This window comes from Shinella sp. GW821-FHT10F02 (genome assembly GCF_058809275.1).
The window spans coordinates 110,256-220,373 of the sequence record NZ_JBXASL010000010.1; the positions used below are offsets into that span (position 1 = coordinate 110,256).

Here is a 110,118-nt window from a genome sequence, read left to right on the forward strand (position 1 = left end):
TGGTCGGTCCATGCGATCTACCGCGATATGGCTGCCTCCGGCCGCACCGTCGAGGCCGAGATGACGGGCTTCGAGACCGCGTGGCTCGGAAGCCGCGCCAGCCGCCGTGAAGTCTATTACCCGATCCTGGAATTCGTGACCGCCGATGGCCGGCCGATCGGGACCACCTCCTACACCTCCATCGATCCCGCTGATTACAAGCCTGCCGGCCGGTTGACGGTCGTGCATTTGGCGGCCGACCCGGAGCTTGCCATGCCGGTCACCGCGCTCGCGGCTTGGCCGGATGCTGCGGCCTTTGCTATCGGCGCCTTCAGCCTGTTCTGCCTCGCAGTGGGCGGCGTCCTGCTTCGCGCCGGCCTGTCGCGATCGTGATTTTTGGCCAAATTTCCGCCACGCACCTTAACATCGCCTGCAACCGCAGCGCGCCGCTTAACCGTCGATTAACCATAACCGCATAATTCTCAGCCCCGAGGATCATATATTCAAGGGGCTTTAACCATGTCGATTTCCCGCCGCGGATTTTTGCTCGGCGCATCCGCATTGCTCGCCGGCTGCGCGACGAACGGCACCAGCGACCGCGCCAATTACGGCGACCGGCTGGACGAGCAGCACCCGCTGAAGGCGATGCCGCTCGACAAGATCAAGCCGGAGCTTCGCCGCCAGGAAGTTGCCTATGACACGCGTCATGCGGCCGGCACCGTCGTCGTCGATACGCCGGAACGTCGCCTCTATTACGTGCTCGGCAATGGCCGGGCGATGCGCTACGGCATCGGCGTCGGGCGGCAGGGCTATTCGCTTGCCGGCGGTGCCATCATTGGCCGCAAGGCGGAATGGCCGACCTGGACGCCGACGCCGAACATGATCCGCCGCGATCCCGGCAAGAACCGCAAATATGCCGGCGGCGTGCCCGGCGGCCTGAACAATCCGCTCGGCGCGCGCGCCATCTACCTCTACCAGGGCGGCAACGACACCATGTTCCGCATCCACGGCACCAACCAGCCGTGGTCGATCGGCCAGGCCATGTCGAGCGGTTGCGTGCGCATGCTCAACCATGACGTGATCGACCTTTACCAGCGTGTGGCGGTCGGCGGCCGCGTGCATGTCATCCAGGGCCGCCGCGAGGCCTGATCTTGCCCCATGTCGCAACTGGAGCAGGCCGGCACATGCCGGCCTTTTCGTTTTGCGGTTTGAAAAAGCTGAATTGTATCATACCATTGCCCGCGTGATCCCCGGCCCGGACAAAGTCGGGCGGGTCTCGAAGAATTGACCCCTCCATGACGCATAGAGGTCAATGGCAGACGCATTCGTACCGGCATTCGACCGCGTAGCTGCAAAAGTCGAGGATGCGGTTTCGTGAACATGCAGGGCTTTCGGCCGGCCTGTCCACGATAGCCCGCAGAAGATCACGGGCCTGGCGCCGGCGGTGCAGCAGGCCCTTGTCGGCACAATGACACCGCCGAAAATGAGGGAACGGATATGAAACATCTTCTTGCTTCCACCTGCCTCGTCGCTGGCCTGCTTGCCATGACGGGTGCGGCGCGCGCCGAATGCGGCGACGTGACCATCGCCAGCATGAACTGGCAGAGCGCCGAGGTTCTCGCCGCACTCGACAAGTTCATCCTGACCGAAGGTTACGGCTGCAACGCCGAAGTCATCGTCGGCGACACGGTGCCGACCATCACCTCGATGATCGAGAAGGGCGAGCCGGACCTGGCGCCGGAAGGCTGGGTCGACCTGCTGCCGGACGTCGTCAACCGCGGCATCGAGGAAGGCAAGCTGATCGGCGCGGCGACCGCGCTGTCCGATGGCGCCGTGCAGGGTTGGTGGGTGCCGAAATACATCGTCGACGCCAACCCGGAGATCAAGACGATCGAGGACGCGCTGAAGCATCCGGAACTGTTCCCGGATCCGGAAGACAAGGCCAAGGGTTCCGTGCACAACGGCCCGCAGGGCTGGGGCGGCACGGTCGTGACCGGCCAGCTCTACAAGGCCTATGGCGGCGAAGGCGCGAACTTCACGCTGGTCGACACGGGCTCGGCCGCCGGCCTCGACGGCTCGATCGCCAAGGCCTACGAGCGCAAGGAAGGCTGGGTCGGCTATTACTGGGCGCCGACGGCCCTTCTCGGCAAGTACGAGATGGTGAAGCTCGAGCATGGCGTTCCCTACGACGCCGCCGAATGGAAGCGCTGCAACACGGTCGCCGATTGCGCAGACCCGAAGAAGAACGACTGGCCGAAGGACAAGGTCCAGACGCTGGTGACGAAGACCTTCTCCGAGCGCGCCGGCGCCGATGTCATGGGCTACCTGAACAAGCGTTCGTGGAGCAACGACACGGTCAACAAGCTGATGGCCTGGATGACCGACAACCAGGCGAGCGGCGACGATGGTGCCAAGCACTTCCTGGAAGAGAACGAAGCCCTCTGGAAGGACTGGGTCTCGCCGGAAGCCGCCGAAAAGATCAAGGCTGCTCTCTGATCACTCCATCGGGCGGCGCGTCCTCGGGCGCGCCGCCCTTCGTTTTAGCGCATGCCGTTGGCGCAAATCGATGCGCACATCCCGGCGACATGCATCAGGGTTGGCTTAAAGACCGGCACAGATTGGTCAAAGCCGGAAGGGGTTCGATATGGAATGGTTCACGAAATTTCCCACGATGGACGCGGACACCCTTCGCGACCTCAAGAAACTGATCGATGAGGGTTTTCGCGGCTTCACCCGCGCCTATGGCGACGGCATCGAATCGATCTTCGAGCCGCTGCAGCACTTTCTCATCTGGTCCGAGCGCTTCATGACGCGCACGCCCTGGCCGATCATCCTCCTTCTGATCGCGCTCGTCGCCTGGTTCGCCAGCCGCAACTGGAAGATCGTCGCCGGCGCCGTCGGCACGCTGCTCCTCATCGGCTATTTCGACATGTGGGACGACACGATGAAGACCATCTCGATGATCTTCGTCTGCACCGTGCTTTCCATCGTCATCGGCATACCGATCGGCATCCTGATGTCGCGCTCCAATCGGGTGCAGAACGTCGTCAACCCGATCCTCGACGTCATGCAGACCATGCCGAGCTTCGTCTACCTCATCCCGGTCGTCATGCTGCTTGGCATCGGCAAGGTGCCGGGCCTCATCGCGGTGGTCATCTACGCCATCCCGCCGATGATCCGCCTGACCAATCTCGGCATCCGCCTGGTCGACAAGGACGTGCTGGAGGCCGCCGACGCCTTCGGCTCGTCGAACTGGCAGAAGCTGAAGAACGTGCAGATGCCGCTGGCGCTGCCCACCATCATGGCCGGCATCAACCAGACGATCATGATGGCGCTCGCCATGGTGGTCATCGCCTCGATGATCGGCGTGCAGGGCCTCGGCCAGCCGGTGCTGAAGGCCATCTCCAACCAGTATTTCACCCTCGGCATCTTCAACGGCCTCGCCATCGTCGGCATCGCGATCATCTTCGACCGCGTCAGCCAGGCCTTCGGCAAGCGCCTGCAAAAACACCGCGAGATCATCCACGGCTGATTCGCGCGGACGCGAAAAAGGGCGCCCCGGTGACAAGCCGCGGGCGCCCTTTTTGTTTGGATCTCAGTGCTTGCGCGAGAACAAACCGGTCGAGAGCACCACGCCTGCACCCACAACCAGCGCCGCGGTGATTTCCGCCGCACCAAAGCTTTCGCCGAGGAAGACCGCGCCGCCGAGCGTTGCCAGCACCGGCGTGATGGCGGTGAAGGCGGCGGCCTGGCTGCCGCCGAGCGCCCGGATGGCGGTACCATAGGCGAAGGTGGCGATGAGGCCGGAGAGGATGCCCTGGCTGGTGACCTGGAGCGCGAGGTCGGAGAGCGAGGCCTGGCCGAGATGCGTGCCGTAGATGGCGGCGAGCACGAGATGGATCAGGAACGACCAGACGGCGATGAGGGCAGCCCCTTCCAGCGCGCTCAGGCCCGAGCGGCGGAAGGCATGGGTGAAGCCGGCCCAGAGCACGGCGCCGAGCGGCAGGAGCAGGAAGCCGGTCATCGTCATGCCGCTCTTCTGCATGCTGGCGGCCAAAAGGATGACGACACCCGCGACGATGGCGGCAAGGCCGGCAAGACGCATACGATCCGGCCGCTCGCCGAACAGCACGATGCCGATCAGCGCGGTCGCCAGCGGCATGGAGCCGCCGAGCAGGATGCCGCCGGGCGCGGCGGGCGTCACATGCAGGGCCGCGGCCGTGACCTGGAAGAACAGCGCACCGGCCCCCGCCACCATCACGACGACGAGTTTCAGCGGCACGCCCTTCGGCAGGAGCCCGGTCTTCAGCCAGATCGGCGCCAGCAGGATGGCCGGCACGCCGTAGCGGATGAGGCCGATATCGACGGTGCCGAGCGGCGTCGCCGCGGTGTGCCGCGTCGCCAGCACCCAGGTCGCCCAGATCAGCACCGTGACGACCGCGCCGGCATAGCCGGCGACCTGCGGATTGGATTTCCCTTCGGACGAAAGCGAGATCATGGCCATGGCGACGTTCCTTCCCGGCGTTGGCGCAATTCATGGTCAGACTCTAGCGCCGGAGGCCGAGGCATGTCCTTGCGACTTATGCCTCTTGGAATGTAGAATGCGCAGGATCATGCCAAAATTGGCCAAGAAAGTTTTGGAAAATGCCAAATCTCGATAAATTCGATATCGCCATCCTGAAGGTGCTTCAGGAGGATGCGCGCGCAACGAATGTGGAGATCGCCGAGCGGGTGAACCTCTCGCCGTCGCCGTGCCTGCGCCGCATCCGCAACCTGGAAAAATCCGGCGTGCTGCGCGGCTACCGTGCCGATATCGACCGCAAGGAGGTCGGCCTCGGCCTTACCGTCTTCGTCGAAATCAAGGTGGGGCGGCACAGCAAGGAGAACGCCATGGCCCAGCAGGAGGCGCTGCTCGCCATTCCGGAAGTGGTGTCCTGCTTCCTGATTTCCGGCAATGCCGATTTCCTGGCGGAGGTGGTGGTGGAGGACCTTTCGGCCTACGAGCGGCTCCTGACCGAGACACTGCTCGCCATGCCCGGCGTCACCGACATCCGCTCGAATTTCGCGATCCGCAGCATCAAGACCGGCGGCCCCCTGAAGCTTCCGTCGCTCTGACACGGAAAACCGCCCCGACGAGAGGCGTCGGGGCGGTTGGGACGGCCGGAGAGGCGGGGCCGTCCGGGGACGCCACCCCGGAGAGAGGGGCGACGTCCGACCTGTCGTCAATGCGCAGAGGCGACAGGCGCTTTCGCGGATTTCCAGGCGACGACCATCAGTGCGCCGATGACGGTGATGTGCTCCATCACCACGTAGAATTCGATCGTGCGTATCGGCTCCTGCATGGTCCAGAAATTATGCGCGATCGGGATGGTCAGCGCCGTGAAGACGGCGAGCATGCCGGCGCCGAGCCAGGTCCAGCGGTTGGCGATGATCAGCGCCGAGCCGACAAGCTGGGTAATGGCGACGGCGATGTTGAAGCCCGTCGCCGGCTCCAGGCCGAAATGCGCCATCTCGGCGACGCCGGCGTTGAAATCGGCGAGTTTCGCGATGCCGGATAGCCAGAACATCGAGGTGAGGATCGTGCGGGCGAGGAAGCCGAAGACGCGGCTGCCGGTGATGCTTTCGACGAGGGCGGACATGGATAGTCTCCGATAGATGACATGGACCCGCGGGGCGTCTTTCAAGCTGTCCCCGCCTGCCGCCCGCCGGTTGTTCTGTCCCTGTCCGGCGTGCTGCGATGGCTTATGTCTATCAGAGTTCGGGTACGGTCGTGTCACCCTGGTAACACCCTTCGCCGCCCATTTTCGGGGGCGACGAAGGGCGTGCACGGGCTCAAAAACCGTCGAGCACCAGCTTGCCGCGCGTGCGTCCGCTTTCGATCATCGCATGGGCCTTCCTGAGGTTTTCGGCATTGATCGGACCGACGATCTCGGCCAGCGTCGTGCGGATTTTTCCGTCGTCGACGAGACGGGCGACCGCGTTCAGCAGTTCGTGCTGTTCGATCATATCCGACGTCTGGAGGAGCGAGCGGGTGAACATCATCTCCCAATGCGTCGAAACGGACTTGCGCTTGAGGGGCAGCACATCGAGCGCCTTCGGATCGTCGATGAGGCCGAAGCGGCCCTGCGGCGCGATGGCCTCGGCGATCTCCGCTAGATGGTCCACCGAGTTGGTCGTGGAGAAGATGAAAGCCGGTGCACCGATGCCCAGCGCCGCGACCTCGGCCGCAAGTGGCTTGCTGTGGTCGACGACATGGTGTGCGCCGAGGCTCTTGACCCAATCCGCCGTTTCGGGCCGCGAGGCCGTTGCGATGACGGTAAGGTCCGTTAGGGTTCGGGCGAGCTGCACGGCGATCGAGCCGACGCCGCCGGCACCACCGATGATGAGGATGGCGTTTGCCGCACCCGGCACGGCATCGCGAACCTTCAGCCGGTCGAACAGCATTTCCCAGGCGGTGATCGCCGTCAGCGGCAGCGCGGCAGCGGCGGCGAAATCGAGCGAGGCGGGCTTGCTGCCGACGATGCGCTCGTCCACCAGGTGGAACTCGGAATTCGTGCCGGGCCGGTCGATGGCGCCGGCATAGAAGACGGCGTCGCCCGCCTTGAACAGCGTGACGTCCGGCCCGACGGCCTTGACGATGCCGGTCGCATCGAAGCCCAGCACGCGCCATTCGCCGCTGGCCGGCGCGGCGTTGCGGCGAAGCTTGGTGTCGACGGGGTTGACGGAGACGGCCTTGATCTCGACCAGCAGGTCGCGGCCTTTTGGCTCGGGCACGGGTTGCTCGATATCGGCGAGGGCCGTTTCGGAGGTGATTTCCTGCGAGGTCTGGTAGGCGATGGCGCGCATCTGGTTCTCCTTTCGCGTTGAATGGAGCCTAGATGAAGAGTAATCTCACACTCTGCAAGAATGCACATTTAATGCCCATAGTGTCGAAAAGGATACCGTGAATGTCCCGCCCGCGCGCCAAGCTCACGAAGGATTTCCCGGGCTGCCCGGTGGAATCGACGCTGTGTTTCCTCGACGGCAAATGGAAGGGCGTGATCCTGTTTCATCTGCTGGAGGGAAAACTGCGCTTCAACGAACTGCGCCGCAAATTGCCGAGCGTCACGCAGCGCATGCTGACGAAGCAGCTTCGCGAACTGGAGGATGCGGGCATCCTGTCGCGCACGGTATTCCCCGTCGTGCCGCCCCGTGTGGATTATGAGCTGACGGCCGCCGGCCGCAGTCTGGAGCCGGTCATCAGCGCGCTCGCCGCCTGGGGTTCGAAAAACGTCACCCGCGAAGATGGGCAGACGGTCATCCGCCTGGCCTATGAAACGAAAACGGCGCCCCCGGAAAGGGACGCCATCTCAGTGGTTGAGCCGTAGGCGGATCACTCCGCCGGGCAGACCGGGGTCGCTTCGCGATCGATCTTTTCCAGCGTCAGCGAGACGAGGAAGACGCCGAAGCCGATGACGGCGGTGGCGGCGCCGACGAAACCCATCGAGCCGTAGCCGTAACCCCCGCTGATCGCCAGGCCGCCGAGCAGCGCGCCGAGCGCATTGGCGACATTGAAGGCCGAGTGGTTGAGCGCGGCGGCGAGCGTCTGCGCGTCACCCGCGACATCCATCAGGCGTGTCTGGAGCGCCGGGCCGACGACGAAGCTGCATCCGATGAGGAAACAGCAGACACCGAGCAGGATCGGGTTTTCGGCCGTCAGCGACAGAGCGATCAACACGAAGAAATAAAGCGCCAGCGAGCAGCCGATGGTGCGCATCAGCGAAATATCGGCGAGCTTGGCGCCGAAGATGTTGCCGACAATCATGCCGCAGCCGAAGATCGCCATGATGACCGGCACCATGTTGACGTTGAGGCCGGCGACCTCGGTGACAATGGGCGAGATATAGGTGAAGACCGCGAACATGCCGCAAAAGCCGGTGGCGGCGATGCCGAGCGTCAGCCAAACCTGCTTGCGCTTCAGGGCGCCGAGTTCCGTCAGCGCGTTGATGCCCTTCGGCCGCTTGTCGCGCGGCAGGAAGAGGGCGATCAGCGCGACCGTCAAAAGCCCGGTAATGCCGACGGCGACGAACATGTACTGCCAGTCGAGCAGTTGCCCGAAATAGGCGGCGAGCGGCGTACCGATCAGCGTTGCAAGCGTAAGGCCGAGCATGACCTTGCCGACCGCCTGCGTGCGCTTGTTGACCGGCACCATGGAGGCGGCGACGAGGGCCGCGACGCCGAAATAGGCGCCGTGCGGCAGGCCGGAGAGGAAGCGGAACAGCATGAAGCTCTCGAAGGTCGGCGCCACGGCGCTGGCGAGATTGCCGGCGGCGAAAAGCCCCATCAGCACCAGCAGCAGGTCGCGGCGGCGAAAGCGCGCACCGATGACGGCGATGACCGGTGCACCAACGACGACGCCGAGCGCATAGGCGCTGATGACGTAACCCGCCTCGGCGGTGGTGACGCCGAACGTGCCGGCGACATCGGGCAGAAGGCCCATGATGGCGAATTCACCGGTGCCGATGCCGAAACTGCCGACGGCGAGCGCCAGGATGATCAGGGTGACGGTGAGGCTCGAAAGCGGCGGCTGCCCGGAGGAGAGGGCGGCATGGGGCAGGGGATGTTCGGACACGGGGTGCTCCGCAGGAATTGCTCAGGCGCGGCAAATCGGCGACAGACCCTGCAAGGGCGGCCACTCCTCCTGGCTGCTGATGCGGTATGGTCCGGCCCGAAAGGCCACGATGGGGAAGGTATCGTCCAGCCGGCAGGCGTACTCCCGACGCAGGCGACCGGTGGGCAATATATCAGACCAAGCCGCGCTGCCTACTGCGAATTTTCACCCTCCCGCATTTGGCCGGAAGCACCTGCGCTCACGATTTATTGCACTCTGTTGCACGATCGCCTGTTAATCGCCGCTTTCTCGACTATCTAATGGATCGAAAATCACCCTTGGGCGTTTCTCGGCCGAGATGCGGAGTATGCGAATGAGAGTGCAGGCGATATTCAACAAGGACGGGGGCACGTTTCGCACCACCGACATGGAGGCCTATGCCCGCCACGCGGAAAAGGTCTTCTCGGATGCGGGGCACCATCTCGATTGCGATATCGTCGAGGGGGCCGATATCGAGATGGCGCTGCGGCGCTGTTCGGATCGCACGGATCTCGATGCGATGCTTGCCGGCGGCGGCGACGGTACGGTTTCGGCCGCGGCCGGCCTTGCCTGGCAGAGCAAGATGCCGCTCGGCATCGTCCCGGCCGGCACGATGAACCTTTTTGCCCGCTCGCTGAACATTCCGCTCGATATCTGGCAGGCGATCGATGCGCTGGCGGATGGCGATATCGCCGCTGCCGACATCGGCACGGCGGACGACCGCGCCTTCGTGCACCAGTTTTCCGCCGGCCTGCATGCCCGCATGGTGCGGCTGCGCAATGCCATGACCTACAGCTCGCGCCTCGGCAAGATCGCGGCCAACACCCGCGCCGCCTTCGGCGTGATTCTCGATCCGCCGGAATTCGAGGTGGAGTTCAACGTCGATGGCGTCGAGGAGAGCCGCAGGGTCTCCGCCATCAATGTCTCGAACAACCGTTTTGGCCAGAACGGCCTGCTCTATGCCGACGACCTCACCGGCGGCCATCTCGGCTTCTACACCACCAAGCCGCTGAAGCCCGCAGGTGTCGCAAAATTGGCATTCGACATCCTGCGCGGCAAGCTGCGCGAAAATGCCGACGTCACCGAAATGACCGGCACGGAAGTCGACCTGCATTTCCCCAAGGTCGACCGCGCGATCAACTGCGTTATCGACGGCGAGCTGCTGCCGATGGACCGCGAAGTCTCGATCCGGCTGCATCCGGGCGAGTTGAAGGTGATGGTGCCGAAGGTGGCGGTCAACAAGGTGGCGACGACGGAGCCGGCTGCGGCTTGAGGTGAGGCTTACCCCCCTCTGCCCTGCCGGGCATCTCCCCCTCAAGGGGGGAGATCGGCAAGAGGAAAACACGGCGCTCTAGTCGCAACGTTTGGAATGGGCGAAACGGTACTCCATCCAATCTCCCCCCTTGAGGGGGAGATGCCCGGCAGGGCAGAGAGGGGGTAAGCCGCGCTCGCGACGGCCCTAAATCCGCGGCAGATACGTCTGGTAATCGAAGTCCGAGACCGTGCGCAGGTAGACAATCGCCTCCTTGCGCTTCGTATCGCCATAGAGCTTCTGGTACTCCGCGCCAAAAGCGTCCTTGATGAAAGGCGAGGCCGAAAACTCCTCGACGGCCGTCAGGAAGTCGTGCGTCAGGCGCTTGGCATCCGGCGCGTCCTTGCCGGGCTCCGTCACCGGGCCGGGATCAAGCTCTTCGTCGAGGCCGAGCAGGATGCCGCCGAGTATGGCGGTCAGCAGCAGATATGGATTGACGTCCGCACCCGCCACGCGGTGCTCGACGCGCGCCGCCGGGCCGTCCTTGTCCGGAATGCGGATGGCGGTGCCGCGGTGGCCAAAGCCCCAGGTGAGATCCACCGGCGCAAACGAGCCGGGCTGGAAGCGGCGGTAGGAATTGGCGAAGGGCGCGAAGACGAGCTGCGCATCGCGCATCGTCTGCAGCATGCCGGCGCAGACCGACCGCAGCTTCGCCGGATCGCCACCCTTGGCGTCCAGGATGTTCTTGCCGTCCTTGTCGATGACGCTGCAATGCACGTGCAGGCCCGAGCCCGCATGCTCGGCATAGGGCTTCGCCATGCAGGTGGATTTGAGCCCGAAGCGGCGCGCGGCCTGTTCGGCGATGCGCTTCAGATAGATGCAGTCGTCGGCGGCGGCGAGCGCATCCGGGCGGTGCAGCAGGTTGATCTCGAACTGGCCGGGGCCGAATTCCGCCGTGGTGGCATCCGCCGGCAGCTCCATGTCCTTCGCCCAGGCGCGCACAGTCTGGAGATAGTCGTCGAGCGCGTCGGTGGCGCGCATATCGTAGAGCTGGAAGCCGTTCGGCTCGTCGCGGTACATCAGCGCCGCCGGCGGGCGCGGCTTGCCGGTCACGCGAAAATCGTCCTCGACCAGGTAGAATTCGAGCTCCGTCGCGACGACCGGTGTCAAACCACGGTCTTCAAAACGCTTCACCATGCGCGCAAGAATGGCACGCGGATCCATGAAGGAGGCGGTGCCGTCGAATTCGTGCATGGTGGCGAGGACCTGGCGCGAGCCTTCCGGTGCCCAGGGCATGGTGGCAAGCGACCGGCGGTCGGGAATGCACACGCCATCGGGATCGCCGACGGAAAGGGAGAGGCCCGTGATGTCGTCATTGTCGTCGCCCCAGATGTCGAGCGACTGGGTAGAGGAGGGCAGGCGCACCGAACCGTCCCAGATTTTCTTCTCGCCTTCGAGCGGAACCTGCTTGCCGCGCAGGTCCCCATTCATGCCGACGAGGAGGATTTCGATGCGGGCCGGGGAATTGATGGGCGCGTTGGCGGGCGGCGAACCGGCTGCCTTGGTGTCGTTTGTCATGGTGCCTGCTTTGGTTTGGCGGGAGGCTTCGTCAAGAAATTTTGCTTTCGCTCGATCTCTTGCCAAATGCCTGTTGTATGGGCATTTTCGTAACTCATTCTGTCCCGCCGTTCAATAAGGTGGGACCTACCCCTAAGGATGTATTCAAATGTCGAACAGCAGTGCAGCAGCCGTATCCAACCTCGGTGCCCTCGATGCCGCCCATCACCTTCATCCCTTCTCGGACATGAAGAAACTGAACGCGACCGGCACGCGCATCATCGAGCGCGGCGAGGGTTGCTACATCTTCGACAACCACGGCAAGCGTTATCTCGACGGTTTCGCCGGCCTCTGGTGCGTGAACATCGGCTATGGCCGCAAGGAGATTTCCGACGCCGTCGTGCGCCAGATGAACGAGCTACCCTATTACAACACGTTCTTCGGCACCACGACGCCGCCGGCCGTTCTGCTCGCCCAGAAGATCACCTCCCATGCCGGCCCGAACATCAACCGCGTGTTCTTCACCGGCTCCGGCTCGGAAGCGAACGACACCTGGTTCCGCATGGCCCGCGTCTATTGGGGCGCCGTCGGCAAGCCGACCAAGAAGGCGATCATCGCCCGCAAAAACGGCTATCACGGCTCGACGGTGGCTGGCGCCTCGCTCGGCGGCATGAAGTGGATGCACGAGCAGGGAGATCTCCCGATCGCCGGCATCCACCATATCGACCAGCCCTTCTGGTATGCCGAGGGCGGCGACCTCACCTCCGACGAATTCGGCCTGAAGATGGCGCGCCAGCTTGAGGAAAAGATCGACGAACTCGGCGAGGACAATGTCGCCGCCTTCGTCGCCGAGCCCATCCAGGGTGCGGGCGGCGTCATCGTGCCGCCGGTAACCTACTGGCCGGAAATCGCCCGCATCTGCAAGGCGCGCAACATCCTGCTGGTCGCCGACGAAGTGATCTGCGGTTTCGGCCGCACCGGCCACTGGTTCGGCCACCAGCATTTTGGCGTGGAGCCGGATCTGGCGCCGATCGCCAAGGGCTTGTCCTCCGGCTACCTGCCGATTGGCGGCGTCATGGTCTCCGACCGCGTCGGCAATGTGCTGGTGGAAGAGGTCGGCGATTTCAACCACGGCTTCACCTATTCCGGTCACCCCGTCTGCGCCGCCGCGGCGTTGGAAAACCTGCGCATCATCGAGGATGAAAAGCTCGTCGAGCGCGTGCACGGCGACATCGGCCCTTATCTCGCCGCCGGCCTCAAATCGCTGGAAGACCTGCCGATCGTCGGCGAGGTCCAGCAGGTCGGCCTGATGGCCGCCGTCCAGCTCGCCGAGGACAAATCGAGCCGCAAGCGCTTCGAGGACAAGGAAAAGGCCGGCGTCACCGTGCGCAACTATTGCCTGGAAAACGGCCTGGTGCTGCGCGCCACCGGGGACCGCATGCTCTTCTCCCCGCCGCTCGTCATCAGCCGTGCGGAGGTCGACCAGATGGTGGACATCACCCGCAAGGGGCTGGAACATGCGTGGAAGGTGATGACGGCCTGAGAAAGCTCAGGCGATCCGAAGGCCGAGATGCTCGGCCATCGGATCGAAATCCCTGTCGGCATGGAGCAGGCTATGGCCGTGCTCCATGCAATAGGTGCCGATGATGAGGTCGGCGGTCTTGCGGATGGTGATGCCTTTTGAACGGAGCTTTCTGAAGTTGGCTGCCGCCTTGACCGCGATCTCGGGGGAAAGCAACGCAACCACGCCGAACATCGCCAGCCGCTTCTGAATGTTTGCGGCGTTCGAATCGCTTACCGCGCCTTGCAGAATTTCCAGCATCACAATGTCGCCGAGGATGATCTCGGAAGGATCCGTGATTGCTTTCAGGCGCGCCGTTTCCCTGGTTAAGGCGCCGCGGAAGGACGCAATCCAGACCGAGCTATCGACAAGGATCATTCCGCTGCGTCTTCACGAAGATGATCAGGCGGCCCCCAGCTTTCACGCATCGCGTCGAGGTCGCCTTCCCATCCAATTCCCCACAACTCGTCCAACGCCTGCCGGCGATAGCCGTTTTCCACGAATTGGCGAAGCGCGAGCTCGACAGTCGCTTTTTTCGTCGGCAAGCCGGATAGCTCCATCGCCTTGGCGATCAAGTCGTCATCAAGATCGATGTTGGTGCGCATGGTGACCTCGTGTGTATAAAGACGAGTGATTATACACCAAGGCGCAATCGCTCACAACATCACTGAAACGCCGTCTCGAAGAAGCTCCTCAGCTTGCGTGAATGCAGCTTCTCCGTCGGCATGCCGGCGAGCTTCTCCAGCGCCCGGATCCCGATCCGCAAATGCTGGTTCACCTGCGTCCGGTAAAACGCCGTCGCCATGCCCGGCAGCTTCAATTCGCCATGCAGCGGCTTGTCGGACACGCAGAGCAGGGTGCCGTAGGGCACGCGGAAGCGGAAACCGTTGGCGGCGATGGTGGCGGATTCCATGTCGAGCGCGATGGCGCGGGACTGGGAGAGGCGTTTGACCGGCCCGCGCTGGTCGCGCAGTTCCCAGTTGCGGTTGTCGATGGTGGCGACGGTGCCGGTGCGCATGATGCGCTTGAGGTCGTAGCCTTCGAGGCCCGTCACCTCTTCGACCGCACTTTCCAGCGCCATCTGAACCTCGGCCAGCGCCGGGATCGGCACCCAGACCGGCAGGTCGTCGTCGAGCACATGGTCCTCGCGCACATAGGCGTGCGCAAGCACATAGTCGCCGAGCGTCTGGCTGTTGCGCAGGCCCGCGCAATGGCCGAGCATCAGCCAGGCATGCGGGCGCAGCACGGCGATATGGTCGGTGATCGTCTTGGCGTTGGAGGGGCCGACGCCGATATTGACCAGCGTGATGCCGCCATGGCCCTTCTTCTTGATGTGATAGGCCGGCATCTGCGGCAGGCGGGCGAGCGTGATGTCGGTTTCCGGCTTGTCGGCACCGGCGGGCGTGATGATGTTGCCGGGCTCGACGAAGGCCGTATAGCCGTTGCCGCCCTCGGCCATCTGCTGGCGCGCCCAGGCGCAGAATTCATCGACATAGAACTGGTAGTTCGTGAAGAGCACGAAATTCTGGAAATGCTGGGCGTTCGTCGCCGTGTAGTGGCTGAGGCGGGCGAGCGAATAATCGATGCGCTGCGCGGTGAACGGCCCGAGCGGCGAGGGCTCGCCGGGGCCGGGCTCGTAGGCGCCATTGGCGATCTCGTCGTCCGTCGTGGTGAGGTCCGGCGCGTCGAAAAGATCGCGCAGCGGCAGTTCGATGCCCTCGGCGATCTCCGCTTCCACATAGGCGCCCTCGCCGAAGGCGAAGTGCAGCGGGATCGGCGTCGTCGATTCCGACACGATGACGCTGATGCCGTGGTTGCGCATCAACAGGCCGAGCTGTTCCTTGAGATAATGCCGGAAGAGCTTTGGCCGGGTGATGGTCGTCGTGTAGACGCCGGGCGAGGCGACATAGCCGTAGGAGAGGCGGGAATCGACATGGCCGAAGCTGGTCGTCTCGATTGAGACCTGCGGGTAGCAGGCGCGGAACCGCTTGTCCGGCGTGCCGGCCTTGCCGAGCGCCACGAAGGCGTCGGTCAGGAAGGTCGTGTTGCGGTCGTAAAGCGCCTGCAGGGCATCGACCGCGGCCACCGGATCGTCGAAGGATCGGGGCTCATACGGGTCCGGCGTGGCGAAGGAAAGGGGTTTTTGCGAGAAGATTCGTTTGCTCATGCGCGATTATAGTGCGTTGTTTTTTACAAGCAAACGACAACTTGGAGACGCCCACAGGCCCTATCGCGGTGCCGCGAGAATGATGCCGGCGCCGACGAGCGCAAGGGCAGCACCCGCGACATCGAAACGATCCGGCCGCATGCCCTCGGCAAACCACAGCCAGAGGAGGGAGGCTGCGATATAGACCCCGCCATAGGCGGCATAGGCGCGGCCGGCAAAGGCGCTGTCGACCTGGGTGAGAAGCCAGCCGAAAAGCGCCAGCGACGCCATGCCGGGCACGAGCCAGAGCACGGATTTGTCTAGCCGCCACCAGGCCCAGAAGGCGAAGCAGCCGGCGATTTCGGCAAATGCGGCGACGGAAAAGACGAGAAGGGGTTTCATCCGGTGCTCCGGGCTATTGGCGAAAGCCTGCCCGGTTTAGCACGGATTCATGGGGCGGGAAGTGCAGTCTCAGCTCATCGACTGGCGCTGGAGTGTCACGAAAAGCACGAGGCCTGCGCCCTGCTTTTCGATGCCGAGACCGCCCGCATTGCTCCAGGCAAGCGCACCGACCGGAGCGATCATCATCGCCGAGAGGGCGAGGATACGCAGCGCGGTGGCTGAAGTGTGGAGAAGGGCGGGGATCATTGCGGGTTTCCAGACGTCGAAGAAGTCGGGATCAGAGCGAGGCGCGGCACATCTGCGGGGCAGAGCAGGCCACCAGCTTGCCGGTGGTGTTGTGCGTGCTGCGGCGGTAGTCGGTCTCGACGGCGGCGGCGAGCATGATCGCGAAAATGGCCATCAGCAGGGTGATGATCGTGAGGCGGCGTGCGAGGATGTCCATTGGTGTGTCCCTCATTCAAATGTTTCGGTGTGACCCTTTTTGCACCGCGGGACTGAACGCTCCCTGAGAGGTGGGTTCATCTCCCGTTCAGGAAGACTGTGAATGCACTTTTCCGAAAACAAAAAAGCCGGCGCTTGCGGGCGCCGGCTTTTAGCTTCGACCGTTTGGTTCAGAGCCTGGACCAGGTCTGCGACTTGCACAGCACCTTCAGCACGCAGCCCTTCATCTTCAGCGAATTGCCGCTGACGGCACCGGAGCCGCTATAGGTCTTGTCCGCCGCCGGGTCGGTGATCGAGCCGGTATAGTCGGCGCCGGAACCGTCCAGCTTGCCGATGCGCTTGCCGGCATGTTTGCCGGTCTTCAGCGTGATGCAGAAACTGCCGCCGCACTTGGCGATCGCCGCGGTCTCGCCGCTGGCGGTCTTCCAGTTGCCCTCGATCGGCTCGGCCGCAAGTGCAACCCCCGGAACGACGAACAGGACGGCGGCGATCCATGTCTTCAATTTCATTCTCTTCCTCCTCCAGAACGAGAGCCGGAAGATATCTTACGCGGACGTAAAGGTAAATATGTTCGGGAGCCGGATTCCTGCGCCGGGAAACGGCGAAAATTGCCGGCTGGAAAAACCCGACCGTTTTGCGTGGTTATCAAAAGGTTGAAATCGCCGGTTGAACAATCCGTAAATTTTTAGACGAATGCGCCGGTTTCCAGCGGTTGCGATGTTTAACGAAAACCCAAATTTACCAAGCGTTTGGACTTTGTTTGTCTCAAATTAAGCATGCATTTTAAGCGCATTTTGAAGCCCCGCCGGCATAGTGGAGCCATAAGACGAGCACGGAAAAACCGGCCGGCAAAACTCTGAAGGAAGACCAAAGCCGCATAAGACGGCAGGCGCCCGAGGAGGCCCGAAAGGGCAGGTAAAACAGGATACTACAAGCAGTAAACCAGTTAGACAGGGACAATCGAAATGGCACGCTTTGACTTTCAGAATACCGAAACGGCCGCCATGACGGGCGGCGAGAGCCGCGCTGAAACCTTCTGCGACATGGGCCTGATGTATGCCACGGGTCGCGGCTGCGACATCGACGTGGTGCAGGCCCACAAGTGGCTCAACATCGCTGCGATCAAGGGTTGTGAACGCGCCGCAGAACTGCGCGCCGACCTCGCCGCGACGATGACCAAGACCGACCTCGCTTTGGCGCTGCGCGCCGCCCGCGAGTGGATGACGGTTCACTGAATGAGGGGCGAACAGCGAGTGGGGAGTAGCGAATAGGGGAAGTGCAAGAAGACCGCCGAAGCGGCACCTTCCCCAATTCGCTACTCACTATTCGCTACTCGCTTCAAGACCTGCGGCAAAGCTTCCTCGAGCAACGCCATATCGTCCTGCGGCCCGACGCTGATGCGGATGCATCGGTTGAGGGGGGCGACGCCCGGCATGCGGATGAAGACGCCATGTTCCATCAACCCATCGACGATCGCGCGGGCGTGGGTGCCGTCGCGGTCGCAATCGATGGTGACGAAATTGGTGGCGGAGGCGAGCGGAGACAAGCCGTTGGAAAACGCGATCTGCGAGATGCGCTCGCGGGATGCGGCAATGCGGGCGATGACGTCCGAGAGATAGGCCTGGTCCTCCAGCGCGGCGAGCGCCGCCTGGACCGAAACCCGGGCCATGCCGAAATGATTTCGGATCTTGTCGAAGGCCTGCGCATTGCCGAGCGTGCCGATCGCATAGCCGATCCGCGCGCCGGCAAGGCCGTAGGCCTTCGAGAAGGTGCGCATGCGCAGCACGTTCGGCTGGCCAATCAGCGCATCGATCGAGGGAATGGTGCCCGCCGGCGCCGTCTCGCCATAAGCCTCGTCGAGGATGAGCAGGGTCGTTTCCGGTAGTGCGCGCGCGAAGGAGACGACGTTGTCGGCATCCCACCAGCTTCCCATCGGATTGTCCGGATTGGCGAAATAGACGAGCGGCGCATTTTCCCGGCGCACGGCGGCAAGCAGGCTGTCGAGGTCCTCCCGGTCGGCGACATAGGGCACGGTGACGAGCCGGCCGCCAAAACCGTTCACATGATAATTGAAGGTGGGATAGCCGCCGAGCGACGTTACCACCGCCGCCCCCGGCTCGATGACCAGCCGCACGATCTCGCCCAGCAGCCCGTCGATGCCGCCGCCGACCGCGATATTGTCGCGCGAAATGCCGTGGTGCAGGGCAAGCGCCTCGCGCAGCTCGAAATTCTCCGGATCGCTGTACATCCAGGTCGTTTCCGCCGCTCTGCGCATCGCCTCCAGCACGGAGGGGGCGGGGCCGAAGCCGCTTTCGTTCGCGCCGATGCGGGCGCGCACGGCAAGGCCGCGGTTGCGTTCGATCGCTTCCGGCCCGACGAAGGGAACCGTCGAGGGCAGGGTCTGGGCGAGGGCGGTGAAGCGGGAGAATGCGGACATGAACAGCGCCTGGGATCGATGGAACGGTCGGGATTTCCGCTTGCCGGCCAGCCGCACGAAAAGCCCGCCGGAATCGATTCTCCCGCGGGCACCCTAGCCAATAATAAACAAAGACGAAACGATCAGCCGAGGGCTGACCCGGTCAGCCACAGGCTGACCCGATCAGCCGATGGCCGAGCCGACGCCGCTCTTCTTCTCGACGCCCACCATGTAGCGCCGCTCCGGCTGCTTCGACTTGCCGGTGATGCCGCCGGTGAAATAGTCGGAGCGCACGATCAGGCGCAGCAGTTCCTCGTCGATCTCCTTGATGAACTGCACGCCGATGCGGTTGTCGTTGCGGTAGACTTCCGCGCAGCCGATGCGTGACGTGACGCCGACGATGGAGAGATAATAATGCAGCGGCAGGCCGATCGTGGTGTTCACGGTGAAGCTCGCGCCGCCGACCGAAATGTCCACGAGCTTGCAGCTACGCGTCTTCGGCGCCATCAGGTCGAAGCCGACAGTCATCAGCATGCCCTGCCGGTTGACCGCGAAACGCTCCCACTTCCGCTCGTAAAGGCCCCCGCTGGAGCGCTTCGTGTCGTCGTCACTCATTGCCGCTTTTCTCCCAAAGGGGGTGGACGTCATGTCCGACAGAGATGGCAGGAGTGTCGCAGGCGAGTATTTTGTTTCGTTAAAACAAAAACTTAAAAGTTTAATCGTCCGGTTTTTTGGTGCTTGCCGCCTTCAGGCGTCATGCTTTTCCGTGTGGCGGCCGAGCACGAGATCGAGGAAATCGGTATCGAGGAACATGTTGAAGCGCACCACCAGTTCCTCGCCGTCGCGCTTGAATTCCGTGCAGGGGATCTCGTCGCGGATGCCGTGGATCTCCAGGTAGAAATTCTCCGGCAGTTCCAGCGCCTTGTTGATGGAAAGCACCGCGCCGGCGCTGGAAATGCTGCGGATGAGGCAGGTATAGCGCATCGCCGTGCTGAGATGATGGCCGATCGAAGTGATGAAACCGGGCTTGTCGATGCGATACTGGACGAAGCTGCGCTTGGGGTGACGCAGGTGAAGCTGCTCGTGCATGCTGTCGAGGGGCATGGCGCCCTCCCGCTTCTGTTTCCGGGTTTCAACTGTACCGAAACGGGATGGATAAAACGTGAACGCTGCTGCTCGTATTTGAACGAGCAGCAGCGGGAATTTCGATCCTGTCTTGAAACCTCTCCTCCGTCATGGTCGGGCTTGACCCGACCATCCATGCCACGAGTGCTGCGTGGATCCTCGGGTCAAGCCCGAGGATGACGTTGGTGGGTGGGGGAGGCCGTCTTACTGGAAAGCCTGGAGGCCCGTCTGCGCGCGGCCGAGGATCAGCGCGTGGATGTCGTGCGTGCCCTCGTAGGTGTTGACCGCTTCGAGGTTCATGACGTGGCGGATGACGCCATATTCGTCGGAAACGCCGTTGCCGCCATGCATGTCGCGCGACACACGGGCAATGTCGAGCGCCTTGCCGCAATTGTTGCGCTTCATCAGCGAGATGAGTTCGGCCGGTGCCCGGTGCTCGTCGAACAGGCGGCCGAGGCGCAGCGCGCCCTGCAGGCCGAGCGAGATCTCGGTCTCCATGTCGGCGAGCTTCTTCTGGATGAGCTGGGTGGCAGCGAGCGGCTTGCCGAACTGCTTGCGGTCAAGCGTGTACTGGCGCGCGGCATGCCAGCAGAATTCGGCCGCACCCATGGCGCCCCAGGCGATGCCGTAGCGCGCACGGTTGAGGCAGCCGAACGGACCGGCAAGGCCCGAAACTTCCGGCAGCAGATTTTCATCGGGAACGAAGACGTCCTGCATCATGATCATGCCGGTGACGGAGGCGCGCAGCGAGAACTTGCCCTCGATCTTCGGCGTCTCGAAACCCTTCATGCCGCGTTCCAGCACGAAACCCTTGATCTTGTTGTCATGCGCGTCGGACTTCGCCCAGACGACGGCGACATCGGCGATCGGCGAATTGGTGATCCAGTTCTTGGCGCCCGAGACGAGGTAACCGCCATCGACCTTCTTGGCGCGGGTGATCATGGAGGAGGGGTCCGAGCCATGGTCCGGCTCCGTCAGGCCGAAACAGCCGACCCATTCGCCGGAAGCGAGCTTGGGGAGATACTTCTGTCGGGTCTCTTCCGTGCCATAGGCGAAGATCGGGTGCATGACGAGCGAGGACTGCACGGACATCGCGGAGCGATAACCGGAATCGACGCGCTCGACTTCGCGGGCGACGAGGCCGTAGGAAACGTAGTTGGCGCCGACGCCGCCATATTCCTCCGGCACGGTCGGGCCGAGCAGGCCGAGTTCGCCCATCTCGCTCATGATCTCGCGGTGGAAGATCTCGTGGCGGTTCGCCTCGGTGACGCGCGAGGCGAGCTTGTCCTGGCAATAGGCGCGCGCCGTATCGCGGATCATGCGCTCTTCATCGGTCAGCTGGTCTTCGAGCAGGAAGGGGTCGGCCCAGTCGAAGGGCGCCATCTTGGCGCGGGCCTGTTCCGGAGTGGCGCTGTGGTGCTCGCTCATGTGCTTCCATCCTGTCGCGGTTTTGTCGTTGCAGAAGTGCTACATCAGGTGGTCCGTCTCCGAAAGGCCGGGAACGAAATGGGCAGGCCGACGCTTTGGCTATTTATGAATGCCCTCATGAGCCTGGAGAATGAGCTTTCCATGTATTTCTCCATTTCCGCCTTGATCCTGCCCCTTCGCATGAGCAAGTAATCTGACAATGAGCAATTCCCCCACGAGGAGGCCAAGCATGCGAGACCGTTTCAAGCGATCGGTCGAGCGGCTGGTGCCGACCGAAGCCCGGCTGAGCGATCTGTTCTGGCCGTTTTCCCGCGAACCGGAACGCAAGGCACCCGCCGCCCGACGGCGGCCGGCAGGATCTTCCACGCTCACCGAAGTGGTGGGGTTCGGCAGCAATCCCGGCGGGCTGCGCATGTTCGAGCATATTCCGGACGGCTTGCCCGCCGGGCGCCCGCTCGTGCTGGTGCTGCACGGCTGCCAGCAGAGTGCCGAGAGCTATGATCGCGCTGCCGGCTGGGCCTCGCTTGCCGAGGAGCGCGGCTTTGCCGTCGTCTATGCCCAGCAGCGCGAGGCGAACAATCCGGGTCTCTGTTTTACCTGGTTCCGGCCGAGCGAAGTGACGCGCGACCGCGGCGAGCTGATGTCGATCCGCCAGATGCTGGCGCACACGGCCGAGCGGGCGGCAAGCGACCCGGAGCGCACCTTCATCACCGGCCTTTCCGCCGGCGGCGCGATGACCGCCGCCATGCTCGCCAATTATCCGGAGGTTTTTGCCGGTGGCGCGATCATCGCCGGCCTGCCCTTCGGCGCCGCACGCGACGCCACCCGCGCCTTCGACGCCATGGCCGAGGCGCCCGATCGCACGGCCGACGAATGGAGCGATCTGGTGCGCACGGTTTCGCCGAGCATCGCCCGCAAACCGGCCATTTCGATCTGGCATGGCACGGCGGACGAGACGGTGGCGCTCTCGAACGGATATGCGCTGGTCGAGCAATGGCGCGATCTCTACCGCCTGCCCAAGGAAGCCTTCGTCGAAAAGCGCATGAAAGGCCGCCGCACGCGCATCTGGCCGGACAAGGACGGCAAGCCGCTCGTCACCCTGCACGAGATCGACGGTATGGGCCACGGCACGCCGGTCGCCCGCGGCGAGGGCGGCGGCTACGCCACCTCCGCCGAGCCCTTCATGCTGGAAGCCGGCTTCTCCTCGACACTGGACATCGCCAAGGAATGGGGCCTCACACGCAAATGGAAGCGTTAGTGGCCGCTCAGGCGAGCAGCCACTCGTGTTCCTTGGCGTTGTGGAACTTCCACACGCGCTTCGGCCCCGCCATCACGTTGAGATAATAGAGGTCGTAGCCGTGGATGGTGGCGCAGGGGTGGTAGCCCTTGGGCACCAGTGTCACGTCACGATCCTCCACCGCCATCGCCTCGTCGAGCGAGCGGTCGTCCGTATAGACGCGCTGGAAGGCAAAACCCTGCGGCGGGTTGAGGCGGTGGTAGTAGGTTTCTTCGAGGAAACTTTCGTTCGGCAGGTCGTCCTGGTCGTGTTTGTGCGAGGGGTAGGACGAAGTGTTGCCGCTCGGCGTGATGACTTCCACGACGAGCAGCGAATGCGCCGAATCATCGTTTTCCGGCATGATGTTGTAGACGTGGCGGACGTTCGAGCCCTTGCCGCGGCTGACCTTGGGATGTGTGCCCGGCGGGATGGCCTTGGCCTTGAAGTCACCGCCGCCCGGCGCCGAGCAGACGGCAAGTTCGAGATCGGTCTCCGCCGTCACCGACCAGTTGGAATCCGCCGGTATATAGAGTGCATGCGGCGCGCCCTCGAAAGGGCTCATGCGCTCGCCGAGCACGCCGAAATCCTGGCCGCTGGCCGTCGCCTTGCCCTTGCCGGAAATCCAGACGAGGCAGACCTCGCGGCTCCCCGTTTCGGCGGAGAGAATCTCGCCCGGCCGCATGTGGTGCATATCGAAGCCGACATAGGTCCAGCCGGCGCTTTCCGGCGTCACATGGCTGACGCGGCCATGCGCGCCTTCCGGTTTTACGAGCAGGTTCGGCATGGGCTTGTTCCTTATCCTTTCGGAAAACCTTCCGTCTCCACGGTATAACCCGCGGCGGTCATCACGCGCATCAGTTCCGCATAGCCGACCTCGGCCATTTTCTGCGGCGGTGCCTTGCGCGGGTCCTGCTCAGCTTCCACGACGAACCAGCCTTCATAACCATGGTCCGCCAGCCGCTGGACGATCGCGCCGAAATCGAGCGAGCCGTCGCCCGGCACGGTAAAGGCGCCGAGCGCCACCGCATCGAGGAAGGACTGTTTGCTGCGATCCAGCCCATCCACCACGGCCTGGCGGATATCCTTGACATGCACATGGTTGATGCGGGCGTGGTGGTTGTCGATGGCGCGCAGCACGTCGCCGCCGGCAAAGGCCAGGTGCCCGGCATCGAGCAGCAGCGGAATGCCTTCGCCGGACGCGCGCATGAAGGCGTCGAGTTCCGGCTCGGTCTCCACGACCGCGGCCATGTGGTGGTGATAGGAGAGCGGCATGCCCTGTTCTGCGCACCACTCGCCGAATTCCGTAAGACGGCGGCCATAGACCTTCATCTCGTCGTCGGAAAGGCGTGGCTTGGTGGCGAGCGGCCTGGAGCGGTCGCCCTGGATGGACCGGCCGACTTCGCCATAGACGATGCAGGGCGCGTTGACCGCCTTGAAAAGCTCGATCATCGGCGCGATGCGGTCCTTGTTAACTGCCAGCTCCTCGTCGACCAGCGTGCCGGAGAACCAGCCGCCGCACAGCGTCACATCGGCCGCGCGCAGGATCGGCAGCATGACGGCGGGATCTTCCGGAAAGCGGCGGCCCTTCTCCATACCGGTGAAGCCTGCGCTGCGCGATTGGCGCAGGCATTCCTCCAGGGACACATCGTCGCTGAGCTCCGGAAGGTCGTCGTTCCACCACGCGATGGGCGACATGCCGAGTTTGGCTTTCATCTCAAAATCTCCTTGGGTGGAGGCACCGGCCTCCCTTGTCATTGTTTCTGCCTCCCTCTCCTTCGTCATCCTCGGGCTTGACCCGAGGATCCACATCCCGCGGCATGGATCCTCGGGTCAAGCCCGAGGATGACGGGGAGGGGTGGTCTGTGTGTGCTAACCGACGGTCTGCGCCGCGCGCGCTTTCTCATAGGCCTCGCGCGCCTTGTTGACCTCCGTGCGCGGGCTCACTTCAGGCACCGCCACATCCCACCAGTGGCCACCTTCCTGCGTCGTGACCAGCGGGTCCGTGTCGATCACGATCACCGAGGTGCGGTCGTTGCCCTTGCTACTCTGGATGGCGGTTTCGAGGTCGGCGATGGAGGAGACCTTGACTGCGACCGCCCCCATGCTCTCGGCATGCGCGCGGAAATCGATGTCGGGCATCATCTCGATCATCGAGTCCTTCAGGAGGTTGTTGAAGTTGGCGCCGCCGGTGGCCATCTGCAGCCGGTTGATGCAGCCATAGCCGCGGTTATCGAGCACGACGATCGTCAGCTTCTGGCCGAGCATGATGGAGGTCGAGAGCTCGGAATTCATCATCATGTAGGAGCCGTCGCCGACCATGACGACGACATCCGCCTCCGGCCGCGCCAGCTTGACGCCGAGGCCGCCGGCAATCTCGTAGCCCATGCAGGAAAAGCCGTATTCCATGTGGTAGCCGCCCGGCTTGTGCGCCTGCCACAGCTTGTGCAGCTCGCCCGGCAGGCCGCCGGCGGCGCAGACGAGAACCGAATTGTCACCACCGATCGAGCGCTGCACCGCGCCGATGACCTGCGCATCGGAGGGCAGGTCCGCATTGGTGGCCGCGGTCGCCTTCTTCACGGCTGCCATCCATTCCTGCTTGCGGCTCTTGGCCGCCGCCTCCACCGAGGCGGAGGCCTTCCAGCCGCCGAGCGCTTCGGAGAGCAGCGTCAGCCCCTCACGCGCATCGGCGACGAGCGGCTGGCTGTCGTGCTTGGTGGCATCGAAGGCGACGGTGTTGAGGCCGATCATCTTGACGCCTTCACCCTTGAACAGCGCCCAGGAACCGGTGGTGAAATCCTGCATGCGCGTGCCGACGGCGAGGATGACATCCGCCTCTTCCGCAAAGGCATTTGCGGCAGACGTGCCGGTGACGCCGATCGAGCCCATGCAGAGCGGATGATCGTCCGGCAGCGCCGACTTGCCGGCCTGGGTGACGGCGACCGGAATGCCATGCATGCCGGCAAAGGCCTTGAGTTCGGCCGTCGCCTGCGAATAGAGCACTCCGCCGCCGGCGATGATCAGCGGCCGCTCCGCCTTGCGCAGCGTGGCGATGGCCGAGGCGAGTTCATCGGTGTCGGGGCGAGGGCGGCGGTGCGTCCAGACCTTTTCCTCGAACAGGCTTGCCGGATAGTCATAGGCCTCCGCCTGCACATCCTGGCAGAGAGACAGCGTCACCGGGCCGCAATCGACCGGGTCGGTCAGCACCTGCATGGTGCGCTTCAGCGCCGGAATGATCTGCTCGGGCCTAGTGATGCGGTCGAAATAGCGCGAGACGCAGCGGAAGGCATCGTTCACCGAGACGGTGCCATCGCCAAAGTTCTCGATCTGCTGGAGGACAGGATCGGGAATGCGGTTGGCGAAGACGTCGCCGGGCAGGAACAGCACGGGCAGGCGGTTGACATGCGCCACGCCTGCGGCAGTGATCATGTTCAGCGCGCCGGGGCCGATCGAGGTCGTGCAGGCCATGAAACGCTGGCGGAAACTGGCCTTTGCGAAGGCGACGGCGGCGTGCGCCATGCCCTGTTCGTTATGGGCGCGCAACGTCGGTAGCTCGTTGCGCACCTGATAGAGCGCTTCCCCCATGCCCGCGACGTTGCCGTGGCCGAAAATGCCCCAGACGCCCGCGAAGATCGGCTGTTTCTTGCCGTCGACGACCGTCATCTGTGCCTTCAGGAAATGCGCGACGGCCTGCGCCATCGTCAGCCGGATCGTCTTGCCCATGGTATTCCTCCCAAACTCTTTATTCACAGACCGCGCGTGCGAAGCCAGGCGTCGGTCAGCTCGCGGAAGCGGCCGGCCATCTGGGCGATCGCTGCCTCGTCATCCATCTTGCCGCTCATCCAGGCGCGGGCGGCATCAACGAAGATCGTGCGGCCGACGGCAAAGCCCTTCACGGACGGTGCCACCTTCGTCGCCTCGAAGGCCTTGACCAGGTCCTCGGTCGGCGCTTCCAGGCCGAGCAGCACGATACCACGGCAATAAGCATCATTTTTGGCGATCACGGCCTCGATGTTCCGCCATGCGCCGGCAGACGCCTGCGGCTCCAGCTTCCACCAGTCCGGCTTGATGCCGAGATTGTAGAGTTCCTGAAGCGCCGTCGACACGGTGTCATCCTTGAGCGGCCCGTTCTTGCCGGCGATGATCTCGATCAACAACTCGCGCCCGACGCGGCGTGCGGCTTCGAAAAGCGTGCGCAGCTTCTCCTGCTGTTCTTTCTTGAGGGCAGCCGGATCGTCCGGATGGTAGAAACACAGGCACTTGATGCAATGGTCGAGCGGCCATTCTACAAGCTGCGAGCCGATATCCTGGCTGAACTCGAAGCGCAGCGGCTTGGAGCCCGGCAGCTCGACCGGGCGGCCAAGCCAGGAAAAATTCTGCGTCGCGGCATCGAAGAAGGCGTCGCGGCCAAAACGCTCGTCGATCAGCATGCCGTAACCCGGCCGGCCATCGGCGACGCGCGCTGCGGCCTTGACGGTCAGCCGCTTGAACTCGGAGATTTTTTCGTGCGGCACCTTCAGTTCATCGGCGACATCGACGAGCTGCATGCGGTGGTCGCAGGCGAGCGCCATCAGGAGCGGAATGTCGCCTTGCTTGCGGTTGGTCGCCCAATGAATGTGGTTGATCGCCTCGTCCTTGCGCAAGGCGCGGTGCTTGCTGCCATTCTTCAGGAAGAAGGTGAGCTCTTCCCAGCTTGGATATTCCGGCGAGCAGAGCAGGCGGGAGACGGCGAAGGCGCCGCAGGCATTGGCCCAGGTCGCGGAGGTCTTGTGGTCCTCGCCCTTCAGCCAGCCGCGCAGGAAGCCGGACATGAAGGCGTCACCTGCACCCAGCACATTATAGACCTCGATCGGGAAGCCATCACCGACCACGCCGTCTTCCAGGTCGTCCGAAATCGGCCCGTCATAGACGATGCAGCCCATGGCGCCGCGTTTCAGCACGATGGTGGCCGGCGAAACGGCGCGGATGGCTTTCAACGAGGACAGCACATCGTCGGCGCCCGATGCGATCATGATCTCTTCTTCGGTGCCGACGATCAGGTCGCAGTCCGGCAGCACGGATTTCAGAATGGCGGAGACGCGGTCCGATTTCACATAACGCTCGAAACCCTCCGCATGGCCGGCGAGGCCCCAAAGGTTCGGGCGATAGTCGATGTCGAAGATCACCTTGCCGCCCGATTCCTTGGCGATGCGGATCGCCTTGCGCTGCGCGGCCTCGGTGTTGGGCCGCGAAAAATGCGTGCCGGAGACCAGCACGGCGCGGGAGGAGCGCACAAAAGCATTGTCCACGTCGCCCTCGTCGAGCGCCATGTCGGCACAGTCGGTGCGCACGAAGATCATCGGCGAGACGCCTTCGGATTCGATGGCGAGCAGAACGAGCGCGGTGAGGCGATCCTTGTCGGTGCGGATGCCCTCGACATTCACCCCTTCGCGGGCGGATTGTTCGCGGATGAAGCGGCCCATCTGCTCGTCGCCGACGCGGGTGATGAGCGCGGATTTGAGCCCGAGGCGGGCGGTGCCGATCGCGATATTGGCCGGGCAGCCGCCGACGGACTTGGCGAAGGAGGCGGTGTCTTCAAGGCGCGTGCCGAGCTGCTGGCCGTACAAGTCGACGGACGAGCGGCCGATCGTAATGACGTCGAGCGTCCTGTCCTGGTCAAGGTGCGGCATGTCTTCCTCCCGGTCTCGCGGCGCCGCCATCTCAGCGCGGCGGTACGTTGGGAAAATGAAACATGAATTCCATTATTCTGTCAATTCGGAATATTCATTCCGTTTCTATTCCGCACCATTTCGTTTGGGGGAGCGCCGCATGCTGCGGCGTTTTTCGGCAATCGCGACCGGCAGCGCCATGGCTAGCGCCATGGAGGCGGAGAGCGAGCGGAAACCGGCATAATCTGCCTCGGACACCTCGAACCAGTGGGTGGCGGAGGTGGCGAGCGGCGAAAAGACCGAATCCGTGATGGCGACGATCGGCACGCCGCGGCTCGCCAGTTCCTGCGCCTGGGCAAGGCTATCGGCGGCATAGGGCGCAAAACTTGCGGCGATCACCGCATCCTTGCGCGTCGCGAACTGGGCAATTTCCGGATCGATGCCGTTGGGCGAGGCAAGGATCTGGTGGCGGATGCCGAGCTTGCCGAAGGCATAGGCGATGTGCGCCGTCAGCGGATAGGAGCGGCGCTTGGCGACGAGATAGATGGTCTCGGCCTGCGCGAGAAGTTCGACGGATTTGGAGAAGATATCGCCGTCGATGGTGCTCGCCAGCCGCGCGACGGACTGGCTTGCCGCCGTCAGGAAGCCGGAAAGCAGCTCCGTGTCGCTGTTGGCCGCGGGAGCCGCTTCGAGCGACAGCAGCCGCTCCTCATAAGACAGTGTGCGGTCGCGCAACCGGGCGCGAAAAACGTTCTGGAGGTCGGAAAAGCCCTCGTAACCGAGGTGATGGGCCAGGCGTACCAGCGTCGAAGGCTGCACGTCGGCGGCCGTCGCGATGCTCGCCGCGGTGCCGAAGGCCATGTCGTCCGGGTTGGAGAGCGCATAGGCCGCCACCTGCGCCAGCCGCTTCGGCATGGTCGCCTTGCGCTCGATGATGACGCTGCGCAGGCTGTCGAAATCGCGGGGTACGCGCGTCAGGGCCGCTTCGCTGTTGCTCATGGATGTCTCTCCTCACGCGGCCATTCTGCTACAAATGAAATAAATATTCCATATTATCGGAAAAGATAGTTTTCGTTCCAAATCTTTCCGGTTACACATGGTCTAAACGATATAGCGGATGGAGGAGACGGCATGAAGGCCCTCGGCATAGGACTGATCGGTACGGGTTACATGGGCAAGTGCCATGCGCTCGCCTGGAACAATGTCAGCACGGTGTTCGGCGATGTCGACCGCCCGCGCCTCGTGCATCTGGCCGAGGCCAATGCGGAGCTTGCGGCAAGCCGCGCCCGCGAATTCGGCTTTGCGAAATCGACCGCCAACTGGCGCGACCTGCTGGCCGATCCGGAGGTCGACGTGATCTCCGTCACCACGCCGAACCAGTTCCACGCCGACATGGCGATCGCGGCGCTGGAAGCGGGCAAACATGTCTGGTGCGAAAAGCCGATGGCGCCGGCCTTTGCCGATGCCGAGCGCATGCTCGCCGCCCAGCGCTCCTCCGGCAAGGTCGCCGTCATGGGCTACAATTATATCCAGAACCCGGTGATGCGGCACATCCGCTCGCTGCTGGACGAGGGCGTCATCGGCACGGTGAACCATGTGCGCGTCGAGATGGACGAGGACTTCATGGCCGATCCGGAAGCCGCCTTCTACTGGAAGAGCGAGGCGTCCTCCGGCTATGGCGCGCTCGACGATTTCGCGGTGCATCCGCTCTCGCTGCTGTGGAGCCTGTTCGGCCATGTCGAGGCGGTGATCGCGTCGCTGGCAAAACCCTATGCCGACCGCCCGCTGAAGGATGGCGGCCGCCGGGAGGTCGAAAACCACGATATCGCCAGCGTCCTGATGCGCCTTCCCGGCGGCATTTCCGGCGTGCTGATGGCGAACCGCTCCGCCTGGGGCCGCAAGGGCCGCATTGCGCTGCAGGTCTATGGCTCGAAGGGCACGATCCTCTTCGACCAGGAGCGCATGAACGAGTTCCAGCTCTACACGACCGAGGGCAGGGCGAGCGAACAGGGCTTTTCCACAGTCCTGACGGCGCCGCACCACAAGCCCTATGACCGGTTCATTCCGGCCCCAGGCCACGGCCTCGGCTTCAACGACCTGAAAGTCATCGAATGCCGCGAGCTGATCGCCGCAATCGCGGGCATGGCGTCGCATTCCATCGATTTCAACCATGGCCTGCGCATCGAGAAATCCGTGCACGCCATGGCACAATCTTTCCGCGAGGCCCGCTGGGTGGAAATTGCCACAGAATGAATTTCTGGCGACCGGGCCAAAAAAATCCGGTCGCCTCCTCATTGAAACGGCGAGGGCCATACGTAATACTCTCGGCAATAATGCCGGAGGGATGGGCATGTTAAAGCAAATGCAGAGACGCTGGGCGCCGGTCCTCTTCGTCTCGATTGCTGTCATCGTGTTCAATGTGAGCGCCGCAGAGGCGAAACGCGTTGCACTGCTGATAGGCAATCAGAAATACGAAGAGACGGCCCAGCTCAACAACCCCGCGAACGATGTGGAGCTTATGCGCGCCTCGTTCGAGGCAGCGGGTTTCGATTCCGTCAAGACTGTGCTCGATCTCGACCGCGGCGCCATGGTGAAGGCGCTGCGCGAGTTTGAGGATGAGTCTGCCGATGCGGATATGGCGGTGGTCTATTATTCCGGCCACGCCATGGAGATGAACGGGGTCAACTACCTCATCCCCGTCGATGCGGCGCTGAAGAGCGACCGCGACGTCGAGGACGAGAGCGTGGCGATCGATCGCGTGCAGCGTTCGCTCGAAGGCGCCAAGAAGCTGAAGCTCTTCATCCTCGATGCCTGCCGCAACAATCCGTTCTCGCAGTCGATGACGCGCTCGATCGGCACCCGTGCCGTGACCCGCGGCCTCGCCCGCGTCGAACCCGAATCGGCCGATACGCTGATCGCCTTCGCCTCGAAGGCAGGCACGGTCGCGCTTGACGGCGAGGGCAAGAACAGCCCGTTTGCCACGGCACTTTCGAAATACCTGACGGAGCCTGGCCTCGACGTGCGCATCGCGCTCGGCAAGGTGCGCGACGAGGTGGTGGAAGCCACCAACCGCGAGCAGGAGCCCTTCGTCTACGGTTCGCTCGGTGGCGCGCAGATCTTCCTGAACATCAAGGAAGTCAACATCAACGTCACCAACAGCGGCAACACGCAGGAGGTCTCGCCGAACGGCCAGTCCGAAGCGGCTGCCGACTGGCAGAACATCCGCGACCTCGCCGACGAAGACCTGATCGCCGCCTTCATCGCGAAGCACGGCAAGGATCCCGTCTACAAGATGCTGGCGGAAAAGAAGCTCGCCAGCCTCCAGGAGGCCACGCAGAACGATGGCCAGGACGCCGCAGCGATCGCCTGGGACGCCCTGAAGGAATCGACGGATGCGGCAGCGCTCCAGCGCTTCATCGAGCGTTATCCCGACAGCTCGCATCGCGCGAGCGCCGAACAGCTGATCGCCGCGCTTGAACCCAAGAAGGGGCTCAGCGTCGATCTCGCCTCCAAGGAGACGGCGGCCTCGCGGGATTGCTTCCTGCTTGCCGGCGAACCGCAGTCGCTGCCGGGCTTCCTCGGCGTCAACTTCCTGAAGATCGATGCCAAGCGGGCGCTTTCGGCCTGCGCGCAGGCCGTCAACGAGAACCCGTCCGACGGCATGCTGGTGAACCTGCTCGGCCGCGCGCACGACGCCGACCGCAACTATGTCGAAGCCCGTCGCAATTACGAAAAGGCGATCGAGCTCGGCAACATGTATGCGCTCACCAACCTTGCCTGGTTCTCGGTCTATGGCACGGACGGCCCAATCGACGTGCCGAAGGGCCTGTCGATGTTCGAGAAGGCCTCGATCGCCGGCAACTCCTACGCCCAGGCATCGCTCGGCTGGCTCTACCGCGAAGGCTATGGCGGCACGCGCCAGGACTATAACGAAGCGGTGAAGTGGTATCAGCAGTCGGCCAACCAGGGTTATGCCAATGCCATGGCGACCATGGGCTGGTTCTACCGCGAAGGCCTCGGCGTCTCGCAGGATTATGTCCAGTCGCTGACTTGGTATCGCAAGGCAGCAGATGCCGGCGATGCCAATGCCATGTCCTCGCTCGGCTGGGCATACCAGAACGGCCTCGGCACGGCGCAGGACTATGCGGAAGCCAAGGTCTGGTACGAGAAGGCCGCCAATATCGGCGACTCCTACTCGATGGCCTCGCTCGCCTGGCTCTATGACGTCGGCAACGGCGTGAAGCAGGATTATGTCGAAGCCCGTTACTGGTATGAGAAGGCCGCCAACGCCGGCAGCGCTTACGCCATGGGCAACCTGTCGCGCCTTTACGACCAGGGTCTCGGCACGCCGGCAGACGCCAAGGAAGCCGTTCGTTGGGCGGCTGGCAGCGTCGAAAGCGGCGATCAGGCAAAGCTGAAGGAGCTGAAGGAAACCCCCGGCAACTTCACGGTCGCCTTCCGCAAGGAAATGCAGAACCTTCTGAGGGAACGCGGTTATTACAGCGGTTCTTCCGATGGCGAATTCGGCGCGGCAACGCTCGCCGCGATCGACAAGCTGGCCGCCGGTCGCAACGACAGCTCGTCGCTGTCGTCGACGACGACCACCACCACCGACAACAGCCAGTCGACGGTCACGCTCTCCGGTTCGGATGCCGACCAGTGCTACGAACTTGCCGGCGAACCGAACCTGCGCCCGGGCTTCCTCGGAAAGCTCTTCGCGCAGATCGACTATGGCCGCGCGATCCCGGTCTGCGAAGCGGCGCTCAATGCCAATCCGTCGGACAACTCGATCCGCAACATGCTGGGCCGTGCCCACGACGCCGCGAAGAACTTCTCCAAGGCGCGTGAGCACTACCAGAAGGCCGCCGACGAGGGGAACCTCTACGCCCTGACCAACCTTGCCTGGTATTCGATCTACGGCACGGATGGCCCGGTCGACATGGCCAAGGGCACCCGCATGTTCGAGCAGGCCTCGAATGCCGGCAACCCCTATGCCCAGGCCTCCCTCGGCTGGCTCTACCGCGAAGGCTATAACGGCACGCGCAAGGACTATGACGAGGCCATCAAGTGGTATCGCAAGGGCGCCGAACAGGGTTACGCCAATGCGCAGGCCACGATGGGCTGGTTCTACCGTGAAGGCCTCGGCACGACGCGCGACTACACCGTCTCGCTCGACTGGTACATGAAGGGTGCGGAAGGCGGCGACGTCAATGCGATGTCCTCCGTCGGCTATGCCTACCAGTCCGGCCTCGGCGTCGCGGTCGACTATGTCGAAGCCCGCAAGTGGTACGAGAAGGCAGCCGCCTTCAACGACTACTATTCGATGGCCTCGATCGGCTGGCTCTACGACGTCGGCAACGGCGTGACGCAGGACTATGCCCAGGCCCGCGACTGGTACGAGAAGGCGGCAAACGGTGGCAACACCTACGCCATGGGCAACCTGTCCCGCCTCTTCGACCACGGCCTCGGCACGCGCGCCAACGCCAAGGAAGCTGCCCGCTGGGCCGCTGCCAGCGTCGAAGGCGGCGACCAGGGCAAGCTCCAGGAGCTCAAGGGGTCTCCGGCAAACTTCACGCCGCAGTTCCGCAAGGAGTTCCAGTCGATCCTCAAGCAGCGCGGCTATTACAACGGCCCGATCGACGGCGATTTCGGCGCATCGACGCAGAACGCTATCGACCGTCTCGCCGCCCGCACCTGACACGGATCAGCACCGCCAAGAAACCGCCAGCGACAACCGTCGCTGGCGGTTTTCGTTTGGCCGGCGCAAATCCGTGCGAATCGGTCCTTGACCCTCCACCGGGTGGAGGCCGTAGTGGGGATGCCATGGGAGCGAAGTTTTACACGATCGGCGAATTGGCGCGGCTTTCGGGGCAATCCGTCCGCCGCATCCGCTATTATTCCGACAAGGGCCTGCTGCCGAGCGACCGCTCGGCCGGCAACTATCGCATCTACAGCGAGACGGATGCGGCGAGACTGGACCTCATCCGCGCGCTGCGCGAAGCGGGCGTCGGCCTTGCCGCCATCGGCAAGCTGATCGGCCGCCGGCTGAGCCTTGCGGACGTATTGCAGGCCCGGCTCGCCATTCTCGAAACGGAAATAGCGGCAAGGCGCCGGATGGCCGCCGTGCTGCGTGCAACGCTTCGCCTCCCGAACCCTGCCGATGCTGACCTGAGGAGGTTTTGGACCATGGCAAACCGAAGCAACAAAGACATGCACGCCCTCGTCGAACGTTTTGTCGAGCGGATCGCCGAAGGCGCCGCGATGGACGAGGACTGGCGCCGCCGGATGATCGAGACGAGCGTTCCCGACCTGCCGGACGACCCGACGCCGGACCAGATCGCCGCCTGGACGGAACTTGCCGACATGCTGGAGGACGAGGATTTCGCCCGCGACCTCAAGACGGAGATGGCAACCTTCTGGACCGGCGCCTTCGACCCGGCCGCCTACCGCGACGCCGCGCTCAAGACCTATGAGGCCGTCCAGGCGGCCATCGCGAAAGGGATATCGCCGCAGGCGGCGGAGGCACAGGCGATCGCCGCTGCCTGGCTCGATGATTCGGCGCGTGCGATGGCGCGCGAGCCGGATCGCACCTTTCTCGACTGGCACTTCGCCCAGTATGAAAAACAATCCGGCCGCATGGGTCGCTACCGGCACCTGCTGGCGCTTCTGCGTGGGGAAAATGATTCGGCCGAACCGGACAGGGTCTGGGCCTGGCTGAACGACGCGCTGCGCGCCTTGCCGGTGCCGCTAAAGTAAGGCCCTGAAATGAGAAATGCCGCACGCGTTGCTGGCGCGTGCGGCATGACAAGCTCGGGAGCGCCCCCTGTGCCGGGGGCGGAGCTTAGAGCAGGAAGTCGTTCGAATAGTAGCGCGTCAGGCCCGCGTCAATCTCGAAATCCGCCCGGCCATCGCCATTGACGTCTCCGGAGATGATGGTGCCGGAGTAGCGCAGTTCGCCCGATGTGCCGGAAAACGCGTCCTTGCCGATGAAGGTGAAGGAGTTGTTGCCGCTTCTGTCGGTCCTGGCGTCGATGTCGCGCAGGTCGATCACGTCGTCCTGGCTATCCGGCTTGAAGTCGTCGATGACGTCGCGCTGCGAGCCGACCTTGCTGTCGGAGGTGCGTAGGAAGCGGAACGTATCGGCGCCGGAGCCGCCAACGAGGAAGTCGTTGCCGCTGTCACCGACCAGCAGATCGTTGCCGGAGCCGCCGACCAGGTCGTCATTGCCCGAGCCGCCGTAGAGGCGGTCGTTGCCGCTGTCGCCATAGAGGTCGTCATTGCCGCTGTCGCCATAGATGACGTCCTTGCCGGCACCGCCATAGAGCCGGTCATTGCCGCCGAGGCCTTCGAGCTGGTCGTTGCCATTGCCGCCGCGCAGGATATTGTTGCCGCCAGTGCCGATCAGCGTGTCGTTAGAGTTGGTGCCGGTCGCATTCTCGATGCTCCGGAGCTCCTCGTTGCGGCCGCTGACGGCGCGGGCAAAACCCTCATCGAGGTCGACATAGATGCCGCGGCCTTCTTCGCTGCTCGAATCCTGCAGCGAATAGTTGACCGTGTCGGTGCCGGAGCCGCCATTGAACGAATTGCGGTAGCCGACGGAATAGAAGGTGTCGTTGCCGGCGTCGCCCTTGTAGTCGCTGGCGAGCGTCTTCACTTCGAACCGGTCATTGCCATCGCCGCCGCTGACGACGTCATATTCGCCGCTCGCCTTGGCCGCGCCGCTGTGTTTGTAGATGTCGTTGCCGGAGCCGAGGAAGATGTCGTTGCCGCCTTCGAAGCTGTTGCGCACGAGGTCGTCGCCGCTACCGGCTTCCACATAGTTGAGGCCGCCACGGCTATCGGTCCGATTCAGAACAATCTCGTCATCGCCGCCATAGGTGTAGATTTCAACCTCGGTGCGCGAGTTCTGGACGACGTAATCATCGCCGTTCGTGCCCTTATATACAAACGCCATGTCCTCGTTCCTTTCTCATTCATCTGCTGTTGCCCGACTTTTAGCGCCGGCAAGCTGAACCGCTCTTGAACAAAGTGGGGAGACAGAAGGCATTTTCGAGGCCAATGGGTGAAAATTTGTGAGGGTGAGGGCCGGTCATGCCGATTCCAAGCCGTTCCGGCCCGCGGGAAGCCACGATATGTATAAAGCGCCTGATTGCGTGAAAAATCGAAAAAGCTCTTGATCCGTGAGGGCTTTGGCCCTATCAGGACCGCGAGCGGAGAGGTGGCCGAGTGGTCGAAGGCGCTCCCCTGCTAAGGGAGTATACCGGAAACGGTATCGAGGGTTCGAATCCCTTCTTCTCCGCCAGTCATGCCCCCTAGCGTATGGATTTTGCTATCTGATTACGGATGGCTAAAGCGCTTCCCAACTTCATGTATCTGTTGTTCACATCTTCACAGCTAGCGACGCCGCGCAGCCCTGTGTCCCATCGCTCTGGTCGAATTCCCACCGCTCGGTGTCCGATTCGTTTCGAGCTATGCGCCGCCAGCTTTGCCCCCGTCTCAAATTGTCCATTCGAGGGAGAATAGATTGGGTGGCCGGAACGTGCCGTCTGTAGTGCTGCTCACCTCTATGGAGACAGGCATGCAGGAAATTGTCGTCCGAGCCTATAAAGCCAGTGGCGGCGGCCACGAGTTGCTGGCCGTCATACCCCTGAACGGTGCGAACCTCCCTGGACAGGACGGGCAGCACGCTACGGATAGCGAACTGATCGCCATGACGATGACGGAACTTCGCCATCAAGGGCGCTTTTCAGACGCCGAGATCGAAGCGTTTCAATATAAAGTGGACCGTCCGCGATATCCCGCCGCTCCGGACGTCGTTTCCGCGCCTCTTCCCGACACGACACTCTCTCCCGAACCACCTTCAGGTCGCGCAGCGTCCCGTTAACCGGCGGGGCCGAAAAGGCCGCCCTAAAAAGCCCTGCCCATCCGAATACATCGGCAAGATCGGCCGTGTCCCTAAAACGATGGTAAGCCGGGGGCGAACGCGCATATGAACGACTGGATCTTGTTCTTCATCGGGCTTGCCATACTCCTGGCGTTCTCCTTCACCCTCAACACATTCTTCCTGGGGTCGTTTATCGCAGGCATGAAGCGCTATCTGCTCGGGCGCATCATCGGCGGAACGATAAAGGACACGAGGATCGATCACGAGGCCACCCACCGCACGCTCGGCCTGTTCGGGCTCCAGACGCGCAACGGCGGTCCCGGAGACGAGGAAATCCATCGTCTGACCCCCAAGCGCTGGCAGGAGGTGCTGACTTGGGTTTGTTATATCGGCATGGGCGTGGGCTTCGCGATCATGATTTACGCCAAAGCGCGGTAACCACACGGTGGTGCCACGGCTGACGATTATTTGTCCCGCCGCAAGCATGGTCCTTCGCGACAAAATCGCCGGCCAAAACCAAGAAGATAGAATTCCTCATTATCCGGAATGACGATCACCCGCCGGCCGACTGATGACGCTGCGGACGATGGGCGTTGCCAGTCTATATAAGGTAGGGCGGGCGGTTTCTTGCTGCCGGGGTGGTCGGCGTCGCTCGTGTGCGCTGGAGACCCTTCGATCATCGACTCAAGAATCCGCTGCTTGAATCACCCGAATCGACTTTGAAAACCACCGCTGCCGATTCCCACTTCCGGCCGCGCCGGGCTGGCGGCGATAACAAACGGACATGGGAAAATGCGTCTCCGCCACGTCAAAGTGCGGCCTTTGCCCTTATTTCGCCCGGTCTAAGGCAGGGTTATACAGCTGTGCTGCCGGGCTAAGTGCCCGCTTCATAAGGCCTTTTGTTAAGGATCCATAAACTTTTAGCGATCCGGTCCGCCATTTTGTGTCCTTTGCGCAACAGCGCGTGGCGAAGGCTGACACAAACACCACCTCCTTTCAGTTTGGAGATTGCTTACGGAAGCGCGTCTTGTATTTTCAGGTTCGGAAGCAGGGGCGGTTGATCGTCCGCTTCCTGAACTTGGGGATGGGGCAGGGAACGCTGTCCTTCAGCAAAAAACCCAGACCCGTTTGAAACTTTTTGACTGGAGGTCAGAAATGAACATCAAGAGCCTTCTTATCGGCTCCGCTGCTGCACTCGCAGCAGTATCCGGCGCCCAGGCTGCCGACGCTATCGTTGCTGCCGAGCCCGAGCCGCTGGAATATGTTCGCGTTTGCGACGCATTCGGCACGGGTTACTTCTACATCCCGGGCACCGAAACCTGCCTGCAGATCAGCGGCTACGTCCGTTTCCAGGTAGACTTCGCTGAAGACTCCGCTGGCGCGAACGGCGACGACTGGGGCTACCGCGCTCGTACCCGTGGTTACCTCTCGCTCGACGCCAAGAGCGACACCGAGCTTGGCACGCTGACCGGTCACATCGACCTTCAGGCTGACTCCCACCAGGACGTCTTCCTTGACGGCGCATGGATCCAGCTCGGCGGCTTCAAGGCTGGTTACTTCTACACGGAATGGGATAAGGGCCTGAACGGCGAAACCGACGTTCTCGACGGCACCATCTTCAACATCATCGGCGGCGACACGCTGCTGAATGCTGTATCCTACAAGTACGAAGGCGGCGCCTTCGCTGCTACCGTTGCTCTCGAATCCTTCAGCAACGCAAAGCAGGGCTTCGTTGAATTCGAAGACGGCCTCGGCATCTCGGGTGTTGTCACCGGTTCGTTCGGCGCCGTAAGCGCTGACTTGCTCGGTTCGTATGACTTCGACAACGAAAACGGCGCCATCCGCGGCCTCGTTTCCGCTGACGTTGGTCCGGGCACCCTGCAGGCTGCTGCTGTCTGGTCTTCGGGCGCAAGCCGTTACTGGGATGCTTCCGAGTGGTCGGTTGCTGCATCGTACAAGGCTAACCTCTCTGAAAAGCTGGCAATCACCCCCGGCTTCCAGTACTGGGGCACGCTTGATTACGACGCCTCCGGCGACTACCGCGGTAGCCGCGACGCTTGGCGCGCTGGCCTGACGCTCGACTACACGATCGTCACGGACCTGACCACCAAGATCAGCCTCCAGTACACGGATGTTGACAACGGCGTTGGCAACAAGGGCGCCGGTGGCGACCAGTGGTCGGGCTTCGTCCGTCTGCAGCGTTCGTTCTAATCTGATCTGACTTTTGTCAGTGATGGGAGACCCGGCTTTCGAGCTGGGTCTTTTTCGTTTTCGGCATGGTATCGGCTGGACGCGCACGACCTTTTCCCGTTATGGCGGGAAGTGAGGCTTTGGCGATGGCGATTTTATGGACCCGTCAGAATCCGGCGAGGAACGCCTGGACCGATGGGAAGACGGCGGCGTGGTGCAGGAGAGGGGCGTGGCCCTGGCCCGGTGCGATCACGGTTTTGACCGTTGCGGCCTGCGCGGCCATCCGGGCGAGCGTCTGGTCGGTGAAAAGACGGGAATGTTCGCCGCGCACGACAAGCAGCGGCTTTTTCGCCAGGAGCTCGAATTGCGGCCAGAGCGTCGGCAGGGGTTTTGAGAAGTCGATGGCCTGCAACTGGTCTGTCAGCTTCGGATCATAGTCGGGGACGAGCCGGTCTTCCCTTTCCGCGTAGATCGCCTCTGCCATGTCGCGCCAATCGGCGGGGGAAAGGGCTGGGAAAGACGCACCGTGAATATCGCGGAGCAGGGTGGCGGCTGCATCAAGATTCTCAGGAGCGGAGCGCCCGGAGAGATAGTCGCGAATTTCCCTGAGCCCATCCGCCTCGATCTCCGGGCCGATATCGTTGAGAATAGCACCGGCGATAAGGTCCGGCTTCATCGCTGCCATGACATGCAGGATCAGCCCGCCGCGCGAGGTGCCTGCGAAAAGGCAGCGTTCCAGGCCAAGCGCGGTGCAGACGGTGATGACATCCCGGCATTCGATGGCGACATTGTAGTTCGCCGCAGTCTCGTCATAGCCGGAAAGGCCGCGGCCGCGATAATCGAGCGCGATGACCCGTCGGGGTGCGACGGGATCCTGCGAGACGAGCAAAGCAAGCTGGTGAAAATCCCGCACGTTGCGGCTGAGGCCGGGCAGGCAGATGAGAGGCAGCCGTCCGGTCTGCGCTTTTGTCGTGTAATCGCGCGCATGAAGCATCAATCCATCTTCGGCTGGGAAGAAACGGCTTTCGAATTCACTCATGTGTCTGCATCCGCCTAACCGATGGAAAGGAAGCGCAACCTAGAGGGGCCGCTTGCCGAGGGCAAGACGCCGCCCGCCGCTCGCTTACCGGCCGACGCTCAGGTCGTGCACGATATCGGCCTTCTGGCCGAGCCGGGTCTTGTAGACTTGATAATTCTCCATGACCCGCTGCACATAGCCGCGTGTCTCGGAGAAGGGGATGCGCTCGATCCAGTCGACGACCTCGTCAATCGGCTTGCCGCGCGGATCGCCATAACGCGCGATCCACTGCGGCACGCGGCGCGGGCCGGCATTGTAGGCGATGAAGGTGAGCACGTAGGAACCGCCGAAATCGCTGATCTGCTCGCCGAGATAATGGGCGCCGAGCGTCGCGTTATAGGCGGCGTCCGTCGTCAGCCGCTCCTTGGAATAGGCAAGCCCATAGCGTTTCGCCACACCCTGCGCGGTGCCCGGCATCAGTTGCAGCAAGCCCTGCGCATTGGCGGGCGAGACGGCGGCCGGGTTGAAAGCGCTTTCCTGGCGCGCGATCGCGTAGGCGAGCGCCTTTCCGGAGCCTGAAATATTGGCGCCATCCGGAATGACGCCGATCGGGAAGGCGAGCGCCGCCACATCAATGCCGCGCCCGAAGGCGATCTTCCCGATCTGCAGGGAAAGCTGGTGGTTGCTGCCCTTTTCCGCCTGCGCCGCGAGAAGCGCGAGTTCGCCCGGGCTCATCAACTCGCCGGCCAGCGCGCGATAAAGGCTTTCACCGCGCCAGCCATGGCCGGCCGCCTGCAAGCGAGCGATCGCCTGCACGGCTTCCCGCTGTTGGAAACGCGTGCGCTCTTCCGTCGTCGGCGTCGGATAGGCGACGTTCAGCGCCGTGCGGCCGAGCCTTGCGCCGGCAAGCTGGCCATAGAAGGTGCCGGGAAAATTCGCAGCCTTGGCAAAATAGTCCTTCGCCTCTGCGGGGTTGCCCTTTTCCGCCGCCCGGCCCAGCCAGTACCAGGCGCGCGACACGGAAAGCGGGCGATCGGAGGCTTGCAGGATGCGCTGGAAATGGCTTGCGGCGGTCTTCGCATCGCCGAGATCGCGCAGCGCATACCAGCCAGCGTGGAATTCCGCTTCGACAATGTCCGTCGGATCGTCCGCCCCATGCCGCGCGGCGACGCGATAGGCATCCTTGTAATCGCCGAGATCGGCAAGGCCGCGGCTGACGATACGCTGCTCGTTCCACCAGGCGCCGGGATTGACGAGACGCGCCGGGTCCTCCGGCATGGCGGCGAAGAGTTTCGCCGCCGCGCGATATTCCTCCTGGTTGCGCAGGTGCCGGATGCGCAGGAACGTATAAGCCGGGTCCTTCTGCCAGCCGGCATCGACGGCCTTGATCAGCGTGCCGGCCGTCTTGTTCTTGCGGATGACGGCGGCCCAGGCGCGATAGAGCGACTGTGCCTTGCCGAGATCGCCAAAACGCTGCGCTTGGTCGGCGCGGTCGCGATAGAGCAGCATTTCCATGCGCATCTTGTGGTCGTTGGCGGTCAGCAGCGTGCCGAATTCTTCGAGCGCCTTGCTTTCGAGCTCCTTGGAAAGCGGCTCCTTCTGCCAGAAGGACCGTAGGATGTCCCCAGCGCGTGCCGCATCCCCCGTCGCGACGAGCGCGCGGCAGAGCACGAGGGCACCTTCCGGCGTTTCCGGCCGCGTCGTGCCGAAGGCGGCGAGCACGTCGGCGCTCGCCGGGTTTTCGCGGGCAAGCGCGCGTTCGGAATTGGCGCGCAGCGCCTTCAGCCCCGGCCAGCCCTTTAACTCGCGCTGGGCGTTGGCGATTTCCCAGGAGGGCACGCCGCGCTGGCCCGAGACGGCGATGGCCCAGGTCAGGATATGCCGGTCGAGACTGTCGGAGGCGAGGCGGTTGCGCGCAACGATGGCGGCGGCCGCATCGCGGTTGGAAAGCGCGTCGAGCCCTTCGCGCAATTCCGCACTCACCGCCTGCACGCTGTCGGCGCGCGGAATAGCGTTGGTGATGATGTCCTTCGACGGCATGTCGGCAGCAAAGCCGAGCGGCTTTATCGAAGAGGTCGTGGTGTTGTCCGCCTCGACGGGCGAGGAGCGCAGCGCAAGGCATGCCACTCCGGCAAGAAGCAAGGCAAAAAGGGCAAAACTGTTTCTCGAGATCATGTCACATCCCGGATGCCTGACAGGCGGCACATCAGAAGCGTCTCTTCCCGCCTGATCTTTGACAATCATTAACCCTTTGTTGTCTTAACGAAGCCTTACCGGCCGCGCTCACTAAGCCGTGAAGGCGGCTACATGCAGGCGACGGATCACGCGGCACGAATATTCTTCGTTGCGCATCCTTTCGCCTTGATCATGCATGAAAAACGCCCCTCGCGCCGCTTGCCGCATGACTGTCACATGATTATTGTGCGGCAGTTTTTAACCACGGAATACGGCCAAAGCATGTAAGCCTCCGGGCGGCTCTGGTCTCAGGAGTTCTCGATGTTCAAGGGATCCATTCCCGCTCTCGTCACCCCGTTCACCGATGCCGGCGCCGTCGACGAAGACGCCTTTGCCGCGCATGTCGAATGGCAGATCAGCGAAGGCAGCCACGGCCTCGTGCCGGTCGGCACCACCGGCGAATCGCCGACGCTGTCGCATGACGAGCACAAACGGGTGGTGGAACTCTGCATCAAGGTGGCTGCTGGCCGCGTGCCTGTCATCGCCGGTGCCGGCTCGAACAACACCAAGGAAGCGGTCGACCTCGCCCAGCACGCCGAAAAGGCGGGCGCGGATGCCGTCCTCGTGGTCACGCCCTATTACAACAAGCCGACGCAGAAGGGCCTTTTCGCCCATTATGCGGCGATCGCCCAAAGCGTGAAGCTGCCGATCATCATCTACAACATTCCGGGCCGCTCGGTGGTCGACATGTCGCCGGAGACGATGGGTGCACTGCATAAGGCGCATCCGTCGATCGTCGGCGTCAAGGATGCGACGGGCAAGATCGAGCGCGTTTCCGAACAGCGCATCACCTGCGGCAAGGCATTCGTCCAGCTTTCCGGCGAAGACGCCACGGCGCTCGGCTTCAACGCCCATGGCGGCGTCGGCTGCATCTCGGTGACGGCCAATGTCGCGCCGCGGCTCTGTGCCGAATTCCAGGAGGCGACGCTCGCCGGCGATTATGCCGCGGCGCTGGAATACCAGGACAAGTTGATGCCGCTGCACAAGGCGATCTTCATCGAGCCGGGGCTTTGCGGCGCGAAATATGCGCTGAACCGCACCCGCGGCCTGAGCCGCTTCGTGCGCTCGCCGCTCATCCCGACCCTGGAGCCGGCGACGGAGGCAGCGATCGACGCAGCGCTTCGCCATGCCGGCCTTTTGAATTGATATGATAACAAAACCCCGTCCAGTAACGCCGAAAACGACACCCAGGAAGCCATCGACGATCAAGAAGATCGTGGCGGAGAACCGCAAGGCCCGCTTCAACTACGAGATCATCGATACCTACGAGGCCGGCATCGTGCTGACCGGCACGGAGGTCAAGTCGCTGCGCGAAGGCAAGGCGAATATCGCGGAATCTTATGCGTCGGACGAGGGCGGCGAGATCTGGCTGATCAATTCCTACCTGCCGGAATATCTCCAGGCGAACCGCTTCAACCACGAGACCCGCCGGCGCCGCAAGCTTCTGCTCTCGAAGCGCGAGATCAATCGCCTGCGCATCGCGATCAACCGGGAAGGCATGACGCTCGTGCCGCTGAAGGTCTACTTCAACGATGTCGGCCGGGCGAAACTCGAACTCGCGCTCGCCAAGGGCAAGAAGCTGCACGACAAGCGCGAGACGGAGAAGGAACGCGACTGGAATCGCCAGAAGGGCCGCCTGCTGCGCGATCGCGGCTGAGCTACCCTTCTTTCTTCCTTAGAACTGGCTGTAGAGCTGCGCGATGACGGACTGGCGCGCCGTGCGGGCGAGCTGTTCGTTGTTGACTTCCGGCGGCACATCCGGCGAGGCGGCCGGGTTGGCGCTTGGCGTGCGCGGCGTCAGGAACGACGACATCAGGCTGTTGAGGTCGGTGCTTTCGATCGCGAGGCGCGCGGTCGGGTTGCGGCCGTTGCTGACGCGCTCGTCGGTCGTCGCCTGGGCAGGCGGCACGGCATAGGCGGGCAGGGCGGAAATGCCCGGCAGGCCGCTCGGCGCATAGAGGAAGCTGAGATCACCGATGTCTTCGGCCGTCTCCGAGGGAGTCGAAACCTGGGTGACCGGCTGCGGCGCGGCGAGCGCGGCAAGGGCTGTGACGGCCGGACGGGTCTCGAGCGCGCTCGAGACTGCCCGATAGCTGTTTGCCGAAAGCGATACTGCGTCCACCATTGCCCCGATGTTCCAATGCGAAATGACTGTCCGGTATTGGGAATATCAGGGGAGTCTTGAGGAAGCTTAATGGCCGGTGGACCTATTTGATTCAATGTTTAACGAAGCCTTGAAACACCCGATTTTCCGAGGTTTCCGCAGGTCCAAAAAGAAAACCCCGGTCGCGTGCGGCCGGGGTTTTCTGTTCCGTTCCTGAGCGTCAGCCTATTCGACGACGTTTTCGGCGGGCTCCACATTGCGCTGCGGGCGCTCGGAGGGGTCGCGGCCGATCTCGGCTCTCAGCGATCCGAGGTCGATGAAATAGTCGGCCTGGCGGCGCAGGTCGTCGGCGATCATCGGCGGCTGGGTCTGCATGGTGGAGACGACGGAGACCTTTCGGCCCCGGCGCTGCAACGCCTCGACGAGGGTGGTAAAGTCGCCGTCGCCGGAGAAGATGACGAGGTGGTCCACCGTCTCGGACTGCTCCATCGCATCGATGGCGAGCTCGATGTCCATGTTGCCCTTGATCTTGCGGCGGCCGAGCGAGTCGGTGAATTCCTTGGCGGGCTTGGTGACGACCTTGTAGCCGTTATAGTCGAGCCAGTCGATCAGCGGGCGGATGGAGGAATATTCCTGGTCTTCGATCAGCGCCGTGTAGTAATAGGCGCGCAGCAGGTAGCCGCGTTTCTGGAAGGCCTTCAGAAGTTTTCTGTAATCGATGTCGAAGCCGAGAGTTCTGGACGCCGCATAGAGATTTGCACCGTCGATGAAGAGGGCGATTTTCTCGCGGGGGTCGAACATATTGGGCAATCCTTTAAGTAGACGTTGGGGTAAACGATTGAGCCCAGGCCAAGTATCGGCCTGTCCGGATGCACTACCCGGTTGAATTAACTCTTTTTCATATAATCTTCATTTAGGGCAGTGCGGCGTGCTTTCCAAGCAAATCTAGGTTGCGGCTGTCATTTTTCCGTCCGGTATCGTTTCAGTAAAATCGAGACTTGGCGAATTGGAAAATAGTTCCCGCGCCTTACCCTATTTGTCGGATATTTGGGCTTTTCACCTACCGTTAGGGGAGGCATCAATCACAAGTTACATGGGCTGCCTTACGACACGCCAAAACGGGGCGGGATAAGGAAAAACTTGAATTTTCCGTCCATTGGCTGTATCGGGCATGCAAACCCCTGAAATTCTCGATCACAAAGGACAGGCAATGGCCCGTGTCACCGTTGAAGATTGCATTGACAAGGTAGACAACCGCTTCGAGCTGGTTCTCCTTGCAAGCCATCGCGCCCGCCTCATTTCGCAGGGCGCCGCCATCACCATCGACCGCGACAACGACAAGAACCCCGTCGTGGCGCTGCGCGAAATCGCCGACGAGCGCCTTTCGCCGGACGACCTCAAGGAAGACCTGATTCACTCGCTGCAGAAGCATGTCGAAGTGGACGAGCCCGAGCCCGATCCGGCAAGCCTTGCCGCCGACACCGAAACCACGACGGCCAGCGCCGACGAGGACGAGGACCAGCCGGAAACCATCGCCTTCGACCGCATGTCGGAAGAAGAGCTGCTGGCCGGCATCGAAGGCCTCGTGCCGCCGGAAAAGAGCGACGACTACTGATTTCGGTCACTTTACCGAAGCCGTTGATATTGCGAATGTCGGTGCGCCCCTCTTAAGGTCGGGGCGCACTTTTTTTTGCCCGGCGCTGGACCGGGAAGGAGCCGACCGAGAATGATGCGTCAATATGAACTCGTCGAACGGGTTCAGAAGTACAAGCCGGAAGCCAACGAGGCGCTGCTGAACAAGGCCTATGTTTATGCGATGCAGAAACATGGCCAGCAGAAGCGCGCGAGCGGCGATCCCTACATTTCGCATCCCCTCGAAGTCGCCGCCATCCTGACCGACATGCGCCTCGACGAATCGACGATCGCGGTCGCGCTGCTGCACGACACGATCGAGGATACGAGCGCGACACGCGCGGAAATCGACGAACTGTTCGGCGAGGATATCGGCGCGCTGGTCGAAGGCCTCACCAAGATCAAGAAGCTCGACCTCGTCTCCAAGAAGGCCAAGCAGGCCGAAAACCTGCGCAAGCTGCTGCTCGCAATCTCCGACGACGTGCGCGTGCTCTTGGTGAAACTCGCCGACCGGCTGCACAATATGCGCACGCTGGACCACATGACGCCAGAAAAGCGCGCCCGCATTTCCGAAGAGACGATGGACATCTATGCGCCGCTCGCCGGCCGCATGGGCATGCAGGACATGCGCGAGGAGTTGGAAAACCTCTCCTTCCGCCACATCAACCCGGAAGCCTTCGAGACCGTCACGCGCAAATTGGAAGAGCTTTCCCAGCGAAACGAGGGCCTGATCCGCAAGATCGAGGACGAACTGCGCGAGTTGCTGGTCACCAATGGTCTCTCGGATGCGCTGGTCAAGGGCCGGCAGAAGACGCCCTATTCGGTGTTCCGCAAGATGCAGTCGAAGTCGCTGTCCTTCGAGCAGCTTTCCGACGTCTACGCCTTCCGCATCCTCGTCGACGACATTCCCGGCTGTTACGCCGCCCTCGGCATCGTGCACACGCGCTGGCGGGTCGTGCCGGGCCGGTTCAAGGACTATATCTCGACGCCCAAGCAGAACGACTACCAGTCGATCCACACGACCATCGTCGGCCCGTCGCGCCAGCGCATCGAGCTGCAGATCCGCACCAAACGCATGCACGAGATCGCCGAATACGGCATCGCCGCCCATTCGCTCTACAAGGACAAGGACAGCACGAACGGCGAGGAGAAGACCCGCTCGCCGCGCTCCAACGCCTACGCCATGCTGCGCCGGACGATCGAATCGCTGGCCGAAGGCGACAATCCGGAAGAATTCCTCGAGCACACCAAGCTCGAACTCTTCCAGGATCAGGTCTTCACCTTCACGCCGAAGGGCCAGCTGATCACGCTGCCGCGTGGCGCCACACCCATCGACTTCGCCTATGCGGTGCACACCAATATCGGCGACACCTGCGTCGGCGCGAAGATCAACGGCCGCATCATGCCGCTCGTCACCCGCCTCAACAACGGCGACGAGGTGGAAATCATCCGCTCCGGCATCCAGGTGCCGCCGCCGGCCTGGGAAGAGATCGTCGTCACCGGCAAGGCGCGCGCCGCCATCCGCCGCGCCACCCGCGCCGCCGTGCGCAAGCAATATTCCGGCCTCGGCTACCGCATTCTGGAGCGCACCTTCGACCGCGCCGGCAAATCCTTCTCCCGTGACGGGCTGAAGCCGGTGCTGCACCGGCTCGGCCACAAGGACGTCGAGGACGCCATTGCGGCCGTCGGGCGCGGCGAACTTTCCTCGCTCGACGTGCTGCGCGCGGTCTTCCCGGATTACCAGGACGAGCGCGTCACGGTGAAGCCGAGCTCCGGCGACGGCTGGTTCAACATGCGCAGCGCCGCCGGCATGGTTTTCAAGCTGCCCGGCAAGACCAAGGCGGCGCTGGCGGAGGCTGCGACCGAGACCGGCCCCGAGGCGCTGCCGATCCGCGGCCTTTCCGGCAATGCCGAGGTGCATTTCTCCGCAGGCGGCGCCGTGCCGGGCGATCGAATCGTCGGCATCATGGAAAAGGACAAGGGAATCACCATTTACCCGATCCAGTCGCCGGCGCTGCAAAAGTTCGACGACGAGCCGGAGCGCTGGATCGACGTGCGCTGGGACCTCGACGAGGCCAACAACACCCGCTTCATGGCGCGCATCATGATCAACGCGCTGAACGAGCCGGGCACGCTGGCCGAAGTCACCCAGACGATCGCCACCAGCGACGTCAACATCCGCTCCATGTCGATGACGCGGGTGGCGGCCGACTTCACCGAGGTACATATCGACCTGGAGGTCTGGGATCTCCGCCAGCTCAACCAGCTGATGGGCCAGCTCAAGGAACTTCAGTGCGTCTCGACGATCAGCCGGGTCTTTACATGACGGTTTCTATGCAAATTTGTGGCAACCTGCCTCGATTGAGGCAGGTTTGCCCAAGTTTTGACCAGCCGTTATGCGCCGTTCGCATGGCTGCAATGGAATAGTGTCGCTGGTAACTTTGGCGCGATAAACTATCTTCTGTCTCGGGAGGTCAACCGATACGAGGTTTACCATGCTGAAGCAGTTCAAGAACTTTACCCGCGCCCTGCGCATCCCTTCGAGCGAAGAGCGCGAAACCGCCTATCTCAACGGCGCAATCGACCGGATCGACCTGGAATACCGCCAGCGTCAGATCGACCGCGGCCTCTTCCGCAAGAACTACTAATATCTGACCGGATCATGTGGCGCAGCCTGCTTGCGCCACTGTGACCGCTGGCGTCTACGCGGTGTCATCCGCGCGCCATTGAAATGCCACTAACGGATCGGCTATGTCTGGGCAATGTTGTTCAGACGCCGAAAGAAGGCCACCTGGCCCGACCGATTGCGCGAATTCTTCTGGCCGCGCAAGGGGTTGACGCGTCCCGCGCGCTACCTCGCCAAGCGAATCCTGCGTCTGTCCGCGTCGCCGCACGCGGTTGCCGCGGGGGTTGCGGCCGGCACTTTCTCCGCCTTCACGCCGCTTCTCGGCTTTCACGTCATTCTGGCGCTCGCGCTCGCCTATCTTTTCGCCGGCAACCTGCTGGCCGCCGCGCTCGCGACGACCATCGCCAATCCGCTCACGATTCCCCTGATCGCGCTTGCGACCTTCCGCCTCGGCGAGGTGCTGCTCGGCATCGAGTCCGCCGAAGCGGTCACGGCGGCCGAGCTCTTCCATCGGCTGGAGCATCTCCAGCTTTCCGAGCTGTGGCAGCCGGTGCTGAAGCCGATGCTGGCTGGTGCGGGCATTCTCGGCATCACGGCGGCAGTGCTTGCCTATGGCGCGACGCGGTTTGCCGTGCGTTCCTTCAAGGCGCGGCGCCACGCGCGGCTCCTGGAGCGGGCCGGCCTGGTATCCGCCCATCCCGTCCTTTCCCGCGGAGAAAAATCCCTATGATCATCGGCATCGGCAGCGACCTCATCGACATCCGCCGGGTGGAGAAGTCGCTGGAGCGGTTCGGCGAGCGCTTCACCCAGCGCTGCTTCACCGAGATCGAGCGGACGAAATCCGATCGCCGCAAGAACCGCGCGGCCTCCTATGCCAAGCGTTTCGCCGCCAAGGAGGCCTGTTCCAAGGCGCTTGGCACCGGCCTTGCGCAGGGCGTGTTCTGGAAGGACATGGGCGTGGTCAACCTGCCGGGCGGCAAGCCGACCATGAAGCTCACCGGCGGCGCGCTGGAACGGCTGAATGCGATGATGCCCGAGGGCCACGAGCCGCACATCCACATCACCATCACCGACGACTTTCCGCTGGCACAAGCTTTCGTCATCATCGAGGCCCTGCCGGCCGGAACGCCCGGATAGGGTGTGGTTTGTTGACGAACCTTGCCCCACCCACTGACATCATCCTCGGGCTTGACCCGAGGATCCACGCGGCGCCCGCGGCAGTGGATGGTCGGGTCAAGCCCGACCATGACGGAGGAGGGGTTGGCGGGCTTTGCCAGCAGTTCGCGCCCGGATAACCGGCACCCCGCGTCTTTTTGACCGACACGATTTCCAACACGCAACCTTTCCTCTATAGAGGGCCCCATGTTTGCAGATAAGGACAGATCCGGCGTGGCAGAGAAGACTGAGAAGGCCCAGAGCGGCCTGTGGGAAAACGTCAAGGTCATCATTCAGGCGCTGCTGCTTGCCGTGGTGATCCGCACGGTGCTTTTCCAGCCCTTCACCATCCCGTCGGGCTCCATGATGCCGACGCTGCTCGTCGGCGACTATCTCTTCGTCAACAAGTTCTCCTACGGCTATTCGAAATATTCGCTGCCGTTCTCGCCGAACCTGTTCTCCGGCCGCATCTTCGCGAGCGAACCGGCGCGCGGCGACATCGTCGTCTTCCGCTTCCCGCCGAACCCGGACATCGACTATATCAAGCGCCTCGTCGGCCTGCCGGGCGACCGCGTCCAGGTGCGCGACAGCGAGCTCTACATCAACGGCGTGGCGGTGAAGCGCGAGCAGGACGGCTTCTTCCGCGCCGACGACCAGTACGATACCGGCGAGGACGTGCCGGTGTTCCGCGAGACGCTCGACACGGGCACGACCTACGACACCCTGGATACGCGCCCCGGCACAGTCGGTGACAACACGCGCGAATTCATCGTGCCGGAAGGCCATTATTTCATGATGGGCGACAACCGCGACAACTCGGCCGACAGCCGCTTTGACGTGGGCTTCGTTCCGGCGGAGAACCTGATCGGCCGCGCAAGCCTGATCTTCTTCTCGCTCGGCAACGACACGTCCTTCAGCGAAATCTGGAAGTGGCCGACGAATTTGCGCTGGGACCGCCTCTTCAAGGTTGTTGAATGAAGGGCGCCATCCCGCTGAACGACGCGAACCGCAAGGTTCTCGAAGACCTGATCGGCTACGCCTTCACCGATAAGGACCGTCTCGACCGCGCGATCACCCATGCCAGCGCCCAGTCGGGCAAGGGCAGCAATTACGAGCGTCTGGAGTTCCTGGGCGATCGCGTGCTTGGGCTCTGCATCGCCGAGATGCTGTTTCGCACCTTTCGCGACGCGAAGGAGGGCGAGCTTTCCGTGCGCCTGAACCAGCTGGTCAGCGCCGAAAGCTGTGCGGCGGTCTCCGACGATCTCGAATTGCACCGCTTCATCCGCACCGGGGCGGATGTGAAAAAACTCACCGGAAAAGCCATGCTGAATGTGCGCGCCGATGTGGTAGAGTCGCTGATCGCCGCGATCTACCTCGATGGCGGGCTTGAAGCGGCGCGGGGGTTCATCCTGCGCAACTGGCAGGGCAGGGCGGAACGCGCCGAAGGGGCGCGGCGCGACGCCAAGACCGAATTGCAGGAATGGGCGCATGCCAGGTTCGGCGTGACGCCGCACTACTGGGTGGACGAGCGCTCCGGCCCGGATCATGATCCCCGCTTCACCGTGACGGTGGAGGTGAAGGGCGTGAAGCCGGAAACCGGCATCGACCGCTCGAAACGGGCCGCCGAACAGGCGGCTGCGACAAAGATTTTGGAACGCGAAGGCGTCTGGCCGAAGAGCCAAACCGCGGATTGACGGAAAATATGACCGAAGAACAAACAAACCCCGCCGAGAGCAGCACGAACGGCGAGGGCCCGACCCATTCGGGCTTCGTCGCCCTGATCGGTGCGACCAATGCCGGCAAGTCCACGCTGGTCAACCGCCTCGTCGGCGCCAAGGTGTCGATCGTCAGCCACAAGGTGCAGACGACGCGCGCCATCGTGCGCGGCATCGCGATCCACAACAATGCGCAGATCGTCTTCATGGACACGCCCGGCATCTTCAAGCCGCGCCGCCGGCTCGACCGCGCCATGGTGACGACCGCCTGGGGCGGCGCCAAGGATGCCGACTTCATCATGTTCCTGATCGACAGCGAACGGGGGCTGAAGGGCGATGCGGAGAAGATCCTGGAAGGCCTGAAAGAGGTCCACCAGCCGAAAATCCTCGTGCTGAACAAGGTCGACCGGGTGAACCCGGAAGACCTTCTGAAGCTCACTGCCGCCGTAAACGAGGTCGTGTCCTTCGAGCGCACCTTCATGGTGTCGGCGCTGACCGGCTCGGGCTGCGACGACGTCATGGACTACCTCGCCGCCGCCCTGCCGGAAGGCCCGTGGTACTATCCGGAAGACCAGATCTCCGACCTGCCGATGCGCCAGCTCGCAGCCGAGATCACCCGCGAAAAGCTCTTCCTGCGCCTGCACCAGGAGCTTCCCTATTCCTCGCATGTCGAGACGGAGAACTGGGAAGAGCGCAAGGACGGCTCGGTGCGCATCGAGCAGGTCATCTATGTCGAGCGCGACAGCCAGAAGAAGATCGCGCTCGGCAAGAACGGCGACGCGATCAAGGCGATCTCGATGGCGTCCCGCAAGGAACTGTCGGAAATCCTCGAACAGCCCGTGCACCTCTTCCTCTTCGTGAAGGTGCGCGAGAACTGGGGCGACGACCCGGCCCGCTTCCGCGAAATGGGCCTCGATTTCCCGACGTCGTGACGGTTACGGCCGCGCCTTGATGGCGGGGCCGACCTCCAGGATGCGGTTCGTCCAGATATAGCCGGGAAATTGTTCGGGCAGGTCTTCCACCTGTTCGGCCGTGTCGATGCCGGCCGAGCCGCCGCCGCCGGAATAGGGGCCGACGAGGATGACGTCGCTGCCGGCGTCGCGCATGCGGGTCATGAAGCGGTTCGGCCAACCCCAGAGCAGCCAGGCATAGTTGCTCGGCACCGGCACCAGCGTGTTGCGGCAAGCCTCCGGCACATAGCCGATCCAGCCGGTGGCGAGGTAGTGCAGCAGGCAATCCTTGGCCGACGTGCGGGTGTAACCCTTGAGGCCGGGCAGGGCGGCAAGGGCCGCATCCGTCGGCTCGCCCCCGCCATAGACGCCGAAGACCTTTTCGCGCCAGGCCGGGTTGGCGTTGAGCAATGCCGCGAGCGCCTCGCCTTCCTCCGCCCGCCGGCTCTTGAAATTGATCAGCAGCGGGCCTGCCGGATTGGCGGCGAAGATATCCTCCAGCATCGGCATCTGCCCGACGCCCTTGCCGCGGAACGGATAGGTCTTGCCGCCATCCGCCGTATAGCCGTAGCCGATGTCGAGCGTCTTCAGCACCGCGCTGTCGGTCTCCTCGGTCACGCCCTGGCCGTTCGTGCGGCAATTAAGCGTCCAGTCGTGGAAGACCGCGAATTTCTTGTCGGGCGTCAGGTGCACGTCGATCTCGACGACCGCGGCACCCGCCGCAAAGGCGGCCTTCATGCCGGCAACCGTATTTTCCAGATAGTCGTGTTTCGGCGGGTCGATCAGCGTCGCCGTGCAGGTGTCGTTGTCGAGCTCTTCACGACCATAGGTCTGGTGGACGCCGCGATGGGCCAGAAGCTTCGCCTCGCCGTCCGGCGCGCTGGCGATCAGCGAACTGTTGAAGGACCAGACGAGAAGCGCGAGGCCCAGCAAGAAGATCGGCGTGTTTTTCATGAAGTTCCTCCAGCGGCCCCGTTACAGGGATAGGGGCTCGCTTCAGGCACTGCAAGTCGCGGAAAATGGTCAGGCGCTGGCGCGCCGCTCCGGGGTCTGTGCGGCCTCGCGGGCCTTTTCGACGAGCCGCTGCATCGCCCAGATGCCGATCTCTTCCAGCGTCAGGGGGCGGCTGATGAGATAGCCCTGGTAGAGGTCGCAGCCGGCGGCGGCAAGCAGCGCCATCTTCTCCGTCGTGTCGACGCCCTCGGCGATGACCGACATGTCCTGCGCATGGCAGAGGGCGACGAGGGCGCGCAGCGTCGGCAGTGCGGCGGAACGCGTCAGGCTTTCGACCAGCTCGCGGTCGAGCTTGATGGTCTCGGCCGGGTATTCGATGATCTGCTGCACTGAGGTATAGCCGGCGCCGAAATCGTCGATCGAGATGCGGAAGCCGCGGGCGCGAAGAATCTCGATGTTGCGGCGGGACTGATCACCCAGCTTCACCGCGAAGGTTTCGGTGAGCTCGATCTCGATCATGCGTGCATCGATGCCATGGCGGTCGGCGCATTCGCAGAAATGGTCGCTGATCGACTTGGTGTAAAGTTCGGCCGACGAGATGTTGATGCAGAGGATCGTCTCGGGGCCGAAAAGCTTGCGGATATGGCTGTGCTCGGACATCGCCCGGTCGATCACCCACCAGTCGATCTTGCTGAACAGGCCGGTCGTCTCGGCGATCGGGATGAATTCGTCCGGCGTGACGCGGCCGAGCACCGGCGAGGTCCAGCGCAGGAGCGCCTCGCAGCCCGTCACCTTGCCGTGGCCGTCGACGATCGGCATGTAGACGAGGTGGAATTCCCGGTCCGGTTCAAGGACGCGCAGTTCCTCCTCGATGCGGCGCTGGCGGTTGCGCTTTTCGTGCAGCGAGCGGGAATAGCGGGCCGAGCCGTTCTTGCCTTGCGATTTCGCCTGGTACATCGCCGCGTCGGCATGCGCCACCAGTTCTGGCAGCGTGCGGGCATCTTCCGGGTAAACCGCGATGCCGATGCTGGCGGTGACCGGATAGGCCTTGTCCAGCACTTCGAAACCTTCGCCAAACAGCGCCAGGATGGCGTTGGAGATTTCCGTGATCGTGCCGCTGCCCGGCTGGCAGCGCAGCATGATGGCGAATTCATCGCCGGAAAGCCGGGCGAACAGGCCGTTCGGCAGGCCGCGCTCGCCAACGACGCGCTCGACGATGTCGGAGATACGGTCGGCCAGCGTCTTCAGAAGCTCATCGCCGATCTTGTGGCCGTGTTTGTCGTTGACGAACTTGAAATTGTCCACGTCGATGAAGAGCAGGGTGCAGCCGATATCCTCGGCTTCGGCCTCTTCGAGGATCTGCGTCGAGCGGATGTTGAAATATTCGCGGTTGGAAATGCCGGTCAGCGTGTCGGTCCAGGAGGCGTTGCGCACGAGATCGAAGGACTTCATCGAATGGTCGTGCAGCCGCTTGACGTTTGCCGAAAGGCGGCCGATCTCGCCGGGTTCGTTCATCTCGGGCAGCGCACTGCGGTTGCCGGTCATCACGTCGGTGAGCTGGCGGTCGAGGCTGGCGATCGGATTGGTGATGTAGCGGCGCACCAGGCCGAGCACGAGGATGATCGTGCAGAGGCTGAGCGCGATGGCGCCGAGCGCCAGAAGCGATTTCAGCGTCCAGAGCCGGTTTTCAAGATAGGACGGGTCCGGCGTCAGGCGCGCGAAGAGCGAGGGGCTAAGCGTCGCGGTCGCCGAAAGCGAGCCCTGCGCCAGAAGCTGGTGCTGCCCGATGTCGATCGTCGCGCCATATTCCTTTTCCAGCGCCCGTTTCATGTCGAGGAAGAGCTTTGGCCGGACCGCCGTCTGCACCAGGATCGCGCTGCCCTTGGCGCTGGCGACCGGGCGGTTGAAGGTCAGCGGGTCGATGAATTCCGAATGCACGATCAGCGGTTCCAGGCCGGCCGTGTTGAGATAGGACCAGGAGGAGAGCCGCGGGCTGTCGATGACCTGCTGCGCATGCACGATCTGCTGCGGCGTGATCTCGGCGAACGGGTCGTCGCTATCCTCGAAATAATAATCCACCGTCAGCGGCGGACGGATGATCGCGACCGAGATGAAGCGCTTGCGGTCGTCGGTAAGCGAGGTGATGCTCTGCTGCAGCCGCACGCCGAGCGCGGTGTTGCGATAGGCGGCATCCGGCTCGTTGACGAAGAGGCGCACGGCGCCGCCTTCGACGAGCGAATAGATGAAGCTGCGGTTCTGCGTCACCTCGTTCTGGAAGACGGCGGTGAGCAGGCCCATCTGCTGCCACAGGCGCGCGCGCTCGAGCGCGAGGATCGACGAACCCTGCACGTAATAGATCAGTGCGCCGGCGAGCACGTAACCTGCCAGCACGACCGGGAAGATGAGGGAGAGGGCGCGTTTTCCGAGCGTCACTGATTCTGGGCCAGACTGCTGATGATGCGGCGGCGGGCCTGGACCGATTGAACGGTCAGTTCCTCCTGAAGCTGGCTCTTCGCCAGGATTTCCGGTGCCGCATAGATTTCGGGATTGGATCGCATGTCTTCCGGCAGCAGGGCGAGTGCGGCCGTGCTTGCGGTCGGCATGTTGAGCTTGACGGCGTTGCGCGCGCCGTTCTTGGCGTTGCTGATATAGTCGACCAGCTTCAGCGCGAGGTCCTTGTTGTTCGAGCGTGCACTGACGGAGATGCAGTCGAGCCAGGAGAGCGTGCCTTCCTTCGGCACGACATAGCGCCAGAGGCCGGGCGAGGAGACCTTGTCGTTCAGCGTGTACTGGTCGCCGCTATAGCCGAGCGCCATGTGGATGTTCGGGCCTTTGTCGGCGCTCTGGATCGAGGTGATGACATAGTCGTAGGTCAGCACGAAGGGCGCCTGGGCCTTCATCAGCTCGTAGGCCGCCTTCAGCGTCTCGTTGTCGTTGGCGTTCACCGATTTGCCGAGCAGGACGAGCGGGCCGACGAAGGCCTCGTTGTGGTCGTCATACATGGCGATATGGCCGCGCAGGCTTTCGGCCGGGCGCATGATGTCCGCCCAGGAGCTCGGCGGCGTGGTGATCTTGTCGGAGCGGTAGAGAATGCCCATCGTGCCCCAGAGATAGGGCACGCCGTAGCCGCCGCAGCGCTTCGACCAGTCTTGTGCGTAATCCTTCAGCGCCGGTACGTTTTCCGCGTCGAGCGCCATGATGACGCCGCGGTTGCCATAGAGCTTGGCGCCGTTCTCGTTGGTCACGACCACGTCGACATTGCTGTTCGGGTCGGCGAGGATTTCGTCGCGCGCATCGCCGCTGTCGTAGAAGGTCTGGCGCACCTCGATGCCTGTCTCGGCCGCCCAGTCGGCGAGGATCTGCTCGTCGATATAGGATTCCCAGATGAGCAGGTTGAGCGACGCCGCATGCGCGGGCCCTGCCGCGGCCAGGGCCGCCAGTGAAACTGCTGCAAGAACTGTTGCGCGCATGCCGATGGCCCCGTTGCAGTTGCGTGCGGGCAGGATAGTCGGCAAGACTTTATGAAGGGTTACAACCAGTAAGCCTATGTTGACGGCCGTTCAACCCTGGCACAGTTCTGCCACGCGCCGCCTTCCGTGATATATATTGTGGACGTGGCCGCCGGTCCGGGGCCTTTCGGTGGCCTGCCGGAGGCCGGCGCACTATGGTCGCCGCCCGCGCCACCCAGAGGAGTTCCCCATGGCCCCGACACCGCTCAAGATCGCGAACCTGATCGCCGCCGAGATCAAGGCGACCTCCGCGCAGGTTTCCGCCGCCGTGGGACTGCTCGACGAGGGCGCGACGGTGCCCTTCATCGCGCGCTACCGCAAGGAAGTGACCGGCGGCCTCGACGACACGCAGTTGCGCACGCTGGCTGAGCGGCTGACCTATCTGCGCGAACTGGAAGCCCGCCGCGCCTCGATCCTCGAATCGATCTCGGGGCAGGGCAAGCTGACGGACGAGCTGACCGCCAAGATCGCCGCCGTCACGACCAAGGCCGAACTCGAAGACATTTACCTGCCCTACAAGCCGAAGCGCCGCACCAAGGCGGAGATCGCCCGCGAACGCGGCCTCGGCCCACTCGCCGAACAGATTCTGGCGGACCGTGCGCTGGTGCCGGCGGAACTGGCGGCGAAGTTCCTCTCCGCCGAGGTGCCGGACGTGAAGACGGCGCTGGAAGGCGCGCGCGACATCGTCGCCGAGCAACTGACGGAAAATGCCGACCTGCTGAAGCGGCTGCGCGAATATATGAAGAGCAACGCCTTCCTGCGCGCCCGCGTCGTCGAGGGCAAGCAGGAGGCCGGCGCGAAGTTTTCCGACTATTTCGACCATACCGAACGCTGGGCGACGGTGCCGGGCCATCGCGCGCTCGCCATGCTGCGCGGCTGGAACGAGGAGTTCCTGTCGGTCGATATCGTCGTCGACCAGGACAACACCGAACCGGTCAAACCCGTCGAACGCATCATCACCTCCTTCTATGCCATCGGCACGAAGCCCGGCGACAAATGGCTCGCCGAGGTGATCGGCTGGACCTGGCGCGTGAAGCTCTCCATGTCGTTGTCGCTCGACCTGATGCGCGAGATGCGCGAGCGCTCGGAAGAAGAGGCGATCCGCGTTTTCGCCCGCAATCTCAAGGACCTGCTCCTTGCCGCCCCCGCCGGCACCCGCGCCACGATGGGCCTCGACCCGGGCATCCGCACGGGCGTCAAGGTCGCGGTCGTGGACAATACCGGCAAGGTGGTGGAGACGACGACCGTCTATCCGTTCCCGCCGAAAAACGACGTGCGCGGCACCCAGGCCGAAATCGCCTCGCTCATACGTAAGCACAAGGTGGAGCTGATCTCGATCGGCAACGGCACCGGCAGCCGCGAGACCGAAAAACTCGTCGCCGATCTTTTGGCACAGTTGCCCGCGCCAAAACCCACCAAGGTCATCGTTTCGGAAGCCGGCGCCTCCGTCTATTCCGCCTCGGAAACGGCGGCCGCCGAATTCCCCAATCTCGACGTCTCGCTGCGCGGTGCCGTCTCCATCGCGCGGCGTTTGCAGGATCCGCTTGCCGAACTCGTGAAGATCGAGCCAAAGTCGATCGGCGTCGGCCAGTACCAGCACGATGTCGACCAGGGCAAGCTGTCGCGGTCGCTCGATGCCGTGGTGGAAGATGCGGTGAACGCCGTCGGCGTCGATCTCAACACGGCGTCGGCCCCGTTGCTCGCCCGCGTTTCCGGTCTCGGCAAATCGTCGGCCGAGGCGATCGTCGCGCATCGTGACGCCAACGGCCCGTTCGGAAGCCGCAAGGAGCTGATGAAGGTCCCCCGCCTCGGCGCGCGTACTTTCGAACAGGCCGCCGGCTTCCTCCGCATCCCGAACGGCAAGGAACCGCTCGATGCCTCCTCGGTGCATCCGGAAGCCTATGGCGTGGCGAAAAAGATCGTCGCCGCCTGCGGCCGGGACGTGCGCACGCTGATGGGCGACAGCGCCGCCCTCAAGCAGCTCGACCCGAAAGTCTTCGTCGACGAGCGCTTCGGCCTGCCGACCGTGAAGGACATTCTGGCCGAACTGGAAAAGCCCGGCCGCGACCCACGCCCGGAATTCAAGACCGCGACCTTCGCCGACGGCATCGATGACATCAAGGACCTGAAGCCCGGCATGCTGCTCGAAGGCACGGTGACCAATGTCGCCGCCTTCGGCGCCTTCATCGATATCGGCGTGCACCAGGACGGCCTCGTGCATGTCTCGCAACTGGCGGATCGCTTCGTCAAGGATCCGCACGATGTGGTGAAGGCGGGCGATGTGGTGAAGGTGCGCGTCACCGAAGTGGACGTGCCGCGCAAGCGCATCGGCCTGACCATGCGCAAGGAGGGCGGCGAGCCGGCACCGCGCGACAACGCGTCCCGCAACGATAAAAATGCACAGATGAAGCCGAAATTCGCGCAGGCGGCACCGAAGCAGCAGGCGCCGTCGCAGGGTGCCTTCGGCGCGGCGCTTGCCGAGGCGATGAAGCGGAAATAAGCCCAAATTTTCCTAATGGCTGCCGGCAGAAATCGTCGTTTGTTTTGACCCGCCCGCTTTCGCATAGTCGCGGCATGGGCGGGCTCAAACGGGCCGGGCGGGCGTAACCACGCTCCCGGCGCCGACAGACAGGACAGAAACATGACGATCACCCTTTCACGCCGGCAGGCGATTGCCGGCGCTCTCTTTGCCGTTCCCGCGGTGTCCCTGCTGGCGGGTGCCTCGGGTGCGGCGACGGGCGACAGCCTGGAAAAGCGGCTTGCCGCGCTGGAGGCCCGCCATGGCGGACGCATCGGCGTTGCCATACTTAATCTCGCGACGGGCGCGCGGCTCGGCCATCGCACGGACGAGCGCTTCCTGATGTGCAGCACCTTCAAGGCGCTGCTGGCGGGGCACATCCTGGCCCGCGTCGATCGCGAAGAAGAGACGCTCGACCGGCGCATCACCGTCAAGAAGGCAGACCTTGTCGACTATGCGCCGGTGGTGGAAAAGCGCGTCGGCGGCAGCATTTCCGTTGCGGAGCTTTGCGAGGCGACCATCACGCTCAGCGACAATGCGGCTGCAAACATCTTGCTGGCCGGTTCCGGCGGGCCGAAGGCGGTGACGCAGTTCCTGCGCGGGTTCGGCGACGACATCACCCGCCTCGACCGCACGGAGCCGGAGCTCAACTATCGCGAAACGCCGGACGACGAACGCGACACCACGACCCCGGTCGCCATGGTCGAGACGCTGCGCAAGCTGATCTTCGGCGATGTCCTCTCGCCGCGCTCGAAGGCGCAGCTCGCCGCCTGGCTCGTCATGAACAAGACGGGTGACACGCGGCTGCGCGCCGGTTTCCCGGCCGACTGGACGACGGGTGACAAGACCGGCACGAACGGCGACAAGGCCGGCAATGCCAATGACGTGGCTGTCGCCTGGTCGCCGGACCGCGGCGCCATCGTCGTCAGCGCGTTCTGCGAAATCCCCGGCATTTCCGGCGACGAACGCAACGCCCTCATCGCCGAGATCGGCCGCATCGCCGTCGACGTCTGACCGCAGGGCGCCGCCCATGCGGCGGCGCCTCAGCCCTCCAGTTCGCCCTTCAGGGCCGACAGCACGTTCATCGCGTGGCCGGCATATTGGCTGATCCAGCGGTCGTGAATCGCCTGGATCGGCAGGGCATTGAGGTGGTTCCAGCGCTCGCGGCCCTCGCGGCGTGGAAGCACGAGGTCAGCCTCTTCCAGCACCTTCAGGTGCTGCATGACCGTGCAGCGGTCCATCTCCGGAAATTTTTCGCACAGCGCGCCCGTCGTCAGCGGCGCGTGTTTGATCGCATCCAGCATCTGCCGGCGTTTGCCGTTGGCGAGCGCCTTGAAAACGGCGTCCTCTTTCGATTCGCTTGACATGTTATGTTTTTATAACATATTTTGAGCAGGCACAAGCAGAGGAGGGCGCTTTCGCCCCGAAGGAGGACGGCATGACGCTGGAATTTCGCGTGAACGGGCGGATCGGCAAGCCGGTCGCCGACGTCTTCGACGCCGTGGTCAATCCGCAAAAGCTGAGCGGCTATTTCACCACCATCGGCGGCGCGAGCGCGCCGCTCGTCGAAGGCACGACGGTCACCTGGTGGGGCATGGCCCCGGTCATCGTCGACAAGGTCGAGGAGAATGCGCTCATCGTCTTCCGCTGGGATGCCATGGTGGACGAAGGGGAGGAGCCCTACAAGACGCGCGTCGAGATGCGCTTCAAGGCGCTGGACGACGGCGGCACGATGGTGACCATCGCCGAGACGGGCTGGCGCGAGAACGAACGCGGCCAGAAATCATCCTACATGAATTGCGAGGGCTGGTCGCAGATGCTCGCCTGCATGAAGGCCTATGTCGAATACGGCATCAACCTGCGCGAGGGCTATTACCCGAGCGAGCTCAAGGGCGTCGTCGCCGCCGAGCAGCAGGATTACACCTGAGGAGAAGACCATGACTGCAAACATCAAGGGCGGCATCAACATCGCCATGAAGGTGCCGTCGCACCAGTACGAGGCGACGATCGCCTTCTACCGCGACGTCGTCGGCCTCGAACCGTTTGACGACAAGGCGCCGGCCACGGGCTTCCATCTCGGCCCGAACCGGCTGTGGATCGACGAGGCACCGACCTACAGCCAGGCGGAAGTCTGGCTCGAACTCTTCACGCCGGACCACAAGGTGGCGCTCGGCCATCTGGAAAAGAACGGCGTCGTGCGCTGCGACGCCATCGAGGATCTCGGCGAAGGCTTTCGCGGCGGCTGGGTCATGAACCCGGCCAATGTCGTGCACATGGTGCGCGAGCCGGACGCCTGGTAGGCCTCAAATCGCGGCCGGCGGCGTCAGTCCGTCGGCGGCCGCCATCGGCATGGTCTCGTCCACTGGCGCATGATGCTGGAGCACCACGACGCGGCTTCCGGTCGGCACGCGGCCATAGAGGTCGATGATATCCTGGTTGAACAGCCGGATGCAGCCGCTCGACACCGCCTTGCCGATCGACCACGGCTCGGACGTGCCGTGGATGCGGAAGAGCGTGTCCTTGCCGTCCTTGTGGAGATAAAGCGCGCGCGGGCCGAGCGGATTGGTCAGCCCCGGCTCCATGCCGCTCGCCCATTTCAGGTTCCGCTCCGGCTCGCGCGCGATCATGTTCTGCGTCGGCGTCCAGCGCGGCCATTCCGCCTTGCGGCCGATGCGCGCGCCGCCCTCGAATTCCAGGCCCGCCTTGCCGACGCCGATGCCATAGCGCAGCGCCATACCGCCATCCTGCACGAGGTAGAGGAAGCGGTCCTGCGTATCGATGACGATCGTGCCGGCCGGCTCCGCCGTCTGGTAGGCGACGAGCTGGCGGAAATATTTCGGGTTCACCCGGCTGATATCCATGCCCGGCAGCGGAAAACGTTCCTCCGGCTGCGGCCCGTACATCGCCACATGCAGCGGGTCCGGCCCCTTTTTCACCGGCTTGGCGGTGGTCGCGCAGCCGGCGAGCGTGGCGGCGAGGGCCAGGAGGGCGAGGGCGCGGAGGGGAGACACACACATGAGTTGGGCACCTGTCTTTTTGATTCCGAAGCTGGCCTGTCGGCCTTGCCGCGGTTCTTTGAAGCCAAAGCCGGCATCGGCAGGGCGAGAAGAAAGCGAAACTGTGGCAAGGGCTTAGGTGTGGCGGCAAGGCCACGCGTCGTTCCGCCGCAGCAGGTTTTGTGCCGCCGCGAGGGTGCGCCGGGACATGCGCTCCCGCTTGCCCCCAACCGGCCGAGGGCGTAAGGCTTGGCGCATGCAATGGAGTGATGAGGCCATCGTTCTGGGCGTTCGGCGCCATGGCGAGACGTCGGTGATCGTCGAGGTGATGACGCGTGAGCGCGGGCGCCACCTCGGCATGGTGCGCGGCGGGCGGTCGCGAACCATGCAGCCGGTGCTCCAGCCGGGCAATTCCGTCGAGGTGACGTGGCGGGCGCGGCTCGACGAGCATCTCGGCGAGTTCCGCATCGAGCCGCTGGAACTGCGCGCCGGGCGGCTGATGGAGACGGCGACCGCCGTCTATGGCGTACAGGCCATGGCGGCGCTGCTGCGCTTCCTGCCGGAGCGCGATCCGCATCCCCATCTCTACGAGGCGCTCGCCGTCATCCTCGACAACCTGCACGAACCGGCCGATGCCGGAGAGCTTTTCGTGCGCTTCGAATTGGCCGTGTTGAACGATCTCGGCTTCGGCCTCGACCTGCTCGAATGCGCGGCGACCGGCACGCGCGACGATCTCTGTTACGTCTCGCCGAAATCCGGCCGCGCGGTCTCGCGGGATGCCGGCGCGCCCTGGGCGGCCAAGATGCTGGCGCTGCCCGCCTTCCTCGGCGACGAGAGCCGGCATGCGGCGGATGTGACGGCGCTTGCCGACGGCTTCCGCCTGACGGCCTACTTCCTCAACCGGCATGTCTGCGAACCGCGCGGGCTGGAGCTTGCCGACGCCCGCGAGGGCTTCGTGCAGGCGGCGCTGAAGGCGCTGACGCCGAAACACGAGCAACCGAAAGAGGCCAGTGCATGACGGTCGAGATCTATCCGGGGCTGACGGTCGGCAGCGTCGGCACGCTGCCCTTCGACGTGGTGAAGCGCGACGGCGGCCTGAAGGTGCTGCAGGCCATGCTCGCCGGCGACCTGCCGGCGCCGCCCATGGCAAAGACCCTCGCCTTCAGCATGACCGAGGTGGAGGAGGGCCGCGTCGTCTTTTCCGGCATGCCGTCCGCCGATCACCTCAACCCGCTCGGCACCGTGCATGGCGGCTGGACGGCGACGGTGATGGATTCCGCGCTCGGCTGCGCCGTCTTTTCGGTCATCAAGCCGGGCGAGGCCTATACGACGATCGAGTTCAAGCTGAACCTCGTGCGCCCCGTGCTGCCCGGCATGGGCGAAGTGTTCTGCGAGGGGAAAATCATCCACCGCGGCCGCACCATCGCCACCTCCGAAGCGTGGCTGCGTAACGGCAAGGGCAAGCTGCTCGCCCATGGCACGGAAACCTGTGCCATCTTCCCGATCGAGAATTTGACGCGCTGACGGCGAAGAGATCAACGCGCTGAAACGTAACCCCGTTTGGCGTTTGGAAAAAACCGGGTAGTGTCGCCACCCTGAAGTGTGCCGTGCTGGAGTTGCAATGCTGGAAATCCTATCCCTGGTCGCCATCGGCCTGGCGCTCTACACCCTCAACGCCTCCCGCAACTCCGCCCAGAAGATCGGCGACGAGGTGATGCGGCTGAAGCGTGAGGTCGAGGCGCTGAAGGCCGGCGGAGTGGCGGTGCCGGCAGCGGAAGAGGCGGGCGAGGCGGCCTCCGTGGAGACGGCGGAAGCCGCGCGCGAGGCGGAAGAGCCGGCCGAAACCCCGTTTGCAGGCCCCTGGGCCGGCCCGAAGCCCGTTACGGTGGACGAAGTCGAAAAGGGCCGTGCGATCTTCGGCGGCATGCCCGCCGAGGCGGCGGCTGCCAGGGAAACCGCGGAGGAAGCCGTCGCCGCGCAGCCCGTCGCGGCCCCGGTCAAGCCGAAGGAAAGTTTCGAAAGCCGCATCGGTGCGCGCTGGGCCGTCTGGGTGGGCGGCATCGCGCTGGCGCTCGGCGGCATCTTCATGGTCAAATATTCGATCGAGGCGGGGCTGCTCAGCCCGGCCGTGCGCCTGTCGCTCGCCGCGGTCTTCGGCCTCGTGCTGATGGCAATCGGCGAGTTCGTGCGCCGCCGCACCCAGCCGCTGATCGCCAATGCCTTCCAGAACGCCATGATCCCCGGCGTGCTGACGGCGGCCGGCGCCATCACGCTCTTCGCCGTCACCTATGTCTCCTACGAGTTCTACGGCTATGTCGGTCCGGTCGCGGCTTTCGTGCTGCTCGCTGCCGTCTCCTTCGCGACGATCGGCCTGTCGCTGCTGCACGGCCAGGCGCTGGCCGGCCTCGGCCTGCTCGCCTCCATGTTGACGCCCGCGCTGGTCTCGACCGACGAGCCGAGCGCTTGGAGCCTCTTCGGCTTCCTCTCCGTCGCCTGGCTCGCCACCTTCGCCGCCTCGCGCATCCGCGGCTGGCAGGTCGTGCCGGCGCTCGCCAATGGCGGCATGGCGCTCTGGGCCTTGCTCTACCTGGCCGGGGCCGAAACTGTCGACGTGGTGCCGGTGCTTGCCGCCCTGCTGGTGCTCGTTCTCGGCCATGGCCTGATCTGGCCGGGCGCTATCGCGCTCGACGACACGCCGGCACCGGCCGGTGCCGCGCCCGCCGATCCTTTCGACAAACTGCTCGCCCCGCCCGCCGTCGCGGTGTCGCTGACCGGCGCGCTCGCCGTCGTCTTCCCGGCGCTGGTGCTCGCAAGCCGGGTGCCGACGATCACCCATGCGGATTACGGCTTCGTCATCCTGGTGATGGCGCTGGCGGTGCTCGGTGCCCTGCGCGGCTGGGCGATCTATCCCGCCATCTTCTCCGCAATCGGCGCTGTCGTCGGTGTCACCACGATGGTCGCGCTGCCGGGCGGCGCGCTGATCGATACGTTCGGCGGGCTGGCACCCCCGACGCTGGAAGGCACCACGCCTATTCCGGTCCTGGGTGCTGCCCCCGTCAACTTGCTGCTGGTTCTCGCGGTGGCCTATGCCGCCGTCGGTCTCGCGGCATTGCGCCTGCGAATCGCGGGCTCGCCGCATTTCGGCGCGCTGTGGAGCCTGCTTGCTCCGGCCGTGCCCTTTGCCGTGCTCGCGGTCAGCTTCCTCAATTTCGGCAATCTCTCGTTCGATGCGAAACACGGCCTCCTCGCCGTCCTGCTCGGCCTCGTCTTCTTCGCCGCGGCGGAAGCCTTTTCCCGCGAGCGGACGGAGGAGGGCGGCCTGTTCATTCCGCAATGGACGCTTGCCGCCGGCGGCTTCGCCTTCCTTGTTCTGGCGCTGCACGCGCTGACGGACGGCCTCGTCACGACGCTCGGCGTGGCGGCTCTCGGCACCGCGGCCGTCTTCGCGACGCGCGCCCGCGCCTGGCCGGTGCTGCCCTGGCTGATGGCGGGTGCCGCCGCGGTCGTCGTCGGCCGCATCGCCTGGGAACCGACCATCGTCGGCGCCGCAAACCTTTCGAAGACGCCGGTCTTCAATCAGCTTCTCGCCGGCTATGGTATTCCGGCAGCACTTCTCGCACTCTCCGCCTTCGAACTGCGCCGCTGGCCGGGCGAGCGCATTCGCAACCTCCTCCAGGCGCTGGCCAGCCTCTTCCTGCTCCTGACCGCCGCGATCCTCGTGCGCCACGGCATGAATGGCGGCGTGCTCGACAGTTCCGTGCCGACGCTCGGCGAGCAGGCGACCTATACGCTCTTGGTCATCGGCGCTTCGGCGATCATGATGTCGCTCGATCTCAAGTCGCCGAGCCCCGTCTTCCGCTATGGCTCCATGGCGGTCGGCGTGCTCTCGGTGCTCTCCATCGCGAGCGCCCATTTCATCGGCCTCAACCCCTATTTCACCGGGGAACTGCTCGGCAAATGGCCGTTCGTCGACCTGCTGCTCGTCGGCTACCTGCTGCCCGGAATCGCCTATGGCGGCCTCGCCTGGTATGCGCGCGACCGGCGGCCGATGCCCTATGTCATCATGCTGGCGCTGGCCGGCGTGGCGCTCGCCTTCGCCTGGGTCACGCTTTCGGTGCGCCGCTACTGGCATGGCGAGGGCATTGCAGACTGGAAGGGGTTCCTCCAGCCGGAGACCTATACCTATTCCGTCGTCTGGCTGCTGCTCGGCGTGGCGCTCCTCGTCGTCGGCTCGAAGTTCGATTCGAAGAGCATCCGCCTCGCATCGGCCGGCCTCGTGCTGATCGCTGTGGTCAAGGTCTTCCTGATCGACATGGCCAACCTCGAAGGCATCCTGCGCGCGCTCTCCTTCATCGGGCTCGGCGCGGTGCTGATCGGCATCGGGCTGTTCTACCAGAAAATCCTCTCCGGAAAGTCCGGGACCAGCGAAAAGGCGGAATTGAACGCCGAGGCGTGACAGGCTAGGTCTCGGGCAATCGAAACCGGATCGCCCATGTCCTTTACCTGCCTCGCCGCCGCCTTTTCACCCCTCGGGGACCTCGCCGAGCGCCTGCTGCCGCAGGCCTTCGCCGCCGATGACGGCTCGCACGATGCCGCGCACCTGATCCGCGTGTGGAAGAACGCGCGGCGCATCCAGGCGGAGGAGGGCGGCGACCGGCGGCTTCTGGCGGCGGCCGTGCTGCTGCACGATTGCGTGGCGGTGGAAAAGAATTCGCCGCTGCGCATGCAGGCCTCCCGCTTAGCGGCCGAAAAGGCCTCCGCCCTGCTTGCCACCGAAGGCTGGAATGCCGCGGACGTGGCGGCGGTCGGCCATGCCATCCTCACGCACAGCTTTTCCGCCAATATCGCGCCGGAAACGCTGGAGGCGAAGATAGTGCAGGATGCCGACCGGCTCGATGCGATCGGCATGGTGGGCGCTGCGCGCTGCTTCTACATTGCCGGGCGCATGGGCAGCGGCCTTTACGATCCCCTGGACCCGCTCGCCGAACACCGCCCGCTGGACGACAAGGCCTTCGCCATCGATCATTTCGAGGTCAAGCTCTTCAAGCTGGCGGATGGTTTCCAGACGGCGGCGGGCGCGCGGATGGCCGGCGAGCGCACGGCGCGCCTGCGCACGATCCGCGACATGCTTCTGGATGAAATCTGAAGAAAAACATGCTTTTGTGACACCGGATTGAATCGGTTCGCCAAAGCGTTGACTCAAAACCTCAGGAACGACGCCGCCATGAAGATTGAAGGTCTGAACATTCACCCGCTGAAGAGCGGCAGGGCCATCCCCGTCGAAAGCGCGACCGTGCGCCTCGATGGGCTTGCGGGCGACCGCCGCTTCATGATCGTCGAGCCGGACGGCCGCTTCATCACCCAGCGCGAGTTGCAGGCGCTCGCCCGCGTCGAGGCGACGGCGGTCGGCGAAAGCCTCCACCTCGAAATGGAAGGCCGCCAGCTCTTCGCGAGCTTCGAGCCGGAAGACCGCATCGACGTGACCATTTGGGACAGCCCGGTGAATGCCGCCGTCGCCGACGAGGCCGTCAACGAGACGCTTTCCGACTGGTTCGCGCGTCCCGTCAAGCTCGTGCACATGGATGCGCTGGCCGTGCGCGCCGAGGGCGAGGACTGGGCCGGCAGCCCGGCGCCCGTCGGTTTTGCCGACGGTTTCCCCGTCCTCGTCACCACGACCGGCTCGCTCGCCGACCTCAACCGGACGCTTGCCGCCAAGGGCCAGGAGCCCGTCGGCATGGACCGCTTCCGCACCAACATCCTCGTCACCTGCGACGACCCCTGGGCCGAGGATTTCTGGGAGGCGATCGAGATCAACGGCATCGTCTTCGATTTCGTCAAACCCTGCGCCCGCTGCATCATGACCACGCAGGACCAGATGACCGGCGAACGCATCGGCGGCAACCCCATCCAGGGGCTCGCCGAAAAACGCATGTCCGCCGACCGCCGCGTGCCGGGCGTGCTCTTCGGCTGGAATGCGGTGCCGCGCGGCGAAGGTGAAATTCGCCTGGGCGATGAGGTGCGCGTGACGAAGACGCGGGCGGAGCGGTGGCCGATGAAGATCCGGGCTTAGGTTCCGGCTACAGCATCTCGCCTTGCCGTTTGCGTCCCGGATTTAGTATATCTCGAATAGCTGATCATCACGGAGCGGAGTATGGCCAGTTCAACCGTTTTCACCAGCAATGGCAGCCAGACCGTTCGCCTTCCTGAGGCCGTTGCCTTTCCGGAGGATGTGCATCTGGTCGATGTTCTTCAGATCGGTCGCAGCCGCGTCATCGTTCCGCAAGGCCAGAGGTGGGACGATCTTTTCACAGACGGACCACGGGTCAGCGACGATTTTCTGATCGAACGAGCGTAGGCCGCGGCAGCATGCCGGGCCTGAGGGCCGAAAACTGGCTGTAATCGGCCCTTGAGTTTATTCTCAAACCCACCCGCGCCGCTTGAAATACAAAAACGGCATCAGCGCCGAAAAAATCATCAGGCCGATCGCGAAGGGATAGCCGAGGGTCCATTGCAGCTCCGGCATCAGTTCGAAGTTCATGCCATAGGCCGAGGCGACCAGTGTCGGCGGCAGGAAGACGACCGAGGCGACGGTGAAGATCTTGATGATCTGGTTCTGCTCGAGATTGATCAGGCCGAGTGTCGCGTCGAGCAGGAAGTTGATCTTGCCCGACAGAAAGGCGGCGTGGTCGCCCAGCGAGGCGGCGTCGCGCTGCACGAGCTTGACGAGTTGGCGGATTTCCTTCGACGGCCGGCGCGAGGGGCTTTCCAGCGCCGCGTGGTAGGCGACGAGGCGCGAGATGCTGACGAGGCTTTCGCGCACGCCGCTCAGGAAATCGCCCTTGCGGCCGAGCTGCTCGATCAGCGCTTCGAGGTCGCGCGTCTTCTTGCGGGAAGGGCCTTTCTTGCTGCGGAAGACCTCGCGCGAAATGCCGTCGATCTCGTTGCCGAGCCGCTCCAGCACATCCGCCATGCGGTCGATCACCGCCTCGATGACGCCGAGCATGACGTCCTCGCCGGTCTCGTAGCTGTGGCCGTTGCCGCGCAGTGCCCGATTGCAGAAGGTGACGAAGGGTTTTGCCTCGGCATGGCGCACCGTCACCAGCGTCGGTCCGCGCAGGATGAAGGTCACCGGCATCTTGGCCGGCTCGTCGCCGTCGAGATTGGTGAGCGCCGTCATGGTCATAAAGGCGGCCCCGTCCTCCTGGTAGAGGCGGGCGGACAGCTCGATGTCCTCCATCTCCTCGCGCGTCGGCATTGTGATGTGCAAGGCCGCCTCGACGTCCGTCACTTCTTCGGTCGTCGGGTTCAGAAGGTCATACCAGAGGGCGGGGTTGATCGCCTGCTCGATGGCGGGGTTGGAAATTTCGCGCAGGCAAAAGCGGTCAGCCTTGCGGGCATAGATCTGCAGCATGTTTCGCTCCTTGGAGGGCATTCTCGCCATCCGGAGCGAAGCCGAAGCCTCTTACCGGAATGGTCGCGCGATCGCTCTCGATAGTCGACTGTCGGGGTCCATTGATCTTATCCGGGTTTGGTTGGCGTCCTGTGACGCCTGCGTGGCACATGCGCCTAAAATGCAGCGCCGTCAAGCACATCCGGCCGCCGGCGGGACCGGTTTGTTTCATCAATCCGGCTGATCGCTCGGTCAATTAAATTCGCTTTTGTTAATGCATGCCCGGCGATAGGTTTCCCTCTCAGATTTCGGAGATGCCCCATGTCCGCCCCATCCATCGTTGCGGCCCGCGCCGCGAGCCGGCCCATGCCCTGGCTCATCATCATCGCCGGCTCGCTGATCGCGGTCCTCACCTTCGGCCCGCGCTCGGCGATGGGTTTCTTCCAGCTTCCCATGCTGCAGGATACCGGCTGGGACCGCACGACCTTCGGGCTTGCCATGGCGTTCCAGAACCTTGCCTGGGGCGTCAGCCAGCCGTTCTTCGGCGCCATCGCCGACAAGTTCGGCACCTGGCGCGTTCTGCTGATGTCGGGCCTTCTTTATGCGCTCGGCCTGTTCCTGATGTCGCTCGGCACCTCGCCGCTCTGGCTGCATATCGGGGGCGGCGTGCTGGTGGGGCTCGGCGTCGGGTCCGGCTCCTTCGGCATCCTGCTCTCGGCCTTTGCGCGCAATGTCACGCCGGAACAGCGCTCCATGGCCTTCGGCATCTGCACGGCGGCGGGCTCTGCCGGCATGTTCCTGTTCGCGCCGCTGTCGCAGGGGTTGATCAGCGCCTATGGCTGGTCGGACAGCCTCGTCTATCTCGGCATATTGATGCTCCTCGTGCCGCTGATCGCCATTCCGCTGCGCGGCAATTCCTCCTCCGGCATCACGGCCGCGAGCGATTACAAGCAGACGATCGGCGAGGCGCTGAAGGAAGCGCTCGGGCATCGCAGCTACCTGCTGCTCGTCGCCGGCTTCTTCGTCTGCGGCTACCAGGTGGCGTTCATCACCGCGCATTTCCCGGCCTATCTCGGCGATCTAGGCATCGACGCGCGGTATGCGGTGATTGCCCTGGCGCTGATCGGCTTTTTCAACATCATCGGCTCGCTCGCCGCCGGCGTCATCGGCCAGCGCTATTCGAAGCCGTATTTCCTCGCCTATATCTACATCGCCCGCTCCGTCGTGGTGTCCGCCTTCATCCTGCTGCCGAAATCGCCGGCCTCGGTCATCATCTTCGCCATCCTCATGGGCCTGCTCTGGCTCTCCACCGTGCCGCCGACCAATGCGCTCGTCGCCATCATGTTCGGCACGAAGCATCTCGGCCTGCTGGGCGGCATCGTCTTCCTGTCGCACCAGGTCGGCTCGTTCCTCGGCGTGTGGATGGGCGGCTATCTCTACGACCAGTTCGGCACCTATGATCCGGTGTGGTGGCTCGGCGTGGCGCTCGGCATCTTCGCGGCGATCGTGCACTGGCCGATCCAGGAAAAGGCCGTCCTGCGCCCGGCGATCGCCTGATGCCGAATGCTTGCGCCGCCCGAAATGATTTCAGGCGGCGCTCCTTGCAAACCGTCACAAAAGTTTCTAAATCTGAATCACCGGCCCATGCCGGTTTTGTTTTGAAGCTATTATGCTCAAAGTGAGCAAAATAGCATTCCGCCGAAAGGGGCGGAGGAAAAGGAGGGTTCCATGACCGTTCTGGCCCAGCATGCGGCAGCCGCCGGCGCAACGCGTCCGCTCACCGCCGCGGAGCGCTTCGGCGTGCTCGAAAAGCCCGACCTTTCCTTCACGCCCGAGATCGCGCGCGAGACCGAGCACCTCTACGAGAAGGTGAAACAGTTCATCCCCGCCTTCGAATGGCCGGTCTATGCGCCCTATGTCGCCGCCATCAACCGGCTGAAGAAGGAGCGCGGCGCCGTCATCCTCGCGCACAATTACCAGACGCCGGAAATCTTCCACTGCGTCGCCGATATCGTCGGCGATTCGCTGCAGCTCGCCCGCGATGCCACCAAGGTGGATGCCGAGATCATCATCCAGTGCGGCGTGCACTTCATGGCGGAAACGTCGAAATTGCTGAACCCGGAAAAGACCGTGCTCATCCCGGATTCGCGCGCCGGCTGCTCGCTGTCGGAATCGATCACCGGCGAGGACGTGCGCCTGTTGAAGCAGCGTTACCCGGGCGTGCCGGTCGTCACCTACGTCAACACGTCGGCCGACGTGAAGGCGGAGACGGACATCTGCTGCACCTCGTCCAACGTGCTCGCCGTCGTGGAGAGCCTGGAGAGCGACACCGTGCTCTGCATTCCCGACGAGTATCTCGCGATGAACGTCGCCAAGCAGACCAACAAGAAGATCCTGACCTGGAAGGGCCATTGCGAGGTGCATGAGCGCTTCACGGCGGCAGAATTGCTCTCCTACAAGGAATCTCATCCCGGCATCGAGATCATCGGCCACCCGGAATGCCACCCCGACGTCATCGCCGTCTGCGATTTCGCCGGCTCCACCTCGGGCATGATCAACTACGTCAAGGACAACCGTCCCTCGCGCGTGCTGCTCGTCACCGAATGCTCGATGGCCTCCAACATCCAGGCGGAACTGCCGGGCGTCGATTTCGTCAAGCCGTGCAATCTCTGTCCGCACATGAAGCGCATCACGCTGCCGAAGATCCTCGACAGCCTGGTGACCATGACGGACGAGGTGCTGGTCGATCCGGCGATTGCCGATCGCGCCCGCCTCGCCGTCGAGCGGATGGTGAACCTGAAGCAGTAGGCCGCCTCCGGTTTGGAGGAGCCAACGGCGCGTCGGAGGAGTGAGACATGCCCATTGATAGTTTTCGCCCGCAATCCTGGAACGGTATCGACGATATCGTCATCGTCGGCGGCGGCCTTGCCGGCCTCTTCTGCGCGCTGAAACTCGCGCCGCGGCCCGTCACGATCCTTGCCGCCGCCCCCATCGGGCAGGGCGCGTCCTCGGCCTGGGCGCAGGGCGGCATCGCAGCCGCGATGAGCCCCGGCGACACCTTTGACAAACACGTCGCCGACACGCTGGAGGCCGGCGCCGGCATCGTCGATGAGAAGATGGCGCGCTTCATGGTCTCCGAAGGCCCTGCGCGCATCCACGACCTGCTCGAATACGGCGTGCCCTTCGACCGCGACCTCGAAGGCAAGCTGCTGCTGTCGCGCGAGGCCGCCCATTCCGAGCGCCGCATCGTGCGCGTCAAGGGCGACATGGCCGGCAAGGCCATCATGGAAGCGCTCATCGCCGCCGTGCGCAAGACGCCGTCGATCCGCGTGCTGGAAGGTTATGTCGTCGAGGAGCTGGTGCGCGAAGGCCGCTTCATCTCCGGTGTCGTTGCGCGGCCGGATGCCGGCCAGGCGAAGAACCGCGTGCATTTTCCGGCCCGCGCCGTGGTGCTGTGCTCGGGCGGCGTCGGTCATCTCTTTGCGGTGACGACCAATCCGTGGCAGGCCTGCGGCCAGGGCGTCGGCATGGCCGCGCGCGCCGGCGCCATCATCGCCGATCCGGAATTCGTGCAGTTCCACCCGACCGCCATCAATATCGGTCGCGATCCCGCACCGCTCGCCACCGAAGCCCTGCGCGGCGACGGCGCGCACCTGATCAATTCCGCCGGCCACCGCTTCATGCTGGATATCCACGAAGACGCAGAACTGGCACCCCGAGACATCGTCTCGCGCGGCGCCTTCGCCGAAGTGCAAGCCGGCCGCGGCGCCTTCCTTGATTGCACCAAGGCGGTGGGCGCCCATTTCCCCGACATGTTCCCGACCGTCTACGCCTCCTGCAAGGCCGCCGGCATCGACCCGGTGACGCAGCCGATCCCCGTCGTGCCCGCCGTGCATTACCACATGGGCGGCGTGCTGACGGATGCGGAAGGCCGCACCTCGATCGATGGCCTGTGGGCCGCCGGCGAAGTCACGTCCACCGGCGTGCACGGCGCCAACCGCCTGGCCTCGAACTCCCTGCTGGAAGCCGTCGTCTTCGCCGCGCGCATCGCCGAAAACATCAAGGGCATGCTGCCGGAGCCGAAGACCAACGACTGGGGCAAGAATGCCGGCGAGAGCGACGACCTCGTGACCATCGAGGACAGCCCCGCATTGACGCGGCTGCGCCGCATCATGAGCGACCATGTCGGCGTCATCCGCACCCGCGAGGGCCTGAAGGCGGCAATCCGCGAGATCGCGGCGCTGGAACGCGAAAACAGCCGCATGCGCTTCCACAACATCGTCACCACGGCAAAGCTCATCGCCACCGGCGCCTATCTGCGCGAAGAAAGCCGCGGCGGCCACTACCGCTCCGACTTCCCCGAGCAGAAGGCCAACTGGAAACACCGCACCTTCCTCACCCTTGCGGAGGCGGAAAAGGTGGTGGCGGATGTGGCGGAAACGGCGGCGGCGTGAGGATTGGCAAAAATTGACAATTGCCTTTCCAGCGCTAGAATCAGGCGAGAGGATCGTGCCATGCCGACACTGAACGTAAGCCTGACACCGGAATTCACCGATTTCATCGAGGATGCCGTCGCAAGCGGCTCCTATGTCTCGGCAAGCGAGGTCGTGCGCGACGCGCTGCGCCTGATGCGCCAGGAGCACGAAAGCGAAGCGGCAAAACTCGCGATGCTGCGCAAGGCGGTCGATGCCGGGCTTTCGCAATCCGAGCGAGGCGAATTTGCCGAGCGTTCCGTCAGCGACATTTTTTCCGCGGCCGTTCGCGAGCGATGAGCCGCATCCGGCTGACGCGGGAGGCCGAACGGGATCTCGCCGAAATCGCCCGCTACACCGTGGCGACGTTCGGCGCAGAGCAGGCCATGCGTTACGCCGCGCTGATCGAGCACGCCCTCGATCTCCTGATGGAGGATCCGGGTCGGCCCGCTTCGCGCGGCCGCGACGAACTGCGCCCCGGCGTGCGCTCCCTGCATCTTTCCCGCGCCGCCGGCCGGCGTCATGCCGCCTCGCACGTTCTCTATTACCATCTTGTGGCCGGAGCGGAGGGCGCGCAGGATATCGTCATCCTCCGCGTCCTGCATGAACGCATGGAGCCGCTGAAGCGGCTCGTCGACGCCAATAGCCCTGAAAAGGATCAACAGCCATGACCACCACCTATCTCCCCGTCCTCTCGCCCCTGATGGTGGAGGAGCAGGTGCGTGCGGCCTTGTCGGAAGATCTCGGGCGGGCAGGCGATATCACCAGCCAGGCGACGATCGCGCCGGAGATGGTGGCGGAGGCGGAGTTGAACGCGCGCGAGGACGGCGTCGTCGCCGGGCTTGAGCTTGCCCGCGAGGCGTTCCGGCTGATGGACCCGGCGATCCGCTTCGAGGCCTTCGTCAAGGATGGCGACAAGCTCTCGCCCGGCATGGTGATCGCGAAGGTGTCCGGTCCGGCGCGCGCAGTGCTTTCGGCCGAGCGGGTGGCGCTCAATTTCCTCATGCATCTCTGTGGCGTCGCGACCCACACCGCGCGGTTTGCCGACGAGATCGCCCATACGGCGGCGAAGGTCTGCTGCACACGAAAAACCATTCCGGGGCTCAGGGCGCTGGAAAAATATGCGGTGCGCATGGGCGGTGGTTCTTCGCATCGTTATGGGCTGGATGATGCGATCCTCATCAAGGACAACCATATCGCGGTCGCGGGCGGCGTGGCGGGCGCGATCCGCGCGGCGCGCGCCTTCGCCGGACATCTGGTGAAGGTCGAGGTGGAGGTGACGACGCTGGAGGAGCTGGAGGAGGCGCTGGAGGCGCAGCCCGATGTCGTCCTGCTCGACAATATGGGGCCGGAACTCTTGCGCCGCGCCGTCGAGATCAACCGCGATTGCGCCGGCCTCACGGATGCCACCTATGCGGCCGACGCGCGCCGCGTGAAACTCGAAGCCTCCGGCAACGTCAACCTCAAGACGATCCGCGCCATCGCCGAGACCGGCGTCGACTATATCTCGACCTCCAAGATTACCATGGCCGCGCCGACGCTCGACATCGGCCTTGACGTTGTCGTGAGCAGCTAGCTGGGAACACCCCCGACGGCGATGCGTTCCGGTTTCATGAGCAATCACAATCGGAAGGACGCATCATGTTGAAGATCGTGGCACTCGCGGCGGCGGGCACGCTTGCAGGGCTCGGCAGCCCCGTTTTCGCGCAGCAGGCCAAGGATACGGCGCAGGCCAATTTCGTCGACCGCGCCGGCAAGGAAACCGGCCGGGCGCAGATCACCGCCGGAAACGACGGCGTCCTCTTCGAGGTTGAAGTCTCCGGCCTGGAGCCGCGCAAATGGGTGGCGCTGCACATCCATGAAACCGGCACCTGCGACCATGCCGGCGGCCATGACTCCGCTGGCGGCCATTTCAATCCGGATGGCAAGGAACACGGTTTTGCGGCGGCCAACGGCCCGCATGCCGGCGACCTGCCCAACCAGTATGTGGCGGATGACGGCGTACTGCGCGCGCAGGTCTATTCCACCATGGTGCGGCTCGACGATGCCGAACGCGGCATCCGCGGCCGCGCCCTGATCGTCCATGCCGGCTCGGACGACTACCGCACCGACCCGACCGGCGGCGCAGGCGATCGTCTCGCCTGCGCCGTGATCGAATAATCCCTATTCGGCCGGGGCCGCATCAGGCTCCGGCCCTGCCAGCTTCTGGCCGAAGGCGATGCGCACGCGGCGGTTCATCTCCCGCGTGGTCTTGAACCATTGCGGCGTCGAGACCCAGTAGCGCAGGGTCAGGATGGCCGAGCTTTCCTCCAGGCTATCGACGAAGACCTGCGGCGCCGGCACGGATTCGATCGTCGAATCCTGTCGCGCGATTGTCAGCAGGCGGTCGATCTCGTCGTCGATGTCGCGGTCGTTTGCCACTTTCACCTTGAGATCATGCTTGCGAGTACGCTCGCGGCTGAAATTGGTGACGGGCGTGTTCCACAGCGTGGAGTTCGGTGCCAGGCGATAAAGGCCGTCGCTGGTCTTGAGCTCGGTGGCAAAGAGCCCGACCTCGGTGATCGTGCCGGAAACGTCCTTCGTCTCGATATATTCGCCGACCCGGAAGGGCCTGAGCACGAGCAGCATGATGCCGGCGGCGATGTTCTGCAGCGTGCCCTGGAGGGCCAGGCCGATGGCCAGGCCGGCGGCGCCGAGGGCGGCGATGATCGAGGCGGTCTGCACGCCGAACTGGCCGAGCACCGTCACGAAGACCAGAATCAGCACGGCATAGCGCAGGATGTTCGCGAAGAAATGCGCGAGCGTCGCATCGATGCCGCGCACATGCGAAAGCCCGGTCAGCGCCCAGCGATGCAGAATCCGCGAGAGAAACCAGCCGAGCACCAGCAGCACCAGCGCGCCCATAATCGAGAAGGAATATTGCACGGCGAGCGCGCTTGCCTGCGCCAGCGCCGCCCGTGTCGCAACGATGATGTCGGTTGCCTGTTGTTCCATGAAACCTTTCCCCGGTCGTTGATATCATTGAGGGGAATGGCACGATGGCCGATAAGTTCCGGCTAGCGCATGCCGACCTTGAGGCCGGGCGCCGGGCGTTCCTCCAGAATGCGGCGGCGGAAGCGAAAGAGGGCGGCGGGGCGCCCGCCGGTGGCGGAGGTCGAGCTTCCGGTCGGCTCGACGAGCTCGGCGCCCTCCACGAGGCGGCGGAAATTCTGCTTGTGCAAATGACGGCCGGAGATCGCCTCCACCGTCGCCTGCAATTCTGTGAGCGTGAATTCAGGCGCCATCAATTCGAAGATCACCGGGCGGTATTTCAGCTTGCCGCGCAGCCGCGCCATGGCGGTTGCGAGGATTCGGCGATGATCGTGCCGCATGGCGACGCCGGGCGAGATCTGGCCGGCGCGGGCGCGGCCATCCGTCACCGCCTCTTCGGCAAGGCCCGCCTCGTAGAGCAGCTCGTAGCGCTCCAGCACGCGCTCCTCGTCCCAGGGGAAATCGTCGAGGCCGAAGGCGAGGCGGATGCGGGTGCGCGGCGTGGTGCGCTCCGCTTGCACCACCTCGGCCGCCCAGGCTTTCAGCGCCGGCAAAATGAGCTGGTCGATCAGCGCCGGCCGGCCCTGCCGCCAGTCCTCCCAGGGAAGGTAGGTGTACCAGTCGCGCCAGGCGGCGCCCGCTTCCGCCAGTTGCTCGTTCGCCTCGGCATCGGTGCGGGTCAGCGCGAGATAGCCGACGGAGACCATGTGCGTGCCCGCTTCGTCGGGCAGTTTCTGGCGACCGCGATCGCCGAAGGTGTAGAGCTGCTCGATATAGCCGAGTTTCAGCGCCGTCTGCGCTTCCACGCTGGCGCGCAGGCTCGTCTCGAAGGTGCGGTGCTGCTGCGGGTCGAAGGGGCCGAAGGGCAGCGCGTCGCGTGCCCGTGCACCGTCGCCGCCGATCGCCAGGATGCAGGGGTTGCGCTCGGAAATCGCGACGACTGCGGCGTTGAGGCCGATTTCGACCGGGGGGCGGGCAGGGTGCTCCGTCATGGCTGCACCGTTTCCGGCGTGGCGGAAAAGACGAAGGGACTATCGCCGACATAGTCCGCGCCGCGGCCGATCGCCTTGACGGCGGCCACGAGCCGGCCGCCCCGCGAGAGCACATGGTCGCCGATCTCGATCAGCCGGGCATTCGGCGTGGCCTGCACGGAGGCGCGGCGCAGCCGCTGCGCCAGGTCGTGTTCGTCCTGGTCAGGCTCCACGGCAAGGGCCGCAAGGAGGGCGGCGGCGGGCGAGCGGGAGACGCCCATCATGCAATGCACCAGCAAGGGCGCCTGCCGGTCCCAGCCGCGGGCAAAACCGATAATCGCGGCGACATGCTCCTCGCCGGGCGCGACGAGCTTTCCCGTGCCGGCAAAGGCGATGTCGTTGACGCCGATGATCATGTGGCGCGCGGCGGCGATGACGGCGGGCCGGTGGAAACCTTGTTTCGGCGCAACGAGGCTCAGCATCTCGCGGCAGCGGTGGCGCACGGCGAACTCCGCGATCTTTCCAAGCGGGGCGACGACGATCGTGCCCATTGTCACACCGCCGCGGCGGCCGCGCCGCGCTCCCCTTCAAGCGCCGTGAAACGGTCGGCAAAACGCTGCTGCGCGTCGATGGCGGGAAGCGGCGCGATCTCGATCATGTCCAGCGTGATGCCGCGCGGCGCGCCGAAGAACTTGATCGCCTCGGCATGCGAGAAGCCGGCAAGCTCCGTCGCCTCGAAGAAGGCGGCGACCTGGTCGGCCTTCTTGATCTTGGCCTTCAGGCCGGCCGGTGTTGCGGGCGGCAGGCCGAAGCGCAGGTGCACGGCCGCCTCCAGCCGCTTCTCCACCGTCTTGTAACCGCCGCCGACCACCGCCTTGAAGGGCGAGATCATGTCGCCGATGACATATTCCGGCGCATCGTGCAGCAGGGCCATCAGGCATTCGTGCGCATCACAGCGGTTCTGCTGGCGAAAGATCGCCTCGACGACAAGCGAATGCTGCGCCACCGAAAAGGCGTGGTCGCCGTTCGTCTGGCCGTTCCAGCGCGCGACGCGGGCAAGGCCATGGGCGATGTCGGAAAGCTCGATATCGAGCGGCGAGGGATTGAGCAGGTCGAGACGACGGCCGGACAGCATGCGCTGCCAGGCGCGCGGCTCCGTCTTCGCGCGCGTCGCTCCGCTCATTGCGCTGGCACCTCGGAGGCGTCCTGGGGGAAGGTGAGGCCGGTCCATGGGGCGAGTTCGACGGTGACGGGGGCGCCGTCCGCGGTGATCGGCGCGCCACTGTTGATGGCGTCGGCCGCGCGGTCGATGCGCACGATGGCAAGGCCGAGCGGGCCGGAGACACTGCCGAGCGTGCCGATCGGCTTGCCGCCGGCGAGAAGCTCGGTGCCCGTCGCGGGAAGGACGGCATCGCCCCGGACGATGACCGGGCGGCGGCGCGCGGTGCCGCGGTGCTGCATGCGGGAGACCACTTCCTGCCCAACGTAACATCCTTTGCGGAAGGAGAGCCCGCCGGTGAGATCGAGGACGATGTCATGCGGGAAGGCGTCGGAGAGCGCATAGTCGCGGCCGGCCTCCGGGATGCCGGCGCCGATGCGCAGCGCGTCGTAGAGCGCCGGATCGTCGCTGCCGCCAGCGCCGAGGCGGCGGGAGACGGCGAGGCCGGCTTTGGCGAAGCGCGCGTCGCGCGCCGCATCAGCCTCGGGAGCGTCCCAGGCGATCGTCACCGCGTCGCCCTCGATGATCGCGAGATCGACCGCGGCGCGCAGCTTGTACATGGTGAGCCGCTTGAGCAGCGAATCACGCTGGTCTTCCGTCGTCTCAACCAGTAAGGCCTCGTCGCCGTCGCGGCGGATCAGGAAATCGAAGAGGATCTTGCCCTGCGGCGTCAGCAGCGCGCCGGGGCGGATTTCGCCGGCCGGCAGGTCCGGCAGGTTGGTGGTGATCAGCGATTGCAGGAAGGTCTCGGCATCCTTGCCGGAAAGGCGGAGAAAGGCGCGGCCGGAAAGCGTGACGGAAGGCATGATTCGATCCAGTTTTTCGCGCGCCGGCACCATGCGGGCCGCGGGCGGTGCACCATCGCACCTGTTGAAACAGAAGTAGAACGCCCGGGCGGCTTTCGCAAGGTCGTGCTGTCTTGTCCGCGTGCCCGCGTTGGGCCAGAAGGGCGCTCTAAAGACGACGAGGCACCGATGAACGCTCAACCGACACTTCCCCATGATGCGTGGTCCGCCTGGCATCCGCGCGAGCTTGCCCGCCGGCTTGCCGGGATCGCGCAGCCGTGGTGCATCGTCGGCGGCTGGGCGCTCGATCTCTGGCATGGCTTCGAGACACGGCCACACGAGGATCTCGAATTCACCGTGCTGCGCGGCGATTTCGCAGTTTTTCGCGGCGCCCTGTCCGGCCTGCGCTTCCATGCGGTCGGCGATGGCCATGTCGAGGCGCTTGCGCCGGACGAAGCGCCGCCCGCCGAGATCGCGCAGGTGTGGTGCGAGGATGTGGCGGCGTGCCGCTGGCGCGTCGACATGATGCTGGAGGAGGGCACGCCGGAGACCTGGATCTACAAGCGTGATCCCTCGATTCGCCGCCCGCGCGAAGAGGTGGTGCGCGTGAGCGCCGAGGGCATTCCCTATCTCGCGCCGGAGGCGATCCTGCTCTTCAAGGCAAAATACCGGCGCGACAAGGACGAGGCCGATTTCGAAAAGGCCCTGCCGAAACTCGACGCGGCGCAACGGCGCTGGCTGGCGGCCGGCATCGAGGCGGCCCATCCGGATCATGCGTGGCTAAAGCAGCTCAATCGCCCGTTATGAAGAATTTCCACTGGCCGTCCGGCGTGATGCCGATGCGGTAGAAATTGTAGCTGCCGAATTCCTGCATGTCGGCAAAGTCGCCGGCCGTCACGATGCGCAGCAACTCCACCTTTTCCGGCGGCGTCAGCGTCGCAAGCGGCTTTTCGGCGAAATAGGGCCAGACATACATTTCGTCCGGCGTGCCCTTTCCGACATGCACGAAGCCGGTCGCCAGCACGTCGAGCAGGATGGCGAGCACCTCGATGCCCTCGCTGTCGCCGGACTGGCCCTTCAGCGTTTCGACCGGGCCTTCATCGGTCTCGACGATCGAGACCTGCGTCTCGGTGACGCCCTTGCCGAGCAGCGGGCGCAGGCGCTCTATATCGCCGGAGGCGGCTGCCTCGACGATCAGTTCGCGCATGCGGCGCACCGCTTCCGGTGCCTTGCCGATGTCGTAGAGCACTTCGACGGGGGCCTGCGGCTCGTCGTCGGATTTGTCGTCGGTAACGGGCGCGTCGTCGGTCGGCTCGGTGACGGTATCGCCACGGCGAATCAGCGGGTCAGGGAGCGGCAGTTCGAGGGGCGCGGTCTGCTGCTCCTCCTCCTGCGGCTCCTCTTCCTCGACGGTCGGCGTTTCGCCGCCCTCGGCCGGCTTCTGCTGCACCTGGCCCTGCTCGTTCTTCAATTCGCTGAGCGCAAAGGCGGGGCGCACCGGCGCCACCAGCGCGGTTGTCGCGAAAAGCACCGACAAAGCGATAAGGCTGCTGCGAAACAGCATTTTGCCGTCAGGCGACGTCTGCATGACTTGTCTTTCCAGCCTATTGCAGGATGCGCTCGGGGGAGAATTCTCCAGCCAGCATACGCTCGCGCAGCGATTCGAGCATCGCTTCCGCACCCCGTTCGCCATGGATGCGGATCGTCTCGCGCATGGCGAGTGCGATCGCGGCATCGGCGATGATTTCCGGTTCGATGCCATCAGCCATGCCGTCGGCCCAGGCCTCGTTCTGGTATTCCAGAGCGGCCTGCATCTTCTCGTGCACGATCATCTCGTCGATATCGTTGAGAGTAGGTTCCATCAATCGGTCCATGCGAGGCATTTCAGTTCTTACTCGACTGTTAACGACCTTAGCAGCCTTTTCCCAAAACGGCACTGGCTCGTGAAGAAAGAGGTTAATTAACCGCTAATTTCCGAATCGCGCGGTAATTTCTGTGGCAAGTGTTGCACCTTCGTTACGGTATCTCTGTTCTGCGACAACCGCCGAGTCGGTGCAAGCGGTATAGATGGCCGCAAAAGAGCGGTATCCACGGTTGAATGCGGCGGTGAGCTTTTCCTGCCGCTTCGGTTCATTGCCCGCTTCCATCTCGATCAGCCGCTGCATCGATGCCCGCCAGCCGTCCTCGGGCTTGTCTGTGCACAAATTGCGCAGGTAGTGCACCGCGCCGATGATCTCGGAAAGCCGTTCCAGCCGCTCGTCATAGGGCGCCGGTTTCTCCTCCACCACGGCGGCGTCCGGCGTCTCAGCCGCCTTGTCGCCGCTCGCCTGCTGGGCGAAGGCGGGGGCTGCGAGGACGAGGCTCACGAGAAGGGCAAAGCGAATCACCGTCATGCGCTGCGTCTCGTCCGTTCGGCTTCCAGTCGCGCGATGCATTCGCGCACGCTGTCGGGCGCCGGCAGCTTTGCGATTTCCTCTGCCGAATACCAGCCGACGCTTGCGGCATCGTCGGAGGCGATGGCGATGGCGTCCTCGTCTGCCCGCACCTTGAACACGGAGAGGAAGAAGGACGGACTGTCAGGCGCGTCCAGACGGCCGGGCAGGTCGTAGGTGGCGAAAAGCAGCGGGTTTTCGCCGCGAATGCCGGTTTCCTCGAAGAGTTCGCGCAGCGCCGTCTCGGCCGGCGTCTCGCGATCCTCGCCCCGCCCGCCGGGAAAGGCATACATGTCGGCGGACGGCGGATTGCTGCGCAGCACGAGCAGGTAACGCCCGTCGCGCTCGATGATGGCGGAGGAGGCTGGCTGTGGTTTCTTCGACTTCTTCATCGCGATCCGGTTCGGTTGCGCTCGATTGACCCCTTATAGGCAAAGTGCGATGACGACGCCATGTGTGGACGATTTGCATTGCTGGCCAAAGCCGATCTCATGCGCGAATTCCTCAATGTGCTGAACATCGAGGATACGCCCGAGCGCTACAACATCGCGCCGACGCAGCCGATCCTGATCGTGATTGCGGGCGAGAGGCAGGAGCCCGGCAGCAACCTGCCGGAGCGCAAGGCCATGCTGGTGCGCTGGGGTTTCATGCCCGGCTGGGTGAAGGACCCGCGCGACTTTCCGCTGCTGATCAATGCGCGCGCCGAAACGGCGATCGGCAAGGCGTCCTTCAAGGCCGCCATGCGCCACCGCCGCATTCTCGTGCCGGCCTCCGGCTTCTTCGAATGGCGCCGGCCGGAGGAGAAGGGCGCCAAGGCGCAGGCCTACTGGATCCGCCCGAAGAAGGGCGAGATCGTCGCCTTTGCCGGCCTCATGGAGACCTGGTCTTCGGCGGATGGTTCGGAGGTCGATACCGGGGCGATCCTGACGACGGCGGCCAACAATGACATCAGCCGCGTCCATGACCGTATGCCGGTGGTCATCCGCCCGGAGGATTTTTCGCGCTGGCTGGACTGCAAGACGCAGGAGCCCCGCGACGTGGTCGATCTGATGAAGCCGATCGACGACGGCTTCTTCGAGGCGATCCCGGTGTCCGACAAGGTGGGCAAGGTCGCCAATATGGGGCCGGATATTCTGGAGCCGGTGGAAGAGCGCGCCGAGGAGGCGCCACCGGAAAAGAAAAAGGGCGCACAAGCGCCCCCGCTGTCCGATCAGCTTTCGCTGTTCTGAAATCATTGCCGGCAAATGGCCTCGAAGCGGCTCAGTCGTAGAGCGGCTGAAGCACGGCCGGAATGTCGCGCTTCTTGCGCTTGTCCTCGGACTTCGTCTCGGGCTTGCACTGCGTGGCCGCGACGACGGCGCGCAGGCCGAGCGGCTTGTAGCGCTCCTGAAGATTTTCGTTTGCTGCGGTCTTCTGCAGCGGCTGCTTCCTTACGGTCGACATTGTCATTCTCCTGAAGTGAGCAGGTAGCCCCGTATGATGTCCCCGGTTGCTACCCCCAATGAGCTATGCATTTACGCGACCCATTCGGCCAAATTCTGCTCAAACTTTGATCGCTTAGAGGCGAAGACCCCAAATTGCGGGTTTCTGCGATCAACAATTATAACGGCCACTTACATTCATTTTCCGGGAAAGTGCTTTACCTTGACCTGCAAGGCCGCGGCGGCGACGGCGCGAATGCCGATCGGATTGTAACGGTTGGCGAGATCGCTCGCGGGGCGGGTGCCGGTCTTCTGGGTAGTCATTGCGCTGTCCCTTCGTTTGCCGGCGGCGTTCGCCGGTCTGGTGTCTCCTTTCTCGCATGGAGGAGCGCACGATCATGTCACCGCGGGAACAGGGCACCGGCGGCGCGATTTTCGCTTTCGGCCCGCTTGACCGGACGCCGCGACGGCGCGATAAAGCAGGCCATGAAAACGGTACTCTGCATTCGCCGGAGCATTATTCGCTAGCGCACGCGCTGGCCCGGCCGTTTTCGTCCCTCAAAATCCCCGGATGACAACGACCCGGCCAGCCGGGTTTACGCCTTTTGGGGAGATTCTTATGGCCGACACGCCGGTCCTGACGCTGTACAACACGCTCACGCGATCGAAGGAGCCCTTCCGGCCCATCGATCCCGACAATGTGCGCATGTATGTCTGCGGTCCGACGGTCTATGACTTCGCCCATATCGGCAATGCGCGGCCGGTCATCGTCTTCGACGTGCTGTTCCGCCTGCTGCGCCACATCTATGGCGAAAGCCACGTCACCTATGCCCGCAACATCACGGACGTCGACGACAAGATCAACGCCCGGGCGCTGCGCGATTTCGGAACCGAGATCGAGAACGGCACGCTCTCTTTGAACGAGGCGATCCGCCGGGTGACGGAGAAGACGGCAAACCAGTTCCATGCCGACATCGCCGCCCTTGGCGCGATGCAGCCGACGCACGAGCCGCGCGCCACCGAATTCGTGCAGCCGCGCGACGATGGCAAGGTGGACATGATTACGTTGATTCAACGTCTCATCGAACGCGGCCATGCCTATGAGGCAAACGGCGAAGTCCTGTTCGACACACGCTCCATGGCCGATTACGGCGATCTCTCGAAGCGCAATCTCGATGAGCAGCAGGCCGGCGTCCGCGTCGCCGTCGATCTGCACAAGAAGAACCCCGGCGATTTCGTGCTGTGGAAGCTTTCCTCGCCGGAAGAGCCCGGCTGGGAAAGCCCTTGGGGCCGCGGCCGTCCGGGCTGGCATATCGAGTGCTCCGCCATGTCGGCCGCCTATCTTGGCGAGACCTTCGACATCCATGGCGGCGGCCTCGATCTCATCTTTCCGCACCATGAAAACGAGATCGCCCAGTCGCGCTGCGCACATGGCACCAAGGTCATGTCGAATGTCTGGATGCACAACGGCTTCTTGCAGGTCGAGGGCCGCAAGATGTCGAAGTCCGAGGGCAATTTCTACACGATCTCGGAACTGCTGGAGGAAGAGAAGTTCGGCGGCCGCAAATGGCCGGGCGAGGTGCTGCGCCTCGCCATGCTGATGACGCATTACCGCGAGCCGATCGACTTCAGCGTCAAGCGCCTGGAGGAGGCCGAGCGCCTCCTCGCCAAATGGCCGGCCGAGGGCAAAGCCGCGGAAGGCCGCGTCGACGAAAGCGTGCTCGCCCCCTTGCGCGACGACCTGAACACGGTTGCCGCCATCCAGGCGCTGCACGCGCTCGCCCAATGCGCCAACGGCGACCCGCTGATGCTCCCCGTCTTCGCCGCCAGCGCCGAACTCCTCGGCGTCGTACCGAGGAAGGCGGAGGTCTCCAAGGCACTGGAGGACAGCATCGACACGATCATCCAGCTCCGCCTCGAAATGCTGAAGGCGAAGAATTTTGCCGAAGCCGACAAGATCCGCGACGACCTCGCCGCCAAGGGCGTCCAACTCAAGGACGGCAAGGACCCGGAAACGGGCGAGCGGGTGACGTCTTGGGAGGTGAAGCGGTGAACCCAGCCACCCCCCTCTGTCACTTCGTGACATCTCCCCCACAAGGGGGGAGATTGGGGAATCGCGGCGCCGTCGCTGCGCAGCAATTACTGGTTGAATATGGTGTGAGCGGTTATTCTGGCTCCCAATCTCCCCCCTTGTGGGGGAGATGTCACGAAGTGACAGAGGGGGGTGTCGTGCCGCACGGGAAGGTTTCCAAAGTCAATCGCATCCGTGCGCGCCGCATGCGCATGACCTTGACGGAAGCCGAGCTGGCCCTTTGGAATGAACTTCGGGCTCACCGTCTGATGGGCCTGAGCTTTCGGCGCCAGATGCCGATAGCCGGTTATATTGTCGATTTTGCCTGCCCGGTACACCGCCTTATTGTCGAGCTTGACGGCTCTCAGCACGCGCTGGACGCCGCGCTCGGCTACGATGAGGACCGAACGGCCCGCCTCAAGGCCGACGGTTGGACTGTGCTGCGGTTCTGGAATGACGACGTTCTGAAAGATATCGATGGCGTTTGCCGTCATATCCTTGCGGTAATTGAGGAAATCAGCCGCGCGACGGAGGCAAAATCATGAGCACCCCCTTCTACACCGGCGGCTGCCAGTGCGGCGCTGTGCGTTTTCATGTCGAGGGCGCTTTGGGTGATGCGTCGGTCTGTCATTGCCGCATGTGCCAGAAGGCGAGCGGGAATTTCTATCTGCCGCTCGTTTCCGTGCGCGAGGCGAAGCTCACATGGACGCGGGGAGAGCCCAAGCGGTTTCAATCCTCGAACCATGGTTATCGCGGTTTCTGCGGCGATTGCGGTACGCCGCTGACCTATGAGGCGCCGGACGGGGTGGCGCTCACCATCGCCGCCTTCGACGATCCGGCGGAGATCGCGCCGCGCATCCAGTGGGGCATCGAGGCGAAGCTGCCTTATGTCGATACCATCCACGACCTGCCGGGCGAGGACACGATGGCGGATCAGGACGCGGCGTCGTTCCTCGCCGACCTCGTCTCCTACCAGCATCCGGACCACGACACCGACGACTGGCCGCCGGAGCGGAAGCGATGAGCATTTCGCGCATCTATACGGGCGGCTGTCAGTGCGGCGCGGTGCGTTACCGCGTCGAGGGTACGCTCGGCGATCCGCATCTGTGCCATTGCCGCATGTGCCAGAAGGCGGCGGGCAACTATTTCCTGCCACTCGCCAATGCGCCGCGCGCGCGTTTTTCGGTGACCCGCGGCGAGCCCGGCTGGTTCCAGTCGTCCGAGATCGTGCGCCGCGGCTTCTGCCGGGATTGCGGCACGCCGCTCTTCTATGACGGCCTCGCATCCGCGCATATCAATGTCACGCTCGGCTCGCTCGACGATCCGGACGACGTGCGCCCGATCGCCCAGTCCGGCGTCGAATCACGGCTCGTCTGGTTTGCGCAATTGCCGAAGCTTGCCGAAAGCGAGAGCAACGAAGGCGAGGGCGGCGAGGCGCGCCATGCAAAGATCCGCGACTCGAACCGCCAGCATCCCGACTACGACACCGATCATTGGCCGCCGGAGGACTAGACATGACTGAGACCGTTCGTACCGGAGGCTGCCAATGCGGCGCCGTCCGCTTCCGCATCAGGGGCGAACTCGGCCGCCCGTCGATCTGCCATTGCCGCATGTGCCAGAAGCAGTTCGGCGGCTTTTTCGGCCCGCTCGTCACCGTGAAAGGCGAGACGGAATGGACGCGCGACGAGCCGAGCTACTTCCAGTCGTCCATCAACATCGCCCGCGGCTTCTGCAAGCAATGCGGCACGCCGCTGACCTACAAGCATCCCGGCGGGCTGGAAATCGCCATCGGCGCCTTCGACGACCGCAGCGACCTCGCGCCGCGGATCCAGGTGAATTACGCATCGCGCAACCCCTGGGTCACGACGATCTTCGACCAGCCTGTCCATGAAGACCCGGACTATTATAGCCAGCAGGAGAGCATCATCTCCTTCCAGCACCCCGATCACGACACCGAAAACTGGCCTGCCCACGGATTGAAATTATGAGCGAGACCTTGCGCACCTTCTACCCCGAAATCGAACCCTACGCCTCCGGCCATCTCGACGTCGGTGACGGGCACAGCATCTATTGGGAGCGCGTCGGCACGCCCGGTGCGAAGCCCGCCGTCTTCCTGCATGGCGGCCCCGGCGGCACGATCGGCCCGAACCACCGCCGCCTCTTCGATCCGGCGCTCTACGACGTGACGCTGTTCGACCAGCGTGGCTGCGGCAAGTCCACGCCGCATGCGGAACTGGAGGCCAACACGACCTGGCACCTCGTTGGCGATATCGAGCGGCTGCGCGAGATGGCGGGCGCGGAAAAGTGGCTGGTCTTTGGCGGCTCCTGGGGGTCGACGCTGGCGCTCGCCTATGCGGAAAAATACCCGGAGCGCGTCTCCGAACTCGTCGTGCGCGGCATCTACACGCTGACCAAGGGCGAGCTCGACTGGTACTACCAGTTCGGCGTCTCGGAGATGTTCCCGGACAAGTGGGAGCGCTTCATCGCCCCCATCCCGGCTGAAGAGCGCCACGAGATGATGCACGCCTATCACCGCCGCCTCACCAGCGACGACAAGGCGACCCGCATCGCCGCCGCCAAGGCCTGGAGCCTCTGGGAAGGCGAGACGATCACGCTTTTGCCGGAGCCCGCAACCAGCGATCCCTTCGCCGAGGAAGAATACGCTCACGCCTTCGCCCGCATCGAGAACCATTTCTTCGTCAATGCCGGCTGGCTGGAGGAGGGGCAGCTCCTGCGCGATGCTCACAAGCTGAAGGGCATTCCGGGCCTCATCGTGCACGGCCGCTACGACATGCCATGCCCGGCGAAATATGCCTGGGGGCTGCACAAGGCCTGGCCGGAGGCGGAGTTCTACATTGTGGAAGGGGCAGGGCACGCCTATTCCGAGCCGGGCATCCTCGACCGGCTGATCTACGCGACGGACAAGTTCGCGGGCAAGCAGTAAGACAAGACCGTTCCCAGGGAGGGAACCGATGAAAAAAGACCGTATCCACCTCTTCGACACCACGCTGCGCGATGGCCAGCAGACGCCCGGCATCGACTTTTCCGTCGAGGACAAGATTGCGATTGCCGGCATGCTGGATGAGTTCGGCCTGGACTATGTCGAGGGCGGCTATCCGGGCGCCAACCCGACGGATACGGCTTTCTTCGCCAAGAAACGCACCGGCCGCGCCAAATTCGTCGCCTTCGGCATGACGAAGCGCGCCGGCGTTTCCGCCTCCAACGATCCGGGCCTTGCGGCTCTGCTCGGCTCGAAGAGCGACGCGATCTGTCTTGTCGCCAAGAGCTGGGACTATCATGTGCGCGTGGCGCTCGGCTGTTCGAACGAGGAGAACCTCGAAAGCATCTCCGAATCGGTGAAAGCCGTGGTGGCCTCCTGCCGCGAATCCATGGTCGATTGCGAGCATTTCTTCGACGGCTACAAGGCCAACCCGGATTATGCGCTGGCCTGCGCCACCACGGCCTTTGCTGCCGGCGCACGCTGGGTCGTGCTCTGTGACACCAATGGCGGCACGCAGCCGTCGGAAATCCAGGCGATCGTCGCGGCCGTCATTGCCGCCGGCGTGCCGGGGGAAAACCTCGGCATCCACGCCCATAACGATACGGGCCAGGCCGTCGCCAATTCGCTCGCCGCCGTCGAAGCGGGCGTGCGCCAGATCCAGGGCACGCTGAACGGCATCGGCGAGCGCTGCGGCAATGCCAATCTGGTGACGCTGATCCCGACGCTGGCGCTGAAGGAAGCCTATACCGGCCGCTTCGAGATCGGCATCGACGCGGAAAAGCTCACCGGCCTCACCAAGCTGGCCCACACCTTCGACGAATTGCTGAACCGCTCGCCGGATCATCAGGCGCCCTATGTCGGCGCCTCCGCCTTCGCCACCAAGGCCGGCATCCACGCCTCGGCGCTCTTGAAGGACCCGCGCACCTACGAACACGTCACGCCGGAAAGCGTGGGCAACCTGCGCAAAGTCATGGTGTCGGACCAGGGCGGCAAGGCGAACTTCATCAATGCGCTGAAGCTGCGCGGTATCACGGTCGGCAAGGACGATCCGAAGCTCGACCGCCTCATCCAGATCGTTAAGGAACGCGAAGCGACAGGCTACGCTTACGAAGGTGCCGACGCGAGCTTCGCGCTGCTCGCCTACCGCACGCTCGGCACGGTGCCGGATTTCTTCCATGTCGAGAGTTTTCGCGTGATGGTCGAGCGTCGCTATGACGCCAACGGCCAGCTCAAGACCGTGTCGGAAGCGGTGGTGCGGGTCATCGTCGATGGCGAGACGATGATGTCGGTGGCCGAGGGTCACGGCCCGGTCAACGCGCTGGACCTGGCGCTCCGCAAGGACCTCGGCAAGTACCAGGCCGAGATCGCCGACCTGGAACTGGCGGACTACAAGGTGCGTATCCTCAATGGCGGCACCGAGGCGATCACCCGCGTGCTGATCGAATCGACCGACGGCAGCGGCGCGCGCTGGTGGACGGTCGGCGTCTCCGACAACATCATCGACGCCTCCTTCCAGGCCCTGATGGATTCGATCGTCTACAAGCTCCTGAAGAACCGCGGCGAGGCGGGCCGGGTGGCTGCAGAATAAAGGGATAGGTTCAGCGCCGCTCATCATCCCTTCACGGGAATGAATTGGTGCATTTGCGTTGGTTGGAGTACCACGTCGGAAAATCCATAAATCGACGGGAAATGACACCATGGCCGACGCGAATTCCACCAGCGGCCCCCAAACCGGCGATTCGCCGCGCGGTTTTGCCTTCGCCCTGACGGCCTACCTGCTCTGGGGTTTCCTGCCCTTCTTCATGAAGGCCGTGGCGCATATCCCCGCCTCCGAGGTGGTGGCGCACCGCATCGTCTGGTCGGTGCCGCTCGCCGGCCTCGTGCTGGTCTGGCTTGGCCGAACAGGGGATATCAAGGCGGCACTGCGCTCGCCGCGCATGCTCGGCATGGCGACGCTGACGGCGGTGCTGATCACCATCAACTGGGGTATCTATGTCTGGGCGATCGGTGCGGGCCGGGCGATCGAGACGGCGCTCGGCTACTATATCAACCCGCTCTTCTCGATCTTCCTCGGCGCGGTGCTCCTGAAGGAAATGCCGGACCGGGCGCAGATGGTGGCGATCGCGCTTGCCGCCGTCGCCGTCGGTGTGCTGGCCTTCGATGCCGGCGGCCTGCCCTGGGTGTCCATCGGCCTCTGCCTGTCCTGGGGCTTCTATGCCTTCTTCCGCAAGACGCTGCCGATCGGGCCGAACCAGGGCTTCTTCCTGGAAGTGCTGCTGCTCAGCGTGCCGGCGCTCGGCTACATCGTCTGGCTCGAAGCCTCGGGCGAGGGGCATTTCGGCGATACCGGCATGGCTGATGTGCTGTGGCTGCTCGCCTGCGGCATCGTCACCGCCATTCCGCTGATGATCTACGCCAACGGCGCGAAGCTCCTGCGCCTCTCGACCATCGGCATCATGCAATATATCGCGCCGACGATGATCTTCATCATCGCCGTCTTCGTCTTCGGCGAGCCCTTCGGTACGGCCAAGCTGATCGCCTTCATCCTGATCTGGGTGGCGCTGGTCATCTATTCCGGCTCTATGCTGCGCACGGCGCGGGCACGCCGCATCGCCGCCACGGAACTGAAGCCGGCGGAATGAACCTCGCCCACCCGCGACGTCATCCTCGGGCTCGACCCGAGGATCCATGCGGCACGCAGGGCGTGGATGGTCGGGTCAGGCCCGACCATGACGGAGGAGAGGTTTTCGGCTGATACGTCTCAAAGCCGCGCGATGATGTCCGCTTCGCCGTCGCGGTCCACCTGGCCGGCCCAGTGCTCGACGAGGGCGGAGACGATCTCTTCCGGTTCGTCGATGACCATCGGCTGCACGAGATGGGCGGTGTGGATGAAGCCTTCGTCCGCCATGTGGCGGATGAGCTTCAGCATCGGATCCCAGAAGCCGCCGATATTGGCGAAGACCATCGGCTTGCGGTGGCGGCCGAGCTGTGCCCAGGTCATCACCTCGACGATTTCCTCCAGCGTGCCGATGCCGCCGGGCAGCGCCACGAAGGCGTCGGCGCGGTCGAACATCTTGTGCTTTCGCTCGTGCATGTCGGGCGTGATGATCAATTCGCTCAATTGCCCGAGCGAATGGCGCGTGGCCTCCATATCGACGAGGAATTGCGGTATGATGCCGGTGACGCGGCCGCCATGCGAGAGCACGCCGCTGGCGACCGCCCCCATGATGCCTTTCGTGCCGCCGCCATAGACGAGGCGGAGATGGTTTTCGGCCATGGCCTGACCCAGCCGCCGGCCCGCGGCGATATAGGCAGAATCACGGCCCGGCTGAGAGCCGCAGTAGACGCAGACGGATCGAATCGGCAGGGTTTGTTCACTCATGACGGGATTCAGCCACCCGGCAGGAGCCTCGTCAAGGATAATGACGGAAAAAGCACGGGGCCAAGGGCCTGGAACGTCTCGGGAACCTTGTGCAAAACCTTGGGAATCGGTAGCAATTTCAGGAGGGGACGCCCGCGAAACCGGGATAGAAAGAGAGTTGATGATGAACAACAAGACCGGTCTGGTGGCCTTGATCGTGCTGGCGGTGGCAACGCTGCTCATGGTTTTCCTCGTGCTGCCCAACATGAACAAGGAAACGCCGGCGGAAACGCCCGTCGCCAACCTCACCAACAAGGTGACCGAAGGGGGCGGCGAGACCACGACGGCGGACGGAAAACAGGCCCGTCCGAAGACCGAGACCGGTGCAGCGACGACGACCGAACCCGCCGCCGGAAGCGACGCCACTGCGGAAGCCGAGAAGCCGGCAGCGGACGCGACGACCGGCGAGGCGGCATCCACCGAGACCGCGACCCAGGAGGTCGCCAAGGCCGAGACGACGCCGGCCGATGCGACCGCCGCCTGGGTCACGCCCGCCTTCGATCTGCTGCGTGTCGAGCCGGATGGCTCCACGGTGATCGCCGGCCGCGGCCAGCCCAATACCAAGCTGGAAATCAAGAACGGCGAGACGGTGGTCGCCACGGCCGATATCGGCCCGTCCGGCGATTTCGCCGCCGTCTTCGACCAGCCGCTTGCGGCCGGCGACTACCAGCTCACCCTCAACACCAAGGATGACAAGGGCGCGACGAAGACCTCGGAAGAGGTCGCGACCGTCTCCGTGCCCAAGGACACTGCCGGCGAGCTGCTCGCCATGGTTTCCAAGCCCGGCGAGGCAAGCCGCCTGATCACGGTGCCGGAAGCGGCCGAGAAAGCCGCGGCCGATGCCACGGCGACGGCGGAAAAGACACTCGACCAGCCGGCCGGCGAGACCGCCACGGCGACCGACACCGCAACGACGGCCGTCGAAAAGCCCGCGACCGAGACGGCCAAGGCGACCGACGAAGGCGTTGCCGCCGCATCGGGCGAGACCGCAACCGCCAGCGCCGACACGCAGGGGGCCGACACGCAGAGTGCCGCGACGGAAAGCGCCGCCACGGCTGAAGGCGCTGCGGGCGTCACGGCGACGGAAGCCACGTCCAAGGCACAGGCCCGCGTTTCGGCGGTCGAGCTGGAAGGTGAGCGCATGTTCATCGCCGGCACGGCAAAGCCCGGCGCGCTGGTGCGCATCTATGCCGACGACAAGCTCGTCGGCGAGGCGAAGGCCGACGAGGCCGGCCGCTACGTCGCGGACGGCACGATCGACCTCTCGGTCGGCCGCCACACGGTGCGTGCCGACGTTATGAGCCCTGATGGCGGCAAGGTGGAGTTCCGCGCTTCCGTTCCGTTCGACCGACCGGAAGGCGAGCAGGTTGCCGTGGTGGCGCAGGACAGCGCCACGGGCGATACCGGCCCGGCGCTTGGCCTCATCGGCGGCGGCACCTTCGACAAGCTGCGCAGCGAGGCCGACAAGGCGATCGCGCTCCTGAAGGGCCTCTATGCCAACGGCCGCGTGCCGACGGCCGAGGAACTGGCGGCGGCACGCTCGGCGACCGAGATCGCACTGCGCTCGCTGGCCGAGTTCAGGCCCGGTGCCGAAGAGGGCGAGGCTGCCCGCGACATGGCCGCCAGGGCCTCTGCCGCCGCAGCCTCCGCTCTTGCCAGCCTCCAGTCGCTTCCGAAGGATGCGGCCGCGGTCGGTGAAGCGCTGGGCTCCATCGAGACGGCCGTCGCCGAGGCGCTTGCACCGGCAATCGAGAAGGCCGAGGCGGTGGTCGGTGCGGCTTCTGCCGCGGCAGATCGGTCGATCGAGGCGCTCGCGGACCAGGCGACCGCCCTCCAGCAGCAGTTTATGAGCCTCTTCTCCGACGGCCGCAATGCGACCACGGCGGAAATCCAGACCGCGCGCTCGGCGCTTGAGACCGCGCTGAAGAGCATCACCGGCTTCGCACCGCCCGCCGGCACGGCCGCAGACGTCACCGCGGCCATCGAGCGGCTGAAGGGCTGGGCCTCGACGGCGCTCGACCGCCTCGCCGCCGTTCCGGCCGGCGCCGGCAAGGAAGCCTACCAGCAGGCGCTCGCCGCACTCGAAGGCATGCCGTCGCTGACGGCAGCAGCCAATGCGGTGGCCTCCGGCAACGAAGGCGCCAGCGGTTCCACGGCCGCCGAAACCACCACCCCGGCGGAGGACACCACGACGGCCGGCGGCACCGCGGCTTCCACCGAGAGCGGCACGACCGCTGGCGGCACGGGCACGACGACGGGCAGCGAGCAGGCGGTGGCCGAAGAGCCGGAAACGGTGGAGCAGGCGCCGCTGCAGGCCAGCAAGACCTCGGTCATCATCCGCCGCGGCGATACGCTGTGGCAGATTTCCCGCCGCATCTACGGCAAGGGCGTGCGCTACACGACGATCTACCTCGCCAATGAGGACCAGATCACCAATCCGGACCGCATCATCCCCGGCCAGGTGTTCGGCGTGCCGGACAAGACGGCGGAGAGCGACGCCGAGGCCGAGGAACTGCATCGCAAGCGCGTGCGGGGGAATTGATTTCCCGCGGACTGTTGCGAAGCAGCCGGCAAGGACCTATCTGCACGATGCGGCGCTCCACGGGGCGCCGCATTTTCATTCGAGCGATTCCCGGATCATCACGGCGGTCCGGCGGAGGCCAGCGTGGCAACGACGACGAAGAAGACGGTTTCGGCCGACAGCAGCAATCCCTTCCACACGCTGGTGAACCTCTGGCCCTATATGTGGCCGTCCGACCGGCCGGACCTGAAGATGCGCGTCGTCTGGGCGTCGGTCTTCCTGCTCTTGTCCAAGGTCGTGCTGCTGCTGGTGCCCTATTTCTTCAAATGGGCGACGGATGCGCTGAACGGCAAGGCGGACGCGGTCAACCTGCTGCCGACATTCCTGCTCGGCGCCGTCATGCTGGTGCTCGCCTATAATGGGGCGCGCATCCTGCAAGCCGGCCTCAACCAGCTGCGCGACGCGCTCTTTGCCAGCGTCGGGCAATATGCCGTGCGCCAGCTCGCCTACCGCACCTTCGTGCACCTGCATCGCCTGTCGCTGCGCTTCCATCTGGAGCGGCGCACCGGCGGCCTGTCGCGCGTCATCGAGCGCGGCACCAAGGGCATCGAGACGATCGTGCGCTTCACGATCCTCAACAGCATCCCGACCTTCATCGAATTCCTTCTGACCGCCGCCATCTTCTGGTGGGGCTACGGCTTCGATTACCTGGTCGTCACCGCCATCACCGTCTGTCTCTACATCTGGTTCACCGTGCGGGCGAGCGACTGGCGCATCTCCATCCGCCGCTCGATGAACGACAGCGACACGGAAGCCAACACCAAGGCGATCGACTCGCTCCTGAACTTCGAGACCGTCAAATATTTCGGCAACGAGGAGATGGAGGCGCGCCGCTTCGACCAGTCGATGGAGCGCTACGAGAAGGCGGCGACCCAGGTCTGGACCTCGCTCGGCTGGCTCAACTTCGGCCAGGCGCTGATCTTCGGCGTCGGCATGGCGGTCATGATGGCGCTGTCGGCGATGGCCGTGCAGCGCGGCGAACAGACGGTCGGCGACTTCGTCTTCATCAATGCGATGCTGATCCAGCTCGCCATCCCGCTCAATTTCATCGGCTTCGTCTACCGCGAAATCCGCCAGGGCCTGACGGATATCGAGCAGATGTTCGATCTGCTGGAGGTCGAGCAGGAAGTGCAGGACAGGCCGGGCGCCGCCGACCTCGTCGTCACCGAGGGCGCGATCTCCTTCAAGGACGTGTTTTTCGCCTATGACCCGGCCCGCCCGATCCTCAAGGGCATTTCCTTCGACGTGCCGGCGGGAAAGACCGTGGCCGTCGTCGGCCCGTCGGGTGCGGGCAAGTCGACGCTCTCCCGTCTGCTCTACCGCTTCTACGACGTGCAGCAGGGCACGATCACCGTCGACGGGCAGGATGTGCGCGACGTGACGCAGAAGAGCCTGCGCTCGGTGATCGGCATGGTGCCGCAGGATACGGTGCTGTTCAACGACACGATCGCCTACAACATCCGCTACGGCCGGCCGGACGCCAGCGACGCGGAGGTTTCGGCCGCCGCCGAGGCGGCCCAGATCGGCTCCTTCATCCGCCACCTGCCGGAAGGTTTCCGGGCGATGGTCGGCGAGCGCGGCCTGAAGCTTTCGGGCGGCGAGAAGCAGCGCGTGGCGATTGCCCGCACCATCCTGAAAAGCCCGCCGATCCTCATCCTCGACGAGGCGACCTCGGCGCTCGATACCCGCACGGAACAGGAAATCCAGGCCGCCCTCGACGTCGTCTCCAAGAACCGCACCACGCTCGTCATCGCCCACCGCCTTTCCACCGTCATCTCGGCCGACGAGATCATCGTGCTGAAGGACGGCGCTATCGCCGAGCGCGGCACCCATGGCGAGCTGATGCAGCGCGACGACGGCCTCTACGCCTCCATGTGGAACCGCCAGCGCGAGGCGGTGCAGGCCGAGGAACGGCTGAAGCAGGTGCGCGAGAGCGACGATCTCGGCATCGTCGTGCGCCATCCCGCGGCGAGCTGACCCATCAATCTCCGGGGCCGGCAAACAGGATCAGGTTGCCGTCCGGATCGAGCAGGATGAAGTTGCGCGCGCCCCAGGGCTGTGTCTTCAGCGGCAGGTGAAAGGTGACGCCGGCCGCCTGGTAATCGAGGAAGAGCTGCTTGATCGCGGCCGCGCTGTCGAGCGTGATCGCGGCCGACAGAAGCTCCTCGCGGCGGCGGATGTCGCCGACGAAGACGGGCTCGTCGACGAAGCGCAGGCAGAGCCGCGCCCGGTCGCGCTGGACCACGCCGTAGAACGGCGGGTCGCCATAGGTGAAATCGACGGAAAAGCCGAGTTTTTCAGTGAAGAAGGCAAGCGAGGCGGGAAAATCGGTGACGTAAAGCACCGGCTCCGCACCGCTGAGGAAGGGCTGTTCGGGTTTCTTTTCGGTCGTGTCGCTCATGGCGGGGACTCCTGTCCTGAGCGCCTGCCATCCTTCAAACCCGTTCTGGCGGGCGACAAGCTCCTGCGCATCGGCAAGCGAGAACGGCGCGTCCAGCACCTCACGATCGGTGAGGGGCCGGAAGCGGGGCAGGGCGGCGCGGATGGCCGCGGCCACCGGATAGTGCCCGTCGCGATGCCAGCGCAGATATTGCTTGGCCTGCTTCTTGAGGTTTTCGAGATTGGGCATGGGCGCAGCTACGGTTTCGGTTCGCAGGTGGGCATTGCCCCTTCGGCCCTTGCCGATGCGCCCTACAGCAACACGAAAATTTTGCCCCTGTTGATCAAAGCTTGTCAACACCAAGTTAGAAGGTGAGGCGCATGATGGACCCAGGAGGTCGATGATGGACACGATCGGCGAAGACGGCCTGTTCCGGCACCCCGTTCCGGTGCCCTTCGCGCTGCGCCTGTTTCTTGTCCTCGCCGGCTTGTTCGTCGTAATCGTCGCGACCTGGGAGCTGCATCCCGGCGTCTGGCCGCCCAATATCACCAGCCCCTTCTTCTTCTTTCTCATTCTGGGCGCCTGGTCCGTCGGCGGGCCGGTGGCCTGGGCCGGGCTGAATGGCGCGGCCGGGCTGTGGATCGTCGGGCCGGGCCGCATCGTGATCGAGCGCAAGCGGCCGTTCCTGAAGCTTCGGCGCGACACCTTCGGCGAGAACGACGACATGCACCTGGAGGTGGTCGAGGTGGAGGCGATGGAGGGGGATTCGACCTGGGCCGTCATCCTGAGTGCTGCGGACGGCCGGCGCTTCGAGACGCGCGAATTTCGCACGCGCGCCGCCGCCGAGCGGCTGCTGAAGCGCATCGAAACGGCATTTGCTTCCACGGAACCTTTGAAACCCCAGCGGGATTGACGCGGGGAAGGCGCGGAGCGGCTGGGGGCTATTCGCCACGCCGCATTGCTCCCGCCCTCGTTTCACGCTAGGTCCATGGCGTGAAAACAGCAGGAGATGTCGGAAGATGAGTTTGGTCGATACGATACGCAGCACCCTGGTCCCGATCCACCGGGAGGGCTGGAAGTTCGTGGCCGGCTTCTTCGTCGCCTCGCTGCTGCTGGGCGCCGCCTGGGAGCCGCTGATGTGGATCGGCTTCATCCTCACGGCCTGGTGCGCCTATTTCTTCCGCGATCCCGAGCGCATGACGCCGCAGGACGACGACCTCGTCATCAGCCCGGCGGACGGCCGCGTCTCGGCGGTCGCCATGGTGACGCCGCCCTCCGAGCTGGAGCTCGGCGACCAGCCGATGATGCGCATCTCCGTCTTCATGAACGTCTTCAACTGCCATGTGAACCGCGCGCCCATGCGCGGCCGCGTCTCGCGCGTCGCCTATCGCGCCGGTAAATTCCTCAATGCCGACCTCGACAAGGCGAGCCAGGAGAACGAGCGCAACGGCCTCGTCATCGAGACGGCACATGGCCAGATCGGTGTGGTGCAGATCGCCGGCCTCGTCGCGCGGCGCATCCTGTGCTGGACCGTGATGAACGACAGCCTGGAGGCCGGCGAACGTTTCGGCCTCATCCGCTTCGGCTCGCGGCTCGATGTCTTCCTGCCGGCAGGGGCCGAGCCGCGCGTCAGCGTCGGCCAGATGGCGATTGCCGGCGAGACGGTGCTGGCGGAATTCGGTTCGGCAAAGGGGCCGGTGATTAGTCGTCGGGGATAAGACAGGGCGCGAATAGCGAATAGGGAGTAGCGAATAGAGTAGGCTTCGGAAGATGATAGCTATTCGCTACTCTCTATTCGCTATTCGCCCCTGATTGTTCACGCACTTAAACGAGCGAAGCGACAAACGATGGACACACCCTTTCCGCCCTATGAGCCCAATGGCCCGAACGACGAGGCCCGCGGCCCGCGCCTGCGTGAAATCCCGCTGCGCATCATCATCCCCAACGTCATCACGGTTCTCGCCATCTGCGCCGGCCTGACGGGCATCCGGCTCGCCTTCGAGAACCGCTACGAGCTCGCCGTCGGCATGGTGCTGCTCGCCGCCTTTCTCGACGGCATCGACGGGCGTATCGCCCGCCTCCTCAAGGCCACCTCGAAATTCGGCGGCCAGATGGATTCGCTGGCCGATATCGTCAATTTCGGCGTGGCGCCGGCGCTGGTGCTCTACGTCTTCATTCTCGACCAGGCGCGCTCCTTCGGCTGGATCGCGGCGCTGATCTACGCCATCGCCGCGGGCCTGCGCCTTGCGCGCTTCAACGTCATGGCCGAGCGCGAGACCAAGGCGAAGTGGCAGACGGAATATTTCGTCGGCGTGCCGGCACCGGCGGGCGCCATGCTGGTGCTGCTGCCGGTCTATCTCGGCTTCCTCGGCATCGCGCCGAGCCCGCTCTTCGGCTTCCTTGCGTCCGGTTACACCGTACTGATCGGCTTCCTATTGGTGAGCCGCCTGCCGGTCTGGTCGGGCAAATCGGAAGGCAGCCGCATCCGCCGTGATCTCGTGCTGCCGGCCATTCTGCTCGTCGTGCTCTATGTCGCGACGCTGATGAGCTTCACCTGGGAAACCATGGTGGTGACCGTCGTCGGCTATCTCGCGACCTTGCCCTTCGGCGCGCGCTCCTGGAAGCGCAAATACGGCGGCTGGTCGGCGCCCACCACCCATGGCGCCAGCGAATTCCCGGAAGAAACGGACGGCCACTAAACCCTCGCCATCACATCCGCGTGAACCCCATGAAAGCCCTGTCTACAGCTTGTGGACAGGGCTTGATTTTTTATTGCAGGTCGACTAACTAGCAAACAAATAGATAGCAAGCTAATAATAGTTGGACTAGCAAGATGAACGCTACCGATCCTCGCGAACGCCTCCTCGACGACCTGTCCCGCGTGCAGCGCAAGATGCGCGCGCTGTTCGATGCCCGGGTGAAGGAGAGGGGGCTGACGCTGCCGCGCGCCCGCGCGCTGCTTATCCTCGGTCGCGGCGTGAACCTCAACCAGCGCGAACTCGCCGACGAGCTTGATATCGAGACGCCGACGCTGGTGCGCCTGCTCGACGGCATGGAAAAGCAGGGTTTCATCGAGCGCCAGTCGGTCGAGGGTGACCGCCGCGCCAAGCAGATCGCCATGACGCCCCACGGCGCCAAGGTCGCCGAAGAGGTGCTGGACCTTGCCCGCTCGCTGCGCGCCGACGTGCTGAAGAGCATTTCCGCCAGCGAGATGTCGACGACCGTCAAGGTCTTTGCCGCCATGTCGGAAAACATCGCCAAGAGCTGTCGGGAAAGCGTCGAGGCATGAGCAGCGTTCCCGCCACCGAGGCGCGCGGGACAGAGGACGAGCCGCAGGAGCCAGTCGAGGAGCAATCCGTCGAGGCGACGCCAGCCCCGCCGCCGGCTCCAGCCCCCATGGCCCCGCCGCGTGCGGCCGCCTATATGGCGGCCTCGACGCTGCTGGCCATGACCCAGGGTTTCGGCCTGAACCTCGTCGCCGCCAACATTCCCCAGCTCCAGGGGCCGCTGGGCGCCACGAGCACGGAGGCGGTCTGGCTGATCGCGGCCTATATGGCGCCCAATGCCTCGCTGTCGCTGGCGCTGATCAAGATCCGCAACCAGTATGGCCTGCGGCCCTTCGCCGAGCTCGGCATCGCCGTCTTCCTCGTCGTCTCGGTGCTGCACATCTTCATCACGGACCTGCAGTCCGCCATCGTGCTGCGCTTCTTCGCCGGCATCGCGGCAGCACCGCTGTCCTCGCTCGGCTTCCTCTACATGCTGGAAGCCTTCTCGCCGGCGCGCAAGCTGACGGTCGGCATCTCGCTGGCGCTCACCAATATCGGGCTTGCCGCACCGCTGACCCGGCTGATCTCGCCGGCACTGATCGATCTCGGCGGGTTGCGGGCGCTCTTGCAGTTCGAGGTGGCGCTGGCCATGCTGTCCTTCGCCGCCATCTACCTCCTGCCGTTGACCGCGCCGCCGCGGGTAAAGGTGATCGAGAAGCTCGATATCGTCAGCTACTTGTTCATCGCGATCGGTTTCGGTGCCGGCGCCGTCGTTCTCGCTACCGGGCGCACTTATTGGTGGTTGGAGGCGCAGTGGATCGGCGAATTGCTGGTTGTGATGATTGTTGCGCTTACTATCGCCGCGGTGATCGAGCTCAACCGCAAGACGCCGCTCATCGACCTGCGCTGGCTGTTCAGCCGCGAGATCCTGCATTTCGCCGGCGTGCTGATCCTCTTCCGGCTGATGCTCGCCGAACAGACGGCGGTCGCGGGCAACTTCTTCCAGATTACCGGGCTCCTGAATGACCAGCTTATAGGCCTCTATACCGCGGTGACGCTCGCCACCATTGCCGGCGGCCTCGTCTGCGCGGCCGTCCTGAAGCCCGGCCGGGAGCCGGGCCTGCACATGGTCGCCCTGATGTTGATCGGCGTCGGCGCCTACCTGGACAGCCATGCGACGAACCTGACGCGGCCCGAGCAGATGTACTGGAGCCAGGCGATGATCGCCGCCGGTGGCAGCCTGTTCCTGCCGCCCGCCATCGCCTCCGGCTTCACGCTGGCGCTGCGCAAGGGGCCGCAATATATCCTGAGCTTCATCGTCGTCTTCCTGGTGACGCAGAGCCTTGGCGGGCTTGCCGGTTCGGCGCTGTTCGGCTCCTTCATCACGCTGCGCGAAAAGTTCCACTCGAACATTCTCGCCGAGGCGATGACGCTCGCCGATCCGCTGGTGGCCGCCCGCGTCTCGCAGCTTTCCGCCGCCTATGGCCGCACGATCGTCGATAGCGCCGTGCTGAAGGCGGAAGGCGTGGCGCTGCTCAGCCAGCAGGTGACGCGCGAGGCCAATGTGCTCGCCCACAACGACGCGTTCTTCGTCATCGCGCTCTTGGCCGTGGGGGCTGCGGCCGCCCTTGCTATCCACCTGCTTACCGTTCGTATCAGAGAGGCCATTGCGCGCGACCGCGAGCAAGCGGCCGTTGAAGGTTGACCGACATGAAGACTTATATCCGCCACACAGCCACAGCACTCGCCGTTCTTCTCGGCATCGCCGGCCTCGTCGCCGTGCTCTACGCCTGGCACCTGCCGCCCTTTTCGAGCGAGGTCCAGACGACGGACAACGCCTATGTGCGCGGCTACGTGACACTGATCAGCCCGCAATTGAGCGGCTATGTCACGGATGTGCCGGTCAAGGACTACGAGACCGTCAAGGCCGGTGCCGTGCTCGCCCGCCTCGACGATCGCATCTACCGCCAGAAGGTTGAGCAGGCCAATGCGACGCTCGCCACCCAGAAGGCGGCCCTTGCCAATTCCGTGCAGCAGGAAAACGCCGCCAAGGCGCGCATCGGCGCCAGCGACGCCGCCCTCGACAGCGCGCGCTTTGCCAAGCGCCGGGCGGAGGAAAACTGGAACCGCATCGAGGAACTGTCCAACAAAGGCATCGCCACCCAGAGCGACCGCGAGCAGAGCCGCACCACGCTCGACCAGGCGAACGCCTCCGTCTCGCAGGCCGAGGCGAACCTCGAAGTCTCCAAGCAGGATCTCCAGACGATCATCGTCAGCCGGGATTCGCTGCGCGCCGCCGTGGCGGGCGCGGAAGCGTCCGTGGAGCTTGCCAAGATCGACCTGTCCAACACCAGCATCACGGCGCCGCGCGACGGCGTGGTGGGCGAGGTGGGCGTCAAGCTCGGCCAATATGTCGCCGCCGGCACGCAGCTCATGGCCGTCGTGCCGCATGACACCTGGGTCATCGCCAATTTCAAGGAAACCCAGCTCGCCTATATCCAGCCCGGCCAGAAGGTCGAGGTCAGCGTCGATGCGCTGAAACACGCGACACTGACCGGCCACGTCGAGCGCTTCTCCCCCGCCGCCGGCTCCGAATTCAGCGTCATCAAGCCGGACAACGCCACCGGCAACTTCACCAAGGTCGCCCAGCGCGTGCCCGTGCGCATCGCGATCGACGAGGGGCAGGAGTTGGCGAAGCACCTGGCTCCGGGGTTGTCGGTGGTGGTGAGGACGGTGGTGGGGGAATAGGCGAAAGGCGCTGTTTTCGGGTGTGGCGTGGATCCTCGGGTCAAGCCCGAGGATGACGGATGAGAGGTTGGCGGGCAATCTCTAGATACGTGCCGCTCAACCAATAAACATCAACGGCTCCCGCGCTCGCAAACGCCAATGGCTTATCCGCCAACACACGCTCGTGGTTCACCTTCCAACCGTCACCCCACCCTCCGTCATCCTCGGGCTTGACCCGAGGATCCACACGGCACGCGCGACGTGGTTGGTTGAAACGGCCTGACCGCAAGAACCAGCCCGATCACTCCGGCAAACGATAATCCAGCAACCGCCCCTGGCGCATATCGAACAGCTTGCCCGTCTCGGCGAAGTCCCGAGCCACCAGCGGCAGAATAGCCTTCGCCACTTCCGACGGGTGCTGCACCGTCATCGGGTCCTCGCCGGGGATTGCCTGGGCGCGCATGGCGGTGCGGGTGCCGCCGGGGTCGAAGGAGGTGATGCGAAGCGCGGTGCGCTGCGTTTCGGCGGCCCAGGTGCGCGCCAGCGCCTCGACGGCGGCCTTGGAGGCGGAGTAGGGACCCCAGAAGGGCTTGCACTTGTGCGCGGCGCTCGACGACAGCACGACGGCGCGGCCGGCATCCGACTTCAAGAGCAACGGCTCGACCGAGCGGATAAGGCGCCAGGTCGACGTGACGTTGATCGCCATGACCTTTTCGAACACCTTCGCCTCGACATGGCCGATCGGCGAGATCACGCCGAGAATGCCGGCATTCGCCACTAGGATGTCGAGCTTGCCCCAGCGCTCGAAGATCGAGCCGCCGAGTTTGTCGATCGCCGGCATGTCGGTGAGGTCGAAGGGCACCAGGGTCGCGCTGCCGCCGACGGCCTTGATCGCATCGTCCAGCTCTTCCAGCCCGCCGACGGTGCGCGCGCATGCGATGACATGGGCGCCGGCTTTTGCGAGTTCGAGGGCGGTGAAATAGCCGATACCGCGCGACGCGCCGGTGACCAGCGCGATGCGGTCTTTCAGGTCGATGCTCATGCTGCTGTCAATTATCCGTTGCTTGCCATTACCGAGATCTTCCGTCCCATCGTCTCGCCTTCCTTGTCAAGGAGGCGCGTCGGATAGTCGCCGGTGAAGTAATGGTCGGTGAACTGCGGGCGGGCCGGGTTGCGGTCCTCGCCGCCGACGGCGCGGTAGAGCCCGTCGATGGAGATGAATTCCAGCGAATCCGCCCCGATATACTTCGCCATCGCCTTGACGTCGTTGTACTGGTTGGCGAGCAGCTTGTCGCGGTCCGGCGTGTCGATGCCGTAGAAGTCCGGGTAGAAGATCATGGGGCTTGCGACGCGCACATGCACTTCCTTGGCGCCGGCATCGCGGATCATCTGCACGATCTTCAGCGACGTCGTGCCGCGCACGATCGAATCGTCGACGAGGATGACGCGCTTGCCGTCGATCATCGCGCGGTTGGCCGAATGCTTCAGCTTGACGCCGAAGGCGCGGATCTGCTGCGTCGGCTCGATGAAGGTGCGCCCGACATAGTGGTTGCGGATGATGCCGTATTCGAACGGAATGCCGCTCTCCTGCGCATAACCGAGCGCTGCCGGCGTGCCGCCGTCCGGCACCGGCACGACGACGTCGCCTTCGACCGGATGTTCCTTGGCGAGGTTGATGCCCATGTTTTTGCGCGCAACATAGACGCTGCGGCCGCCGACGACAGAATCGGGGCGGGCGAAATAGACATATTCGAACAGGCAGAGCCGTTCCGGCTGCACATTGCCCGCCTTCTTCGCCTCGATGGAGATCGAGCCGTCCGGCTGGATTTCGCAGACGATGATCTCGCCGTTCTCCACGTCGCGGATGTATTTCGCGCCGATGATGTCGAGCGCGCAGGTTTCCGAGCAGAAGATCGGCTTGCCGTCGAGCTCGCCCATGACGAGCGGGCGGATGCCGGTGGGGTCGCGCGCGGCAATCAGCTTGGTGCGGGTGATGCCGAGCATCGAATAGCCGCCTTCCATCTGGCGGATCGCGTCGATGAAGCGGTCCGTCGTGGAGGTGTAGCGCGAGCGGGCGATGAGGTGCAGCACGACTTCGGTATCCGACGTCGACTGACAGATGGCGCCGCCGGCGATCAACTGGCGGCGCAGCGTCAGGCCGTTGGTGAAGTTGCCGTTATGGGCGACCGCGATGCCGCCGACTTCCAGTTCCGCGAAAAGCGGCTGCACGTTGCGCAGCGCCACTTCACCGGTGGTGGAATAGCGCGTGTGGCCGATCGCCATGGTACCGGGCAGCTTCGCGATCGTCACCGGGTTGGTGTAGTGGTCGCCGACGAGGCCCATGTGCTTTTCGGTGTGGAACTGCTTGCCGTCGAAAGAGACGATACCGGCCGCCTCCTGGCCGCGATGCTGGAGCGCATGCAGGCCGAGCGCCGTGAGGGTGGCTGCTTCCGGATGGCCGAGAATGCCGAAGACGCCGCACTCTTCGTGAAGCGTGTCGCCGTCGAGATCGTCATCGTGGCGGCCGGGGAACTTGAAATCGCTCATTGCTGCAAGCCTTTGCTCGGGACCGTAGGAGGTTGCACGGGTCTGGTCTTCGTTGCGTCCTGGCCACGCCCATATGGGTATGGCCTAAAGCATTTGCCACCGAGGCCCGGAAGCATCAGTGGCGATCGTCTCATCCTATCAAAAAATCGGGGTGCCCGCCTTCGTCAATTATCGCGAGTGGCGGCGCCCCTGATCACTTATCCGTTCGTGGCCGGAACCTCTTCGGCGGGCGTCTGACCCGTCGTACCTTGGCCCGTACCCTGACCCGTGCCGGTGGCGGCATCCGGGTCTTCCGCGCCGCCTTCGCCCTCGGTCGGCTGGCCTTCGACGGGCTTGCCGCGCAGGCGGTCGAGGATCGTCGCGTCGGCATCTTCCGGCAGCAGCGCCACGAGGCGCGAGCCGAGATTGTCGAGCAGCGGCTTCGATTTCGCCGTGGTGACCCAGGACGGCTGCTGCTGCGGTGCGACCAGCCAGTTGAAGAACAGCATGGCGACGACGACGAGCAGGATGCCGCGCGCGGCCCCGAACAGGAAGCCGAGCGTGCGGTCGAGCGCGCCGATGCGGCTGTCGATGATGAAATCGGCGATGCGCATGGTGATGAAGGAGATCACGATGAGCGCGACGAGGAAGACGGCGGCGGCGGAGCCGACCATCGCGACCGTGTCGCTCGTCGTATAGTCCTTCGCATAGGGCAGGAGGACCGGATAGAGGAAGTAGGCGGCTGCCGCGGCACCCACCCAGCTTGCGACGGAGAGCACCTCGCGCGAGAAACCGCGCACCATCGCCAGCACGGCGGAGAACAGCGCGACGCCGATGACGATACCGTCGAGAATTGTGATGGGCATATTCGTCCTACTCCAAACCCGAAATGTCGCCGGGCCCACGTCGCCTAAAGCCGGGGGCACCTTAACGCAAGGCCTATCCGTCGTCCCGCTTCGGCACGCCGGCGGCCAATGTTTCCCACAGGCCTTTGCCGCGCGCCGCAGGGCGTCAAACGTCCTCGTCCTCCCGCTTGAGGGCGGCCTTCGATCCGGCAATGCGCGCCACCAGATCCGGCAGGCTGTCGATCTCGCTCCAGCGGCCGCCCGTGCCTTTCGGCAGATCGGCGGAACCGGCGGGGAGCACGGCCTGCGAAAACCCCAGTTTTTCCGCCTCCTTGAGGCGCTGGGCGGTGTGCGCCACCGGGCGAATGGCGCCCGACAGGCTGACTTCGCCGAAATAGACGCAATCTGCGGGAAGGGCAAGTCCGGCGAGCGACGAAACCAGCGCAGACGCGACGGCAAGGTCCGCCGCCGGCTCCGAAATGCGATAACCGCCCGCCACATTGAGGTAAACATCGTGTTGCCCGAGCCGCACGCCGCAATGCGCCTCCAGCACCGCGAGGATCATCGAGAGCCGCGCCGAATCCCAGCCGACGATGGCGCGGCGCGGCGTGCCGAGCGATGTCGGGGCGACGAGCGCCTGCACCTCGACCAGCACGGGCCGCGTACCTTCCATGCCCGCGAAGACGGCGGCGCCCGGCGATTTTTCGTTGCGCTCGCCGAGGAAGAGTTCGGAGGGATTGTTGACCTCGCGAAGGCCCTTGTCGGACATTTCGAAGACGCCGATCTCGTCCGTCGGGCCGAAACGATTCTTGACGGTACGCAGGATGCGGTAGTGGTGGCCGCGGTCGCCCTCGAAATAGAGCACGGCATCGACCATATGCTCGACGACGCGCGGGCCGGCGATCTGGCCTTCCTTGGTGACATGGCCGACCAGCACCATGGCGGCACCCGTCTGCTTGGCGAAGCGGATCATCGCCTGCACGCCGGTGCGCACCTGCGTGACGGTGCCGGGGGCCGCGTCCGCCGTGTCGCTCCACAGCGTCTGGATCGAATCGATGATGACGAGGTCCGGGCGTTTGCCTTCGCCAACGGTGGCGAGGATGTCCTCGACATTGGTCTCGGCGGCGAGCAGCACGTCGGTCTCGGCGGCATGCAGGCGCTGGGCGCGCAGGCGCACCTGCGCCACGGCCTCTTCGCCCGAAACGTAGATGATGCGGTGGCCGCGGCGGGAGAGGGCGGCGGCGGCCTGCATGAGCAGCGTCGACTTGCCGATGCCGGGGTCGCCGCCGATCAGCACGGCGGAGCCGCGTACGAAGCCGCCGCCGGTCGCCCGGTCGAGTTCGGCAATGCCGGTGTGGATGCGCGGCGCTTCCTCGATTTCGCCCGACAGCGCCGTCAGCGCCACCGGCCGGCCCTTCTTCGGCACCTTGCCGGGGCCGGAGCCGATGCCGCCCATCGGGTCTTCCTCGACGACGGTGTTCCACTCGCCGCAGCCCTCGCATTTGCCCACCCAGCGGGAATGCACGGTGCCGCAGTTCTGGCAGATGAATTGGGTACGGGGTTTCACCATCAGATCGCGCTTTCCGGAAGGGTTTGGGAATCGACCCGGAAGCCTCTAGCACAAAACGGGAACATGTCCTATTTTTTCACCGCCTCGTAGCGCCGCTCGTAGCGGCGGCCGAGGCTCGTCAGGAGTTCGTAGTCGATTGTGCCGCCGGCGCGCGCCACGTCCTGGATGGGCATGTGGCGGCCGAAGAGCTCGATGAAGTCGCCAGCGCGCACGCTGCCGGGCGGCAGGTCCGTAACGTCGAAATGGGTGAGGTCCATGGTGACGCGGCCGATCAGCGGCACGGTGCGGCCATGCAGCACGCCGCTGGCGCCCGCGATTTTGGTCGTGCGCAGCGGCACGCCGGAGCCCGAAAGGCTGCGCATGTAGCCGTCCGCGTAACCGACGGCCGCGACGGCGATGCGGGTGTCGCGGGTGAACACCATCGACGCGCCGTAGCTGACGCTCTCGCCGGCCTTCGCCTCGCGCACCTGCAGGATGCGTGCCTCGGCGGTGACGACGGGTTTCATCGGGTTCGGCACGTCGTTGACGGCGGTGCCGCCGTAAAGCGCGATGCCCGGGCGCGTCAGCGTGAAATGATAGTCCTCGCCGAGAAAGATGCCGGCGGAATTGGCGAGTGTCGCATCGATACCGTCGAAGGCCTCGATGGCGGAGCGGAAACGCTGGAGCTGCTGCCGGTTGAGCGGGTGGCTCGGATCGTCGGCGCAGGCAAGGTGGCTGAGCAGCATGATCGGCGAAAAACTCGCCGGGCGCGCGACGTCGCCCGCCAGCGCCAGCGCATCCTCGACCCGGAGGCCGAGCCGGCTCATGCCGGTATCGACATGCAGCACGCAGGGCAGGTCGCCGCCATCGGAGATCGCCGCCATGAAGGTGACGAGCTGTTCCTCCGAGACGATGACCGGCACAAGGTCGAATTCGAAGAACAGCCGTTCCGAGCCGGCCCACATGCCGGACAGAACATAGATGCGGACATCCGGGAGCAGGGTGCGAAGAGCGGCGCCCTCCGCCGGGGTGGCGACGAAGAAATCGCGTGCGCCCGCCTGGTGGAAGGTCTTGGCCGCCGGCTCCAGGCCGATGCCATAGGCGTCGGCCTTCATGACCGCGGCCGTGCGCGCGGCGCCCGAGCGCCGCGCCATCGCGCGCCAGTTGTCGAAGAGCGCGGAAAGATCGATCGTCAGGCGGGCATGGTCCTCGCCGGCGACGGGAAGGGTGGAACGGGCGGGCGTGTGATGCGTGCTCATGGTTTTGAGATACAGCCTGTGGATCATGGCGGCAATACGCCCGCCGGCCGCATTGCCGGGGCGAAAGGGCGCCTCTATGGTGCGGCCCAAAAAACCGGGAAGCAAACGGGGAAGCATATGCGGGCGCGGACACGGACGATCGTTTTGGGCGTGGCGCTGGCCGCAGCCTGCTTCGCGCCGGCCGCCGGGCAGGATGCGCCGACGGATGCCGAGATGCGCGAGGCGCATGCGGTGCTGCTCGGCCTTGCGCAGGACGGCGCCGTGCCGGAGCGCGACGACAGCGCGGATATCTATTATTCGATCGTCGACAACCCGAATGCGCCGCGGCTGGTCACACGGCTCGAAGTCTCCGGCGCGCCCTGCCGCGCGCGCACCACATCCGCCCTGCAATTTCCCGATCAATGGGCGAGCCTGACGCTCGGCATCGTG

The 110,118-nt window shown here is 64.3% G+C and carries 113 protein-coding genes and 1 tRNA gene (2 of these 114 running past the window's edge); 64 read left to right on the forward strand and 50 right to left on the reverse strand.

Annotated elements, in window-relative coordinates; genetic code table 11:
- The 4 genes from AC1RWL_RS27810 to AC1RWL_RS27825 form a co-directional block, all read left to right on the forward strand.
- Window positions 1-372, forward strand: partial view of a DUF3592 domain-containing protein gene (locus AC1RWL_RS27810; protein WP_493096719.1) — the 3' portion only. The gene continues 60 nt to the left of window position 1, outside the view; the window shows 372 of its 432 coding nt (coding positions 61-432); its start codon lies beyond the left edge, outside the window; it ends in the stop codon at window positions 370-372.
- 126 nt (window positions 373-498) lie between these two features.
- Entirely contained in the window at window positions 499-1,128 is a 630-nt protein-coding gene (locus tag AC1RWL_RS27815; protein WP_493096720.1) for a L,D-transpeptidase family protein, read from the forward strand.
- 348 nt (window positions 1,129-1,476) lie between these two features.
- Window positions 1,477-2,475 carry an ABC transporter substrate-binding protein gene (locus tag AC1RWL_RS27820; protein ID WP_439618374.1) on the forward strand — a complete coding sequence of 333 codons (999 nt, stop codon included), beginning with the start codon at window positions 1,477-1,479 and terminating at the stop codon, window positions 2,473-2,475.
- A gap of 148 nt (window positions 2,476-2,623) precedes the next feature.
- The gene (locus AC1RWL_RS27825) at window positions 2,624-3,511 is read left to right on the forward strand and encodes an ABC transporter permease (protein ID WP_256120885.1); all 888 of its coding nucleotides are present in this window, start codon (window positions 2,624-2,626) and stop codon (window positions 3,509-3,511) included.
- A gap of 63 nt (window positions 3,512-3,574) precedes the next feature.
- Here AC1RWL_RS27825 and AC1RWL_RS27830 read toward each other — a convergent pair whose 3' ends face one another.
- Window positions 3,575-4,483: a DMT family transporter gene (locus AC1RWL_RS27830; protein ID WP_493096721.1), complete on the reverse strand. Its 909-nt coding sequence runs from the start codon at window positions 4,481-4,483 to the stop codon at window positions 3,575-3,577.
- Window positions 4,484-4,623: 140 nt separating this feature from the next.
- On the opposite strand from AC1RWL_RS27830, the gene AC1RWL_RS27835 reads away from it, so the two are divergent.
- A complete protein-coding gene (locus AC1RWL_RS27835) occupies window positions 4,624-5,094 on the forward strand; it encodes an Lrp/AsnC family transcriptional regulator (protein ID WP_023517247.1) in 471 nt (156 codons plus the stop codon).
- A gap of 107 nt (window positions 5,095-5,201) precedes the next feature.
- Here the strand turns inward: AC1RWL_RS27835 and AC1RWL_RS27840 are convergent, their stop codons facing one another.
- Together AC1RWL_RS27840 and AC1RWL_RS27845 are read right to left on the reverse strand one after the other, a co-directional pair.
- On the reverse strand, window positions 5,202-5,618 hold the full coding sequence (locus AC1RWL_RS27840; protein ID WP_130514851.1) for a DoxX family protein: 417 nt from the start codon (window positions 5,616-5,618) through the stop codon (window positions 5,202-5,204).
- Window positions 5,619-5,811: 193 nt separating this feature from the next.
- Entirely contained in the window at window positions 5,812-6,825 is a 1,014-nt protein-coding gene (locus tag AC1RWL_RS27845; RefSeq protein WP_493096722.1) for a zinc-binding alcohol dehydrogenase family protein, read from the reverse strand.
- A gap of 101 nt (window positions 6,826-6,926) precedes the next feature.
- Here AC1RWL_RS27845 and AC1RWL_RS27850 point away from each other — a divergent pair, with 101 nt between their 5' ends.
- Window positions 6,927-7,346 carry a winged helix-turn-helix transcriptional regulator gene (locus AC1RWL_RS27850; protein ID WP_493096723.1) on the forward strand — a complete coding sequence of 140 codons (420 nt, stop codon included), beginning with the start codon at window positions 6,927-6,929 and terminating at the stop codon, window positions 7,344-7,346.
- A gap of 5 nt (window positions 7,347-7,351) precedes the next feature.
- On the opposite strand, the gene AC1RWL_RS27855 is transcribed toward AC1RWL_RS27850, so the two are convergent.
- Complete coding sequence (locus tag AC1RWL_RS27855; protein ID WP_439630515.1) at window positions 7,352-8,590, reverse strand: MFS transporter; 1,239 nt, start codon at window positions 8,588-8,590, stop codon at window positions 7,352-7,354.
- Window positions 8,591-8,942: 352 nt separating this feature from the next.
- Between AC1RWL_RS27855 and AC1RWL_RS27860 the strand changes: the two genes are divergently transcribed.
- Entirely contained in the window at window positions 8,943-9,881 is a 939-nt protein-coding gene (locus AC1RWL_RS27860; protein WP_256120891.1) for a diacylglycerol/lipid kinase family protein, read from the forward strand.
- A 186-nt stretch (window positions 9,882-10,067) separates the two neighbouring features.
- Here AC1RWL_RS27860 and AC1RWL_RS27865 read toward each other — a convergent pair whose 3' ends face one another.
- A complete protein-coding gene (locus tag AC1RWL_RS27865) occupies window positions 10,068-11,438 on the reverse strand; it encodes a glutamine synthetase family protein (RefSeq protein ID WP_493096724.1) in 1,371 nt (456 codons plus the stop codon).
- Between the two features lie 148 nt (window positions 11,439-11,586).
- Between AC1RWL_RS27865 and AC1RWL_RS27870 the strand changes: the two genes are divergently transcribed.
- A complete protein-coding gene (locus AC1RWL_RS27870; RefSeq protein WP_493096725.1) occupies window positions 11,587-12,960 on the forward strand; it encodes an aspartate aminotransferase family protein in 1,374 nt (457 codons plus the stop codon).
- Window positions 12,961-12,966: 6 nt separating this feature from the next.
- On the opposite strand, the gene vapC is transcribed toward AC1RWL_RS27870, so the two are convergent.
- The 7 genes from vapC to AC1RWL_RS27905 all read right to left on the reverse strand — a co-directional run bounded on the left by vapC (window position 12,967) and on the right by AC1RWL_RS27905 (window position 16,476).
- A complete protein-coding gene (gene vapC / locus AC1RWL_RS27875; RefSeq protein WP_493096726.1) occupies window positions 12,967-13,356 on the reverse strand; it encodes a type II toxin-antitoxin system VapC family toxin in 390 nt (129 codons plus the stop codon).
- Window positions 13,353-13,583, reverse strand: a complete 231-nt coding sequence (locus AC1RWL_RS27880; protein WP_256120895.1) for a type II toxin-antitoxin system VapB family antitoxin — start codon at window positions 13,581-13,583, stop codon at window positions 13,353-13,355. Before AC1RWL_RS27880 ends, vapC begins: the two co-directional genes overlap by 4 nt.
- A 59-nt stretch (window positions 13,584-13,642) precedes the next feature.
- Window positions 13,643-15,145 carry an AMP nucleosidase gene (locus AC1RWL_RS27885; RefSeq protein ID WP_493096727.1) on the reverse strand — a complete coding sequence of 501 codons (1,503 nt, stop codon included), beginning with the start codon at window positions 15,143-15,145 and terminating at the stop codon, window positions 13,643-13,645.
- Window positions 15,146-15,205: 60 nt separating this feature from the next.
- Complete coding sequence (locus AC1RWL_RS27890; RefSeq protein WP_493096728.1) at window positions 15,206-15,526, reverse strand: YnfA family protein; 321 nt, start codon at window positions 15,524-15,526, stop codon at window positions 15,206-15,208.
- Window positions 15,527-15,595: 69 nt separating this feature from the next.
- Window positions 15,596-15,772, reverse strand: coding sequence for a hypothetical protein (locus AC1RWL_RS27895; protein ID WP_256120898.1), 177 nt, complete (start codon window positions 15,770-15,772; stop codon window positions 15,596-15,598).
- A 31-nt stretch (window positions 15,773-15,803) separates the two neighbouring features.
- Complete coding sequence (locus AC1RWL_RS27900) at window positions 15,804-15,983, reverse strand: hypothetical protein (protein WP_493096729.1); 180 nt, start codon at window positions 15,981-15,983, stop codon at window positions 15,804-15,806.
- A gap of 154 nt (window positions 15,984-16,137) precedes the next feature.
- Complete coding sequence (locus tag AC1RWL_RS27905; RefSeq protein ID WP_493096730.1) at window positions 16,138-16,476, reverse strand: DUF2147 domain-containing protein; 339 nt, start codon at window positions 16,474-16,476, stop codon at window positions 16,138-16,140.
- Window positions 16,477-16,932: 456 nt separating this feature from the next.
- On the opposite strand from AC1RWL_RS27905, the gene AC1RWL_RS27910 reads away from it, so the two are divergent.
- Entirely contained in the window at window positions 16,933-17,202 is a 270-nt protein-coding gene (locus AC1RWL_RS27910) for an SEL1-like repeat protein (RefSeq protein ID WP_256120901.1), read from the forward strand.
- 80 nt (window positions 17,203-17,282) lie between these two features.
- Here the strand turns inward: AC1RWL_RS27910 and AC1RWL_RS27915 are convergent, their stop codons facing one another.
- The 4 genes from AC1RWL_RS27915 to AC1RWL_RS27930 all read right to left on the reverse strand — a co-directional run bounded on the left by AC1RWL_RS27915 (window position 17,283) and on the right by AC1RWL_RS27930 (window position 20,936).
- Window positions 17,283-18,404, reverse strand: coding sequence for a pyridoxal phosphate-dependent aminotransferase (locus AC1RWL_RS27915; RefSeq protein WP_493096731.1), 1,122 nt, complete (start codon window positions 18,402-18,404; stop codon window positions 17,283-17,285).
- 162 nt (window positions 18,405-18,566) lie between these two features.
- Window positions 18,567-18,998 carry a PilZ domain-containing protein gene (locus AC1RWL_RS27920; protein ID WP_439618361.1) on the reverse strand — a complete coding sequence of 144 codons (432 nt, stop codon included), beginning with the start codon at window positions 18,996-18,998 and terminating at the stop codon, window positions 18,567-18,569.
- 132 nt (window positions 18,999-19,130) lie between these two features.
- A complete protein-coding gene (locus AC1RWL_RS27925) occupies window positions 19,131-19,487 on the reverse strand; it encodes a hypothetical protein (protein WP_493096732.1) in 357 nt (118 codons plus the stop codon).
- Window positions 19,488-19,712: 225 nt separating this feature from the next.
- The gene (locus tag AC1RWL_RS27930; RefSeq protein ID WP_256120905.1) at window positions 19,713-20,936 is read right to left on the reverse strand and encodes an acyl-CoA dehydrogenase; all 1,224 of its coding nucleotides are present in this window, start codon (window positions 20,934-20,936) and stop codon (window positions 19,713-19,715) included.
- Window positions 20,937-21,165: 229 nt separating this feature from the next.
- Between AC1RWL_RS27930 and AC1RWL_RS27935 the strand changes: the two genes are divergently transcribed.
- Entirely contained in the window at window positions 21,166-22,194 is a 1,029-nt protein-coding gene (locus AC1RWL_RS27935; protein ID WP_493096733.1) for an extracellular catalytic domain type 1 short-chain-length polyhydroxyalkanoate depolymerase, read from the forward strand.
- Between the two features lie 7 nt (window positions 22,195-22,201).
- Here AC1RWL_RS27935 and iolB read toward each other — a convergent pair whose 3' ends face one another.
- From iolB to AC1RWL_RS27960, 5 genes are all read right to left on the reverse strand, one after another.
- Complete coding sequence (iolB, locus tag AC1RWL_RS27940) at window positions 22,202-22,996, reverse strand: 5-deoxy-glucuronate isomerase (RefSeq protein ID WP_439630534.1); 795 nt, start codon at window positions 22,994-22,996, stop codon at window positions 22,202-22,204.
- Between the two features lie 11 nt (window positions 22,997-23,007).
- Window positions 23,008-23,925: a myo-inosose-2 dehydratase gene (gene iolE, locus AC1RWL_RS27945; protein ID WP_493096734.1), complete on the reverse strand. Its 918-nt coding sequence runs from the start codon at window positions 23,923-23,925 to the stop codon at window positions 23,008-23,010.
- A 156-nt stretch (window positions 23,926-24,081) separates the two neighbouring features.
- Window positions 24,082-25,932 (reverse strand): 3D-(3,5/4)-trihydroxycyclohexane-1,2-dione acylhydrolase (decyclizing), encoded by a 1,851-nt coding sequence (gene iolD / locus AC1RWL_RS27950; RefSeq protein ID WP_493096735.1) that lies wholly within the window; start codon window positions 25,930-25,932, stop codon window positions 24,082-24,084.
- Window positions 25,933-25,955: 23 nt separating this feature from the next.
- Window positions 25,956-27,878: a bifunctional 5-dehydro-2-deoxygluconokinase/5-dehydro-2-deoxyphosphogluconate aldolase gene (locus AC1RWL_RS27955; protein WP_493096736.1), complete on the reverse strand. Its 1,923-nt coding sequence runs from the start codon at window positions 27,876-27,878 to the stop codon at window positions 25,956-25,958.
- Window positions 27,879-27,983: 105 nt separating this feature from the next.
- Entirely contained in the window at window positions 27,984-28,856 is an 873-nt protein-coding gene (locus tag AC1RWL_RS27960; RefSeq protein WP_256118755.1) for a MurR/RpiR family transcriptional regulator, read from the reverse strand.
- A 132-nt stretch (window positions 28,857-28,988) separates the two neighbouring features.
- Between AC1RWL_RS27960 and AC1RWL_RS27965 the strand changes: the two genes are divergently transcribed.
- The 3 genes from AC1RWL_RS27965 to AC1RWL_RS27975 all read left to right on the forward strand — a co-directional run bounded on the left by AC1RWL_RS27965 (window position 28,989) and on the right by AC1RWL_RS27975 (window position 34,613).
- Window positions 28,989-30,110 (forward strand): Gfo/Idh/MocA family protein, encoded by a 1,122-nt coding sequence (locus AC1RWL_RS27965; RefSeq protein WP_493096737.1) that lies wholly within the window; start codon window positions 28,989-28,991, stop codon window positions 30,108-30,110.
- 97 nt (window positions 30,111-30,207) lie between these two features.
- Window positions 30,208-33,555, forward strand: coding sequence for a caspase family protein (locus AC1RWL_RS27970; protein ID WP_493096738.1), 3,348 nt, complete (start codon window positions 30,208-30,210; stop codon window positions 33,553-33,555).
- Window positions 33,556-33,680: 125 nt separating this feature from the next.
- On the forward strand, window positions 33,681-34,613 hold the full coding sequence (locus AC1RWL_RS27975; protein WP_493096739.1) for a MerR family transcriptional regulator: 933 nt from the start codon (window positions 33,681-33,683) through the stop codon (window positions 34,611-34,613).
- Window positions 34,614-34,698: 85 nt separating this feature from the next.
- Here AC1RWL_RS27975 and AC1RWL_RS27980 read toward each other — a convergent pair whose 3' ends face one another.
- Entirely contained in the window at window positions 34,699-35,811 is a 1,113-nt protein-coding gene (locus tag AC1RWL_RS27980) for a calcium-binding protein (protein WP_435265139.1), read from the reverse strand.
- Between the two features lie 258 nt (window positions 35,812-36,069).
- On the opposite strand from AC1RWL_RS27980, the gene AC1RWL_RS27985 reads away from it, so the two are divergent.
- The 4 genes from AC1RWL_RS27985 (at window position 36,070) to AC1RWL_RS28000 (ending at window position 38,952) form a co-directional block, all read left to right on the forward strand.
- Window positions 36,070-36,159 (forward strand) — tRNA-Ser (locus AC1RWL_RS27985).
- 276 nt (window positions 36,160-36,435) lie between these two features.
- On the forward strand, window positions 36,436-36,741 hold the full coding sequence (locus tag AC1RWL_RS27990) for a hypothetical protein (protein WP_493096740.1): 306 nt from the start codon (window positions 36,436-36,438) through the stop codon (window positions 36,739-36,741).
- 105 nt (window positions 36,742-36,846) lie between these two features.
- Window positions 36,847-37,179 (forward strand): hypothetical protein, encoded by a 333-nt coding sequence (locus tag AC1RWL_RS27995; RefSeq protein ID WP_493096741.1) that lies wholly within the window; start codon window positions 36,847-36,849, stop codon window positions 37,177-37,179.
- A gap of 717 nt (window positions 37,180-37,896) precedes the next feature.
- The gene (locus tag AC1RWL_RS28000; protein WP_439630555.1) at window positions 37,897-38,952 is read left to right on the forward strand and encodes a porin; all 1,056 of its coding nucleotides are present in this window, start codon (window positions 37,897-37,899) and stop codon (window positions 38,950-38,952) included.
- A 145-nt stretch (window positions 38,953-39,097) separates the two neighbouring features.
- Here the strand turns inward: AC1RWL_RS28000 and AC1RWL_RS28005 are convergent, their stop codons facing one another.
- Together AC1RWL_RS28005 and AC1RWL_RS28010 are read right to left on the reverse strand one after the other, a co-directional pair.
- Entirely contained in the window at window positions 39,098-39,925 is an 828-nt protein-coding gene (locus AC1RWL_RS28005; RefSeq protein WP_493158546.1) for an alpha/beta fold hydrolase, read from the reverse strand.
- A gap of 129 nt (window positions 39,926-40,054) precedes the next feature.
- Window positions 40,055-42,124, reverse strand: coding sequence for a lytic transglycosylase domain-containing protein (locus tag AC1RWL_RS28010; RefSeq protein WP_493096743.1), 2,070 nt, complete (start codon window positions 42,122-42,124; stop codon window positions 40,055-40,057).
- A gap of 132 nt (window positions 42,125-42,256) precedes the next feature.
- Here AC1RWL_RS28010 and AC1RWL_RS28015 point away from each other — a divergent pair, with 132 nt between their 5' ends.
- From AC1RWL_RS28015 to smpB, 3 genes are read left to right on the forward strand one after another with little or no spacing between them, the layout of a single operon-like run.
- Entirely contained in the window at window positions 42,257-42,412 is a 156-nt protein-coding gene (locus tag AC1RWL_RS28015; protein WP_256118765.1) for a hypothetical protein, read from the forward strand.
- Between the two features lie 33 nt (window positions 42,413-42,445).
- Window positions 42,446-43,330, forward strand: a complete 885-nt coding sequence (gene dapA, locus AC1RWL_RS28020; protein ID WP_493096744.1) for a 4-hydroxy-tetrahydrodipicolinate synthase — start codon at window positions 42,446-42,448, stop codon at window positions 43,328-43,330.
- A 1-nt stretch (window position 43,331) separates the two neighbouring features.
- Window positions 43,332-43,841: an SsrA-binding protein SmpB gene (gene smpB, locus AC1RWL_RS28025; protein ID WP_256118767.1), complete on the forward strand. Its 510-nt coding sequence runs from the start codon at window positions 43,332-43,334 to the stop codon at window positions 43,839-43,841.
- A gap of 18 nt (window positions 43,842-43,859) precedes the next feature.
- Here the strand turns inward: smpB and AC1RWL_RS28030 are convergent, their stop codons facing one another.
- Together AC1RWL_RS28030 and AC1RWL_RS28035 are read right to left on the reverse strand one after the other, a co-directional pair.
- Window positions 43,860-44,309 (reverse strand): hypothetical protein, encoded by a 450-nt coding sequence (locus tag AC1RWL_RS28030; RefSeq protein WP_493096745.1) that lies wholly within the window; start codon window positions 44,307-44,309, stop codon window positions 43,860-43,862.
- Window positions 44,310-44,513: 204 nt separating this feature from the next.
- Window positions 44,514-45,089, reverse strand: coding sequence for a LabA-like NYN domain-containing protein (locus AC1RWL_RS28035; protein ID WP_256118769.1), 576 nt, complete (start codon window positions 45,087-45,089; stop codon window positions 44,514-44,516).
- A gap of 409 nt (window positions 45,090-45,498) precedes the next feature.
- Here AC1RWL_RS28035 and rpoZ point away from each other — a divergent pair, with 409 nt between their 5' ends.
- From rpoZ to era, 8 genes are all read left to right on the forward strand, one after another.
- Complete coding sequence (gene rpoZ, locus AC1RWL_RS28040; RefSeq protein ID WP_256118770.1) at window positions 45,499-45,903, forward strand: DNA-directed RNA polymerase subunit omega; 405 nt, start codon at window positions 45,499-45,501, stop codon at window positions 45,901-45,903.
- A gap of 111 nt (window positions 45,904-46,014) precedes the next feature.
- Complete coding sequence (locus tag AC1RWL_RS28045) at window positions 46,015-48,246, forward strand: RelA/SpoT family protein (protein WP_435265147.1); 2,232 nt, start codon at window positions 46,015-46,017, stop codon at window positions 48,244-48,246.
- Window positions 48,247-48,415: 169 nt separating this feature from the next.
- Window positions 48,416-48,568 carry a DUF3563 family protein gene (locus tag AC1RWL_RS28050; protein WP_256118772.1) on the forward strand — a complete coding sequence of 51 codons (153 nt, stop codon included), beginning with the start codon at window positions 48,416-48,418 and terminating at the stop codon, window positions 48,566-48,568.
- A gap of 114 nt (window positions 48,569-48,682) precedes the next feature.
- Window positions 48,683-49,276, forward strand: coding sequence for a DUF2062 domain-containing protein (locus AC1RWL_RS28055; protein WP_493096746.1), 594 nt, complete (start codon window positions 48,683-48,685; stop codon window positions 49,274-49,276).
- Window positions 49,273-49,683, forward strand: a complete 411-nt coding sequence (gene acpS, locus AC1RWL_RS28060; protein ID WP_493096747.1) for a holo-ACP synthase — start codon at window positions 49,273-49,275, stop codon at window positions 49,681-49,683. The genes AC1RWL_RS28055 and acpS overlap by 4 nt, the downstream gene beginning before the upstream one ends.
- A 252-nt stretch (window positions 49,684-49,935) precedes the next feature.
- A complete protein-coding gene (lepB, locus tag AC1RWL_RS28065; RefSeq protein ID WP_256118775.1) occupies window positions 49,936-50,679 on the forward strand; it encodes a signal peptidase I in 744 nt (247 codons plus the stop codon).
- The gene (gene rnc / locus AC1RWL_RS28070; protein WP_493096748.1) at window positions 50,676-51,395 is read left to right on the forward strand and encodes a ribonuclease III; all 720 of its coding nucleotides are present in this window, start codon (window positions 50,676-50,678) and stop codon (window positions 51,393-51,395) included. Before lepB ends, rnc begins: the two co-directional genes overlap by 4 nt.
- An 8-nt stretch (window positions 51,396-51,403) precedes the next feature.
- Window positions 51,404-52,348 (forward strand): GTPase Era, encoded by a 945-nt coding sequence (era, locus tag AC1RWL_RS28075; RefSeq protein ID WP_439630569.1) that lies wholly within the window; start codon window positions 51,404-51,406, stop codon window positions 52,346-52,348.
- A 3-nt stretch (window positions 52,349-52,351) separates the two neighbouring features.
- Here era and AC1RWL_RS28080 read toward each other — a convergent pair whose 3' ends face one another.
- The 3 genes from AC1RWL_RS28080 to AC1RWL_RS28090 form a co-directional block, all read right to left on the reverse strand.
- Entirely contained in the window at window positions 52,352-53,320 is a 969-nt protein-coding gene (locus AC1RWL_RS28080) for a glycerophosphodiester phosphodiesterase family protein (protein WP_493096749.1), read from the reverse strand.
- Window positions 53,321-53,389: 69 nt separating this feature from the next.
- Window positions 53,390-55,753: a putative bifunctional diguanylate cyclase/phosphodiesterase gene (locus AC1RWL_RS28085; protein WP_493096750.1), complete on the reverse strand. Its 2,364-nt coding sequence runs from the start codon at window positions 55,751-55,753 to the stop codon at window positions 53,390-53,392.
- The gene (locus AC1RWL_RS28090; protein ID WP_493096751.1) at window positions 55,750-56,790 is read right to left on the reverse strand and encodes a polyamine ABC transporter substrate-binding protein; all 1,041 of its coding nucleotides are present in this window, start codon (window positions 56,788-56,790) and stop codon (window positions 55,750-55,752) included. Before AC1RWL_RS28090 ends, AC1RWL_RS28085 begins: the two co-directional genes overlap by 4 nt.
- 229 nt (window positions 56,791-57,019) lie before the next feature.
- Here AC1RWL_RS28090 and AC1RWL_RS28095 point away from each other — a divergent pair, with 229 nt between their 5' ends.
- Window positions 57,020-59,329 carry a Tex family protein gene (locus tag AC1RWL_RS28095; protein ID WP_493096752.1) on the forward strand — a complete coding sequence of 770 codons (2,310 nt, stop codon included), beginning with the start codon at window positions 57,020-57,022 and terminating at the stop codon, window positions 59,327-59,329.
- Window positions 59,330-59,470: 141 nt separating this feature from the next.
- Window positions 59,471-60,361 (forward strand): BKC/GPC family carbapenem-hydrolyzing class A beta-lactamase, encoded by an 891-nt coding sequence (gene bla, locus AC1RWL_RS28100; RefSeq protein WP_493096753.1) that lies wholly within the window; start codon window positions 59,471-59,473, stop codon window positions 60,359-60,361.
- 29 nt (window positions 60,362-60,390) lie between these two features.
- On the opposite strand, the gene AC1RWL_RS28105 is transcribed toward bla, so the two are convergent.
- The gene (locus AC1RWL_RS28105; RefSeq protein WP_256118783.1) at window positions 60,391-60,714 is read right to left on the reverse strand and encodes an ArsR/SmtB family transcription factor; all 324 of its coding nucleotides are present in this window, start codon (window positions 60,712-60,714) and stop codon (window positions 60,391-60,393) included.
- A gap of 71 nt (window positions 60,715-60,785) precedes the next feature.
- Here AC1RWL_RS28105 and AC1RWL_RS28110 point away from each other — a divergent pair, with 71 nt between their 5' ends.
- Together AC1RWL_RS28110 and AC1RWL_RS28115 are read left to right on the forward strand one after the other, a co-directional pair.
- On the forward strand, window positions 60,786-61,274 hold the full coding sequence (locus AC1RWL_RS28110; RefSeq protein WP_493096754.1) for an SRPBCC domain-containing protein: 489 nt from the start codon (window positions 60,786-60,788) through the stop codon (window positions 61,272-61,274).
- A 10-nt stretch (window positions 61,275-61,284) separates the two neighbouring features.
- Window positions 61,285-61,647 (forward strand): hypothetical protein, encoded by a 363-nt coding sequence (locus AC1RWL_RS28115; RefSeq protein WP_493096755.1) that lies wholly within the window; start codon window positions 61,285-61,287, stop codon window positions 61,645-61,647.
- Window positions 61,648-61,650: 3 nt separating this feature from the next.
- Here AC1RWL_RS28115 and AC1RWL_RS28120 read toward each other — a convergent pair whose 3' ends face one another.
- On the reverse strand, window positions 61,651-62,364 hold the full coding sequence (locus AC1RWL_RS28120; RefSeq protein ID WP_493096756.1) for a L,D-transpeptidase: 714 nt from the start codon (window positions 62,362-62,364) through the stop codon (window positions 61,651-61,653).
- 235 nt (window positions 62,365-62,599) lie between these two features.
- Here AC1RWL_RS28120 and recO point away from each other — a divergent pair, with 235 nt between their 5' ends.
- The 6 genes from recO (at window position 62,600) to vapB (ending at window position 68,698) form a co-directional block, all read left to right on the forward strand.
- A complete protein-coding gene (recO, locus tag AC1RWL_RS28125; RefSeq protein WP_493096757.1) occupies window positions 62,600-63,361 on the forward strand; it encodes a DNA repair protein RecO in 762 nt (253 codons plus the stop codon).
- Window positions 63,358-63,867: a PaaI family thioesterase gene (locus tag AC1RWL_RS28130; RefSeq protein ID WP_493096758.1), complete on the forward strand. Its 510-nt coding sequence runs from the start codon at window positions 63,358-63,360 to the stop codon at window positions 63,865-63,867. Before recO ends, AC1RWL_RS28130 begins: the two co-directional genes overlap by 4 nt.
- Before the next feature lie 97 nt (window positions 63,868-63,964).
- The gene (locus AC1RWL_RS28135; protein ID WP_493096759.1) at window positions 63,965-66,799 is read left to right on the forward strand and encodes a DUF2339 domain-containing protein; all 2,835 of its coding nucleotides are present in this window, start codon (window positions 63,965-63,967) and stop codon (window positions 66,797-66,799) included.
- Between the two features lie 36 nt (window positions 66,800-66,835).
- On the forward strand, window positions 66,836-67,489 hold the full coding sequence (locus tag AC1RWL_RS28140) for an HD domain-containing protein (protein WP_493096760.1): 654 nt from the start codon (window positions 66,836-66,838) through the stop codon (window positions 67,487-67,489).
- Between the two features lie 78 nt (window positions 67,490-67,567).
- The gene (locus AC1RWL_RS28145) at window positions 67,568-68,413 is read left to right on the forward strand and encodes an MOSC domain-containing protein (protein ID WP_493096761.1); all 846 of its coding nucleotides are present in this window, start codon (window positions 67,568-67,570) and stop codon (window positions 68,411-68,413) included.
- Window positions 68,414-68,494: 81 nt separating this feature from the next.
- Window positions 68,495-68,698: a type II toxin-antitoxin system VapB family antitoxin gene (gene vapB / locus AC1RWL_RS28150; RefSeq protein WP_493096762.1), complete on the forward strand. Its 204-nt coding sequence runs from the start codon at window positions 68,495-68,497 to the stop codon at window positions 68,696-68,698.
- A gap of 63 nt (window positions 68,699-68,761) precedes the next feature.
- Here vapB and AC1RWL_RS28155 read toward each other — a convergent pair whose 3' ends face one another.
- The gene (locus AC1RWL_RS28155) at window positions 68,762-69,754 is read right to left on the reverse strand and encodes a magnesium transporter CorA family protein (protein ID WP_435265163.1); all 993 of its coding nucleotides are present in this window, start codon (window positions 69,752-69,754) and stop codon (window positions 68,762-68,764) included.
- A 300-nt stretch (window positions 69,755-70,054) separates the two neighbouring features.
- Here AC1RWL_RS28155 and AC1RWL_RS28160 point away from each other — a divergent pair, with 300 nt between their 5' ends.
- The 7 genes from AC1RWL_RS28160 (at window position 70,055) to AC1RWL_RS28190 (ending at window position 76,365) form a co-directional block, all read left to right on the forward strand.
- Window positions 70,055-71,290: an MFS transporter gene (locus tag AC1RWL_RS28160; protein WP_435265164.1), complete on the forward strand. Its 1,236-nt coding sequence runs from the start codon at window positions 70,055-70,057 to the stop codon at window positions 71,288-71,290.
- A 171-nt stretch (window positions 71,291-71,461) separates the two neighbouring features.
- A complete protein-coding gene (gene nadA, locus AC1RWL_RS28165; protein ID WP_256118795.1) occupies window positions 71,462-72,541 on the forward strand; it encodes a quinolinate synthase NadA in 1,080 nt (359 codons plus the stop codon).
- 47 nt (window positions 72,542-72,588) lie between these two features.
- Entirely contained in the window at window positions 72,589-74,187 is a 1,599-nt protein-coding gene (locus AC1RWL_RS28170) for an L-aspartate oxidase (RefSeq protein WP_493096763.1), read from the forward strand.
- 60 nt (window positions 74,188-74,247) lie between these two features.
- On the forward strand, window positions 74,248-74,505 hold the full coding sequence (locus tag AC1RWL_RS28175) for a type II toxin-antitoxin system ParD family antitoxin (RefSeq protein ID WP_493096764.1): 258 nt from the start codon (window positions 74,248-74,250) through the stop codon (window positions 74,503-74,505).
- Complete coding sequence (locus AC1RWL_RS28180) at window positions 74,502-74,876, forward strand: type II toxin-antitoxin system RelE/ParE family toxin (RefSeq protein ID WP_493096765.1); 375 nt, start codon at window positions 74,502-74,504, stop codon at window positions 74,874-74,876. The genes AC1RWL_RS28175 and AC1RWL_RS28180 overlap by 4 nt, the downstream gene beginning before the upstream one ends.
- Complete coding sequence (gene nadC, locus AC1RWL_RS28185; RefSeq protein ID WP_493096766.1) at window positions 74,873-75,781, forward strand: carboxylating nicotinate-nucleotide diphosphorylase; 909 nt, start codon at window positions 74,873-74,875, stop codon at window positions 75,779-75,781. The genes AC1RWL_RS28180 and nadC overlap by 4 nt, the downstream gene beginning before the upstream one ends.
- Window positions 75,782-75,849: 68 nt before the next feature.
- Window positions 75,850-76,365, forward strand: a complete 516-nt coding sequence (locus AC1RWL_RS28190; RefSeq protein ID WP_493096880.1) for a superoxide dismutase family protein — start codon at window positions 75,850-75,852, stop codon at window positions 76,363-76,365.
- A 3-nt stretch (window positions 76,366-76,368) separates the two neighbouring features.
- Here AC1RWL_RS28190 and AC1RWL_RS28195 read toward each other — a convergent pair whose 3' ends face one another.
- From AC1RWL_RS28195 to ygfZ, 5 genes are all read right to left on the reverse strand, one after another.
- On the reverse strand, window positions 76,369-77,199 hold the full coding sequence (locus AC1RWL_RS28195) for a mechanosensitive ion channel family protein (RefSeq protein ID WP_435265170.1): 831 nt from the start codon (window positions 77,197-77,199) through the stop codon (window positions 76,369-76,371).
- Between the two features lie 62 nt (window positions 77,200-77,261).
- The gene (locus tag AC1RWL_RS28200) at window positions 77,262-78,227 is read right to left on the reverse strand and encodes an NUDIX hydrolase (protein ID WP_493096767.1); all 966 of its coding nucleotides are present in this window, start codon (window positions 78,225-78,227) and stop codon (window positions 77,262-77,264) included.
- Window positions 78,224-78,757, reverse strand: coding sequence for a tyrosine phosphatase family protein (locus tag AC1RWL_RS28205; protein WP_493096768.1), 534 nt, complete (start codon window positions 78,755-78,757; stop codon window positions 78,224-78,226). Before AC1RWL_RS28205 ends, AC1RWL_RS28200 begins: the two co-directional genes overlap by 4 nt.
- 2 nt (window positions 78,758-78,759) lie before the next feature.
- Window positions 78,760-79,389: a YfbR-like 5'-deoxynucleotidase gene (locus tag AC1RWL_RS28210; protein WP_493096769.1), complete on the reverse strand. Its 630-nt coding sequence runs from the start codon at window positions 79,387-79,389 to the stop codon at window positions 78,760-78,762.
- Window positions 79,386-80,231, reverse strand: a complete 846-nt coding sequence (ygfZ, locus tag AC1RWL_RS28215; RefSeq protein ID WP_493096770.1) for a CAF17-like 4Fe-4S cluster assembly/insertion protein YgfZ — start codon at window positions 80,229-80,231, stop codon at window positions 79,386-79,388. Before ygfZ ends, AC1RWL_RS28210 begins: the two co-directional genes overlap by 4 nt.
- Window positions 80,232-80,399: 168 nt before the next feature.
- Here ygfZ and AC1RWL_RS28220 point away from each other — a divergent pair, with 168 nt between their 5' ends.
- Complete coding sequence (locus AC1RWL_RS28220; RefSeq protein WP_493096771.1) at window positions 80,400-81,017, forward strand: amino acid transporter; 618 nt, start codon at window positions 80,400-80,402, stop codon at window positions 81,015-81,017.
- On the opposite strand, the gene AC1RWL_RS28225 is transcribed toward AC1RWL_RS28220, so the two are convergent.
- The 4 genes from AC1RWL_RS28225 to AC1RWL_RS28240 all read right to left on the reverse strand — a co-directional run bounded on the left by AC1RWL_RS28225 (window position 81,001) and on the right by AC1RWL_RS28240 (window position 83,034).
- Complete coding sequence (locus AC1RWL_RS28225) at window positions 81,001-81,798, reverse strand: hypothetical protein (protein ID WP_492648915.1); 798 nt, start codon at window positions 81,796-81,798, stop codon at window positions 81,001-81,003. The two genes, AC1RWL_RS28220 and AC1RWL_RS28225, sit on opposite strands and share 17 nt — an antisense overlap.
- A 16-nt stretch (window positions 81,799-81,814) precedes the next feature.
- The gene (locus AC1RWL_RS28230; protein ID WP_256118807.1) at window positions 81,815-82,084 is read right to left on the reverse strand and encodes a hypothetical protein; all 270 of its coding nucleotides are present in this window, start codon (window positions 82,082-82,084) and stop codon (window positions 81,815-81,817) included.
- 93 nt (window positions 82,085-82,177) lie between these two features.
- Window positions 82,178-82,603, reverse strand: coding sequence for a TIGR02301 family protein (locus AC1RWL_RS28235; RefSeq protein ID WP_493096772.1), 426 nt, complete (start codon window positions 82,601-82,603; stop codon window positions 82,178-82,180).
- Window positions 82,600-83,034 carry an NUDIX domain-containing protein gene (locus tag AC1RWL_RS28240; protein ID WP_493096773.1) on the reverse strand — a complete coding sequence of 145 codons (435 nt, stop codon included), beginning with the start codon at window positions 83,032-83,034 and terminating at the stop codon, window positions 82,600-82,602. Before AC1RWL_RS28240 ends, AC1RWL_RS28235 begins: the two co-directional genes overlap by 4 nt.
- 60 nt (window positions 83,035-83,094) lie before the next feature.
- Here AC1RWL_RS28240 and AC1RWL_RS28245 point away from each other — a divergent pair, with 60 nt between their 5' ends.
- Window positions 83,095-83,871 (forward strand): SOS response-associated peptidase, encoded by a 777-nt coding sequence (locus AC1RWL_RS28245; RefSeq protein WP_493096774.1) that lies wholly within the window; start codon window positions 83,095-83,097, stop codon window positions 83,869-83,871.
- A gap of 31 nt (window positions 83,872-83,902) precedes the next feature.
- Here the strand turns inward: AC1RWL_RS28245 and AC1RWL_RS28250 are convergent, their stop codons facing one another.
- A complete protein-coding gene (locus AC1RWL_RS28250; RefSeq protein WP_256118811.1) occupies window positions 83,903-84,085 on the reverse strand; it encodes a hypothetical protein in 183 nt (60 codons plus the stop codon).
- A 176-nt stretch (window positions 84,086-84,261) separates the two neighbouring features.
- Window positions 84,262-84,387: a hypothetical protein gene (locus AC1RWL_RS28255; RefSeq protein WP_493096775.1), complete on the reverse strand. Its 126-nt coding sequence runs from the start codon at window positions 84,385-84,387 to the stop codon at window positions 84,262-84,264.
- Window positions 84,388-84,682: 295 nt separating this feature from the next.
- Between AC1RWL_RS28255 and cysS the strand changes: the two genes are divergently transcribed.
- From cysS to rarD, 8 genes are all read left to right on the forward strand, one after another.
- Window positions 84,683-86,116: a cysteine--tRNA ligase gene (gene cysS / locus AC1RWL_RS28260; protein ID WP_493096776.1), complete on the forward strand. Its 1,434-nt coding sequence runs from the start codon at window positions 84,683-84,685 to the stop codon at window positions 86,114-86,116.
- Window positions 86,117-86,292: 176 nt separating this feature from the next.
- On the forward strand, window positions 86,293-86,679 hold the full coding sequence (locus AC1RWL_RS28265) for an endonuclease domain-containing protein (RefSeq protein WP_493096777.1): 387 nt from the start codon (window positions 86,293-86,295) through the stop codon (window positions 86,677-86,679).
- The gene (locus AC1RWL_RS28270; RefSeq protein WP_256118815.1) at window positions 86,676-87,158 is read left to right on the forward strand and encodes a GFA family protein; all 483 of its coding nucleotides are present in this window, start codon (window positions 86,676-86,678) and stop codon (window positions 87,156-87,158) included. The genes AC1RWL_RS28265 and AC1RWL_RS28270 overlap by 4 nt, the downstream gene beginning before the upstream one ends.
- Window positions 87,155-87,646 (forward strand): GFA family protein, encoded by a 492-nt coding sequence (locus AC1RWL_RS28275; RefSeq protein ID WP_493096778.1) that lies wholly within the window; start codon window positions 87,155-87,157, stop codon window positions 87,644-87,646. The genes AC1RWL_RS28270 and AC1RWL_RS28275 overlap by 4 nt, the downstream gene beginning before the upstream one ends.
- A gap of 2 nt (window positions 87,647-87,648) precedes the next feature.
- Window positions 87,649-88,122, forward strand: coding sequence for a GFA family protein (locus AC1RWL_RS28280; RefSeq protein WP_493096779.1), 474 nt, complete (start codon window positions 87,649-87,651; stop codon window positions 88,120-88,122).
- Window positions 88,119-89,078, forward strand: a complete 960-nt coding sequence (gene pip / locus AC1RWL_RS28285) for a prolyl aminopeptidase (RefSeq protein ID WP_493096780.1) — start codon at window positions 88,119-88,121, stop codon at window positions 89,076-89,078. The genes AC1RWL_RS28280 and pip overlap by 4 nt, the downstream gene beginning before the upstream one ends.
- A gap of 28 nt (window positions 89,079-89,106) precedes the next feature.
- A complete protein-coding gene (gene cimA, locus AC1RWL_RS28290) occupies window positions 89,107-90,723 on the forward strand; it encodes a citramalate synthase (RefSeq protein ID WP_493096781.1) in 1,617 nt (538 codons plus the stop codon).
- A gap of 109 nt (window positions 90,724-90,832) precedes the next feature.
- Window positions 90,833-91,777, forward strand: coding sequence for an EamA family transporter RarD (gene rarD, locus AC1RWL_RS28295; protein WP_435265185.1), 945 nt, complete (start codon window positions 90,833-90,835; stop codon window positions 91,775-91,777).
- 119 nt (window positions 91,778-91,896) lie between these two features.
- Here the strand turns inward: rarD and AC1RWL_RS28300 are convergent, their stop codons facing one another.
- Window positions 91,897-92,517: an LOG family protein gene (locus AC1RWL_RS28300; protein ID WP_256118821.1), complete on the reverse strand. Its 621-nt coding sequence runs from the start codon at window positions 92,515-92,517 to the stop codon at window positions 91,897-91,899.
- 160 nt (window positions 92,518-92,677) lie between these two features.
- Between AC1RWL_RS28300 and AC1RWL_RS28305 the strand changes: the two genes are divergently transcribed.
- The gene (locus AC1RWL_RS28305) at window positions 92,678-95,098 is read left to right on the forward strand and encodes a LysM peptidoglycan-binding domain-containing protein (RefSeq protein ID WP_493096782.1); all 2,421 of its coding nucleotides are present in this window, start codon (window positions 92,678-92,680) and stop codon (window positions 95,096-95,098) included.
- A 123-nt stretch (window positions 95,099-95,221) separates the two neighbouring features.
- Window positions 95,222-97,114, forward strand: coding sequence for an ABCB family ABC transporter ATP-binding protein/permease (locus AC1RWL_RS28310; protein WP_493096783.1), 1,893 nt, complete (start codon window positions 95,222-95,224; stop codon window positions 97,112-97,114).
- 4 nt (window positions 97,115-97,118) lie between these two features.
- Here the strand turns inward: AC1RWL_RS28310 and AC1RWL_RS28315 are convergent, their stop codons facing one another.
- On the reverse strand, window positions 97,119-97,766 hold the full coding sequence (locus tag AC1RWL_RS28315) for a VOC family protein (RefSeq protein WP_493096784.1): 648 nt from the start codon (window positions 97,764-97,766) through the stop codon (window positions 97,119-97,121).
- A gap of 154 nt (window positions 97,767-97,920) precedes the next feature.
- On the opposite strand from AC1RWL_RS28315, the gene AC1RWL_RS28320 reads away from it, so the two are divergent.
- The 6 genes from AC1RWL_RS28320 to AC1RWL_RS28345 all read left to right on the forward strand — a co-directional run bounded on the left by AC1RWL_RS28320 (window position 97,921) and on the right by AC1RWL_RS28345 (window position 103,531).
- On the forward strand, window positions 97,921-98,430 hold the full coding sequence (locus tag AC1RWL_RS28320) for a hypothetical protein (protein ID WP_493158549.1): 510 nt from the start codon (window positions 97,921-97,923) through the stop codon (window positions 98,428-98,430).
- Window positions 98,426-99,235, forward strand: a complete 810-nt coding sequence (locus AC1RWL_RS28325; RefSeq protein WP_492649043.1) for a phosphatidylserine decarboxylase — start codon at window positions 98,426-98,428, stop codon at window positions 99,233-99,235. The genes AC1RWL_RS28320 and AC1RWL_RS28325 overlap by 5 nt, the downstream gene beginning before the upstream one ends.
- Window positions 99,236-99,364: 129 nt before the next feature.
- On the forward strand, window positions 99,365-100,216 hold the full coding sequence (locus AC1RWL_RS28330) for a CDP-alcohol phosphatidyltransferase family protein (RefSeq protein WP_256118826.1): 852 nt from the start codon (window positions 99,365-99,367) through the stop codon (window positions 100,214-100,216).
- A 134-nt stretch (window positions 100,217-100,350) separates the two neighbouring features.
- Complete coding sequence (locus tag AC1RWL_RS28335; RefSeq protein WP_256118827.1) at window positions 100,351-100,806, forward strand: MarR family winged helix-turn-helix transcriptional regulator; 456 nt, start codon at window positions 100,351-100,353, stop codon at window positions 100,804-100,806.
- 107 nt (window positions 100,807-100,913) lie between these two features.
- Window positions 100,914-102,488, forward strand: a complete 1,575-nt coding sequence (locus AC1RWL_RS28340; RefSeq protein ID WP_493096881.1) for an MFS transporter — start codon at window positions 100,914-100,916, stop codon at window positions 102,486-102,488.
- A gap of 5 nt (window positions 102,489-102,493) precedes the next feature.
- On the forward strand, window positions 102,494-103,531 hold the full coding sequence (locus tag AC1RWL_RS28345) for an HlyD family secretion protein (RefSeq protein WP_493096786.1): 1,038 nt from the start codon (window positions 102,494-102,496) through the stop codon (window positions 103,529-103,531).
- 280 nt (window positions 103,532-103,811) lie between these two features.
- On the opposite strand, the gene AC1RWL_RS28350 is transcribed toward AC1RWL_RS28345, so the two are convergent.
- From AC1RWL_RS28350 to alr, 5 genes are all read right to left on the reverse strand, one after another.
- Window positions 103,812-104,552, reverse strand: coding sequence for an SDR family NAD(P)-dependent oxidoreductase (locus AC1RWL_RS28350; protein ID WP_256118829.1), 741 nt, complete (start codon window positions 104,550-104,552; stop codon window positions 103,812-103,814).
- Window positions 104,553-104,563: 11 nt separating this feature from the next.
- Window positions 104,564-106,057: an amidophosphoribosyltransferase gene (purF, locus tag AC1RWL_RS28355; RefSeq protein ID WP_256118830.1), complete on the reverse strand. Its 1,494-nt coding sequence runs from the start codon at window positions 106,055-106,057 to the stop codon at window positions 104,564-104,566.
- Window positions 106,058-106,254: 197 nt separating this feature from the next.
- Window positions 106,255-106,902, reverse strand: coding sequence for a CvpA family protein (locus AC1RWL_RS28360; protein ID WP_256118831.1), 648 nt, complete (start codon window positions 106,900-106,902; stop codon window positions 106,255-106,257).
- A gap of 145 nt (window positions 106,903-107,047) precedes the next feature.
- Window positions 107,048-108,451: a DNA repair protein RadA gene (radA, locus tag AC1RWL_RS28365; protein WP_493096787.1), complete on the reverse strand. Its 1,404-nt coding sequence runs from the start codon at window positions 108,449-108,451 to the stop codon at window positions 107,048-107,050.
- A 68-nt stretch (window positions 108,452-108,519) separates the two neighbouring features.
- Entirely contained in the window at window positions 108,520-109,689 is a 1,170-nt protein-coding gene (gene alr / locus AC1RWL_RS28370) for an alanine racemase (RefSeq protein ID WP_493096788.1), read from the reverse strand.
- A 117-nt stretch (window positions 109,690-109,806) separates the two neighbouring features.
- Here alr and AC1RWL_RS28375 point away from each other — a divergent pair, with 117 nt between their 5' ends.
- A protein-coding gene (locus tag AC1RWL_RS28375) for a hypothetical protein (protein ID WP_493096789.1) crosses the window boundary here: on the forward strand, window positions 109,807-110,118 show its 5' portion. The gene runs 291 nt beyond the window's last position; only the first 312 of its 603 coding nucleotides appear in the window; its start codon is at window positions 109,807-109,809; its stop codon lies beyond the right edge, outside the window.

Coding starts and splice junctions, on each gene's coding strand:
- AC1RWL_RS27935 (WP_493096733.1), top strand. CDS start 21,166: ATGCGAGACCGTTTCAAGCGATCGGTCGAGCGGCTGGTGCCGACCGAA.
- AC1RWL_RS27920 (WP_439618361.1), bottom strand. CDS start 18,998: ATGAGTGACGACGACACGAAGCGCTCCAGCGGGGGCCTTTACGAGCGG.
- AC1RWL_RS28045 (WP_435265147.1), top strand. CDS start 46,015: ATGATGCGTCAATATGAACTCGTCGAACGGGTTCAGAAGTACAAGCCG.
- AC1RWL_RS28145 (WP_493096761.1), top strand. CDS start 67,568: ATGAAGATTGAAGGTCTGAACATTCACCCGCTGAAGAGCGGCAGGGCC.
- AC1RWL_RS27885 (WP_493096727.1), bottom strand. CDS start 15,145: ATGAGCAAACGAATCTTCTCGCAAAAACCCCTTTCCTTCGCCACGCCG.
- AC1RWL_RS28050 (WP_256118772.1), top strand. CDS start 48,416: ATGCTGAAGCAGTTCAAGAACTTTACCCGCGCCCTGCGCATCCCTTCG.
- purF (WP_256118830.1), bottom strand. CDS start 106,057: ATGAGCGATTTCAAGTTCCCCGGCCGCCACGATGACGATCTCGACGGC.
- AC1RWL_RS27825 (WP_256120885.1), top strand. CDS start 2,624: ATGGAATGGTTCACGAAATTTCCCACGATGGACGCGGACACCCTTCGC.
- AC1RWL_RS27925 (WP_493096732.1), bottom strand. CDS start 19,487: ATGCCCCTCGACAGCATGCACGAGCAGCTTCACCTGCGTCACCCCAAG.
- radA (WP_493096787.1), bottom strand. CDS start 108,451: ATGGTGAAACCCCGTACCCAATTCATCTGCCAGAACTGCGGCACCGTG.
- AC1RWL_RS28105 (WP_256118783.1), bottom strand. CDS start 60,714: ATGTCAAGCGAATCGAAAGAGGACGCCGTTTTCAAGGCGCTCGCCAAC.
- nadC (WP_493096766.1), top strand. CDS start 74,873: ATGACCACCACCTATCTCCCCGTCCTCTCGCCCCTGATGGTGGAGGAG.
- cimA (WP_493096781.1), top strand. CDS start 89,107: ATGAAAAAAGACCGTATCCACCTCTTCGACACCACGCTGCGCGATGGC.
- AC1RWL_RS28335 (WP_256118827.1), top strand. CDS start 100,351: ATGAACGCTACCGATCCTCGCGAACGCCTCCTCGACGACCTGTCCCGC.
- AC1RWL_RS28220 (WP_493096771.1), top strand. CDS start 80,400: ATGAACGCTCAACCGACACTTCCCCATGATGCGTGGTCCGCCTGGCAT.
- AC1RWL_RS28175 (WP_493096764.1), top strand. CDS start 74,248: ATGCCGACACTGAACGTAAGCCTGACACCGGAATTCACCGATTTCATC.
- AC1RWL_RS28120 (WP_493096756.1), bottom strand. CDS start 62,364: ATGTGTGTGTCTCCCCTCCGCGCCCTCGCCCTCCTGGCCCTCGCCGCC.
- AC1RWL_RS27880 (WP_256120895.1), bottom strand. CDS start 13,583: ATGCGCACCAACATCGATCTTGATGACGACTTGATCGCCAAGGCGATG.
- AC1RWL_RS28320 (WP_493158549.1), top strand. CDS start 97,921: ATGGACACGATCGGCGAAGACGGCCTGTTCCGGCACCCCGTTCCGGTG.
- dapA (WP_493096744.1), top strand. CDS start 42,446: ATGTTCAAGGGATCCATTCCCGCTCTCGTCACCCCGTTCACCGATGCC.
- AC1RWL_RS28195 (WP_435265170.1), bottom strand. CDS start 77,199: ATGGAACAACAGGCAACCGACATCATCGTTGCGACACGGGCGGCGCTG.
- AC1RWL_RS27845 (WP_493096722.1), bottom strand. CDS start 6,825: ATGCGCGCCATCGCCTACCAGACCTCGCAGGAAATCACCTCCGAAACG.
- AC1RWL_RS27980 (WP_435265139.1), bottom strand. CDS start 35,811: ATGGCGTTTGTATATAAGGGCACGAACGGCGATGATTACGTCGTCCAG.
- rnc (WP_493096748.1), top strand. CDS start 50,676: ATGAAGGGCGCCATCCCGCTGAACGACGCGAACCGCAAGGTTCTCGAA.
- vapB (WP_493096762.1), top strand. CDS start 68,495: ATGGCCAGTTCAACCGTTTTCACCAGCAATGGCAGCCAGACCGTTCGC.
- AC1RWL_RS28170 (WP_493096763.1), top strand. CDS start 72,589: ATGCCCATTGATAGTTTTCGCCCGCAATCCTGGAACGGTATCGACGAT.
- vapC (WP_493096726.1), bottom strand. CDS start 13,356: ATGATCCTTGTCGATAGCTCGGTCTGGATTGCGTCCTTCCGCGGCGCC.
- era (WP_439630569.1), top strand. CDS start 51,404: ATGACCGAAGAACAAACAAACCCCGCCGAGAGCAGCACGAACGGCGAG.
- AC1RWL_RS28315 (WP_493096784.1), bottom strand. CDS start 97,766: ATGCCCAATCTCGAAAACCTCAAGAAGCAGGCCAAGCAATATCTGCGC.
- AC1RWL_RS27910 (WP_256120901.1), top strand. CDS start 16,933: ATGGCACGCTTTGACTTTCAGAATACCGAAACGGCCGCCATGACGGGC.
- AC1RWL_RS28030 (WP_493096745.1), bottom strand. CDS start 44,309: ATGGTGGACGCAGTATCGCTTTCGGCAAACAGCTATCGGGCAGTCTCG.
- AC1RWL_RS27900 (WP_493096729.1), bottom strand. CDS start 15,983: ATGAGGGACACACCAATGGACATCCTCGCACGCCGCCTCACGATCATC.
- AC1RWL_RS28255 (WP_493096775.1), bottom strand. CDS start 84,387: ATGACTACCCAGAAGACCGGCACCCGCCCCGCGAGCGATCTCGCCAAC.
- AC1RWL_RS28210 (WP_493096769.1), bottom strand. CDS start 79,389: ATGAGCGGAGCGACGCGCGCGAAGACGGAGCCGCGCGCCTGGCAGCGC.
- AC1RWL_RS27820 (WP_439618374.1), top strand. CDS start 1,477: ATGAAACATCTTCTTGCTTCCACCTGCCTCGTCGCTGGCCTGCTTGCC.
- AC1RWL_RS28055 (WP_493096746.1), top strand. CDS start 48,683: ATGTTGTTCAGACGCCGAAAGAAGGCCACCTGGCCCGACCGATTGCGC.
- AC1RWL_RS28205 (WP_493096768.1), bottom strand. CDS start 78,757: ATGGGCACGATCGTCGTCGCCCCGCTTGGAAAGATCGCGGAGTTCGCC.
- AC1RWL_RS28010 (WP_493096743.1), bottom strand. CDS start 42,124: ATGATCTCGAGAAACAGTTTTGCCCTTTTTGCCTTGCTTCTTGCCGGA.
- AC1RWL_RS28200 (WP_493096767.1), bottom strand. CDS start 78,227: ATGACGGAGCACCCTGCCCGCCCCCCGGTCGAAATCGGCCTCAACGCC.
- AC1RWL_RS27830 (WP_493096721.1), bottom strand. CDS start 4,483: ATGGCCATGATCTCGCTTTCGTCCGAAGGGAAATCCAATCCGCAGGTC.
- AC1RWL_RS28345 (WP_493096786.1), top strand. CDS start 102,494: ATGAAGACTTATATCCGCCACACAGCCACAGCACTCGCCGTTCTTCTC.
- AC1RWL_RS28360 (WP_256118831.1), bottom strand. CDS start 106,902: ATGCCCATCACAATTCTCGACGGTATCGTCATCGGCGTCGCGCTGTTC.
- AC1RWL_RS28180 (WP_493096765.1), top strand. CDS start 74,502: ATGAGCCGCATCCGGCTGACGCGGGAGGCCGAACGGGATCTCGCCGAA.
- nadA (WP_256118795.1), top strand. CDS start 71,462: ATGACCGTTCTGGCCCAGCATGCGGCAGCCGCCGGCGCAACGCGTCCG.
- AC1RWL_RS28225 (WP_492648915.1), bottom strand. CDS start 81,798: ATGCAGACGTCGCCTGACGGCAAAATGCTGTTTCGCAGCAGCCTTATC.
- AC1RWL_RS27840 (WP_130514851.1), bottom strand. CDS start 5,618: ATGTCCGCCCTCGTCGAAAGCATCACCGGCAGCCGCGTCTTCGGCTTC.
- AC1RWL_RS27965 (WP_493096737.1), top strand. CDS start 28,989: ATGAAGGCCCTCGGCATAGGACTGATCGGTACGGGTTACATGGGCAAG.
- AC1RWL_RS28275 (WP_493096778.1), top strand. CDS start 87,155: ATGAGCATTTCGCGCATCTATACGGGCGGCTGTCAGTGCGGCGCGGTG.
- AC1RWL_RS27975 (WP_493096739.1), top strand. CDS start 33,681: ATGGGAGCGAAGTTTTACACGATCGGCGAATTGGCGCGGCTTTCGGGG.
- cysS (WP_493096776.1), top strand. CDS start 84,683: ATGGCCGACACGCCGGTCCTGACGCTGTACAACACGCTCACGCGATCG.
- AC1RWL_RS27815 (WP_493096720.1), top strand. CDS start 499: ATGTCGATTTCCCGCCGCGGATTTTTGCTCGGCGCATCCGCATTGCTC.
- AC1RWL_RS28245 (WP_493096774.1), top strand. CDS start 83,095: ATGTGTGGACGATTTGCATTGCTGGCCAAAGCCGATCTCATGCGCGAA.
- AC1RWL_RS27895 (WP_256120898.1), bottom strand. CDS start 15,772: ATGATCCCCGCCCTTCTCCACACTTCAGCCACCGCGCTGCGTATCCTC.
- AC1RWL_RS27860 (WP_256120891.1), top strand. CDS start 8,943: ATGAGAGTGCAGGCGATATTCAACAAGGACGGGGGCACGTTTCGCACC.
- acpS (WP_493096747.1), top strand. CDS start 49,273: ATGATCATCGGCATCGGCAGCGACCTCATCGACATCCGCCGGGTGGAG.
- AC1RWL_RS27915 (WP_493096731.1), bottom strand. CDS start 18,404: ATGTCCGCATTCTCCCGCTTCACCGCCCTCGCCCAGACCCTGCCCTCG.
- AC1RWL_RS28130 (WP_493096758.1), top strand. CDS start 63,358: ATGACGGTCGAGATCTATCCGGGGCTGACGGTCGGCAGCGTCGGCACG.
- AC1RWL_RS28135 (WP_493096759.1), top strand. CDS start 63,965: ATGCTGGAAATCCTATCCCTGGTCGCCATCGGCCTGGCGCTCTACACC.
- AC1RWL_RS28155 (WP_435265163.1), bottom strand. CDS start 69,754: ATGCTGCAGATCTATGCCCGCAAGGCTGACCGCTTTTGCCTGCGCGAA.
- AC1RWL_RS27835 (WP_023517247.1), top strand. CDS start 4,624: ATGCCAAATCTCGATAAATTCGATATCGCCATCCTGAAGGTGCTTCAG.
- AC1RWL_RS28090 (WP_493096751.1), bottom strand. CDS start 56,790: ATGCGCGCAACAGTTCTTGCAGCAGTTTCACTGGCGGCCCTGGCCGCG.
- AC1RWL_RS27990 (WP_493096740.1), top strand. CDS start 36,436: ATGCAGGAAATTGTCGTCCGAGCCTATAAAGCCAGTGGCGGCGGCCAC.
- AC1RWL_RS28035 (WP_256118769.1), bottom strand. CDS start 45,089: ATGTTCGACCCCCGCGAGAAAATCGCCCTCTTCATCGACGGTGCAAAT.
- ygfZ (WP_493096770.1), bottom strand. CDS start 80,231: ATGCCTTCCGTCACGCTTTCCGGCCGCGCCTTTCTCCGCCTTTCCGGC.
- AC1RWL_RS27890 (WP_493096728.1), bottom strand. CDS start 15,526: ATGAAACCCCTTCTCGTCTTTTCCGTCGCCGCATTTGCCGAAATCGCC.
- AC1RWL_RS28330 (WP_256118826.1), top strand. CDS start 99,365: ATGGACACACCCTTTCCGCCCTATGAGCCCAATGGCCCGAACGACGAG.
- AC1RWL_RS28015 (WP_256118765.1), top strand. CDS start 42,257: ATGCAGGCGACGGATCACGCGGCACGAATATTCTTCGTTGCGCATCCT.
- AC1RWL_RS28280 (WP_493096779.1), top strand. CDS start 87,649: ATGACTGAGACCGTTCGTACCGGAGGCTGCCAATGCGGCGCCGTCCGC.
- AC1RWL_RS28305 (WP_493096782.1), top strand. CDS start 92,678: ATGATGAACAACAAGACCGGTCTGGTGGCCTTGATCGTGCTGGCGGTG.
- AC1RWL_RS27870 (WP_493096725.1), top strand. CDS start 11,587: ATGTCGAACAGCAGTGCAGCAGCCGTATCCAACCTCGGTGCCCTCGAT.
- AC1RWL_RS28000 (WP_439630555.1), top strand. CDS start 37,897: ATGAACATCAAGAGCCTTCTTATCGGCTCCGCTGCTGCACTCGCAGCA.
- pip (WP_493096780.1), top strand. CDS start 88,119: ATGAGCGAGACCTTGCGCACCTTCTACCCCGAAATCGAACCCTACGCC.
- smpB (WP_256118767.1), top strand. CDS start 43,332: ATGATAACAAAACCCCGTCCAGTAACGCCGAAAACGACACCCAGGAAG.
- AC1RWL_RS28095 (WP_493096752.1), top strand. CDS start 57,020: ATGGCCCCGACACCGCTCAAGATCGCGAACCTGATCGCCGCCGAGATC.
- recO (WP_493096757.1), top strand. CDS start 62,600: ATGCAATGGAGTGATGAGGCCATCGTTCTGGGCGTTCGGCGCCATGGC.
- AC1RWL_RS27995 (WP_493096741.1), top strand. CDS start 36,847: ATGAACGACTGGATCTTGTTCTTCATCGGGCTTGCCATACTCCTGGCG.
- AC1RWL_RS28160 (WP_435265164.1), top strand. CDS start 70,055: ATGTCCGCCCCATCCATCGTTGCGGCCCGCGCCGCGAGCCGGCCCATG.
- AC1RWL_RS27960 (WP_256118755.1), bottom strand. CDS start 28,856: ATGAGCAACAGCGAAGCGGCCCTGACGCGCGTACCCCGCGATTTCGAC.
- AC1RWL_RS28115 (WP_493096755.1), top strand. CDS start 61,285: ATGACTGCAAACATCAAGGGCGGCATCAACATCGCCATGAAGGTGCCG.
- AC1RWL_RS28080 (WP_493096749.1), bottom strand. CDS start 53,320: ATGAAAAACACGCCGATCTTCTTGCTGGGCCTCGCGCTTCTCGTCTGG.
- AC1RWL_RS28235 (WP_493096772.1), bottom strand. CDS start 82,603: ATGACGGTGATTCGCTTTGCCCTTCTCGTGAGCCTCGTCCTCGCAGCC.
- AC1RWL_RS28005 (WP_493158546.1), bottom strand. CDS start 39,925: ATGCTTCATGCGCGCGATTACACGACAAAAGCGCAGACCGGACGGCTG.
- alr (WP_493096788.1), bottom strand. CDS start 109,689: ATGAGCACGCATCACACGCCCGCCCGTTCCACCCTTCCCGTCGCCGGC.
- bla (WP_493096753.1), top strand. CDS start 59,471: ATGACGATCACCCTTTCACGCCGGCAGGCGATTGCCGGCGCTCTCTTT.
- iolD (WP_493096735.1), bottom strand. CDS start 25,932: ATGGGCAAGACGATCCGGCTGACGATGGCGCAGGCCGTCGCGCATTTC.
- iolB (WP_439630534.1), bottom strand. CDS start 22,996: ATGCCGAACCTGCTCGTAAAACCGGAAGGCGCGCATGGCCGCGTCAGC.
- AC1RWL_RS28110 (WP_493096754.1), top strand. CDS start 60,786: ATGACGCTGGAATTTCGCGTGAACGGGCGGATCGGCAAGCCGGTCGCC.
- AC1RWL_RS28250 (WP_256118811.1), bottom strand. CDS start 84,085: ATGTCGACCGTAAGGAAGCAGCCGCTGCAGAAGACCGCAGCAAACGAA.
- rarD (WP_435265185.1), top strand. CDS start 90,833: ATGGCCGACGCGAATTCCACCAGCGGCCCCCAAACCGGCGATTCGCCG.
- AC1RWL_RS27850 (WP_493096723.1), top strand. CDS start 6,927: ATGTCCCGCCCGCGCGCCAAGCTCACGAAGGATTTCCCGGGCTGCCCG.
- AC1RWL_RS27865 (WP_493096724.1), bottom strand. CDS start 11,438: ATGACAAACGACACCAAGGCAGCCGGTTCGCCGCCCGCCAACGCGCCC.
- AC1RWL_RS27930 (WP_256120905.1), bottom strand. CDS start 20,936: ATGAGCGAGCACCACAGCGCCACTCCGGAACAGGCCCGCGCCAAGATG.
- AC1RWL_RS28300 (WP_256118821.1), bottom strand. CDS start 92,517: ATGAGTGAACAAACCCTGCCGATTCGATCCGTCTGCGTCTACTGCGGC.
- AC1RWL_RS28270 (WP_256118815.1), top strand. CDS start 86,676: ATGAGCACCCCCTTCTACACCGGCGGCTGCCAGTGCGGCGCTGTGCGT.
- AC1RWL_RS27970 (WP_493096738.1), top strand. CDS start 30,208: ATGTTAAAGCAAATGCAGAGACGCTGGGCGCCGGTCCTCTTCGTCTCG.
- rpoZ (WP_256118770.1), top strand. CDS start 45,499: ATGGCCCGTGTCACCGTTGAAGATTGCATTGACAAGGTAGACAACCGC.
- AC1RWL_RS28240 (WP_493096773.1), bottom strand. CDS start 83,034: ATGAAGAAGTCGAAGAAACCACAGCCAGCCTCCTCCGCCATCATCGAG.
- AC1RWL_RS27905 (WP_493096730.1), bottom strand. CDS start 16,476: ATGAAATTGAAGACATGGATCGCCGCCGTCCTGTTCGTCGTTCCGGGG.
- iolE (WP_493096734.1), bottom strand. CDS start 23,925: ATGAAAGCCAAACTCGGCATGTCGCCCATCGCGTGGTGGAACGACGAC.
- AC1RWL_RS27955 (WP_493096736.1), bottom strand. CDS start 27,878: ATGCCGCACCTTGACCAGGACAGGACGCTCGACGTCATTACGATCGGC.
- AC1RWL_RS28140 (WP_493096760.1), top strand. CDS start 66,836: ATGTCCTTTACCTGCCTCGCCGCCGCCTTTTCACCCCTCGGGGACCTC.
- AC1RWL_RS28340 (WP_493096881.1), top strand. CDS start 100,914: ATGGCCCCGCCGCGTGCGGCCGCCTATATGGCGGCCTCGACGCTGCTG.
- AC1RWL_RS28230 (WP_256118807.1), bottom strand. CDS start 82,084: ATGGACCGATTGATGGAACCTACTCTCAACGATATCGACGAGATGATC.
- AC1RWL_RS28350 (WP_256118829.1), bottom strand. CDS start 104,552: ATGAGCATCGACCTGAAAGACCGCATCGCGCTGGTCACCGGCGCGTCG.